The sequence below is a fragment of the Mesorhizobium sp. AR02 genome (assembly GCF_024746835.1).
Taxonomy (GTDB): domain Bacteria; phylum Pseudomonadota; class Alphaproteobacteria; order Rhizobiales; family Rhizobiaceae; genus Mesorhizobium.
Genome location: NZ_CP080531.1, coordinates 1,023,971 through 1,139,313 on the forward strand (window position 1 = coordinate 1,023,971; position 115,343 = coordinate 1,139,313).

The 115,343-nt window shown below is 60.4% G+C and carries 94 protein-coding genes, 11 pseudogenes and 1 riboswitch (1 of these 106 cut by a window edge); of the genes and pseudogenes, 56 read left to right on the forward strand and 49 right to left on the reverse strand.

Annotated elements, in window-relative coordinates; all coding sequences use genetic code 11:
* Positions 1-694 precede the first annotated feature (694 nt).
* Positions 695-877: pseudogene (locus DBIPINDM_RS09415) on the reverse strand (NADH-quinone oxidoreductase subunit H); the annotation flags it as partial.
* A 368-nt stretch (positions 878-1,245) separates the two neighbouring features.
* Here DBIPINDM_RS09415 and DBIPINDM_RS09420 point away from each other — a divergent pair.
* The 6 genes from DBIPINDM_RS09420 to DBIPINDM_RS09445 all read left to right on the forward strand — a co-directional run bounded on the left by DBIPINDM_RS09420 (position 1,246) and on the right by DBIPINDM_RS09445 (position 3,876).
* Positions 1,246-1,527 (forward strand): YbhB/YbcL family Raf kinase inhibitor-like protein, encoded by a 282-nt coding sequence (locus tag DBIPINDM_RS09420; protein ID WP_258585472.1) that lies wholly within the window; start codon positions 1,246-1,248, stop codon positions 1,525-1,527.
* Positions 1,528-1,641: 114 nt separating this feature from the next.
* Positions 1,642-2,577: an oxygenase MpaB family protein gene (locus tag DBIPINDM_RS09425; protein WP_258585473.1), complete on the forward strand. Its 936-nt coding sequence runs from the start codon at positions 1,642-1,644 to the stop codon at positions 2,575-2,577.
* The gene (locus tag DBIPINDM_RS09430) at positions 2,574-2,864 is read left to right on the forward strand and encodes an SAM hydrolase/SAM-dependent halogenase family protein (protein WP_258585474.1); all 291 of its coding nucleotides are present in this window, start codon (positions 2,574-2,576) and stop codon (positions 2,862-2,864) included. Before DBIPINDM_RS09425 ends, DBIPINDM_RS09430 begins: the two co-directional genes overlap by 4 nt.
* Before the next feature lie 104 nt (positions 2,865-2,968).
* Positions 2,969-3,301 (forward strand): SAM-dependent chlorinase/fluorinase, encoded by a 333-nt coding sequence (locus tag DBIPINDM_RS09435; RefSeq protein WP_258585475.1) that lies wholly within the window; start codon positions 2,969-2,971, stop codon positions 3,299-3,301.
* Positions 3,302-3,339: 38 nt separating this feature from the next.
* Positions 3,340-3,495 carry a hypothetical protein gene (locus DBIPINDM_RS09440; protein WP_258585476.1) on the forward strand — a complete coding sequence of 52 codons (156 nt, stop codon included), beginning with the start codon at positions 3,340-3,342 and terminating at the stop codon, positions 3,493-3,495.
* Between the two features lie 45 nt (positions 3,496-3,540).
* Positions 3,541-3,876, forward strand: a complete 336-nt coding sequence (locus tag DBIPINDM_RS09445) for a 4a-hydroxytetrahydrobiopterin dehydratase (RefSeq protein WP_136619151.1) — start codon at positions 3,541-3,543, stop codon at positions 3,874-3,876.
* 119 nt (positions 3,877-3,995) lie between these two features.
* Here the strand turns inward: DBIPINDM_RS09445 and DBIPINDM_RS09450 are convergent, their stop codons facing one another.
* The 8 genes from DBIPINDM_RS09450 to DBIPINDM_RS09485 form a co-directional block, all read right to left on the reverse strand.
* Complete coding sequence (locus DBIPINDM_RS09450; RefSeq protein WP_258585477.1) at positions 3,996-4,916, reverse strand: complex I NDUFA9 subunit family protein; 921 nt, start codon at positions 4,914-4,916, stop codon at positions 3,996-3,998.
* 482 nt (positions 4,917-5,398) lie between these two features.
* Positions 5,399-6,106, reverse strand: a complete 708-nt coding sequence (locus tag DBIPINDM_RS09455; protein WP_258585478.1) for a GntR family transcriptional regulator — start codon at positions 6,104-6,106, stop codon at positions 5,399-5,401.
* Between the two features lie 130 nt (positions 6,107-6,236).
* The gene (locus DBIPINDM_RS09460) at positions 6,237-6,995 is read right to left on the reverse strand and encodes an aspartate/glutamate racemase family protein (protein ID WP_258585479.1); all 759 of its coding nucleotides are present in this window, start codon (positions 6,993-6,995) and stop codon (positions 6,237-6,239) included.
* A gap of 10 nt (positions 6,996-7,005) precedes the next feature.
* Positions 7,006-7,728, reverse strand: a complete 723-nt coding sequence (locus tag DBIPINDM_RS09465; RefSeq protein WP_258585480.1) for an ABC transporter ATP-binding protein — start codon at positions 7,726-7,728, stop codon at positions 7,006-7,008.
* Positions 7,725-8,504 (reverse strand): ABC transporter ATP-binding protein, encoded by a 780-nt coding sequence (locus DBIPINDM_RS09470; RefSeq protein ID WP_136622355.1) that lies wholly within the window; start codon positions 8,502-8,504, stop codon positions 7,725-7,727. The genes DBIPINDM_RS09465 and DBIPINDM_RS09470 overlap by 4 nt, the downstream gene beginning before the upstream one ends.
* A gap of 3 nt (positions 8,505-8,507) precedes the next feature.
* Positions 8,508-9,482 (reverse strand): branched-chain amino acid ABC transporter permease, encoded by a 975-nt coding sequence (locus DBIPINDM_RS09475; protein WP_258585481.1) that lies wholly within the window; start codon positions 9,480-9,482, stop codon positions 8,508-8,510.
* Between the two features lie 6 nt (positions 9,483-9,488).
* A complete protein-coding gene (locus DBIPINDM_RS09480) occupies positions 9,489-10,355 on the reverse strand; it encodes a branched-chain amino acid ABC transporter permease (RefSeq protein ID WP_136622353.1) in 867 nt (288 codons plus the stop codon).
* A gap of 84 nt (positions 10,356-10,439) precedes the next feature.
* Positions 10,440-11,642 (reverse strand): ABC transporter substrate-binding protein, encoded by a 1,203-nt coding sequence (locus DBIPINDM_RS09485; RefSeq protein WP_111547945.1) that lies wholly within the window; start codon positions 11,640-11,642, stop codon positions 10,440-10,442.
* A gap of 200 nt (positions 11,643-11,842) precedes the next feature.
* On the opposite strand from DBIPINDM_RS09485, the pseudogene DBIPINDM_RS09490 reads away from it, so the two are divergent.
* The 12 genes and pseudogenes from DBIPINDM_RS09490 to DBIPINDM_RS09545 all read left to right on the forward strand — a co-directional run.
* Positions 11,843-12,160 (forward strand): annotated as a pseudogene (locus tag DBIPINDM_RS09490) (aspartate 1-decarboxylase); the annotation flags it as partial.
* Between the two features lie 69 nt (positions 12,161-12,229).
* A pseudogene (locus DBIPINDM_RS09495) lies at positions 12,230-12,676 on the forward strand (bifunctional hydroxymethylpyrimidine kinase/phosphomethylpyrimidine kinase).
* Between the two features lie 824 nt (positions 12,677-13,500).
* A complete protein-coding gene (locus DBIPINDM_RS09500) occupies positions 13,501-14,697 on the forward strand; it encodes an IS256 family transposase (RefSeq protein WP_258583994.1) in 1,197 nt (398 codons plus the stop codon).
* Positions 14,698-14,994: 297 nt separating this feature from the next.
* The gene (locus tag DBIPINDM_RS09505) at positions 14,995-15,960 is read left to right on the forward strand and encodes an NUDIX hydrolase (RefSeq protein WP_258585482.1); all 966 of its coding nucleotides are present in this window, start codon (positions 14,995-14,997) and stop codon (positions 15,958-15,960) included.
* 67 nt (positions 15,961-16,027) lie between these two features.
* Positions 16,028-17,002, forward strand: coding sequence for a quinolinate synthase NadA (gene nadA, locus DBIPINDM_RS09510; protein ID WP_258585483.1), 975 nt, complete (start codon positions 16,028-16,030; stop codon positions 17,000-17,002).
* Positions 16,999-18,540, forward strand: coding sequence for an L-aspartate oxidase (locus DBIPINDM_RS09515; protein WP_258585484.1), 1,542 nt, complete (start codon positions 16,999-17,001; stop codon positions 18,538-18,540). Before nadA ends, DBIPINDM_RS09515 begins: the two co-directional genes overlap by 4 nt.
* Positions 18,540-19,394 carry a carboxylating nicotinate-nucleotide diphosphorylase gene (gene nadC / locus DBIPINDM_RS09520; protein WP_258589236.1) on the forward strand — a complete coding sequence of 285 codons (855 nt, stop codon included), beginning with the start codon at positions 18,540-18,542 and terminating at the stop codon, positions 19,392-19,394. Before DBIPINDM_RS09515 ends, nadC begins: the two co-directional genes overlap by 1 nt.
* 127 nt (positions 19,395-19,521) lie before the next feature.
* Positions 19,522-20,496 (forward strand): biotin synthase BioB, encoded by a 975-nt coding sequence (gene bioB / locus DBIPINDM_RS09525; protein WP_258585485.1) that lies wholly within the window; start codon positions 19,522-19,524, stop codon positions 20,494-20,496.
* The gene (locus DBIPINDM_RS09530; protein WP_258585486.1) at positions 20,493-21,632 is read left to right on the forward strand and encodes an 8-amino-7-oxononanoate synthase; all 1,140 of its coding nucleotides are present in this window, start codon (positions 20,493-20,495) and stop codon (positions 21,630-21,632) included. The genes bioB and DBIPINDM_RS09530 overlap by 4 nt, the downstream gene beginning before the upstream one ends.
* Positions 21,629-22,264: a dethiobiotin synthase gene (gene bioD, locus DBIPINDM_RS09535; RefSeq protein ID WP_258585487.1), complete on the forward strand. Its 636-nt coding sequence runs from the start codon at positions 21,629-21,631 to the stop codon at positions 22,262-22,264. The genes DBIPINDM_RS09530 and bioD overlap by 4 nt, the downstream gene beginning before the upstream one ends.
* Positions 22,264-23,529, forward strand: coding sequence for an adenosylmethionine--8-amino-7-oxononanoate transaminase (locus DBIPINDM_RS09540; RefSeq protein WP_258585488.1), 1,266 nt, complete (start codon positions 22,264-22,266; stop codon positions 23,527-23,529). Before bioD ends, DBIPINDM_RS09540 begins: the two co-directional genes overlap by 1 nt.
* A complete protein-coding gene (locus DBIPINDM_RS09545; RefSeq protein WP_258585489.1) occupies positions 23,526-24,509 on the forward strand; it encodes a beta-ketoacyl-ACP synthase III in 984 nt (327 codons plus the stop codon). The genes DBIPINDM_RS09540 and DBIPINDM_RS09545 overlap by 4 nt, the downstream gene beginning before the upstream one ends.
* Here DBIPINDM_RS09545 and DBIPINDM_RS09550 read toward each other — a convergent pair.
* Both DBIPINDM_RS09550 and DBIPINDM_RS09555 read right to left on the reverse strand, forming a co-directional pair.
* Positions 24,506-25,087 (reverse strand): IS630 family transposase, encoded by a 582-nt coding sequence (locus DBIPINDM_RS09550; protein ID WP_258585490.1) that lies wholly within the window; start codon positions 25,085-25,087, stop codon positions 24,506-24,508. The two genes, DBIPINDM_RS09545 and DBIPINDM_RS09550, sit on opposite strands and share 4 nt — an antisense overlap.
* 26 nt (positions 25,088-25,113) lie before the next feature.
* Complete coding sequence (locus tag DBIPINDM_RS09555) at positions 25,114-25,467, reverse strand: transposase (protein WP_258585491.1); 354 nt, start codon at positions 25,465-25,467, stop codon at positions 25,114-25,116.
* 163 nt (positions 25,468-25,630) lie between these two features.
* Here DBIPINDM_RS09555 and DBIPINDM_RS09560 point away from each other — a divergent pair.
* A pseudogene (locus tag DBIPINDM_RS09560) lies at positions 25,631-25,789 on the forward strand (aspartate 1-decarboxylase); the annotation flags it as partial.
* A 397-nt stretch (positions 25,790-26,186) separates the two neighbouring features.
* Here DBIPINDM_RS09560 and DBIPINDM_RS09565 read toward each other — a convergent pair.
* Positions 26,187-27,074 (reverse strand): sugar phosphate isomerase/epimerase family protein, encoded by an 888-nt coding sequence (locus DBIPINDM_RS09565; RefSeq protein ID WP_258585492.1) that lies wholly within the window; start codon positions 27,072-27,074, stop codon positions 26,187-26,189.
* Positions 27,075-27,551: 477 nt separating this feature from the next.
* On the opposite strand from DBIPINDM_RS09565, the gene DBIPINDM_RS09570 reads away from it, so the two are divergent.
* From DBIPINDM_RS09570 to DBIPINDM_RS09600, 7 genes are all read left to right on the forward strand, one after another.
* Positions 27,552-28,253, forward strand: a complete 702-nt coding sequence (locus DBIPINDM_RS09570; RefSeq protein WP_258585493.1) for a hypothetical protein — start codon at positions 27,552-27,554, stop codon at positions 28,251-28,253.
* 151 nt (positions 28,254-28,404) lie between these two features.
* Positions 28,405-30,024 carry a GMC family oxidoreductase gene (locus DBIPINDM_RS09575; protein WP_258585494.1) on the forward strand — a complete coding sequence of 540 codons (1,620 nt, stop codon included), beginning with the start codon at positions 28,405-28,407 and terminating at the stop codon, positions 30,022-30,024.
* A 257-nt stretch (positions 30,025-30,281) separates the two neighbouring features.
* Positions 30,282-31,451: a Gfo/Idh/MocA family protein gene (locus tag DBIPINDM_RS09580; RefSeq protein ID WP_258585495.1), complete on the forward strand. Its 1,170-nt coding sequence runs from the start codon at positions 30,282-30,284 to the stop codon at positions 31,449-31,451.
* Between the two features lie 91 nt (positions 31,452-31,542).
* Complete coding sequence (locus DBIPINDM_RS09585) at positions 31,543-33,195, forward strand: GMC family oxidoreductase (protein ID WP_258585496.1); 1,653 nt, start codon at positions 31,543-31,545, stop codon at positions 33,193-33,195.
* A gap of 13 nt (positions 33,196-33,208) precedes the next feature.
* A complete protein-coding gene (locus tag DBIPINDM_RS09590) occupies positions 33,209-34,222 on the forward strand; it encodes a glycoside hydrolase family 3 N-terminal domain-containing protein (protein WP_258585497.1) in 1,014 nt (337 codons plus the stop codon).
* A 29-nt stretch (positions 34,223-34,251) separates the two neighbouring features.
* Positions 34,252-35,811, forward strand: a complete 1,560-nt coding sequence (locus DBIPINDM_RS09595) for a GMC family oxidoreductase (protein WP_258585498.1) — start codon at positions 34,252-34,254, stop codon at positions 35,809-35,811.
* A gap of 57 nt (positions 35,812-35,868) precedes the next feature.
* Positions 35,869-37,479 carry a GMC family oxidoreductase gene (locus tag DBIPINDM_RS09600; RefSeq protein ID WP_258585499.1) on the forward strand — a complete coding sequence of 537 codons (1,611 nt, stop codon included), beginning with the start codon at positions 35,869-35,871 and terminating at the stop codon, positions 37,477-37,479.
* 355 nt (positions 37,480-37,834) lie between these two features.
* On the opposite strand, the gene DBIPINDM_RS09605 is transcribed toward DBIPINDM_RS09600, so the two are convergent.
* The 4 genes from DBIPINDM_RS09605 to DBIPINDM_RS09620 are packed head-to-tail and all read right to left on the reverse strand — an operon-like array spanning position 37,835 to position 42,286.
* Complete coding sequence (locus DBIPINDM_RS09605) at positions 37,835-38,704, reverse strand: carbohydrate ABC transporter permease (RefSeq protein ID WP_258585500.1); 870 nt, start codon at positions 38,702-38,704, stop codon at positions 37,835-37,837.
* Between the two features lie 27 nt (positions 38,705-38,731).
* Positions 38,732-39,694, reverse strand: coding sequence for a carbohydrate ABC transporter permease (locus DBIPINDM_RS09610; protein ID WP_258585501.1), 963 nt, complete (start codon positions 39,692-39,694; stop codon positions 38,732-38,734).
* A 37-nt stretch (positions 39,695-39,731) separates the two neighbouring features.
* Complete coding sequence (locus DBIPINDM_RS09615; protein ID WP_258585502.1) at positions 39,732-41,117, reverse strand: ABC transporter substrate-binding protein; 1,386 nt, start codon at positions 41,115-41,117, stop codon at positions 39,732-39,734.
* Between the two features lie 38 nt (positions 41,118-41,155).
* Entirely contained in the window at positions 41,156-42,286 is a 1,131-nt protein-coding gene (locus DBIPINDM_RS09620; RefSeq protein WP_258585503.1) for an ABC transporter ATP-binding protein, read from the reverse strand.
* 410 nt (positions 42,287-42,696) lie between these two features.
* Between DBIPINDM_RS09620 and DBIPINDM_RS09625 the strand changes: the two genes are divergently transcribed.
* Complete coding sequence (locus tag DBIPINDM_RS09625; RefSeq protein WP_258585504.1) at positions 42,697-44,199, forward strand: GMC family oxidoreductase; 1,503 nt, start codon at positions 42,697-42,699, stop codon at positions 44,197-44,199.
* A 153-nt stretch (positions 44,200-44,352) separates the two neighbouring features.
* Here the strand turns inward: DBIPINDM_RS09625 and DBIPINDM_RS09630 are convergent, their stop codons facing one another.
* The gene (locus DBIPINDM_RS09630) at positions 44,353-45,204 is read right to left on the reverse strand and encodes a helix-turn-helix domain-containing protein (RefSeq protein WP_258585505.1); all 852 of its coding nucleotides are present in this window, start codon (positions 45,202-45,204) and stop codon (positions 44,353-44,355) included.
* 169 nt (positions 45,205-45,373) lie between these two features.
* Here DBIPINDM_RS09630 and hisD point away from each other — a divergent pair, with 169 nt between their 5' ends.
* The 13 genes from hisD (at position 45,374) to DBIPINDM_RS09695 (ending at position 61,148) form a co-directional block, all read left to right on the forward strand.
* Complete coding sequence (gene hisD, locus DBIPINDM_RS09635; protein WP_258585506.1) at positions 45,374-46,723, forward strand: histidinol dehydrogenase; 1,350 nt, start codon at positions 45,374-45,376, stop codon at positions 46,721-46,723.
* Positions 46,710-48,542, forward strand: coding sequence for a thiamine pyrophosphate-binding protein (locus DBIPINDM_RS09640; RefSeq protein ID WP_258585507.1), 1,833 nt, complete (start codon positions 46,710-46,712; stop codon positions 48,540-48,542). Before hisD ends, DBIPINDM_RS09640 begins: the two co-directional genes overlap by 14 nt.
* Before the next feature lie 456 nt (positions 48,543-48,998).
* Positions 48,999-50,378, forward strand: a complete 1,380-nt coding sequence (locus tag DBIPINDM_RS09645) for an aspartate ammonia-lyase (RefSeq protein ID WP_258585508.1) — start codon at positions 48,999-49,001, stop codon at positions 50,376-50,378.
* An 87-nt stretch (positions 50,379-50,465) separates the two neighbouring features.
* The gene (gene hisN, locus DBIPINDM_RS09650; RefSeq protein WP_258585509.1) at positions 50,466-51,299 is read left to right on the forward strand and encodes a histidinol-phosphatase; all 834 of its coding nucleotides are present in this window, start codon (positions 50,466-50,468) and stop codon (positions 51,297-51,299) included.
* A gap of 115 nt (positions 51,300-51,414) precedes the next feature.
* Positions 51,415-52,503 (forward strand): MFS transporter, encoded by a 1,089-nt coding sequence (locus DBIPINDM_RS09655; protein WP_258585510.1) that lies wholly within the window; start codon positions 51,415-51,417, stop codon positions 52,501-52,503.
* Entirely contained in the window at positions 52,500-53,267 is a 768-nt protein-coding gene (locus DBIPINDM_RS09660; protein ID WP_258585511.1) for a TIM barrel protein, read from the forward strand. The genes DBIPINDM_RS09655 and DBIPINDM_RS09660 overlap by 4 nt, the downstream gene beginning before the upstream one ends.
* Before the next feature lie 177 nt (positions 53,268-53,444).
* Positions 53,445-53,560, forward strand: a riboswitch (TPP riboswitch).
* A 104-nt stretch (positions 53,561-53,664) separates the two neighbouring features.
* The gene (gene thiC, locus DBIPINDM_RS09665; protein WP_258585512.1) at positions 53,665-55,500 is read left to right on the forward strand and encodes a phosphomethylpyrimidine synthase ThiC; all 1,836 of its coding nucleotides are present in this window, start codon (positions 53,665-53,667) and stop codon (positions 55,498-55,500) included.
* Positions 55,497-56,495, forward strand: coding sequence for a glycine oxidase ThiO (gene thiO / locus DBIPINDM_RS09670; RefSeq protein WP_258581254.1), 999 nt, complete (start codon positions 55,497-55,499; stop codon positions 56,493-56,495). Before thiC ends, thiO begins: the two co-directional genes overlap by 4 nt.
* Positions 56,464-56,661: a sulfur carrier protein ThiS gene (gene thiS / locus DBIPINDM_RS09675; RefSeq protein WP_258585513.1), complete on the forward strand. Its 198-nt coding sequence runs from the start codon at positions 56,464-56,466 to the stop codon at positions 56,659-56,661. The genes thiO and thiS overlap by 32 nt, the downstream gene beginning before the upstream one ends.
* Before the next feature lie 3 nt (positions 56,662-56,664).
* Positions 56,665-57,438 carry a thiazole synthase gene (locus DBIPINDM_RS09680; RefSeq protein ID WP_258585514.1) on the forward strand — a complete coding sequence of 258 codons (774 nt, stop codon included), beginning with the start codon at positions 56,665-56,667 and terminating at the stop codon, positions 57,436-57,438.
* A complete protein-coding gene (locus DBIPINDM_RS09685) occupies positions 57,435-58,040 on the forward strand; it encodes a thiamine phosphate synthase (RefSeq protein WP_258585515.1) in 606 nt (201 codons plus the stop codon). Before DBIPINDM_RS09680 ends, DBIPINDM_RS09685 begins: the two co-directional genes overlap by 4 nt.
* Positions 58,031-58,792 (forward strand): hydroxymethylpyrimidine/phosphomethylpyrimidine kinase, encoded by a 762-nt coding sequence (locus DBIPINDM_RS09690; protein WP_258585516.1) that lies wholly within the window; start codon positions 58,031-58,033, stop codon positions 58,790-58,792. Before DBIPINDM_RS09685 ends, DBIPINDM_RS09690 begins: the two co-directional genes overlap by 10 nt.
* A 925-nt stretch (positions 58,793-59,717) precedes the next feature.
* Positions 59,718-61,148: an NAD-dependent succinate-semialdehyde dehydrogenase gene (locus DBIPINDM_RS09695; RefSeq protein ID WP_258585517.1), complete on the forward strand. Its 1,431-nt coding sequence runs from the start codon at positions 59,718-59,720 to the stop codon at positions 61,146-61,148.
* A gap of 115 nt (positions 61,149-61,263) precedes the next feature.
* On the opposite strand, the gene DBIPINDM_RS09700 is transcribed toward DBIPINDM_RS09695, so the two are convergent.
* Positions 61,264-62,043 carry an IclR family transcriptional regulator gene (locus tag DBIPINDM_RS09700; protein WP_258585518.1) on the reverse strand — a complete coding sequence of 260 codons (780 nt, stop codon included), beginning with the start codon at positions 62,041-62,043 and terminating at the stop codon, positions 61,264-61,266.
* A gap of 523 nt (positions 62,044-62,566) precedes the next feature.
* Here DBIPINDM_RS09700 and DBIPINDM_RS09705 point away from each other — a divergent pair.
* Together DBIPINDM_RS09705 and DBIPINDM_RS09710 are read left to right on the forward strand one after the other, a co-directional pair.
* Entirely contained in the window at positions 62,567-64,090 is a 1,524-nt protein-coding gene (locus tag DBIPINDM_RS09705) for a class I adenylate-forming enzyme family protein (RefSeq protein WP_258585519.1), read from the forward strand.
* A gap of 110 nt (positions 64,091-64,200) precedes the next feature.
* Entirely contained in the window at positions 64,201-65,577 is a 1,377-nt protein-coding gene (locus DBIPINDM_RS09710) for an aminotransferase (RefSeq protein ID WP_258585520.1), read from the forward strand.
* 123 nt (positions 65,578-65,700) lie between these two features.
* Here the strand turns inward: DBIPINDM_RS09710 and DBIPINDM_RS09715 are convergent, their stop codons facing one another.
* The 10 genes and pseudogenes from DBIPINDM_RS09715 to DBIPINDM_RS09760 form a co-directional block, all read right to left on the reverse strand.
* On the reverse strand, positions 65,701-67,413 hold the full coding sequence (locus DBIPINDM_RS09715) for an ABC transporter ATP-binding protein (RefSeq protein ID WP_258585521.1): 1,713 nt from the start codon (positions 67,411-67,413) through the stop codon (positions 65,701-65,703).
* A 3-nt stretch (positions 67,414-67,416) separates the two neighbouring features.
* A complete protein-coding gene (locus tag DBIPINDM_RS09720; protein ID WP_258585522.1) occupies positions 67,417-68,295 on the reverse strand; it encodes an ABC transporter permease in 879 nt (292 codons plus the stop codon).
* The gene (locus tag DBIPINDM_RS09725) at positions 68,265-69,266 is read right to left on the reverse strand and encodes an ABC transporter permease (RefSeq protein ID WP_318036931.1); all 1,002 of its coding nucleotides are present in this window, start codon (positions 69,264-69,266) and stop codon (positions 68,265-68,267) included. Before DBIPINDM_RS09725 ends, DBIPINDM_RS09720 begins: the two co-directional genes overlap by 31 nt.
* A gap of 199 nt (positions 69,267-69,465) precedes the next feature.
* Complete coding sequence (locus DBIPINDM_RS09730; protein WP_258585523.1) at positions 69,466-71,037, reverse strand: ABC transporter substrate-binding protein; 1,572 nt, start codon at positions 71,035-71,037, stop codon at positions 69,466-69,468.
* A gap of 84 nt (positions 71,038-71,121) precedes the next feature.
* A complete protein-coding gene (locus DBIPINDM_RS09735) occupies positions 71,122-71,892 on the reverse strand; it encodes an enoyl-CoA hydratase/isomerase family protein (RefSeq protein WP_258585524.1) in 771 nt (256 codons plus the stop codon).
* A 754-nt stretch (positions 71,893-72,646) separates the two neighbouring features.
* Complete coding sequence (locus DBIPINDM_RS09740; RefSeq protein ID WP_258585525.1) at positions 72,647-73,930, reverse strand: NAD(P)/FAD-dependent oxidoreductase; 1,284 nt, start codon at positions 73,928-73,930, stop codon at positions 72,647-72,649.
* Positions 73,924-75,175 (reverse strand): annotated as a pseudogene (locus DBIPINDM_RS09745) (pyridoxal phosphate-dependent aminotransferase). The gene DBIPINDM_RS09740 and the pseudogene DBIPINDM_RS09745 overlap by 7 nt, the downstream one beginning before the upstream one ends.
* Before the next feature lie 10 nt (positions 75,176-75,185).
* Complete coding sequence (locus tag DBIPINDM_RS09750) at positions 75,186-76,721, reverse strand: aldehyde dehydrogenase family protein (RefSeq protein WP_258585526.1); 1,536 nt, start codon at positions 76,719-76,721, stop codon at positions 75,186-75,188.
* 21 nt (positions 76,722-76,742) lie between these two features.
* Complete coding sequence (locus DBIPINDM_RS09755) at positions 76,743-78,164, reverse strand: FAD-binding oxidoreductase (RefSeq protein WP_258585527.1); 1,422 nt, start codon at positions 78,162-78,164, stop codon at positions 76,743-76,745.
* A gap of 9 nt (positions 78,165-78,173) precedes the next feature.
* The gene (locus DBIPINDM_RS09760) at positions 78,174-79,574 is read right to left on the reverse strand and encodes a VOC family protein (protein ID WP_258585528.1); all 1,401 of its coding nucleotides are present in this window, start codon (positions 79,572-79,574) and stop codon (positions 78,174-78,176) included.
* Between the two features lie 110 nt (positions 79,575-79,684).
* Between DBIPINDM_RS09760 and DBIPINDM_RS09765 the strand changes: the two genes are divergently transcribed.
* On the forward strand, positions 79,685-80,587 hold the full coding sequence (locus DBIPINDM_RS09765) for a LysR family transcriptional regulator (protein WP_258585529.1): 903 nt from the start codon (positions 79,685-79,687) through the stop codon (positions 80,585-80,587).
* A gap of 391 nt (positions 80,588-80,978) precedes the next feature.
* Here DBIPINDM_RS09765 and DBIPINDM_RS09770 read toward each other — a convergent pair whose 3' ends face one another.
* From DBIPINDM_RS09770 to DBIPINDM_RS09805, 8 genes are all read right to left on the reverse strand, one after another.
* Positions 80,979-82,070, reverse strand: coding sequence for an ABC transporter ATP-binding protein (locus tag DBIPINDM_RS09770; RefSeq protein WP_258585530.1), 1,092 nt, complete (start codon positions 82,068-82,070; stop codon positions 80,979-80,981).
* Positions 82,071-82,111: 41 nt separating this feature from the next.
* Positions 82,112-83,530, reverse strand: coding sequence for an NAD(P)/FAD-dependent oxidoreductase (locus DBIPINDM_RS09775; protein WP_258585531.1), 1,419 nt, complete (start codon positions 83,528-83,530; stop codon positions 82,112-82,114).
* Between the two features lie 2 nt (positions 83,531-83,532).
* Positions 83,533-84,390, reverse strand: coding sequence for a PfkB family carbohydrate kinase (locus DBIPINDM_RS09780; RefSeq protein WP_258585532.1), 858 nt, complete (start codon positions 84,388-84,390; stop codon positions 83,533-83,535).
* An 87-nt stretch (positions 84,391-84,477) separates the two neighbouring features.
* A complete protein-coding gene (locus tag DBIPINDM_RS09785; protein WP_258585533.1) occupies positions 84,478-85,338 on the reverse strand; it encodes a carbohydrate ABC transporter permease in 861 nt (286 codons plus the stop codon).
* Positions 85,335-86,297 (reverse strand): carbohydrate ABC transporter permease, encoded by a 963-nt coding sequence (locus DBIPINDM_RS09790; RefSeq protein ID WP_258585534.1) that lies wholly within the window; start codon positions 86,295-86,297, stop codon positions 85,335-85,337. Before DBIPINDM_RS09790 ends, DBIPINDM_RS09785 begins: the two co-directional genes overlap by 4 nt.
* 8 nt (positions 86,298-86,305) lie before the next feature.
* Complete coding sequence (locus DBIPINDM_RS09795; protein ID WP_258585535.1) at positions 86,306-87,628, reverse strand: ABC transporter substrate-binding protein; 1,323 nt, start codon at positions 87,626-87,628, stop codon at positions 86,306-86,308.
* Positions 87,629-87,654: 26 nt separating this feature from the next.
* A complete protein-coding gene (locus tag DBIPINDM_RS09800; protein WP_136620640.1) occupies positions 87,655-88,668 on the reverse strand; it encodes an SIS domain-containing protein in 1,014 nt (337 codons plus the stop codon).
* Between the two features lie 188 nt (positions 88,669-88,856).
* Complete coding sequence (locus DBIPINDM_RS09805) at positions 88,857-89,885, reverse strand: LacI family DNA-binding transcriptional regulator (RefSeq protein WP_258585536.1); 1,029 nt, start codon at positions 89,883-89,885, stop codon at positions 88,857-88,859.
* Between DBIPINDM_RS09805 and DBIPINDM_RS09810 the strand changes: the two genes are divergently transcribed.
* Complete coding sequence (locus DBIPINDM_RS09810) at positions 89,871-90,290, forward strand: hypothetical protein (protein WP_258589484.1); 420 nt, start codon at positions 89,871-89,873, stop codon at positions 90,288-90,290. The two genes, DBIPINDM_RS09805 and DBIPINDM_RS09810, sit on opposite strands and share 15 nt — an antisense overlap.
* On the opposite strand, the pseudogene DBIPINDM_RS09815 reads toward DBIPINDM_RS09810, so the two are convergent.
* The 4 genes and pseudogenes from DBIPINDM_RS09815 to DBIPINDM_RS09830 all read right to left on the reverse strand — a co-directional run.
* A pseudogene (locus tag DBIPINDM_RS09815) lies at positions 90,252-90,458 on the reverse strand (DDE-type integrase/transposase/recombinase); the annotation flags it as partial. The gene DBIPINDM_RS09810 and the pseudogene DBIPINDM_RS09815 overlap by 39 nt on opposite strands.
* A gap of 119 nt (positions 90,459-90,577) precedes the next feature.
* A pseudogene (locus tag DBIPINDM_RS09820) lies at positions 90,578-90,892 on the reverse strand (SDR family oxidoreductase); the annotation flags it as partial.
* Positions 90,893-91,279: 387 nt separating this feature from the next.
* A pseudogene (locus tag DBIPINDM_RS09825) lies at positions 91,280-91,898 on the reverse strand (tyrosine-type recombinase/integrase); the annotation flags it as partial.
* Positions 91,899-92,178: 280 nt separating this feature from the next.
* The gene (locus DBIPINDM_RS09830) at positions 92,179-92,952 is read right to left on the reverse strand and encodes an IclR family transcriptional regulator (RefSeq protein ID WP_258585537.1); all 774 of its coding nucleotides are present in this window, start codon (positions 92,950-92,952) and stop codon (positions 92,179-92,181) included.
* Positions 92,953-93,104: 152 nt separating this feature from the next.
* Here DBIPINDM_RS09830 and DBIPINDM_RS09835 point away from each other — a divergent pair, with 152 nt between their 5' ends.
* The 8 genes from DBIPINDM_RS09835 to DBIPINDM_RS09870 all read left to right on the forward strand — a co-directional run bounded on the left by DBIPINDM_RS09835 (position 93,105) and on the right by DBIPINDM_RS09870 (position 101,596).
* The gene (locus tag DBIPINDM_RS09835; protein WP_258585538.1) at positions 93,105-94,655 is read left to right on the forward strand and encodes an aldehyde dehydrogenase family protein; all 1,551 of its coding nucleotides are present in this window, start codon (positions 93,105-93,107) and stop codon (positions 94,653-94,655) included.
* A gap of 13 nt (positions 94,656-94,668) precedes the next feature.
* Positions 94,669-96,012, forward strand: coding sequence for an NAD(P)/FAD-dependent oxidoreductase (locus tag DBIPINDM_RS09840; RefSeq protein WP_258585539.1), 1,344 nt, complete (start codon positions 94,669-94,671; stop codon positions 96,010-96,012).
* Positions 96,013-96,054: 42 nt separating this feature from the next.
* Entirely contained in the window at positions 96,055-97,365 is a 1,311-nt protein-coding gene (locus DBIPINDM_RS09845; protein WP_258585540.1) for an aspartate aminotransferase family protein, read from the forward strand.
* 263 nt (positions 97,366-97,628) lie between these two features.
* Positions 97,629-98,372: an amino acid ABC transporter ATP-binding protein gene (locus DBIPINDM_RS09850; protein ID WP_258589237.1), complete on the forward strand. Its 744-nt coding sequence runs from the start codon at positions 97,629-97,631 to the stop codon at positions 98,370-98,372.
* Entirely contained in the window at positions 98,369-99,010 is a 642-nt protein-coding gene (locus tag DBIPINDM_RS09855; protein WP_258585541.1) for an amino acid ABC transporter permease, read from the forward strand. Before DBIPINDM_RS09850 ends, DBIPINDM_RS09855 begins: the two co-directional genes overlap by 4 nt.
* Positions 99,007-99,669: an amino acid ABC transporter permease gene (locus tag DBIPINDM_RS09860; RefSeq protein ID WP_258585542.1), complete on the forward strand. Its 663-nt coding sequence runs from the start codon at positions 99,007-99,009 to the stop codon at positions 99,667-99,669. Before DBIPINDM_RS09855 ends, DBIPINDM_RS09860 begins: the two co-directional genes overlap by 4 nt.
* An 86-nt stretch (positions 99,670-99,755) precedes the next feature.
* Positions 99,756-100,571 carry a substrate-binding periplasmic protein gene (locus DBIPINDM_RS09865; protein WP_258585543.1) on the forward strand — a complete coding sequence of 272 codons (816 nt, stop codon included), beginning with the start codon at positions 99,756-99,758 and terminating at the stop codon, positions 100,569-100,571.
* A 77-nt stretch (positions 100,572-100,648) separates the two neighbouring features.
* Complete coding sequence (locus DBIPINDM_RS09870; protein WP_258585544.1) at positions 100,649-101,596, forward strand: 3-hydroxyacyl-CoA dehydrogenase family protein; 948 nt, start codon at positions 100,649-100,651, stop codon at positions 101,594-101,596.
* A gap of 556 nt (positions 101,597-102,152) precedes the next feature.
* On the opposite strand, the gene DBIPINDM_RS09875 is transcribed toward DBIPINDM_RS09870, so the two are convergent.
* A complete protein-coding gene (locus DBIPINDM_RS09875; protein ID WP_258582558.1) occupies positions 102,153-103,346 on the reverse strand; it encodes an IS91 family transposase in 1,194 nt (397 codons plus the stop codon).
* A gap of 3 nt (positions 103,347-103,349) precedes the next feature.
* Entirely contained in the window at positions 103,350-104,255 is a 906-nt protein-coding gene (locus DBIPINDM_RS09880; RefSeq protein WP_258582557.1) for a tyrosine-type recombinase/integrase, read from the reverse strand.
* Between the two features lie 503 nt (positions 104,256-104,758).
* Here DBIPINDM_RS09880 and DBIPINDM_RS09885 point away from each other — a divergent pair.
* A complete protein-coding gene (locus DBIPINDM_RS09885; protein ID WP_258585545.1) occupies positions 104,759-105,115 on the forward strand; it encodes an Lrp/AsnC family transcriptional regulator in 357 nt (118 codons plus the stop codon).
* Positions 105,116-105,439: 324 nt separating this feature from the next.
* Positions 105,440-105,583 (forward strand): annotated as a pseudogene (locus DBIPINDM_RS09890) (site-specific integrase); the annotation flags it as partial.
* A 393-nt stretch (positions 105,584-105,976) separates the two neighbouring features.
* Here the strand turns inward: DBIPINDM_RS09890 and DBIPINDM_RS09895 are convergent.
* The 4 genes and pseudogenes from DBIPINDM_RS09895 to DBIPINDM_RS09910 form a co-directional block, all read right to left on the reverse strand.
* Positions 105,977-106,414, reverse strand: coding sequence for a hypothetical protein (locus DBIPINDM_RS09895; RefSeq protein ID WP_258585546.1), 438 nt, complete (start codon positions 106,412-106,414; stop codon positions 105,977-105,979).
* A gap of 305 nt (positions 106,415-106,719) precedes the next feature.
* Positions 106,720-106,845: pseudogene (locus DBIPINDM_RS09900) on the reverse strand (IS6 family transposase); the annotation flags it as partial.
* 658 nt (positions 106,846-107,503) lie between these two features.
* The gene (locus DBIPINDM_RS09905) at positions 107,504-108,178 is read right to left on the reverse strand and encodes a protein-L-isoaspartate(D-aspartate) O-methyltransferase (protein WP_258585547.1); all 675 of its coding nucleotides are present in this window, start codon (positions 108,176-108,178) and stop codon (positions 107,504-107,506) included.
* A gap of 544 nt (positions 108,179-108,722) precedes the next feature.
* The gene (locus tag DBIPINDM_RS09910; protein ID WP_258585548.1) at positions 108,723-109,520 is read right to left on the reverse strand and encodes a phosphodiesterase; all 798 of its coding nucleotides are present in this window, start codon (positions 109,518-109,520) and stop codon (positions 108,723-108,725) included.
* A gap of 887 nt (positions 109,521-110,407) precedes the next feature.
* Here DBIPINDM_RS09910 and DBIPINDM_RS09915 point away from each other — a divergent pair.
* Positions 110,408-111,598 (forward strand): NADH-quinone oxidoreductase subunit D, encoded by a 1,191-nt coding sequence (locus DBIPINDM_RS09915; protein ID WP_258585549.1) that lies wholly within the window; start codon positions 110,408-110,410, stop codon positions 111,596-111,598.
* A gap of 288 nt (positions 111,599-111,886) precedes the next feature.
* Positions 111,887-112,036, forward strand: a pseudogene (locus DBIPINDM_RS09920) (phosphohydrolase); the annotation flags it as partial.
* A gap of 119 nt (positions 112,037-112,155) precedes the next feature.
* On the opposite strand, the gene DBIPINDM_RS09925 reads toward DBIPINDM_RS09920, so the two are convergent.
* The 3 genes in view from DBIPINDM_RS09925 to DBIPINDM_RS09935 are tightly spaced (at most 20 nt apart) and all read right to left on the reverse strand, a layout consistent with a single transcriptional unit that may run on beyond the window.
* A complete protein-coding gene (locus DBIPINDM_RS09925; RefSeq protein ID WP_258585550.1) occupies positions 112,156-113,355 on the reverse strand; it encodes a mandelate racemase/muconate lactonizing enzyme family protein in 1,200 nt (399 codons plus the stop codon).
* The gene (locus tag DBIPINDM_RS09930) at positions 113,355-114,239 is read right to left on the reverse strand and encodes a D-2-hydroxyacid dehydrogenase (protein ID WP_258585551.1); all 885 of its coding nucleotides are present in this window, start codon (positions 114,237-114,239) and stop codon (positions 113,355-113,357) included. The genes DBIPINDM_RS09925 and DBIPINDM_RS09930 overlap by 1 nt, the downstream gene beginning before the upstream one ends.
* 20 nt (positions 114,240-114,259) lie before the next feature.
* A protein-coding gene (locus DBIPINDM_RS09935; protein WP_258585552.1) for an aldehyde dehydrogenase crosses the window boundary here: on the reverse strand, positions 114,260-115,343 show its 3' portion. Its footprint extends 422 nt past the window's final position; the window shows 1,084 of its 1,506 coding nt (coding positions 423-1,506); its start codon lies beyond the right edge, outside the window; its stop codon occupies positions 114,260-114,262.

Sequence of the window (115,343 nt, forward strand, 5' to 3'; positions counted from 1 at the left end):
TGCCACTGCCCGCTGTCGGCCGGTAAGGACTACCGTGCCATGAGCTTCGCCCGCGTCCCCACAAATAGTCTGGCCGATCCCAGAACGTGCTAAAGTCCCGTCTGCGCGGAAACGTTATCCGAAGGCGATTTTCTTTATATATTTCAAAAGATTGGCCTGAAAAAAGTACGGTCAAGCCCCGGAAACCGGTGACGGTACTTTTCTAGAACGTCAAGCTGCGGATGAAAAGTACCGTCAAATTGATCTGCTGACCTTCACGTCTAACGCTGCCCTCGTTTGCGCGGAGCCAAATAAATCAATGGCTTAGGCAGTCGATGACTTCAGTTGATGATGTAGGTCTGATAGTGAATGAAATGAACCGCAAAACGTTGCTTTTTCTGCGAAAAACTACGCCGGAGCACTCCGGACTACGCTAACCCTCACTCCCACTCAATTGTTCAAACAGGGTATAACTCATTGAAATCACTGGCAAATATTTTTCAGCGCCGCGTAAATGCCGACATCAAGACCGTCAAAAACTTACGCTTTTGATTTTAAAGGGAAAATCGCCAAAATAAAATATTTTGAGGTTTCACCAACTATCGGAACCAATCGGGCGATTCTTGCACTTTGCGGCATTCGACGGCGCGCCCAAGCCGTCTCGAAAAGTACCGTCGCCGCTCCAACTAGGGCATTTTTCGTTGCAAAATCAATGGACCCCGTCCGCCACCGGCTGCAGCAGCCCATGCCATCCCACACGCATCGGCCCCATCCTCTGCTGCATGCGCCCCGCGATCTTGCGTTCCAGCCAGGTCAGCGGCAAGGGCAGCAGCAGCAGGATCGCAATCAGCAACGCGACCTTGAAGACGATCAGCCCAAGAGCAACGACGAGTTCCATGATCCGAGGCCACTCGTTCAACGGGACGAGACCCGCGACCCGATTAGCACTGCGCAGTGGTCAGGCTGCGCGGGCGTGGCAATTGCCAACGGTGGCGCAACCTGTGCAATGATATCACAGCCTTGCCATCGCTGGCTACGATCCGTGCGGCGCGGCGCTTGGCCGGGACGGCAAGGCGAAGCGAACTGCCATTCAATATTGTCTCGTACATTTTCGATAGAGCGCTTATCCTCGCGCCCGATCAACCGTGAAGCTCGTGTCGGAACGCAGCCTCAAGGCGACGCCCGCGCTTCCTACCAGTTTTGCCTGGCACCTGGCGTTTTGGGACTGAGTGTTGCGCGGCGCGGCAACAGGGTAAGGGGCGACCCATGCAGCTCAGTTCAAGCAGCTTTGCGAACGGTACGACGATCCCGCGGCGCTTCACTTGCGACGGTGAGGATCGTTCCCCTCCCCTCGGCTGGACTGGCGCTCCAGCCGGAACCGGCAGCTTTGTCCTTCTCTGCGATGATCCAGACGCTCCGGCAAAGATCTGGTATCACTGGGCGGCCTATGACATTGCGGCCGATTGTGTAGGGTTGGCCGAAGGTGCCGCCCAACACGCTGTCCTGGCCGACAATGTGAACTGGCGGTGGGCGCTGTCTGCCAATTGAGCTATAGTAAGTGATCGAGCACCGTAGAAAGTGGCCGTAGTTTCGCCAAGTGCATCCAGCGGCCCAATTTCGCTGTTCGCAAGCACGCGTTTCTTGTGAATGGCGCTCGTTGCCATGACCACGCCGATCGTCCTGCCTTGGCCGTTGCAAAGCCTCCTGGAGGCGGTAGCGCGGGCGGTGCTGCAACCTGGCGACCGGCCTCACATCGATTTCTCGCGACCGATCGGCGAGGCCGCACTGGTATCGCCGGACTCCGTGTCGTGGCGCGTGTTCAAGAACCCGCTTTCACTGTTCATCGGCGGCGTCACCGCCGTGATCATGGAGCTTGCAGAACCGCGGGTGCGCACCGGCGTATGGGAGCATACGTCTTTCCGCCTGAATCCAATTCGGCGACTGCACAGCACGGGGCTCGCTGCCATGGTGACGATCTACGGTTCCCGCATCACGGCCGAGGCCATGATCGCCCGCGTTCGGCGGATACACGACCGGGTCGCAGGCGTAACATCGTCAGGCGAGGCGTATTGCGCCAATGACCCCGACCTTCTGAACTGGGTTCACGGCACGGCGGCGTACGGCTTTGTCCAAGCTTATCACACCTATGTGCGGCAGCTCTCCGCATCGGAGCGCGACCGCTGTTATGCCGAGGGCGTTCCCGCCGCGCGCCTTTTCGGCGCCACAGGCGCACCGGAATCGGAAGCCGAGCTTGAAACGCTGTTCCATGCGACAGCCGGACGGCTGGATCGCTCGGCCATCGTGCTCGAATTTCTCGAGATCATGCGTTCGGCGCCTATCCTGCCGCTGCCACTGAGGCCGGCACAGCACCTGCTGGTGTCGGCTGCCGTTGATCTGGTGCCTGGTTGGATGCAGGCGCTGTTGGGGCTCACCGGGCACGGCTTGCACAGCTGGGAAGCCGAGACGGTCCGGCAGGCAGGGGCTTTGGCGGATCGCCTCGTCATGGAAACCAACCCGGCCGTTCAGGCCTGCCGGCGGATGCGCCTTCCGGCCGACTATCTGTATGTCCATCGCAGCGCAGTCGGCGCCCGTCCATGATTGTCTTGTTCACGGATTTCGGCTTGCACGGCCCCTACACGGGCCAGATGAAGGCTGTGTTGCACCAGATGGCGCCGGGCATCCCCGCGATCGACCTCTTCTCCGATGCGCCGGTCGGCAATCCCAAGGCGTCGGCTTACCTGCTGGTGGCCTACGCGGAATGGTTCCCTGCGGGAACCGTCTTTCTCTGTGTCGTCGATCCAGGCGTCGGAGGGACGCGGCCGTCCGTCATCGTCGAGGCCGACGGTCGCTGGTATGTCGGCCCGGCAACGGCCTGTTCGAGCTGATCCAGCGCCGCGCGGCCAAGACGTTGAGCTGGGATATCGACTGAAGGCCAGAGCGCCTGTCCGCCAGCTTCCACGGGCGTGACCTGTTTGCCCCGGTCGCGGCGATGCTGGCACGCGGTGAGCCGCCGCCCGGCAGGCCGCGCCTAGATGAAGCAGATCGCCGTAGAGACTGGCCGGAGGACCTCGCCGAGATCGTCTATATCGACCATTTCGGCAATGCCATGACCGGCCTGAGGGCGGCCAGGCTGCCGGCGGGCGCAAGGCTCGCCGCAGCAGATCGCCTGCTGGAGGCCGCGACGACCTTCAGCGATCGGCCGCCAGGCACGGCCTTTTGGTACGAGAACTCGAACGGGCTTGCCGAGATCGCTGTCAATCAAGGGCGGGCGGACGGTGAGCTCGGTCTCGTGATCAGCAGTCCTGTGGAAATCGTCCTTTGAACGAAACCGGTTGTCCGTCACGGCGTTGATCTATTGCGATGCGCAAATCAACGAAACAAGGCCCGGGCGCCGATCTGCCGAAGCTGCAAAAAGGCGATGACAAGGCGCGGGCGAAGACCGGCAACAAGCGCCTTGCCGAGCAGATTCGCAAGGTTCTTGCCAAGCACTATGCGAGAAAATACCGGGCGAGGTGAAAACCGCGATCGCTACACCCGGAATGAGCACGAAGGGAGGTTGTCATGACCGATGGTATTGCTCAGAAAACCTGTACGCCCTGCCGCGGTGGCGTCGCGCCGCTAACGCAGGAGGCAGCCGAGGGCTATCTGTCCCAGACCCCTGGCTGGGAACTGGAGGAGGGGCGCCTGCTGCGCCGCAAATTCAAATTCGCGGACTTCCGTCAATCGCTCAGCTTCGTCGACAAAGTTGCCCGATTGGCGGAAGAAGAACGGCATCATCCCGACATCTGTTTCGGCTGGGGTTATGCGGCAGTCTCGCTGCAGACACACAAGATCAAGGGATTGCACGAGAACGACTTCATCATGGCCGCGAAGATCAACCTCATCGCCGGTTCGTAGAGAGGGCACCCGGCACCCAACGGCCGGAACGGGGTCCAAAAGCTCGCATTCACGATTGGCCGGTTAGCGCGATTTCGGACACTCAATCGTGGCGCCTGAGTACGGAAGAAGGTCGTTGATCAGGGATTACGCAACATCTCCTGGAGTATTTCCTCGACCGGGTGCGGCGAAATGCCAAGTTCTTCAAATCCGGGCATCTGCGGCGATGACACGTTGTCGACCTGCATCAGTTCCACCTGATTACGAGTGACGGGCGGACTCGCAAGCATTTCCGCGGCCCATGCCAGTGCGTGCCAAGCGGCAAATGGCACTGGGACCAGTATGGGTCTAAGATCGGCTTGGTGTGCAACGGCTCTGAGAAATTCCTTGTAGGAGTAAATGCGGGGACCGCCGAACTCATACGTGATCGCATGCGGTTCCGTCCCCTGCAGCGCACTTGCGGTAACCTCTGCCACATCGCCTACATAGGCCGGCTGCAATCTCGTCAGGCCGCGGCCGAACATCGGATAGATTGGAAGCCGGCGGAGAAGTTTGAGGATAATCGTGAGAAACGCGTCATCCGGTCCGAACATCACCGCCGGGCGGATGATGATGGTGTCAGCAAACGCGGCACGCACCGCCTGTTCGCCTTCGCCACGCTTGCGGATGTAGAGCGACGGCGAGGCAACATCCGAGCCGATTCCTGAAACGTGAGCGAGCCGTTCGACGCCAGCTCGGTGTGCTTGTGCTGCAACCCGCCGGGCCGACTCGACATGCACGGAATGAAAGGTCTCCTGTCCCCGTTCGACATAGAGACTGACCGCATTTACAACACCGAAAGCACCGGCAAGTGCATCGGCGATCGCCCGCTCATCATGGATATCGGCTTCGACCGATTGAAGTTGCGGATCATCAGAACCAAACAACTTCTCGGCCCGTTCCGGATGTCTTGATGCAATCCGAACGAAAAAACCGCCATTGCGGAGATGCCGAACAACGCGGCGGCCGAGAAACCCGGTTCCACCGAACACGGTGACGACGCGATGGTTCATGGCAGCCATGGCTTAGACTTTGTCAGCTCATGTCAGCCGCCTCGACCCGGCGGTTCAGGTCACTTGGGCGGCACGCCTACTGACCACTATCTGCCATCTGGGCTACCTCGTACAGATTGCTATCGATCTCGTCCGTCAATTGATCTGGTGGAGCGCCGTAGCGCGACAGGTCGAAAGCCTTCATGACCGCAGTGGATTGAGGGAGGGCGGCGATGCGTGCCAACACAGCGGCAGTGCGAATGCGGGTTGCGAATAGCGACTGCCCGCGACAACGCGCGCTGCCCGATCCCATCGGTCGAACCTGGCCAATTCGTTGGCCAACAGCCAGCCGGACTGCAAGGCGCAGGGCCGCTTGCCAAACCCGCTTCGTTCGATCCGTTCCTCGAGCGCCGCTCCCATCGCGTCAAGCGCCGAAACTCGAGAGACCATAATCCAGGCAGTGCCGGCAACCACGGCTGCTCGCGTACAGCAGCGCTGAGTGCTCTCCCGCTCTACGGACGAAGCAAGTCGGAGAGATTGTCAGACTTTTCTATCTTGTCTGTGAGGTCGAGCCCCGACAGGAGGTCGACCAGATGACTGGTCATCAGCTCGGCCGCTTGGGAACTACGCCCTGCTTCGATTGCATCGACCAGCGCGTGATGGGCGTGTTTCTCACAGGTCGCGTCGCGCCGTTTCCAATAAAGCGCGATGATGAGGGAAGAATGCGAGACAAGGTCGCGAACGAATTTGGTGAACACCGAATGTGCAGCGATCTCAGCGATGCCAACGTGGAAACGTGCCGACAGCATGATCGCCTCGCTGTCCCGGCCAGCGTGAAGTGCTTCATGCTCCTTCTCGAGATGCTGCCGCAACCATGCAATATCGCTTGGTACCGCCGCGCTGGCGGCGAGCCAAGCCACCCTGGGTTCGATCAGCGCCCGTGCCTCGAACACCTCGCGGGCTTCAATTTTCGACGGCTGTGCCACGAAAGCACCGCGGTTCGGCTCCAGCCGCGCCAACCGGTCATGGGCCAGAGCTTGCAGGGCAGCACGAATGACGGTGCGGCTCACCGAATAGATCGTCGCCAACTCATCTTCCGGCAGCTTGGTGCCAGGGGCGAGACGATGACTGACGATGGCATCCCTCAGACCATAGTAGATCGGCGACCAGCGGGTTGCCGGTTTTTCGTCACGATCCTCTTCTCTGAGCACTGTCAACATGCTTTTCAACGCGCAGGCACAACACCGCCTGATCTATCCCAAACCGCTTAGCGGTCGATGCAATCTAGTATCGCTTGCGCGGCGGTCAATCCCGGGACACAGGATCTCAATTCGTAAGGCCAAGCGCGTTCTAAGTCGGTGATATAACTGCTGCGTCAGCTCCGGCCGGAGACAGCGATCCATAGATGCCCGAAAACCGCTTGCTGCGCGGAGCAGCGTATCCGCCGACCTTCGACGTCCTCAAACCAACTCTGAACAGGCTCTCTGCCAACGTCACCGCGCAGGCGACACCGTCGAGTACGGGAACGCCGTGTTCCTGCGACAGGCTGCTTGCCAGATCGGCCATGCCCGCGCAGCCGAGAACGATCGCCTCCGCCCTATCATCCTTGACGGCGCGCGTGATCTCGTCCGAGATTTTGCGCCTGGCGTCCGAGCCCGGCAATTCGAGATCAAGCACGGCAACGTCCGACGACCTGACTTTGGCGCAGCGCGATGCGAGGCCGTATTTCGCCAAATTGTGCTCGATCGCTGGAACGGAGCGGGCGAGCGTCGTCACAACACTGAACTTGCCTGCGACAAGGCTGGCAAGGTGGAAGGCGGCCTCGCCGATACCGATGACCGGCGCCTCGGTGGCGCAACGTGCCGCGTCCAGTCCGGTATCGTCGAAACAGGCAATCACATAGGCATCGATGGCCGCTGCCTTGCTCATTTCAGCGATGATACCCGGAACGGCGAAGACCTCGTCGAAATAGCCTTCGATGCTCGGCGGACCATCACCGGGGTTGACCGAAATGATCTCCGTTTCTGCGGAGGCGACGCTCATTGCCGCCTTGCCGATCTTGGCGGTCATCGATGCGGTGGTGTTGGGATTTATAACAAGTATGCGCATGCGATAAGCCTCAGACCTCGCCGCCAAGATAAAGCCGCTTGACCCGTTCGTCGGTCAGCAAATCGGCGGAATTCCCACTAAGGGCGACGCTGCCGGTGGTCAGCGCATAGGCACGCTGCGAAATGCGCAACGCCATGCGGGAATTCTGCTCGACCAGGAGAACGCTGACCTTTTCGTCGCGATTGATTGCCACGATCGAGCGGGCAATGTCCTGGACAAGCTTCGGTGCGACGCCCAGTGACGGCTCATCGAGCAGCAGCAGGCGTGGCCTGGCCATCAACGCGCGGCCGATAACCAGCATCTGCTGCTCGCCGCCGCTCATCGTTCCGGCGGCTTGCGAATATCGCTCCTTGAGGCGAGGAAAACGGCCGAGCACCATCTCCAGCGAGTTGGCAATCTCGGCCTTGTCGGAGCGGGTGAAGGCGCCCATCAGGAGATTGTCCCGGACCGACATGTAAGGGAAGACACGGCGCCCCTCAGGAACCATGGAGATGCCCATCTTGACCACGTCATCGGGAGCAGCGCCATCGATGCGCTGGCCATGGTAATGGATCTCGCCGGACTTGATTTTGCGCAGCCCGGTGATGGCGCGAAGGATCGACGATTTGCCAGCACCGTTGGCGCCGATCAACGCAACGGTCTCGCCTTCGTTGACCTCAACCGACACGCCTTTCAGCGCATAGACGTGATCGTAATAGAGTTCGACATTAGCGAATTTCAGGATCTGGTTCATAGGCCGATCGCCTCGTCTTCGCTGCCGAGATAGGCCTCGATCACTTTGTCGTTGTTCTGGATTTGCGCCGGCGTTCCCTCGGCGATCTTCTCGCCGAAATTCAAGACGACGATGCGGTCGGAAATCTTCATGACGGCAGGCATGTCGTGCTCGACCAGAAGGATGGTGAGGCCAAGCTCGCGCAACCGTTTGACCATCGCCACCATTCTCATCGTCTCGTCGTGATTCATTCCGGCGAAAGGCTCGTCCAGCAGCAGGATCGACGGGTTCGTGGCGAGACCGATGGCAATGCCAAGGGCCCGCAAGTGACCATGCGGCAAGTTTCGGGCGATTTCACCGGCGAGCGACGATAGGCCGAGCAGCTCAAGAATGTCGTCGGCCGAGGCGCCGAAGGCCGCCTCGTCGGCCTTGGCCGTGCTGGTGCCGAGGAAGAAGCCAATCAGGCTCGCCGTGGAGCGCAGATGGTGAGCGATGATGACGTTTTCGCGCACGCTCATGTTCTTGAAGATCGTCGTTTCCTGAAACGTCCGGACGACGCCCTTGCGTGCCGCGATGTGCGGCGCCAGATCGGAGATGCGCTCGCCCTTCAAGCGCACCTGGCCCGATGTCGGCCTGAGGAAGGACGAGATCAGCTTGAACAACGTCGATTTGCCGGCGCCGTTGGGGCCGATAACCGACAGTATCTCCTTCTCGCGCACCGAGAAGGAGACGTTGTTGACCGCGACGAGACCGCCAAAGCGCTTCGTCAGGGCCGAGACTTCGAGCAGATCGGCCATGGCTCAGCCCTTCTTCCGGGTCGTGGCGGCAAGGCTCAGCAAGCCGTTGGGCAGGAACAGCATCAGCACGATCATCAAGGTCGAGTAGATCAGCAGCTGGAACTGGCCGGTCTGGAACAGCAGGTCCCAGCCGAAATAGAGCACCAGCGTGCCCAGCATCGGACCGAAAACATAGCCGAGCCCTCCGAGGAAGCAGTTCAGCATGAAGTTGACAGAGTCGGTGACCGTGAAGCTGGACGGATAGATCGATTGCGAGATGGCGGCGAAGATCGCTCCGGCGACGCCGCCGAAGAAGGACGAGACAGCATAGGCGATGACGCGCAGATAGGCGATGTTGACGCCGATCGACGAGGCCAGCTCCTCATTCTGCTGGAGTGACTGGCAGAGCTTGCCGATGCGTGAATGAACCAGCCGGTACACCACCGCGAAGCAAGCCACCATGAGCGCGGCCGCCAGCAGGTAGAAGGCAAGCCGGGAATTATGCAACGTGGCGAAATCCGGAATGATGATGAGGCCGAAGGCCGACAGCGCCCCGGGCAGCGGGATGCTGACCATCCCCTTGGCGCCGTTGGTGACCGGCAGCGCCAGCGCCAGAAGCCGCGCGACCTCAGTCAGCACCAGTGTGACCATGGCGAAATAGACGCCGCGCAGCCGCAGGATCGGCAGGCCGATAGCGACGCTCGCCGCTGCGCAAAACAGGCCGGCGGCCAGCAGCGTCAGCCAGAACGACCAACCGTAGGTCACCACGAGTATGGCCGAGACGTAGCCCCCCATCAGTGCGTAGGCGCCCTGACCGATATTGATCCGGCCGATATAGAAGGTGAGCCACACGCCGGCACTGGCAATGCTGAGCAGAGCCACCGAGGTGAGCGTGTAGTAGAGGTCGGTCCGACCGCTGGCGGAGATCAGAACCGGCACGGCGATGAAGACGATCGCCAAAAAAGCGGCGACTGAAGCAATTTTCACGTTATGCGTCATCGCGCATCAACCCCACGGCTTGCCCATCAGCCCATTGGGGCGGATCGAAAGGAACACCATCAGCGCCGCGAAGATGACGAGGTAGGTGACGTCGCCATATTCGCGCAGCACAGTGAGGCCGACGGACTCCATCATGCCGAGGATGAAGCCGCCGGCGATCGCGCCGCCGACGACGCCGGCGCCGCCGATCATCACCATCATAAAGGCCTTGATCGAGATCGGCCCGCCGATTCCGGAATTGACACCAGTGATGGTGACCAGGAGGCCACCGACGATGCCGGCCAGCATGGCACCCATGGCGAAGCCGATCATCGTGTAGCGATCGACCTTGACGCCCATCAACTGGGCAGCAACCCGATCCTGGGCCAGCGCCCGCATGGCTCGCCCTACCCTGCTGTACTGCATGTAAAGGACGAAGGCGGCGATGAAGACCAGTGCGAGCACGCCGACGAGCATACGGTCATAGGGCATGATGATGCCGCCATCGTTGAAGACGCCCTTGACGATCTTGGGTACGCCGCGCTGCTTTTCACCGAAGATGAGCAGGATGACGGCGTCGAAGAAAAACGCCGTCGCCGCCGCCAGCAGCATGGTGCTTTCCTCTCGGAGGCTGCGCTTGATGACGGTCCGGAAAAGAAACTTCTCCATGAGCGCTCCGATGACCGCAAGGGTGACGCCGGAAGCCAGCAGCGCCAGAACGAAGGGCAGTCCGAGCTGCCCGTAGACGGTGTAGGTGATGAAGCCGCCCAGCACGTACATCTGCCCGTGGGCAAAGTTCAGCACGTTCATCAGGGCGAAGATCAGGGTGAGCCCCAATGCGATCAGCGCATATTGGGCGCCGAGGTAGAATCCATTTGCGATGACCTGTTCCATGGACGCCTTCAATCTTCCGAGGGACCCGGAGAATGTTCCGGGCCCCCGGCAACGCGGGAGGAAGAAACCGCAGGGAAGCTAACCCTAATCGACCGTGCCTACGAACAGGGTCTGGAAGGCACCGTCCTTGTACTCGTTGACCACCATCGGCACCGCGAGCTGGCGCTTCTGGCCGAAGGAGGTCGTGCCGACATAGCTCAGCTTGGCATCGCCCTTCAGGTAGGGGTTGGGCGCCGAGAAGGTGTCCATGGTCTTCTTGAATTCATCGACATTGTCGATCGCCGCCGGATTGGCCTTCAGCGTGTCGATGATGTACTCGAGCGCATAGACCTTGGTGTTGGACTCGTCATTGTACTCACCGAACATCTTGGTGTAACGGGCGACGAATTCCTTCATCGCGTCCGAGGCGATCTCGGGCGTGGAGGCACCGCCAACCGAGATGAAGCCGTTGGCGTATTCGCCGGCGCCCTCCTCGAGAACCTTTGCGTCCTGTGCCGTTTCGGTCGAGATCAGGCCTTCGAAGCCGAGCTCGCGGGCGGCGCGGATGAGCAGCGGCGCATTGGCCGGCGCGACGCCTGACAGCACGAGCAGATCGGGCTTCAGCGCAACGATCGGCGTGAGCACCGGCGTGAAGTCGCGCGTATCGTTCTGGTAAGTGTCGTTCTGGGCGACAATCTTGAGGCCGAGCGCCTTGGCTGCCTCAACGCCGCCGTCACGCTGGCTCAACGGATCCGATTCATTGGCGGCAACGAAGGCGATCGTCTTCACGCCCTTGTTTTCCTTGAGGTATTTGTAGATCGCCGGGCCCGATTGATAGTTAGCGATCATGCCGAGCACGGCATTCGAGGCAGGCTTCTGATAAAGCGCCTTGGGGAAAGCGTAAGGGAAATAGATGATGCCGTTGGCCTCGGCGACCGGGCGCACGGCGGCAGCACCGTCATCGACATTCGGGCCGACCACATAGTGGATGCCCTCCTGCGCCATCTTTTCCATGCCGGCAATGGCGCGCTTGGGGTCTTTCTGATCGTCGAACGTAACGATGTTGACGTTGTAGGTGGCGTCGCCAATCTTGACGCCGCCGGTCTCGTTGATCCAGGCGGCACGCGTCTGCATCGAACGTACGTTCGACGTGCCCCAAGCGGCGGCGGGGCCACTGGTGACACCGACGAAACCGATCTTCAGTTCCTTGTTCTGGGCCTCCGCGGACGGCATGCCCGCAGCGGCCATAGCGAGAGCGGAGACGGCGCCAAGCACCATCGATTTGAGAGTCGAGCGTCGGTTGATCATTCTGGCATTTCCCCTTCTGGTTATCGCGCTTTGTGTTTTGCTCTTTGGCTGCGCGGATGCCCTAAGGGAAACCTCTAGCGCAAGATTGTCAACACAGTTTTGATATTTTGTGTACAATCTCACCACAGATTGCAGACCGAGAGGCAGAGAAGACGCATCCTGCACTGCTGCGGCAGCGATATCCTCTCGCCCGCAGGCGCGGGATCCTGCCGATGGAATTCGTGGAGATATGGAACAAGAATTCCGGCGCTCGGATTTCGACCTATGTCATTCTGGGCGAGCGCGGCTCACGGTGCTGCATCCTCAATGGTGCGGCGGCCCGCACCTGCCAGACAGACGACCAGATCATTGTCTGCAACTCGATCTACCTGGACGAAGTGCATATCACCTCGCTGAAGCTGCGGATCGTCACGTTCGACCAGGACAACCACATCCGCGACCGCCTGAGCTACTCGGTCGATCTCGACGCGCAAGGGCCGCCGATCACCGCCGCAGGCCGAATGTGCTTGACAAAGTAGCGCTGGCCAACGGCTGAGATCATCGCTGCCGTTGCCGTCGTGCTGCGCGAAAATTCGCACGTGCCGGCAGTGCTCGACCCCGTACTGGCCTCCACTTCAGGCCGGGCTCTGCTGGAAGCAGGCGCCATCGCCGTCATGAAGCGCAATCTGATGCCGCTTTGCCGTCTCGTCACACCCAATCTCATCGAACTGGCGCTCCTTGTTGGCTCGGAACTGGCGGTGGATGAGGACGGCGCAGTATGGCAAGGCTAGGGATTGCTGGCCGCCGAAGCGCAGGCCCTGCTGATCAAGGGCGGCCACGCATCGGGACCTCGATCAACCGATATTCTGTTGCGCTTCGATCAAGCACCGGTCCGCTTCGACATGCCGCGCCTTGCCACATCGATGCGCGGGACGGGTTGCATGCTGGCCAGTGCGATTGCATCGCATCTGGCGAAGGCGAGGTCCCTTGAAGATGGCGTGCGCGAAGGCAAGCGGTTTGTCTTCGACAAGCTTCAGAAGAATGCAACCGAATGACGGTGGCTTCATGGTCCAGTCGATCGGCCCGCGGCCAACCGCTCTCCCGCCTAAGCGGGCGTCCGTGTTTCGACACCTAAGCCCTTGAATGACTGTCATGGCCGCCGATTTGCACGCCATAGTACGCCGCAGCCCTCTGCGAGACTGAACGGGATTTACGTCCGAAGCAACGACATGTCAGATCAGCCAAACGGTCAGAAATGAGTGGAGGAAATGGTCGACAGCATCTGACGTGAATCGAAAAACGGAGATCGCGAGGGCAGCCGCTTCTACGCTGCGGCCTCAGTTCCCTACTCCACTCGATTGTTCAAACAGCATATAACCCATTGAAATTACTGTCAAATATTTTTCAGATCCACGAAAAGTCCGACACCAGGACCGTCAAAAAATTACGCTTTTGATTTTAAAGGGAAAATCGCCACAAAAAATATTTTGAGGTTTCACCAACTATCGAGGTCAATCGGGCGATTTTTGCATGTCGCAGCATCCGACCACGCACCCGGCTAAGCCTTAAAAAGTACCGTTACCGATCCATATCAGGCTTGGAAAGCGGACACCATTGCGGCGGTGACATGCCGGCACTGACAGTTGCACCTCGGCTGGCCAGCAAGGTCGAGCCAAAGTGAACCGAGCTGCGGCTGGAAGCCGAGCCGCCCGGCCATCCATTGTGTCGGGCCTAATGCAAGAGAAATGAGATGGTCAGAGCAACCAGGCGTAGACGGACGTGGTAGTGTGCTGAGAGTTCTGCAAATTCGCTGAGAGAGGGGCGGTCATGGCAGGCTGGTGATTGTTCACGTCACCGATTCCCGCGAAGGAACGCCACCATGACCAAGATTGAAAGTAAGACCGCCAGCGCCTCCGTCAAAGACATTCTGCTTTCGAACCCGGACGGACTTCACGAAGTGATCCGTGCGGTGATGCAGGAGGTGCTCGAGGCCGAGATGGATGAGGCGCTGAGTGCTTCGAAGGGCGAACGCACGCCCGAGCGGCTTGGCTATCGCTCGGGTTACTATGGCCGCACCCTTGTGACGCGCGTCGGCAAGCTTGAGCTGCGGGTTCCGCAGGACCGCTCGGGGCGCTTCTCGACCGAGTTGTTTGAGCGCTATCAGCGTTCGGAACGGGCTTTGGTGGCGACGCTGGCCGAGATGTATGTGCAGGGCGTGTCGACCCGCAAGGTGAAGGCGATCACCGAAGAGCTGTGCGGCCATGCTTTCTCGGCCTCGTCGATCTCGGCCATCAACAAGCGGCTGGACGAGAGCCTCGCTGCCTTTGCCAGGCGTCCCCTTCAAGAGCCGTTTGCTTACCTCATCCTCGATGCGCGCTACGAGAAAGTGCGTGAAGCCGGCGTCGTCATGAGCCAGGCGGTGCTGATCGCGGTCGGCATCGACTGGGACGGCCGGCGCCAGATCCTGGCTGTGGAGATGGCCAATCGCGAGAGCCGTTCGGCCTGGAAAGACTTTCTCGTCTCACTGAAGGCGCGCGGCCTCAAGGGCGTCGAATTGGTCGTGTCCGACGATCACGCCGGCCTGGTGGCGGCGATCGGCGAGGTGATCCCGGAAGCCGCCTGGCAACGCTGCTACGTGCACTTCCTCAGGAACGCGCTCGATCATCTGCCGCGCAAGCACGGCGATGACTGCCTGCAGGAGCTGCGCTGGCTCTACGACCGACGCGATCTCGCCGAGGCCAGGGCCGATCTCGCCGCATGGCTTGCCAAATGGTCACCTCGCTATCCGCGCCTGACAGGCTGGGCCGAAGATGCCATCGAACAAACTCTGACCTTCTTCAGGCTGCCGAGACAGCACCACAAGCATCTCAAGTCCACCAACATGCTCGAGCGCCTCAACGAGGAAATCCGCCGGCGCACCTATGTCGTACGCATCTTCCCCAACGCCGAAAGCTGCCTGCGCCTTGTCAGGGCCTTGGCTGTCGAGACCAACGAAAACTGGATGGAGGCCAACCGCTACATCAACATGGACGACCTGCGCGAGCACAAAAAGCTCGCTCTACGCCAAGCCGCATGACCAGCACTATGGCCGCCCCTTTTTGCAGAACTTGACGCACACAACCACGGACGTGGAGAGACTTACTTAATGCGCGTTTGATTTCAGGAGGGATCAAACATGTTTCGGCACATTCTTACCCAACGTCACTACATGACGGCGGCGTTTGGCATAGATTTGGGTTGATGCGATAGGCAAGGGCTGCAAAAGATCGAGCATGTTGGAAACTGCGGGCGTTGACGGACAACCAGCATCGGTCACCTTTCGCCCGGCTTGCCCCTTCGGGCGACTCGATCTTCGGAATTCCATAGAACCCCAATGCAAGACAAGACAACCCAGGCGACAAGGCAGGCTGCGGGGAACAACCCGAGCCAGGTCGTCAGTGCGGATCTGATCGCCGTTGTCATTGCCGTGGCCGATGGTGAGCCACGGGTCCTGACCGTCGCGCAGGCGGGGGCTTTGCCATCCGGTCCATTTGAGCTCGGCCATCGCTCCATGCAGTCGGGCCTGAGGGCATGGGTGGAGCGGCAGACCGGTCACCCGCTGGGCTATATCGAGCAGCTTTATACTTTCGCCGACCGTGATCGGACCGGCGACGAGCGCGTGCAGATCTCGATCAGCTATCTCGGCTTGACGCTGGAGGAGCAGGCCGAAAGGTCTCCAACACATGGCTGGCAAGGCTGGTACGACTATTTTCCCTGGGAAGATCACCGTGCGGGGATGCCGCACATCCTGCCTGATATCCTCATGCCCCGACTTTTGGCATGGGCCGACGAAGCCGAAGATATGAACATGCGCCGTGATCGCCGGCACCGCGTGGCATATGCCTTCGGCCTCGACGATCGCGACTGGAACGAGGAACTCGTCCTCCAGCGATACGAACTGCTCTATGAAGCCGCGCTGGTAGCAGAAGCCACACGCCGCTCGGACAATGGCAGCCCGCTATCCATCCCTGGCCGCACGATGATCGCCGACCACCGCCGTATTCTGGCGACGGGAATCGCCAGGCTGCGAACCAAGATCAAATACCGCCCCGTCGTCTTCGAACTGATGCCGCCGGCATTCACGCTGCTGCAGCTGCAGCGCACCGTTGAAGCGCTCGCTGGCAGGCTCGTCCACAAGCAGAATTTCCGGCGTCTCATCGAACAGCAGGATCTGGTCGAGGAAACAGGCGAGACGGTGTCGGAAACACGAGGGCCTCCGGCCAAACGCTTCCGCTTTCGCCAAACGGTTTTGGCGGAACGAACTGTCGCAGGGACGAAATTGCCACTTTCGCGCGCTTGACATTCAATATGCTCAAGTTAAGCATATACCCTGATTATACTCAACAAGAGCATAATGAGGACAAGGCATGCTCAACACCTCCACGCGCACGACCGCGCTCTACGACCGGGTGCGGCGAGTCATCCCACCGATCGAATGGCCGGTATTCGCCGATGATATCGAGGCCATTCTCGATTTGAAGCGGCAGCGAAATGGCGTTATCCTGGCGCACAACTATCAGACACCGGAGATCTTCCATTGCGTTGCCGACATTGTCGGCGACAGTCTGGCGCTTGCCCGCAAGGCGATGGCGACCGAAGCGGATGTCATTGTGCTGGCCGGCGTCCACTTCATGGCCGAGACGGCGAAGCTGCTCAATCCGCAAAAAACGGTGCTCATTCCTGACCTGCAAGCAGGTTGTTCGCTGGCAGATTCGATTACGGCCGAGGACGTCCGGCTGCTGCGGCAACGCTATCCGGGCGTGCCGGTCGTCACCTACGTCAACACGTCGGCCGAAGTGAAAGCCGAGTCCGATATCTGCTGTACGTCCGGCAACGCGAAGGCCGTGGTGGAGTCTCTGGGTGTTCCGCGGGTGATCATGCTGCCGGATGAGTATCTGGCCCAGAACATCGCCGCCCAGACCGAGGTGGAGATCATCGCCTGGAAAGGGCATTGCGAGGTGCATGAGCGTTTTACGCCGGCCGACATCCGCGAACTGCGCGAAAACCATCCCGGTGTGACGGTGCTGGCGCATCCCGAGTGCCCGCCGGAAGTCGTCGCGGAAGCTGACTTCTCCGGTTCGACGGCCGCCATGTCGGATTATGTCGGAAGGCAAAAGCCGCCCCGCGTCGTGCTGATGACCGAGTGCTCGATGAGCGACAACGTCGCGGTCGAGCATCCCGAGGTGGAGTTCATCCGGCCCTGTAATTTATGCCCGCATATGAAGCGGATTACGCTCGCCAACATCCGTGCGGCGCTGGAGCAGAACCGCCATGTCGTGACCATCGCACCCGAAATCGCCGGGCGTGCGCGGCTGGCTGTCGAGCGGATGCTGGCGGTATGAGCATTGACGTCCACCATCTCGCCGGCCGGCCGGTGATCATCGGCGGCGGCATAGCCGGGCTGATGACCGCCCTGCACCTGGCGCCCGAGCCGGTGCTTCTCCTGTCCAGGACGCCATTGGGTGCTGACGCCTCCAGCACGTGGGCACAGGGCGGCCTCGCCGCAAGCCTCGGTGACGACGACGATCCAGCATTGCACCTGGCCGACACGCTCGCCGCAGGCGATGGGCTTTGCGACAGGGAGATGGCGAGCCGCATCCTCAATGCGGCGCCGGGCGCGATCGAGACGTTGGCCGGCTTCGGGGTCCGCTTCGACCGCACGCCGGAAGGGACGGTGCGTCTCGGACTGGAGGCCGCGCACAGCCGACGGCGCATCGTTCATGCCGGCGGCGACGGCAGCGGGCGCGAGATCATGCGTGCCCTGGTCGCCGCCGTCCGCTCGACGCCGACAATAGAGGTCGTTGAGGGGCTCGAAGCGCGCCGGTTGGTCGTGGAGGATGGCAGGATCACCGGGGTGTTGGCGAGTTGTTCGACAGGCCCGGTGTTCCTCGCCACGGGACGGGTCGTTCTCGCCACTGGCGGGATCGGTGGCCTGTTCCACGACAGCACAAACCCGCTCGGCAGTTGCGGTCAAGGCCTGGCACTCGCCGCACGCGCCGGTGCAATTTTTGCCGACCTAGAGTTCATCCAGTTCCACCCGACCGCGCTGGACGGGCCCTGCCGTCCGATGCCGCTCATCAGCGAGGCGGTTCGCGGCGAAGGCGCCATAATCGTCGACGAGACAGGCCGGCGTTTTCTCGACGGCGTGCGAGGTGCGGAATTCGCACCGCGCGACATCGTCGCGCGCGCTGTCTGGCGACATCTTGCCGACGGCCATCGCGTCTTCCTCGACGTCCGCGAAAAGCCAGGCGCGACGTTCGCGCGGCAGTTTCCGACGATCGCATCAGCCTGCGGCAAGGCCGGCATCGATCCGGCGCGCGATCTCATTCCCATCCGGCCGGCGCAGCATTATCACATGGGTGGTGTCGCCGTGGATCTGGCCGGGCGCACTTCGGTTCCGGGACTTTGGGCTTGCGGAGAGGTCGCCTCGACCGGGCTGCACGGCGCCAATCGGCTCGCGAGCAACTCGCTGACCGAGGCCGTCGTTTGCGCGCGCTGGGTTGCCGAAAGCGTCGCCGGGTCATCCGGCGACGGTGGAAAGCGAGCGACGGCAACTGATCTACCTCAGCCCGATCCAAGATCGGCGCGCCCTCTCCTGTCACGTGCCCTCGGCGTCACGCGGGATAGCGAAGGGTTGAAAGAAGCTGTCCGCGCATTGTTGCCGCTGGTTCAGCGGCACGATGCGGCGTCCGATCCCGCTGCCGTCGGGCTGATGATCGCGGTTGCCGCCTTGCTGCGCCAGGAAAGCCGCGGTGCTCATTCCCGGACCGACTTTCCGCATCATGCCGCCGTCGCCCGCCGTTCCCAAATTACGCTCGACGCGGCCATTGCCGCAGCGCGGGAATTCGGATCCTCCCCAATGCTGGAAAGCGTCGCGTGATAAACCTCCCACCACTTCCCGCAATCATACTCGAGCCCCTTGTGCGTGCAGCTCTGCTCGAAGACCTCGGCAGGGCCGGCGACGTGACCTCGGATGCCGTCGTGCCGCGAGGCCATCGTGTGACGACCGTGCTGGCGGCGCGCCAGACTGGAATTGTCGCCGGGCTCGATCTGGCGATGCTCGCTTTCCGGCTCATCGACCAGGACGTCGAGATGACTGTGCATCGTGCGGACGGCAGCGAGGTCGTGCAAGGAGAGATCATTGCATCAGTGGTTGGCCCGGCCCGGGCCATTCTCACCGCCGAACGGACGGCACTCAATTTTCTCTGCCATTTGAGTGGCATCGCCACGGCGACGGCATCGGTCGTCGCAGCGGTTCGCGGCCATGGCGCAAGCATCGTCTGCACGCGCAAGACGACGCCTGGATTGCGGGCGGTCGAAAAATACGCCGTGCGCGTCGGTGGCGGATCCAATCACCGCTTCGGCCTCGACGACGCGATCCTGATCAAGGATAACCACATCGCCATCGCCGGCGGCATTCGCCCCGCCGTCGAGCGCGCGCGAAGCTGCGTCGGCCATCTCGTCAAGATCGAAGTCGAGGTCGATACGCTGGCCCAGCTAGAAGAGGTCCTGGCTCTCGCCCCCGACGCCGTCCTGCTCGACAACATGTCGGTCGACGAGCTTCGCCAGGCGGTGGTGATGGTTAGCGGCCGGGCGATCACCGAGGCGTCGGGCAGGATCACCGTCGCGACGGCGCCGGCCATCGCAGCGACCGGTGTCGATCTGATCTCCATCGGCTGGTTGACTCACAGCGCACCGATCCTCGATATCGGTCTCGACTACCCTAAACTTTGATCGTCGGGGCTGACCATAGGCAGTCGACCGGGCTCTTTTCGACGCGGTCTGCCAGTTTCAAGGGCGCCTATATCGCCACAACGCAAGGAACAGCATGGAAATGCACGCAGCGATTTCGGAAAAGACCATGCCTGAAACTCAATCCGTCGACGGGAGCCGGACATGGACCCTGGAAGAAGCTCAGGCGCTGCATGACGCGCCCTTCAATGACCTGCTGTTTCAGGCGCAAACCGTTCACCGCCAGAATTTCGATCCCAACAAGGTCCAGCTCAGCCGGCTTCTCAGCATCAAGACCGGCGGCTGCCCGGAGGATTGCGGCTATTGCAGCCAGTCGGCGCATCACGAAACCGGTCTGAAGGCGTCGAAACTGATGGAAGTCAGGCGCGTCATCGCCGAGGCGACCAAGGCGCGCGACGCCGGCGCCACCCGTTATTGCATGGGTGCTGCCTGGCGAAATCCCAAGGCGCGCGACATGGATGCGGTGGTGGCGATGGTCGAAGGCGTCAAGGCGTTGGGCATGGAGACCTGCATGACGCTCGGCATGCTCGATCTTGGGCAGGCCGCGCGACTGAAACAAGCGGGCCTCGACTACTACAACCACAACATCGATACGTCGGAACGCTACTACAACGAGATCATCAGCACGCGCAGCTTTGCCGACAGGCTCGAGACGCTCGAGCAGGTACGCCAATCCGGCATCAAAGTCTGCTGTGGTGGCATTGTCGGCATGGGCGAAGAGCCGGTGGACCGGATCGACATGCTGGTGACGCTGGCCAACCTGCCGGAGCATCCGCAAAGCGTTCCGATCAACATGCTGATCCCGATCGCCGGCACCCCGCTGGCCGAAGCCAGGCCGATCGAGCCGATCGAATTCGTGCGCGTGATCGCCCTGGCGCGCATCATGATGCCGAAATCGCATGTCCGTCTTTCCGCCGGCCGCACCGCCATGACCGACGAGATGCAGGCGCTGTGCTTCTTCGCCGGCGCCAATTCGATCTTCGTCGGCGACACGCTGCTGACCGCGGACAATCCCGGCGAGGACAAGGATACCCTTCTGTTCCGGCGCCTCGGCATCGAGCCGATGGAACTCGAGGCGCAATGAACGGGGCACCGCTTGCCCGCTATGACGCGACCTTGGAGGGGCTGGCGCGCAAGGACCGGCTGCGGACGCTGTCGCCGCGCACCGGGCTCGACTTCTCGTCGAACGACTATCTCGGGCTTGCTGCCTCCAAAAGACTTGGCGACGCGGTTGCGGCGGCGATTGCGCGGGGCACGCCGGTCGGCGCCACCGGGTCGAGGCTGTTGCGCGGCAACGCGCCGGAGCATGAGCAATTGGAGGCGGACGCAGCGGCGTTCTTCGGGACCGACCGCGCGCTGTTCTTCGGCAGCGGCTACATCGCGAACTTTGCTCTGCTGACCGCGCTGCCGCAGAAGGGCGACCTGCTGGTCCTCGATGAACTCGCGCATGCCAGCATGCATGAGGGTGCGCAGGCCGGGCGCGCCCAGTTCAAACTCGCCGCCCACAATGATGTCAACGCTGTCGAGGATGCAATCACGCACTGGCGCGCCGGCGGCGGCACGGGGCGCGTCTGGATCGCGGTCGAAAGCCTCTACAGCATGGATGGCGACCGCGCGCCGATGGAGAGCCTGATCGCGCTTGCCGACCGGCACGAGGCATTCATTGTCGTCGACGAAGCGCATGCCACCGGTGTCTGGGGACCGGATGGCCGGGGGCTGGCCGCCGCGTTCGAGGGCCGCAACAACATCATTGCGCTCCATACTTGCGGCAAGGCGCTCGGCGCGTCCGGCGCACTCGTCACCGGACCGCGAACGTTGTGCGACTATCTCGTCAACCGCTGCCGGCCATTCATCTACGCCACCGCGCCATCGCCGCTGATGGCGGTCGCGGCGCGCGAAGCGCTCGCTATTCTGTCCGACGAGCCGATGCGCCGTGTTCGGCTGCATGAAAATATCGCCTTCGCGGGCCGCCAATTGGCCGAGCGCTGCGGCGTGATGCCGAGCGGCTCGCAGATCCAGCCATTCGTCATCGGCGATGTCAGGCGCACGATGGCGGTGGCGGCTGCATTGCAGGCGCGCGGCTTCGACATACGCGGCATTCGTCCGCCGACCGTGCCCGAGGGCACGTCGCGCCTGCGCATTTCGCTGACGCTCAACGTCGACGAAGCCGACATTTCGGCCATGGTCGAGGCGCTCGTCGAAGTGTTGGCCTCGACATGACCAAGCGCATCGTCATCACCGGAACAGATACCGGAATTGGCAAGACGGTGTTTTCGGCCGGGCTAGCCGGCCTGCTCGACGGCTTCTACTGGAAGCCGGTTCAATCGGGCCTCGACGACGAGACTGACAGCGAGGTCGTTAAACGGCTCGCCGGCCTGCCGCCGGGGCGCGTCCTGCCGGAGGTCTACCGCTTGAGCAAGCCCCTGTCGCCGCATCGTTCAGCGGAAATCGATGGCGTCGCGATCGAGGCGGCAAAGCTCTCGCTTCCAGCCTTGCCGGGTCCGCTTGTCATCGAAGGCGCTGGCGGGCTGATGGTGCCACTCAACCGACAGACAAGGTTCATTGACATATTCACGCAATGGCGGCTGCCGGTCATACTGTGCGCCCGGACCGCACTCGGCACAATCAACCACACGCTCCTCTCAATCGAAGCTCTGCGGGCCCGCTCTATCCCAATCATCGGCGTCGCTTTTATCGGCGACGAGGTGGCAGACACGCAAAAGACAATTGTGGAATTCGGCGGCGTGCCGCAGCTCGGCAGGCTGCCGCACCTTGATCCGCTGACGAGTGAGACGCTGAGGGAAGCGATGGTTGCCGGCTTCGACCTCGCTCTGATTGCCGGAGGCGAATGATGCCGCAGTCCCAAGTTTGGCACCCCTTCACCCAGCACGCGCTCGAGCCGACGATCCCAGAAATCGTCCTGACGGAAGGCGCCTATCTCCACAAGGCGGACGGCACACGCATCCTGGACGCCATTTCCTCCTGGTGGGTCGTCACGCATGGCCACCGCCATCCCCGCATCATGAAGGCCATCGAGACGACCGCGTCGAGCCTCGACCAGATCATCTTTGCAGGCTTCACGCATGAACCGGCCGAACGCCTAGCCAGGGCGCTTGTCGGCCTCGCTCCGTCCGGCCTCGACTGGGTGTTCTATTCCGACAGCGGTTCGACCTCCGTGGAAGTCGCACTGAAGATGGCGCTCGGCTATTTCCGCAACACCGGCGCGCCGCGCTCGCGCCTCGTCGTCATGGAGCACAGCTATCATGGCGACACTATCGGCACGATGAGCGTCGGTGCCCGTGGCGTGTTCAACGCCGCCTACGAACCTTTGATGTTCGAGGTTGACACCATTCCCTTCCCGGCCGCCGGCCGCGAGCAGGAAACGCTGGATCGTTTCGAGGCCGTCAGCCGCGACCGGCGCGCAGCCGCACTGATCGTCGAGCCGCTCGTGCTCGGCGCCGGCGGCATGCTGATGTATCCGGCCTGGGTTTTGACCGAATTGAAAAAGATCGCCGAAGCCTCCGGCACGCTGCTGATCGCCGACGAAGTGATGACCGGCTGGGGGCGCACCGGGACCATGTTCGCCTGCGAGCAGGCGTCTGCCTCTCCGGATATCCTGTGCACCTCGAAGGGCCTGACCGGCGGCGCCATCCCGCTGGCGGCCACGCTTGCCACCGACGCCATCTTCCAGGCCCATTTTTCGACGGACCGGAAGAAGACCTTCTTTCACTCGAGTTCCTACACCGCCAATCCGATAGCCTGTGCCGCCGCGCTCGCCAATGTCGAGATCTGGCGCGACGAGCCGGTGGCCGAGCGGGTCGCGGCCTTGAGCGCGATGCAGGCCGCTGGGCTTCAGCGCTTTCGCGACAATCCCTTCTTCACTGACTGTCGGGCGACAGGCACGATCGCGGCGCTCGACGTGCGCGCCGGCTCGGCCGGCTATCTGGCCGAGATCGGCCCGAAGCTGCGGACTTTCTTCCTCGACCAGGGGCTGCTTGTGCGCCCGCTCGGCAATGTCCTCTATCTTCTTCCACCCTATTGCATCACTGGCGACGAGTTGGACGGACTCTATGACGCCATCGAGGAGGCTGGCGCACGTTTCGGTTCGAGGCCATGAGCAGGTCGTCGTACATTCTCGGATTTGGCCATCACGCGCCTGGGCGCAAGGTGGCGAATGCCGAGATCGAGAGCAAGCTCGGCCTCGAACCTGGCTGGATCGAACGGCGTACAGGAATTCGTTCGCGCTTCTGGGCAACGGACGAGGATACGCTGTCTGGCCTGGCCGCGCAGGCGGGCGACATGGCGCTGGCGAACGCCGGTATTGACCGCCGCGACATCGGTCTGCTGTTGCTTGCCACCTCGACGCCCGACCACCTTCTGCCGCCCAGTGCACCCCTGGTCGCGCACAAGCTCGGCCTTGGCCGCGCCGGCGCGGTCGATCTAACCGGCGCCTGCGCCGGCTTCATCTATGCGCTGATGTTCGCGGACGGATTCACCCGCCTGCATGGCAAACCAGCGCTGGTCATCGCCGCCAACATCCTCAGCCGCCGCATCAACCCAGCCGAGCGCGCAAGCTCGGTCCTTTTCGCTGATGCCGCCGGCGCCCTGGTGATTGGTCCGTGCGAAGACCCTGATCGGGGCATTCTCGGTGCCTCGGTGGATTCGGACGGCTCGCGCTACGGGCTGATCCAGATCCCGGCGGGTGGAAGCAACATCCCTTTCCATAGCAACCTCGATTTGGGGCAAACCCGCATGACGATGACCGACGGCCGCGAAGTGTTCGCCAAGGCTGTCGAGATGATGACCGATTGCTCGACAAGCGCGCTTGCCGCTGCCGGAGTGCGACCACAGGATGTCGGCCGGTTTGTGCCGCATCAGGCCAATGCCCGCATTTTCGATGCGGTCGGGCGGAACCTCGGCATTGCAGACCACGCGATCGTCAAAACGATCGCCGAATACGGCAACTCTTCCGCCGCAACGATCCCGCTGTCGCTCTCGCTGGCCAGTCAGACAGAGCCATTCCAGCCTGGCGAGAAAATCCTGCTGGCAGCGGCGGGTGCGGGTCTCAGCGGCGGCGCCCTCGTCGTCGGAATTTAGAGCGGGATGACTTTAGGTTGGGCATACCCGGCCTCGATGAAGTAATTCCTGCATTCGATTGAATTGACGGTGCCGAGGATTTGTCCGATGGCATTGCAGACTGCATCGATGGTTCGCCTGGCCGCCTTGCGCAGCCAATGCTTGAGCTTTGCAAAGAGCTTCTCGATGGGGTTCAGGTCGGGCGAGTATTTCGGCAGGAGAAACAGCTTGGCGCCGGCCGAGCGGATGGCGCGGCGCACGGCCTTGCTCTTGTGCGAGCCGAGATTGTCCATGACGACGATGTCGCCGGGCTTGAGGGTGGGACGAGAACCTTGTCGACATAGAGCTGGAACCGCTCGCCGTTGATTGGTCCGTCGATGAGCCATGGCGCATCGACACGGTCGTGGCGTAGCGCCGCCAAGAAGGTCATGGTCTTCCCAATGGCCGTGCGGTACCTTGGCTTTGATCCTCTCGCCGCGCGGTGCCCATCCCCTGAGCGGCGCCATGTTTGTCTTGGTCCAGGTCTCGTCGATGAACACCAGGCGGGAAGGATCGATGCGGTCCTGATACTTTGCCCACTGTGCCCGCCTGTGCGCCACATCGGGGCGATCCTGCTCAGCCGCGATCAGCGTCTTTTTTTGTGACTGAGCTTCTCGGCGTGGACGAACTCCCATACCGAGCGGTAATCGACCTTCAGGCCGCGCTCGGCCAGTTCGGCCACCAGTCCGCGTAGCGTGAAATCAGCGGCCCGGCAGCGCACCAGAAGCCAGTCCCGATGCTCACCGGCAATCTTCTTCGGCCTGTGCCCACCCATCTTGCCGGGCGCAAGGCTGCTCGTTTCGCGCAAGCGGCTTACCCATCTGATGACGGTACTGATACCAACCCCAAAGCGCACTGCCGCCTGCCGCCGCGACAGCCCCTCCCGCTCAACCGACGCAACAACCCGTTCGCGAAGATCCATCGAATAAGGCTTGCCCATCCATGCTGGCCTCCTTGCCCAGCCAGCATGTTGAATCAGATTTGCCTGCCCAAGGGAATCCGCCGTCGATTCAGGCTCAATTCATCCCGCTCTAGCGGGGCGACCCCGCCGCCAATAGGACGGCAAGACTGATCTTGTACGATCGATAGGGACAACGGGACCAATGCGAAAAATAGTCGCCGGCAAACTGCACGGCATCCACGTCACCGAAGCGAACCTCAATTACCATGGTTCGATAACACTGGACCCCGAGCACTGCGAGGCAGCCGGGATCCTGCCTATGGAATTCGTGGAGATATGGAACAACAGTTCCTGTGCGCGGAGCGCCTCGGGGTCTCCCGCAATCCGCATAGCTGCGATCGGCGCAACCACGATACATCCAAACCAGGGTCACATTTCCGCCCCCGGCATCAGTAGAACGGCCGCGCGATGCTCGACATGGCATTGTTCCGGCGAAGCGTCCCCGCCACACGCGGTATGGAAGGCTGGGACAAACAGATCTGCCGCCGGCACGGCATCGGACTTCGACACGTGAAGGTGGACGACCAGCCGGACGCGTGCGCCTTTCGGTGGGTTTACGACAGCTCGCTTGTTTGCCACTTGGTCAATAAGATCAATCGGTTACGTGACAGCCGATACCATCAGCAATATTGAAAACTCGCAGACGGCGCCAATGCTGCCGCCACTCCAGGCATCTGGCCCGAATCGCAGCTTACTGGCTAGCTCAATATAAGGCTTGCCAGTTGCGCCCTCATTTGGCTGGCGACGTCATAGCTATTTTCCTGCTGAAGCTTCCGACAGAAAGTCTCAGAGCACCACCAGCCCGTGTATCCAGTGGCCTTGACGGCGTCGGTCCAGGCCTTGAGGTCAAGAACGCCCTCGCCCGTCGGTATGTCGCGTAGCACCGATTCGTTCGGAACACCGCCAGTAAATGGCAAGGAGTCGCAAACGTGGACTCCATAGATTAGGTTGCCGTCGATCCTGGCGAGGTCCTCAGGATGGTCCCCCGATGCATAGCAATGCCAATAGTCTACGACCATTTTGAGATTATCCTGGTTTGCTTTCCTCAGCAGCGTGACTTGATGCGCCAACGAGTTGAGGGGAGACCAAGCGAGGGCCTCAAGATATACGATCAGGTCGAACTCCCGCGCGATCTCGGCGAGCATCTTCAGATTTCCCGCGGTGATCTCGATACGCTCTTCTTCCTTGTAATCGAGCACGCCCCTGTAGCCCGCCTTCGGCTTAGCTTCCCTGAAACGCGCGACTTCAAGATGGTCTAGCGGGCCAGTAATGACTTGCACACCGCCTGCACCGACATGATGTGCAAGTTCAAAAATGGCGCGGGCGTCCGAAATCAACGACCGCGCGTCGTCGCCATGGCGCTCGATGTCCAGCACCGTGCCGATCCCGTAAACGGGAAGTCCGCTGAGAGCCGCTTTGAGATCAGCAACAGAATGATCCGCATTCAGGTAGCTTTGGACCTTGGCAGCCGTCGTCTCAATTCCCTTGAACCCAGCGTAGCGAGCCACGTCGACCTCGATGGCGAGCGTCGCATGCTTGGCGGCGGTCGTGTTGAATATCAGGGCGTTTTCGGCCTGGGGCATCATTGTCGACTTTCTGCGCGAAGGAACTTGCGGCGAAAAGCAGATCGTCCACCGGACATGCTAGCTCGCTTTGACAGGTTCCTCGACCCGGAAGGGCGACACAATTTCGCAAATCGATCATTTTTGACGCAGCTTGGCGTGGGGAGAATGTATGTCGTCAATTCTGCCGCGACGGGCTTTTTGGAACGTCGGCGGCCCTGCCCGCCCCTCTATCGCACAACCTGTGACATTGCGCTGCATCCTCGCGTCGTCGGCAAGTGCTCGAAGCGATGCGTCACTTTGCGCCAAGTATTGGAACGATGCGAAATTGTGATTGGCTTCGGCCTCCCCCAATGTTGTGAAAATCCAGTGTTCTGACATGGTTGGTAGGATACCCGCGCGCCGGCATTTAAGCGATCTGCGCACCGATGGAGCAGAGAACTTTGCTTCCCGATTCCATGGGCTTGGCTCCCGGTACCGTTTGGCTTTTTGGAGTAGGAAATGAACGAAGAAAATCGCAGCCGCCCGCTTTCCTTCGACGGGAAATACGTTCGGGCGCACCTGGTAGAAAACGTGCGCGATTATGCTGCTCACGGCGTGGTAACCAATCTTTCCAATCGGGCAATGATCGTTGGCGGCGATGTGCCCGGTGTCATCCCACCGTGGAAGTCGACGATCATGAGGGGCGGCAGAATCGCCGGAGCGGAACGGGTATCGATCGTCGACGTTCCGGACCCAACCAACCTCGGCGGCGTCATGTTTGACGGCTGGGATTGGTTCGGCAACCGCATGGCGGATTTTCCTCGTACCACGCCCCTTTACATCTCCAGGCACGACATCGTTGGCGAGGTGACACTCAATCCGTGGCGGTTCTCCAATCACCCGGAACCGGTCGACGAAACGGAACGGTACGATATCCAGCTCAATCTCTGGTGGGCGCCTGCTCGGACGGATGCGGTCATTCACAACACGCACTCCTTCCTGGAGATACACACTCAAATCTTCGGTCTCGGCCGCATCCAGATTTTCAAGGACCAGGCAGGAGCCGAGTTGTATCGCGAGATTTCAACCGCGCCGGGCGATACTCATGACCCGATCGTGAGGGTAACGGGAAGGCGAAACTATATCTATCCCTGGCACAGAGGCTGGACGGACGAGGACTGCATCTGGATGGCGATCGAACTGCATCCTAAGCAAGCCTAACCAACTTGCCCTTAACGGTCTGGCCTCGGGCAATGTCACCCCAAACCATTTTCCAGAGCCTTTTATTGCATAAGCCGGTCAAATCCTTGGGCATGCTTTCGCGTCCAAGCAGCGCGCATCGCGTCTGGTAGAACACTGGAGGAGGTTCAGGATGCAGGAAGCCTACGACTACATTATCGTAGGAGCTGGGACAGCCGGATGCATTCTGGCAAACCGGCTTTCGGAAGACCCGTCGAACCGGGTTCTTCTTCTCGAGGCCGGAGGGCGAGACAACTGGATCTGGTTTCACATACCAGTCGGATATCTTTTCGCGATCGGCAATCCAAAATCGGATTGGATGTTTCGCACCGAGGCCGAGCCAGGACTGAATGGCCGGACCCTTGCCTATCCGCGTGGAAAGGTCATTGGCGGGTCATCGGCGATCAACGCAATGATCGCGATGCGCGGACAGGCCGAGGACTATGACACATGGCGGGATCTCGGCTTGCCTGGCTGGGGCTGGAGCGATGTGCTTCCCGTGTTTCGCCGGCTTGAGGACCACTTCTTGGGCAATGGGCCGCATCACGGTGTCGGCGGAGGCTGGCGCGTAGAGGCTCCGCGGCTTTCATGGCCAATCCTCGACGCCGTGCGCGATGCTGCGATCGAAATGGGGATACCCAGATCCGACGACTTCAACACCGGCGACAATGAAGGCGCGGGCTATTTCCACGTGAACCAGAAGCGGGGCCGCCGCTGGTCGTCCGCGAGGGGCTTTCTCAAACCAGCGCTCGGCAGGGTTAATCTGGAGCTTGCAACCGATGTCCTCGTCGACCGGCTGCTGATAAAGGACAATCGCGCCAACGGGATCCGCTTTCGCCGCCCGGACGGGTCGCAGCACGTGGCCCACGCGCGCGGCGAAATAATCCTGAGCGCCGGAGCAATCGGCTCGGTTCAGATCCTGCATCGCTCCGGCATCGGACCGGGCAAGTGGCTTCAAGAGGCCGGCATCGACTGCATCATCGATCGGCCAGGCGTTGGGCAAAACCTGCAGGACCATCTTCAGCAGCGCGCAATCTATAAGGTCCGCGGGGCGCGAACTCTCAACGACACCTATCACTCCCTGTTCCAGAAGGCGTTGATGGGGCTGGACTACGCGGTCCGCCGGCGAGGTCCGCTGACTATGGCGCCGTCTCAACTCGGCATCTTCACGCGCTCGGATCCGACGCAGGTTCGTGCCAACATCGAGTTCCATGTGCAGCCGCTTTCGCTGGATAAATTCGGTGACCCGCTGCACCGTTTCTCGGCCATCACGGTCGCAGCATGTAATCTGCGCCCAACTTCGCGCGGCAACGTCAAGATAACGTCGCCTGACCCGACGAAGCCTCCGTTGATCAAACCCAACTATCTGAGCACGGACGAAGATCGTCAGGTGGCCGCCGATGCGATACGCGTCACGCGGCGGCTGATGAAACAGAATGCCCTGAGCCACCTCCATCCTGAAGAATATCTGCCTGGACCCTCTGTCGGCGAGGATGCTGCAGCCCTCGCCAAGGCAGCTGGTGACATAGGAACGACGATTTTTCATCCGGTGGGCACGGCCAGGATGGGCAAAGTGGCAGACAGGCAGTCCGTGGTCGATGCGTCCCTTCGCTTCTTGGGCGTCGATGGGCTTCGTGTTGTGGATGCATCCGTTATGCCCCTCATCGTTTCGGGAAACACCAACACCCCGACGGCGATGATCGCGATGAAGGGAGCTGACATCATCTTGGCCAATCGGAAGACGGGTGCCTAGGCGGCACCCTTTCGACACCGCGGTCGTGGAATTAGTCGTCGCCGTTTCAGCAACGGCACGACCGACGCGGGCCGGACCACGGCGCCCATGCCGTGCTGATGGCCCGATTGCTTCAATTTGCGTCAGTCATTTCGTGCCTGCGAAATTGCTGGCCATTTTGGTGCGTGAAAGGATGCGCAGAGTTCTGGAACAGGCCAGCTCGACCAGAAGGCAGCATCGATCAGGTTTTCAGACCGATGCTGAAGGAGGAGATGTCTATGGGCTTGTTGACGAGCGACATTCCGCGCAAGCGCCGTTTCCGCGCTGGAATGGTGGGAGGCGGCCGTGGGTCTTTTTTCGCAGGTATCCACAGGGCGGCCATACGCCTCGCAAACCGTTTCGACCTCGTGGCGGGGGCATTTTCCTCCGACCCGCAGACCTGCCTGGAGGCGGGAGAGGCCTTGGGTATATCAGCAGACCGGAATTACCTGAACTTCCGGGACATGGCGTCAGCCGAGGCGGCGCGAGACGACGCCATAGATGTTGCGATCGTCGTGACGCCCAATTATTTGCATTTTGAGCCGTGCAAGCTGTTTCTCGAGGCAGGCATCCCGGTCATATGCGACAAGCCGCTCGTCAATTCGTCGGACGAGGCTCGGGAACTTCAAAGACTGGCAGCGGCGAATAACACGTTCTTCGCCGTGACCTACACCTACACGGGTTACCCGATGGTCCGCGATGCCCGTGCGCGCATCCGTGCGGGAGAAATCGGGCAGATCCGGTTCATGTATGTCGAGTATCTGCTGGAATGGCTCGCCAACGGTCCCTCAAGCCTTGGCAAAGGCGCTGTTTGGCGTGGTGATCCGGCAAAGGCAGGCCTGACCGGTGCACTTGGAGACATCGGGACACACGCCTTCAACATTCTTGAGTTCCTGTCAGGGCAGCGATGCACTGCGCTTAGCGCCAAGCTGATGCAAACCATCGATTCGTTTGGTCTCGACGATACCGATGTGGTGCAGATGGAGTTCGACGGCGGGGCCAATGGGCTGTTGTGGGCTGCCCTCGCCGCGCCCGGGCACCGCAATGGTTTGCGTTTCAAGATAGTTGGCACGAAGGCAACCATTGAGTGGCAGCAAGAGGCACCGGAGACACTCCATGTTTCCCGTCTCGGCGAGGCTGACCTGATTTATCGGCGCGGACACAGGGACATGACCGCAGATGCAGCGAGCTCGATCAGCCTGCCTGCCGGCAATCCCGAAGCCTATTTCGAAGCGCTGGCGGTACTCTATTCGGACTACGCGACAGCCCTGGAAGCCGGCAGCAACTGGCGTGAGGCACTTCCCGTTCCGCTTACGGACATACACGAAGGGCTGCGCGGGGTGCTGCTATCCGAGGTCTGCGTCAAGTCCTCGTCGCTGAAGTCCTGGGTTCCCTTTCCCGTTTCTTGATGGTGACAAACACCATGCCGATCGATCCTCGCCCCCTGAGAAAAGACAGTCCCATTGACCTTGACCTCGCTTCACCAATGGCTGCGCTGACATGAGACGGCGTCCCGACTACATCATCGTGGGTGGCGGCTCCACCGGCTGCACGCTGGCCGGTCGATTGACGGAAGATGCGGACACGCATGTCACGCTCTTCGAGCAGGGACCGGCGGATCGCAACCCATGGATCCATCTCCCGGTCACCTACTACAAGGTGTGTAAAGGTCCGCTTCTGTCGCGATATTCCTACGAACGCAGCCCGGAGCAGGCACCGGCCGAGAGCCCGACGATGATCCAGGCGCGCGTGCTTGGCGGTGGCAGTTCGGTTAACGCGATGCTCTACGTTCGCGGTGTGCCCGACGACTATGACGGATGGGCCGCAAGCGGTGCCGACGGCTGGGGTTACGCGGATGTTCTCCCATACTTCAAACGCGCCGAGGGAAACAACCGTTTTCATGGGCACGCGCATAACAGCCAGGGACCACTCGGTGTGTCGGATGCCCGATACATACATCCCCTGACGAGGGTGTGGCTTCAGGCCTGCCAGCAGGCAGGATTGCCATACAATTCCGATTTCAATTCAGGCGACCAATCGGGGGTTGGGCTTTACCAGGTCACCACCCGGGATGGGCGGCGCTCTTCCGCTGCGGTTGCCTATATCCGCCCCGCGATGGGTCGGCCCAACTTCGACCTAAGGACGAAGTGCCAGGTTCGTCGCATTCTGTTCGAAGGACAGCGCGCCGTCGGGGTCGAGTTTGTAGAGCGCGGTACGCGCCACCGCCTCATGGCCGAGCATGAGGTCATCTTGTCGGCAGGCGCGATCGCGACCCCACACGTGCTAATGCTGTCGGGAGTGGGCCCTGCTGACCATCTTGGAGCTCACGGCGTTCCGGTCGTTTGCGACCTTCCCGGGGTTGGGCAGAATTATCAGGACCACATGGAAATGTCGCTCGTTTACAGCTTGAGCGGCCCCTACAGTTACGACAAATACAAAAAGCCATGGTGGGCGGCTAAGGCCGGCCTTGAGTATCTGCTGTTCAAAAATGGACCGGTGACGTCCAACGTCGCGGAAGCCGGAGGCTTCTGGTGGAGTTCGAACGGAACGACTAATCCAGACATCCAACTCTTTTTTCTCGCCGGCGCCGGTGTTGAGGAAGGCGTCGACACGGTCCCTGGTGGCAACGGCTGCACGATCAGCGTTTCGCAGACAAGGCCAAAGTCGCGCGGGTTTGTCGAATTGGCAGGCGACGATGAGAACCAACCGCCGCGAATTGTCCCCAACTATCTAACGCATCGAGATGACATTCGCTGTCTCGCAGATGGAGCTCGCCTCGTTCAGGACATTATGAAGCAGTCGGTGCTGTCCCGATACGTAGAACAAGGACACATTCCACCCAGGCCTCTCTCGACCACAGCGGAGTTGGACGCGTTCGTACGCTCGCAGGCCCATCCTGGCCTGCATCCTTGCGGCACTTGCCGTATGGGACGAGATTCCATGGCGGTGGTCGATCCGCAATTGCGCGTCCACGGCGTGGAAGGGCTCAGGATCGCGGACGCGTCGGTGATGCCGGACGTCATCTCGGGGAACCTCAATTCGGTCGCCATCATGATTGGCGAGAAGGCTGCCGACCTTCTCCGAAATCGGTCTGCCGCCGAAAAAGGCGTCGCCCAAGCCGACGCGCGTTCGCTCGAAGCACAGAGACTGTAGGACCGTTGTGAAGATGGATCAGACTTACCGCGATGCCTATGCCGTGTTGCTCCCGGCTTTCGGCGATGCCGATTTCACTGTGGACTCCGCGTCCTTCTTTCGGTCAGGCGGCGTCGCCTCGCTCCTCGGATCGACGCGCGAGGAGTATGTGGCACGCCGCATGTCGTCCGAACGGCAGCTGCACGAGACCCGGGAGCAATTCTTGGCGTATGCCGGTCGCGCTCGTGCTCTCGCTGGCGATGTGCTGATCGCTGTCGACTACGAAATCGGAGGCGTGCACCGTTTGCACCGCTTCGGGCCTCAGCTGGCGCACCCCCGTGATGTGCTGGAAATGAGCGATGAAGAGATCAAGGCCTTCGGTTCTGAAGCTGCGCGCGCGGCCAAGCTTTGCGGGGTCAATTTCTTTCTGGCGCCGGTTGTTGATCTGGTGACCGGCAGAAATCCGTGGTTGCGCGATCGCACCTTTTCCGCCGACGCCCACATCGTGGGTCGTGTCGCCAGCGCTTTCATCCGCGGAGTGCAAAGTGAAGGCTTGATCGCAACGGCCAAGCATTTCCCCGGTCATCCCCATGTTCCGGTCAATCCATTCGACAGCGACACAGTGACTGTGACGGCATCGTTGGAAGAACTCGCAGCGAATCTGCGCTGCTTCGATGCGACCATCGCGGCCGGCGTGCGCGCAATCATGACCGGTCCCATACCCGTTGATGCTATTGATCCCGATGAACCCTCCTCTACCTCGGCCAAGGTGGTAGCCATGTTGCGAGGGCCCCACAATTTCAAAGGCCTCATCGTTTCGGATGACATTGATCTGCCGGGCACATTGCGGGGCCGAACCGTGGCCGATGTCGCAATTGCGTCGCTGAAAGCCGGTGTCGACCTTCTGCTTCTCGCCTCCGGTCCTCAGGTTGATGAGGTTGCAGAGCTCATCGTTCGATCGGTCGAGGCCGGCGACCTCACAAGGGATTCGCTTGCTCGCGCGGCGAACGCTGTCCGTTCCCTGGCCAATGATGCTTGGCAAGCGTGAACGTCATTCCCCTTCCACAGGAAAAAAGCATGCGCATGGACCCACCCTCACCAGACGTTATCGTCATCGGCAGCGGAGCCGGCGGCGGTCCGCTGGTGCGGCGGCTGGCGGAATTGGGGCTGAATGTTCTGCTGCTGGAGCGGGGCGCGGCAGTGCCGCGTGAAGGCGACAACTGGAATGTCGGCAAGGTCTTCAAGGAGCGCAAGTACAGCCCTTTCGAGATCTGGAAGGATCGGTCCGGCAAGAACTTCCGCCCTTCCAGCTGGTATAACATTGGCGGATCGACCAAGTTTTTCGGCACCGTGATGATGCGCTTGCGCGAGCGCGACTTCGAGGCCGTCGAACACGCTGAGGGCGTATCGCCGGCCTGGCCTTTTTCCTATGCCGAGGTGGAGCCTTACTACGTCGAGGCGGAACATCTCTTCGGCATTCACGGTGACCCTTCGCTCGACCCGTGGGAGCCGCCTCGTTCCCAGCAGCTACCCTATGGAGCCGTTGGTTCGGAACCCTATGTTGCCCGGATCGAAGAACGTCTGCGTGCGAAGGGTCTGCACCCCTTCCCGCTCCCGGTCGCCGTTGACCTGCACCCGGGCGGCAAATGCGTGCGGTGCGGCACCTGTGACGGGTTCCCCTGCGCAGTTGGCGGCAAGAACGACGCGGAGACGCGGTGCATCGAGCCGGCCCTCAAGACGGGTCGTGTTACTCTTTGGACCGGTGCTTTCGTGCGCCGCCTGCTGCTGGCCAATGATGGCCGCACCATCAACGCCGTAGAGGTCGAACATCAGGGTAATATCAAGACGGTTTCGGCCGCTATATTTGTCCTGTCTGCCGGCGCGGTGAATTCGGCGCTGGTCCTTATGCGCTCGGCGAGCGGTGCGTTCGCGAATGGACTGGCCAACAGCACAGACATCGTCGGCCGTCATTACATGACGCACAACCTGACCACGATGATGGCCGTGTCAATGCGGGAGAACCCGACCAAATTCCAAAAGACGCTGGCCTTCAACGATTTTTACGACGGCGAATCCGAGTATCCCTTCCCGATGGGAAATGTCCAGACACTGGGGAAATTGCGGTCCGGCATGCTGGTCGCCGGGGCCAAACATCTGCCTCAGACCGTCGCCAGGGCCCTGACGAAGCGCAGCTTCGACATCCTGACAACGTCCGAGGACCTTCCGAACGCGGACAACCGTGTGATGCTGCGGGATGGAGACGTGCACATATCCGTCCAGGCGAACAACTTGAAATGCCATAGGCGTCTGAACAAGCGGGTCAAAGGGATTCTGCGCGACATCGGGTTTCCGCTGGTGCTTGCGAAGACGCTTCCGGTCAATTTTACGGCTGCTCAATGCGGCACCATCCGAATGGGCCTGGATCCTACGCACTCCGCGCTCGATCCCTTTTGCCGGTCTTGGGACCACCGCAATCTCTTCGTCGTCGATGCGTCGTTCATGCCGACCTCAGGTGCGATAAACCCGTCCCTGACCATTGCCGCGCAAGCCCTGCGAGTGGCGCAGCACATCGCGGCAGTGGAGTTTGGGATCTCGAGCGCCGCCAGCCATGGCCCCATTCAAAGCAGACTGCCCTGAACGGAAACCGCGACGCATGGCGAGGAACCGATTCCTCGCCGTCATAAGGATCTAGATATGCCGCACTTCATAATCATTGGTGGTGGATCATCCGGTTGTGTCCTGGCTGCCCGGTTGAGCGAAGATCCCGATGTTTCAGTGCTTTTGCTCGAAGAAGGGCCCGAGGACAAGAGTCCCTGGATTCACTTGCCGGTGACCTACTATAAGACGGGCCAGGGCAATCTGGTTGAGCGCTATCCTTGGACTCCGGGCCTGAGCTATAGAGGCGATCCCAATCCAACCATGGTTCAAGCGCGGGTTCTGGGGGGCGGCAGCTCGGTCAACGCCATGGTCTATCTACGCGGGCAGCCGCGTGACTACGATCAATGGCAGGCGGCCGGAGCTGAAGGATGGGGCTGGAATGATGTCCTTCCCTATTTCAAACGATGCGAATCCAATGATCGTTTCGCCAACGAATTGCACGGCACGGACGGCCCTTTGCCGGTTTCCGATCAGGAATTTACCCACCCCATGAGCCGCCTGTGGGTGCAGGCCTGCCAGCAAGCGGGCTTGCCATTCAACCCTGATTTCAATTCAGGTCATCAGGAGGGCTGCGGTCTCTACCAGATCAATGCGCGCAACGGGCGCCGCGGGAGTACGGCCGTGAGTTATCTGAAACCGGCTCGTAAGCGGAAAACCCTTACCGTTCAAACCGGCGCCCGTGTGTTGCGCATCATCTTCGAAGGCAAGCGCGCCACCGGTGTGGAGGTCATGCTCGGCGGGAAACGGACGCTGCTGCACGCAGATCGAGAGGTCATTGTAACCGCGGGAGCCATCAACACACCCAGGCTCTTGATGATCTCCGGCCTCGGCAGTGTCGACCACCTGAAACAAAACGGTGTGGAGCCGGTACATCATTTGCCAGGCGTCGGGCAGAATCTGCAAGATCATATTGAAGTATCCATCATTCACGAAGTGAACGGCCCTTTCAGCTACGATAAATACAAGAAGCTGCATTGGCAGGCCGCGGCAGGACTCGAGTACCTATTGTTCCGCAGGGGGCCCTGCACCGCCAATGTCGTGGAGGGTGGCGCGTTCTTTCGCTCGTCGCTCAATGAGCAGCGACCGGACCTCCAATGCTGCTTCATGCCAGGCGCCGGTATCGAGGAGGGTGTGGACACTGTTCCCGGGGGCAACGGAACGACCCTCAACATCTGCCAGACAAGACCAAAGTCCGTGGGCTGGATTGGCCTTCGCAGCAATGACCCCTTCGGCCTGCCCTACATCCAGCCAAACTATCTCAACGAAGAGTACGACGTTGATGTTATGTGCGAGGGTGTTGAGTTCGGGCGCGAGATCATGTCCCAACCTGTCATCGCCAAGCATCTGGCGCGCGAATATGCACCCGGCAACGTCCGTAGCCGCCAGGACGTTCGTGCATATGTGCGAAAGCAAGCTCACGCTGCGTTGCACCCGATGGGGACCTGCAAGATAGGGCGCGACGACATGGCTGTCGTCGCTGCGGATTTGAAGGTGCACGGGATCGAGGGTCTCCGGGTCTGCGACAATTCCGTCGGCCCGAACCTGGTTTCGGGCAACACCAACGGCGTCGCGATCATGATTGCGGAGAAGGCTGCGGATCACATCCGCACAGACCACGGCATGAAGGTATATGACAACGGCGGATGAAGACGGCGGGCGTGGGAGGCCTCGTAGTTAGTGTGGCCACTCAATAGCAGGCACCTCCTCGGCTTTGCGGGCCAATCCCACGGAAAAACGTTATAGCGGTGATCCCCGCGCGGGAATTAAAGTCGTAGGATTGGCCGATCTCGAAGGTTGATGAATAGGCTAGCGCGAACGCCGCCTGCCCCGAAGGCGAAGCCGAATGCCAAAGCAAAAAAACCCGCGAGTAACCGATGAAACGTATGGAAAAGGCGCCTTTCGTGCCGACCGAAATTCCGCATTGATCCGTCCCTGCGCTGGCGAGGCGCGATTTGCATATCGTCTCCCAAACCGGGGACTTTTGGTCGACATGAGTTAGGTGTCAGCGAACGGCACCGCTGAGAGCAAAACCAGCCCGGAACGAGCGCGACATCAAAAGGTAGAGTATGACGACGGGCAGCGAGTACAGGATCGAAAACGCGGCCACCGCGCCATAGTTGATGGCTACGGAATTCATGAACCCATACATCCGCACCGGCCCGGGCTGCTCGGCGGCCCGAGTGATCAACACGAGCGGAATCAGGAAGTTTCCCCAAGCGTTGACGAAGCCGAAGATTGCCGCGGAAGCAATGCCAGGCATGGTCAGCGGGATGACAATCCTGCTGAGGATCTTCCAGGTGCTGGCCTTCTCGATGTGAGCAGCCTCTTCTAGGTCCAGCGGAATGGCATCCACCGCATTCTTGATGAGATATATTTCGAACGGCAATGCCGTGACCCCCAGCAAGACAGCGGTTGGAAGAATTGAAAGCCATCCGAAATAGCTGAACATCTTGTATATCGGAACAATCAGGATCGAGATTGGAACTCCTGAAAGGAAGAGTATCGCCAACAGTATCGGTCCCTTCCACGGAACATGCTGACGTGAGAAGGAGTACGCGGCCATGAATGCAGCAACTGTGGCAACCACCGTCGCGATCAATGACAGGATCAGGCTGTTGATCAGCGCCCCGGTGTAATCCGGCTGCAGCGCCAGAGCATAATTTTTCATTGTCATATCTGGAAGCTTGAGCTGCCAAGACGCGTTGGAGTCGACGGACGCTGCAAACAACCACAACATAGGCAGAAGGAAGAAGGCGCCAATCACGAGCAACGTAGCGTTGCTGATGACCTTCGTCAGGCTCCAGCGTTTGGTGCGGATCGGCGCCGTCGAAGGCATCTGGGGCATCACGTTCGGACGTGCTGTGGTGGACATATTGGCTATCCGATCTGAACAAAGGGATCAGAGTGAAGTGGATTTCGGCGAGCGCCCCCGGCTTCGGGACTGCGCCAGCCACACATAGGCAACGCCGAGAACGCCAGAGATCAGGACAATAACGTCACCCAGCAGGGCCGCATATCCCAGCTTCTTGAAAGTGAAGCCCTGCAGATAAGAATACACCGGCAATATATTCGAATCCCCGCTAGGTCCTCCTTGTGTCATCAGGTAGATGAGGGTGAAATTACCAAAAGACAGCAGCGTCATTAACAGAGCTGAAGTCAGGATCGTGGGCTTCAGGATCGGCAGCGTCAGACGCGTAAGGCGTTGGTAGGCATTGGCGTCCTCAAGTTTCGCAGCTTCAAGCATCTCTTGGGGAACGTTGCGTAGCGCGGCCGAGAAAATGATCGCGGCCAGGCCGGCGAGCGACCAGGTATTGGCTAGGGAAACGACCAACATGGCGTGATCATAAAGTACGTCTGCGTGGGGATATCCGAACAATACCGGGAATACACCGCCCTGTGTCGTGGCAGCGTACCAAATGATGGCGATCGCCGCCGGCGGGAGGGTCCACGCGACGATCGCCAGGCTGCTCACGACCACGCGGACGGACGTGAGAGCACTTTGTAAGGCCAAGGCTATCACTAGCCCCAAGATCGTAGTTCCGACGGCTCCGGATCCGACGACGAAAACCAGCGTCAACCAAATCGACCGATAGAAAATCTGGTCCGACAGGAGGAAGTAGACGTTTTGTAACCCGGTGAAGCGGTAGTGAATTGAGTTTGGGCCAATGAGCTGCAGATTGGTGAAGCCGAGATACACCGAATAGCCCACCGGATAGATAAACAGACCAATCAGCAATGCTGCTGCAGGGAACAGGAGCAACAAGCTCGAGGACTTGAAGCGCGGCTTGTCCAGCCGCGCTCCGAGCTGCGCTGCGAGAGCGTCCAAAGTCGTCGTGGCGGAATTGTGAGGCAGATCGACCATTGGAGATGCTCCCGAGATGGGCTGTCGCAGCCCGAGGCTAGTTGCGTACTTCGACCTTGTCATCGCCGAGCTGACCGGCGACATAGTCCTTCATGGATTTGACAGCCTGATCGAGGCTCGTGTCCGGGTGGAGAACGAGAGTCTCGGTTGCCTGCGCGATGGCGAACGACCAGACCTTGTAGCCGGCGTTGGAAGGGGCGCTCTTCGCAATTGGGAGCAGATCCGCGAATTCCTTTTGCGTCGACGGGGCAAAGTCGATGTAAGCCTTTTCATTGACGTAGGCAGGAATCGCCGGAACAAGACCACCATAATTGCCGACCTCCAGAGCATAGTCTTTCTGGAACATGAAGTTGACCAGTTTCCACGCAAGGTCCGGGTGCGGGGAAGCCTTGGCCATCACCATGCTCCAGCCGGAAAAGGCGGTGGCGGTACCAGGCGCCTGACCTTGCGAGGTTGGAAGCGGCGCGATGCCGATGTCCTTCACGCCTTCGGGCCAGCAGGGACCGCAGATCACATTGTTCCAGATCTGCGGGACATAGTTGCCTCCAAGCGTGATGCCGATCTGGTGCTTCGGCAGGAACGGCGCCACGATGCCTGGGCCGTTGGCATTCAGGATTTGCGAGGCCGGAGCGAGAAGGCCTTCGGCAGAAGCCGTGCGATAGAAATCGAGGACCTCACGAATGCCCTTGCCGTCGACGACCCACTTGTCGTCCTTCTGATTATAGAATTCCGGATCGCTGGAGCCGTACATGAAATTAAGGGCGCCCAGGACAACGCCCTGTGTGCCCTGAGCCGTTCCCGTGAGTACCCAGAGCGGCCAGACGTTCGGGTCGGACTTCTTGATCGCTCTGGCGGCATCCAGAATATCATTCCAGCTCTTGGGCTTCCAATCGCCTGGAAGATTAGCCTTGGCGAAGATGGTCTTGTCGTAAAGCAAAGCGTTGGTGTTGACGCCCTGGCTGACCGCATAGACCTTACCGTCTACCGTGCCCTCTTTCTTGACCGGCTCTACATACTGCGACCACCAGTCGGTCTTGGCGAGTTGATCGTCAAGCGGGGCGAGAAGATCAGAGGCTACCCACTGACCGAGTTCCGGTGCCGGGACCTCTGCCACATCAGGAAGAGCGCCCGGGTCTGTATACATCAAGCTGAGCTTGGTCAGGAAGTCATCATAGCCGCCCTGGATCGGAACCAGCTCGACCTTGACGTCGGGATTCGCCTTTTCAAAGCCGTCCCTGATTTCGCCGAACCACTTTTTGGCCAGATCCGGGCTGCTCATGAAATAGTCGGCGCTGAATGCAACCTTCAGCGTGATTGCGTCCGCCCATGCGAAAGTCGCGTTGGCGGTCAATGCAGTCGTGAGCGCCAATCCAAGCAAGGCCCTTCGCGGAAGGGTTGCGCTGAACATGTTATGAAATCCCATTTTCTTCTCCTCTGGTTGGTGTCGCTTTTTTGGATGGGCTACGCGCCCTGGCGTTCGACGATCCGGGCAGGCGTTGTACGCAAGGTGTTTCCTGATACGGGCTCGAAGAAATGGAGATCGTTCGGATCGAAGACGAGATCTGCCTTTTGGCCGATCCGAATGTCGGCGAAACTGGGGAAGCGGGCATTCACTTCCACGCCACCTACATCAACCAGAACAAATGTCTCCGACCCGGTTGTCTCGATCGCACGAACCGTGCCGAAGATATGCTCGCGGCAACGGGAGGGGGCATCTTTGGTCCAATGGAGATCATCGGGCCTGATACCGAGTTCAACTCGCGACGGCAGATTGGTCGACGCAAAGAAGCGGTCAGCCTCTACGGAAAAAACCGAACCCAGGCACTGGATGCGTCCCAAAGCGCCATCGCGGGTCAATTCGGCGGGCAAGATGTTCATGCGAGGTGATCCGATGAACGTTCCGACGAATTTGTTGGCGGGATTTCGGTAGAGCTGGGCCGGCGTGTCTACCTGCAGGATCCGACCCCGATCGAAAACAGCGATGCGATGTCCCATTGTCATCGCTTCAACCTGGTCGTGTGTGACGTAGACCGTCGTCACGCCCAGGCGCCGCTGAAGGTCAGATATCTCGGCACGCATATGCGTGCGCAAGCCAGCGTCGAGATTCGAAAGAGGTTCATCCAGAAGGAAGATACGCGGCTCGCGGATCAAGGCGCGGCCAAGCGCGACGCGTTGCCGCTGCCCGCCCGACAGTTCGGAGGGCTTGCGATCCAAGAGACCGTTCAACCCGACAAGGTTAGCGACCTTCTCCACGCGACTGTTGAGGTCGGATCGATTCTCCTTGCGAACTTCTGGGCCGAAGGAAAGGTTGCCTCGCACGCTCATATGCGGATAAAGCGCGTAGCTCTGAAACACCATCGCGATATCGCGCCTGCCCGGCGGCGTCAGGGTGACATCCTGGCCATCGATGAGAACGCGGCCATGGGTCGGCGTTTCAAGGCCAGCAAGCATCCGCAAGGTTGTGGTCTTGCCGCATCCAGATGGGCCAACAAAGACGATGAATTCTCCGTCTTTGATGTCCAGATCAAGGTTGGGTATCGCCACGAAATCGTTGAATACCTTCCAAATTCCTTCGAAGGATACGGTTGCCATGTGCTTCAGATCCCCAAGTACGTGTGATGGGAGAGCGGACAACAAAGGCAGTTCAGGGATTCCCCCTTGGGGTCGAACCATGGGCCTGGCAGACGGGCCAACGGGCCAGATACATGCAATTGCGGGGAAATCTCGTCGGGCGCAGCAACGTTCGTGCTCACTTTTTTCTCCTCTGTCCCCAACGATGGCATCCATGAGCCATTTCTTAATTGAAGCGTACTCCACGGGTGCGTCACCACAATTTCGCAAATATGCGATATGTGGCGCAACATGACGCATTTTGACCAAAGGCTGCTTTTCTCGGGACGGTCCAAACGCTATAGCGCGATAAGGTGATGCCCGCGGACGGCAAGTCGTCATGAGCGCACCTTTATGTGGTCTGCGGGCCAACCTCAGGCATTGGACTTGTTATGAAAGAGTATGACGTCATCGTTATTGGCAGCGGCGTCGGCGGCGCCATTACGGCACGTCGCCTCTCTGAAAGGGGCGCGCGAGTCCTTATCGTTGAACGCGGCGGTTTGGTGCCGCGCGAACCAGATAACTGGAGCGTCCCGACGGTCTTCTTTGAGAAGAAATACAAGGCAAGGGACACTTGGCTGGACCGCCATGACAACAGCTTCGACCCCGGCATGTTCTACAATGTCGGCGGGTCCACGAAATTCTACGGGGCCGCGATGTTCCGCCTACGGGAGCAGGACTTCGAAGCCCTGGCGCATCGACGCGGCGTCTCTCCCGCGTGGCCATATCGATATGCCGACCTTTCGCCCTACTATGACGAAGCCGAGCGGATATTCGGCGTGCACGGAGACGATCACCTCGACAAAACGGCGCCGCCGCGCGGCACACCGTTTCCCTACGGGCCGGTGAAGTCAGAGCCGATCGTTGAACGAATGGCACAGAGTTTCCGAAACCAGGGCCTCTCGCCCTCCCCGTTGCCGCTCGCCGTGAATGCAGCGCCAGCGGGCACATGCATCTTGTGCCGGACATGTGACGGTTTCCCGTGCAAGATCGGCCAGAAGAACGATGCGGAAACCTGTGGTGTCGAACCTGCACTGGCAACCGGTCGGGTCGATTTGATGACGCAGGCCTTTGCGCGTCGTCTTTTGACCACGCCCGATGGCAAGCGCGTCACCGCGGTTGAAGTCGATCATGCCGGCACGGTAAAGCGGCTGCAGGCTCCTCTTTTTGTTGTTTCATGCAACGCCGTCAACAGTTCGGCCTTGCTGCTCCGTTCAGCCGACACCGGGACGCCGAAAGGCGTGGCGAACAGTTCCGATGTCGTCGGGCGGCACTATATGGTGCACAATCAGACCGCGTTGATGGGGCTCTCCCACCGCGTGAACTCCACGGTCTTCCAGAAGACCCTCGCCCTCAATGACTGGTACTTCGGCGACAATGCCTTTCGCTGGCCCATGGGACAGATGCAAATGCTCGGCAAGCTGCAAGGAGGCATGCTGACCGCGAGTGTGCCTTACATGCCAAGCTTCCTGGGGGATCGAATGGCCAGACACGGGATGGACTGGATTGGCCTATCCGAAGATCTCCCAGACCCCAACAACCGGGTTACTCTCAACGGAGGCCGCATCAAACTCTCCGTGACCTTGAACAATATGGACGGACATCTCGAACTCGTCCGCCGGATGAAACGTGCGCTTCAGCGGGCGGGATATCCTATCGTCATCACCAAGTCGCTCGTCGCCCACGCAACGGGTCACCAATGCGGCACGGTTAGGATGGGGAATGATCCCGGAACGTCGGCCCTGGATCCGTTCTGCCGCGCGTGGAATCAGCAGAACCTGTTTGTTATTGATGCCTCGTTCTTCCCATCTTCAGCGGCTGTGAACCCGGCCCTGACGATAGCCGCCCAAGCTTTGCGCGCGGCCGATCATATAATGGCGACTGATCTTGCGTGATGGGCACTTGGCCACCGAGCCTTTTGAAGGAATTCTTCGAGACAAGGCGCGATGCAACCGTTTTGATTGGGTAGCCGGGAAAGCTCCGCGCCTAGAGGCAAGATCTTAGCAAAGTCGCGACTCTCGCGGGCTTTTCACAATACATCGTCGCCCTCATCGCCTGGGGCCTGCCAATCCGGATCGCGGCAGCATTTCATCGCTGCCCAGGAACTGCCTGACCTCAACTGGGATTGACGGGTCGTTTTCCTCGAGTGTGGTCACCCGCTTCAGATGCTCCTTTTGCAGCATGCCGGGGCCTTGGTAATGCATCGCGACCTTTGTGGCATACGGCGGTCGTAGCATTGTAGCTGCGATGCCCGAAGTGATCCCGAACATAAAGTTCTTGGCGCTTCGCCGAACAGGTGCGTAAATTCCGAATGTCATCTCATTCTTCTGCCCGACCTCGAAATCCACGGAGAACATTCGGCCCTCTAGCGGGATCGTGAAGCCATGGTACTTGAAGACATAATCCGCCTTGGTGGGCCGATCGAAGCTCGGAAATCGCTCAATATAGTAGTGCTGAAGGAAATCACGATTTCGATATAGGCAAAATGCCGAACGCAATATTTTTCCCCGGTAGATGCTGGAATATTGATAGCGATCGTACATTCCGATGTGCACGTCGCTAGCAGCTCTCTGATGCAGAAGGCTGGTTTCAAGAAAGCTACTAAATCTTGCCGCATGCCGAAATGTCTCTAGGGCGTGAAAATAATTACCCTCAATAAGCATTCTAAATTCTTCATTGTCAACAAATAGAACTTCTGGGCTTACCCCAAAATATTGAGCAATAAGTCTTCGATTCTGCACCGACGGGATATGCGCGCCCGACATATACTTATTAACTTGCTGGCGGTTTATTTTCATCTTCCGACACACATCGGAAATCGAACCGCTACGCTCGCACAGAAATCTCAAATTGGCAGCGAAGTTCTCCGCCAAAAGTGCCGTATCGTCGTGCATCGTCATTGAATTATTGCTGTCCACCGCGAAAGTCCGCAGGAGAGATATGCGTCAACCTGCGCCAAGTATCAAGGCTCTGCGAAATTGTGACAGCTGCAGGCCTGTCGCAATCTCACCACAGCGGCAAGCTTTGCGCCCCCTTGCGCGACGACCTGGCAGCCAAAGGCGGATACGAATGATCAGACATATCAAGTTGGCGGAGGCTCGTGCTTCCAACTTTCAGGACGATGCTCTTACCAAGGCTGTCCAGGCGCTTCTTGACGAGGTGGAAAAGGGCGGAGACGCAGCGGTTCGCAAGCTTGCCGTCCGCTTCGATGGTGTGGATCGACAAAGCTATAGGCTCACCAAAACCGAGATCGAAGCCTGCCTGAACAGCGTATCCAAACAAGAGCGAGAAGACATCGAGTTCGCACAAGAGCAGGTGCGCAATTTCGCGGAAGCCCAGAAAGCCGCTTTGACCGACATTGAGGTCGAGACGCTGCCGGGCGTCATACTCGGTCATCGCAATGTTCCTATGCAGAGCGTCGGCTGCTATGTGCCCGGTGGCAAGTATGCGCTGCTTGCCTCGGCGCACATGTCGGTGCTGACCGCCAAGGTGGCAGGATGCGAGCGTGTCATCACTTGCGCTCCGCCATTCAAGGGCAAGCCAGCACCGCTGATCGTCGCGGCCCAACACCTGGCCGGGGCTGACGAGATATATGTCCTCGGTGGCGTGCAGGCCGTTGCCGCAATGGCACTTGGCACCGAAACCGTCGAGCCTGTCGATATGCTGGCTGGCCCTGGCAACGCCTACGTCGCCGAGGCCAAGCGTCTCCTTTTCGGCCGCGTCGGCATCGACCTCTTTGCCGGTCCGACTGAAGTTCTCATCTTGGCCGATGATACCGTAGACGGAGAATTGGTCGCGACAGACCTGCTTGGGCAAGCGGAGCATGGTACCAATTCGCCGGCCATCCTGGTGACCAATTCCGAGAAGCTCGCCAGGAACACTTTGGCTGAAATCGAGCGGTTGCTCAGGATCATGCCGACCGCTGAAATCGCCGGGACAGCATGGCGCAATCACGGTGAGATAATCCTTTGCGAGACGCGGGAAGAGATGCTGGTCGAGGCTGATCGTATCGCTTCAGAGCACGTTCAGGTTATGACCGCGGATGACGACTGGTTTCTCAACAACATGAGGAATTATGGCGCGCTGTTCCTCGGCGCGCGCACGACCGTCGCCTACGGCGACAAGGTGATTGGCACCAATCATACTCTGCCCACCATGCGCGCCGCGCGCTATACTGGCGGGTTATGGGTCGGCAAGTTCATCAAGACCTGCACCTATCAACGAATTTTGACCGATCAGGCCTCCGCGATGGTCGGTGAATACGCATCGAGGCTGTGCATCATGGAAGGGTTTGCTGGCCACGCCGAGCAAGCCAATCTCCGAGTGCGGCGTTACGGTCATCGCAACATCGAATACGCCACTGCTGCCCACCCGTTGGCCGCGAGCAAGCAAATGGAGGAAACCAATGAAACACGATAAGAACGTGAAAGGCGCGGTCGTCGCGCAGGAGATGACTGGCGGCCAGATTATCGTGGATCACCTGATCCGCGAGGGTGTGACCCATGTTTTCGGCATCCCTGGACACGGCGATACAGCGCTTATGGACGCGTTCGTTGACCGTAAGGACGAAATCCAGCTTTTGCCGGCCATGCATGAGCAAAATGCTTCCCACATGGCTGATGGATTCTACCGGTCCTCGGGCAAGGTAGCCTGCGTCGTGACATCAATCGGCCCGGGAGCCACCAACACCCTGACCGGCATAGCGACCGCATTCGCGGACTCGTTGCCGCAGCTTGTCATCACCGGCGGTGTTCACACCTACATGATGGGGCGTGGCGTTCTTCAGGAAGTTGATCGACCGCATTCGGACAACTTCCCGCGCATGGCCGAGCCCGTGGTGAAGCGCTGGTTCAATCCGAGTCATGTCGAGCAGATCCCCAACATGATGGAGCAGGCCTTCAACGCCATGCTTGAGGGACGCAAAGGGCCAGTCCTCTTGAATGTCCCGCAAGATGTCCAGGCCGAGTTTGCAACGGTCACAATAGGCGACGGCAAGAAGCGCCGTACCGCCGCGCGCGCCTTCGGCGATCCAGAATACATCACCCGCGCCGTCGAGCTGCTCCTTTCGGCGGAGCGTCCGGTGCTTCTGGCCGGCGGCGGTGTCATCCAGGCGGAAGCAACGGACGAGCTGATAGCCATCGCGGAGTTTCTCGGCGCTCCGGTCACCACCTCCTTCATGGGCAAGGGCGCGTTCCCCGAAGACCACGAATTGTTCGCATGCGCGTGCGGCGACCTTGGTTCGATCCCTGGCAATGCAATGACGCGATCGGCGGACGTGCTCCTGGCGGTTGGCTGCCGTTTCTCCGACCGCATCACGTCCTCTTACCAGCCGGGGGTCACATTCGACATTCCGAAGACCAAGCTGGTCCAGGTCGATCTGGATGCCTTCGAAATCGGAAAGAACTACCCTGTGGAAGTCGGAATTGTCGGCGATGCCAAGGCTGTGCTCGGCGCCATTCTGGCGGAGCTGAAAGCCAAGGGGCAAAGACGTGACTACAAGTCCACTGCGCAGTTCAAGGAACTGGAGCAGCGCAAAGTGGAATGGGAGGAATTCCTTCGGCCTCTGCGCACAGCCAATGTCCAGCCCATGACTGCTTCCCAGGTACTGGTCGAGGTGCGCAAGGCGTTGCCGCGCGACACGATCGTTGTTACCGATTCTTCCAATCCGCAGAACCAGGTATTCAACGAATTCCCGGTTTATGGTCCGCGCCAGCACATCACGCCTGGCGGCATGTCGGGGATTGGCTTTGCCCTGCCCGCCGCAATCGGCGCCAAGCTGGGCAAGCCGGAGGTACCAGTCTGCGCTGTCTTTGGCGACGGCGCGTTTCTCCAGACAGGAACTGAACTCGCCACCGCCGCAATGCTCGGCACGCCGGTGATCTTTCTTGTCATCAACAATGGCGGCTGGGGCGCGATCCGCAACCTGCAGCTGAACATGTTCGGCGAGGACCGTGAGATCATCACGGAGTTCAAGACACCGGACGGCTCGAAGTGGATGGCCGACATTGCCGGCGTCGCGAGAGCTCTCGGCTGCGAGGGCGAGCGTGTGGTCGATGCCTCTCACATTGGTGCGGCGATTGAACGGGCTCTGGCGTCCGGGAAGCCGTATGTCATCGACGCGATCTGCGCGATCGAACGGCCCTACTCCAACATGCACGTGACCGGCTGGTGGGACATTACCGTCCCCGCTTACCTGGGCGACCTGCGCGCCAAATATGTGAAGGGACGCGGGTTCTGATCGACGTGAGAGCCAGTCGGCAACAGCTGGCTCTCACTCCAAATGTTTGGAGTTGTTCAATGACAGATAACCGACGGCCGAATGTCAAAAATGGCCTCCCACGCCAGCTGTTCTGGATCGCGATCGTTGCGATTCTCCTATCTCCACTTTTCCCCGCAGCAATAAGAACTCTTGGCGAGCAAAGTGAATTGCGGGGTCGACTCGCGGAATCGCAAGTTGCCTTGCTCAACTACTACTTCGGTGGAAAATAGTGTCTCACAGACACTGAAGAGATCAGAACAACTGCATCGACCGAAAACGATCGTTGGCGACGGATGTGGTCGGTGTTGGCGCCATGCCTGAGACACATCGCCTTCATGCGGGGTCAGCAACTTCTCGCCTTGGAGCAAGCGCGTGGGCAGTCACCTTCTTAGGCCAAGTCCTTCTGACATTCGTCAGGAGTCGGACTCTCTTGGAATGGTCGAAGTCCCCCAGCGCGCATACTATGGATCGCAAACCGCACGCGCCATCGAGAATTTCCAGATATCGGGTATCTCGATTGGGCACTATCCTCTTCTCATCAGAGCCCTTGCCCTAGTCAAGAAGGCTGCGGCGCGAGCCAACTGTCAGCTTGGCGATCTATCAGAAGCAAAGATGATTGCCATCGGTCACGCCTGTGACGACATAGCTGCCGGCCATCTGAGTGACCAATTCGCTCTCGATGTCTTCCAGGGAGGCGCAGGAACCTCCACCAACATGAACATCAACGAGGTGATCGCAAATCGGGGCCTCGAGACTATGGGGCTGCCGCGTGGCAACTACGCTGCGCTTCACCCAAACGATGACGTCAACCGTTCTCAGTCGACCAACGACGTCTACCCGACGGCCATCCGGCTTGCACTTCTGCTCGCTGCCCCCGAACTGATCGACGCGTTGTGGGCGCTCATAGGCGCGTTCGAATCGAAGGCGTTGGAGTTCGCCCACATTCTCAAGCTGGGTCGCACGCAATTGCAGGATGCAGTTCCGATGACCTTGGGTCAGGAATTCGGTGCCTTCGCGATCACGGTCCGCGAGGACATCGACCGCCTTCGGGAGGCAATGGACCTGCTGCGTGAGATCAATCTCGGAGGCACGGCAATTGGCACCGGCATCACAGCGGATCCGGGCTATCAAAGGGTCGTTGTTGCGGAACTTGAGGCTGTTGCCGCCACGCGACTGAAGCCGGCTGCAAACCTTATTGAAGCCGGCTGGGACACTGGTGCCTTTGTCCACTTTTCCGCGGTTCTGAAACGGGTAGCTGTGAAGCTGTCGAAGATTTCCAATGATCTACGGCTGCTTTCTTCCGGACCTCGCGGCGGTATTGGAGAAGTGCGGTTGCCTGCCGTCCAGCCAGGATCCTCGATCATGCCCGGCAAGGTGAATCCGGTAATCCCTGAGGTTGTGAACCAGGTTGCCTTCCATGTGATTGGACAAGACGTCACTGTGACGCTCGCAGCCGAAGCTGGACAGCTGCGGCTTAATGCCTTCGAGCCGATTATCGTATTCAGCTTGATGCAATCCATTCGTCTACTTACCAACGCGGCCCGGGTCCTGGAGACCCGCTGTGTGGCCGACATCAAGGCCGACGAAGCGGCCTGTGGAAGGCACCTCCTATCCGGAACTGCACTGGCCACCGCTCTGGTCCCGGTCCTTGGATATGAACGCTCGGCGGAGCTCGTCGAGGCGATCTTGGCAAGCGGCAAAACCCTACGAGAGCTGCTTATCCAGGCAGATGACCTGTCGCCTGATCTCATCGACGACATACTGAACGCCGAGGAAATGACCCGGCCATCGCGAGCACGGAAGGCAAAGACGTGACCGCCTCCTGCGGCGACCGGGCTCAATCCAGGTTTAGACGAAGACCAGCAAGTCGCAACCAAAACACACTTTGACAGGATCGTGCTCATGTCGAACGAACCCCTCCCATCCCTAGAGTTCTTCCTCACATTGGTCGAGGCCGCGAGCCGTATCACTCTCCCTAGATTTCGGACTCGATTGGCTGCTGACGCAAAGTTCAAGGCTGGCGTCAAGTTCGACCCGGTGACCGACGCGGACCGAGAAGCTGAAATCGCCATTCGCGAAATGATCAGCTCAACCTATCCGGATCATTCGATACTCGGTGAAGAATTCGGCACAACGGGGCGCGGACCCATACAATGGGTCATAGATCCGATCGACGGAACAAAACCATACCTGTGCGGCATCCCTGTATGGGGAACACTCATAGGGCTCACAGTAGCCGGCCGAGCCGTACGCGGAATAATGAGCCAACCTTATACAGGTGAATTCTTCTGGGGCGACGAGTCTGAGGCATTCTGCGAGAGTGCCCGCGGGAGATCAAAGCTGCGCACAAGTAGTGTTCGGGTCCTACCCGACGCCATCTGCCATACGACCTCGCCAGAGCCTTTCGCCCGGCGCTCAGACCGAGGTTTTGCAAAGCTCTCCTCAGCAGCCAAATTCACCCGATACGGAGGGGAGTGCTACGCATTTGCGATGCTGGCTGCCGGCCAGATCGATTTGTGCGTCGAACCATCAATGCAGCCGTATGACATCGTGCCGCTCATTCCAATCATTGAATCGGCCGGCGGCATTGTTACACGCTTCGACGGCGGTCGCGCTGAGCGGGGCGGCAGAATACTGGCGTCAGCCAATCGGTCACTCCACGAAGCTGCGCTGGAAATGCTCAACGATGCCGAGCTCGGCGCGACGCAAACAACCCAAGATATTTCAGTGAGTTAACATCTTGAATGCGGATGCTTACCTTGATCGATCGAAACGAGTAGGCGCGCGAGAGCGGTGGGCTACTTATGTTGCCTTTCTCAGCACAGGGGCACTCGTCGCGGCTTGGGCGCCATTGGTCCCGTTCGCCAAATCCCGGCTGGGCATTGATGACGGACAGCTTGGCATCCTTTTGCTGTTCCTTGGCGGCGGCTCGCTGGTCGGAATGCCCTTGACTGGTCTTCTAACGGCACGCTTCGGATACCGTCTGATCATAATTTGCGGAACGCTTGTGGCGGCTGCGGTCCTGCCGATCCTGGCCGCAGGCATGAGCGTTCTCGGGATGGCGGTTGCCCTTGCGGTATTCGGCGCCGCGATCGGGGCCATCGATGTGGCAATGAATGTCCAGGCCGTCATTGTCCAGAAGCGGATGGGGCTTTCCCTGATGTCCGGCTTTCATGCCTGTTACAGCATTGGGGGAACTATCGGAGCGGGCGGGCTAAGCGCATTGCTCAAACTGGGAGCTAGCCCGCTCCAAGCATGCTTGGCCTTAGGAATTCTGATGTTTGTCGCCGTGTCCTCGCGGGCAATGGGCTTCATCCCCCTCGCCAACGATGGGGGCAAAACCACTCCGCTGTTTGTTGTCCCAAGGCCACTGGTTCTGTTTATTGGACTTTTCTCCGCGCTAGTGTTCATGGCAGAGGGAGCGGTGCTCGACTGGAGCGGCGTGTTCCTGTTGCAATATCGCGGCGCCGAGCCTTATGCGGCGGGATCTGGTTACGCCGCTTTTGCCGTGGCGATTACGGGAGGACGGCTTATCGGCGACCGACTTGTCGATGCGGTGGGAGGTCGTCGCGTGCTCTTAGGGGGCGGACTGATCTCGGCAATTGGCTTCGTGGTGGTTTTGGCGCTCCCTTCGCAACTGTTTGCATTGTGCGGGTTCATGCTTGTTGGCTTCGGCGCCGCAAACATCATCCCGCTCATGTTCAAAGCTGCCGGAGTGCAGACGTCAATGCCGGCAAACCTTGCAGTCGCCACCGTCACCACGCTGGCTTATGGCGGCCACATGCTCGGACCGGCTTTTATCGGGTTGGTCGCACATTTCCTGGATTTGCGCGTTGCCTTTGCCATGCTGGCGACGACTATGGTCTTTGTCGCCTTTGCGGGTCGCGCGGTACTGGCCGACAGTAGCCGTGGCGGCCAAGAAGCTGTGAACCAGCTATGAAACTTTCCGCTTGCATAGAATGGCTTTACGCCCCTGAAACAGCAAATTTCGCAGATCGTATATGGCTTGCACGGCAAAGCGGCCTGGCGGCCGTCGAATTCTGGAGGTGGACTGATAAGGATCTTGACAGTATCGATCTTGCGCTGCAGGCCACCGAGATGGAACTAAGCAGCATCGTAGCTGAACCTATGATTTCGCTGACCGATATCCGAAACCAGAGCATTTTTCTCGAAGGTCTCAGACGTTCGATTGCCACAGCAAGGAGGCTTGGCGCCCCAGTGCTTATCGCCCAGGCGGGCGATGAGCTTTCTGATGTCTCCCGACATGATCAAAAGAAGGCGCTTGTCGAAACATTGAATCTTGCCGGCGAAATGCTGAAGGGAAGCGGCGTTCGTATTGGTCTTGAACCACTCAACACACTGATAGATCACCCCGGATACTTCCTGCCTTCGACGGTCGAAGCCCTGGAGATCGCTGCCGCAACCGGGCGCCCAGAGATCGGGATCGTTTACGACATCTACCATTCTGCCGTTATGGGCGAAGAAACCGAAGTTGTTATCGGCGGCAATATTGATCGCGTCTTCCACATTCATATTGCCGATCATCCCGGGCGCAACGAACCAGGGACTGGTGGTATCGATCTGAAGAAGCGGTTGGACTGGCTTCTCGCCCGAGGTTACAGCGGTTTCATCGGACTGGAGTATAGACCGGTTGCTCCAACGTCCAAATCAGTCGACGCTTGTCGAAGAGTGCTATCTCAATGAGAGGTGAAATTCTTTAATAAATTCGCTGGTTTGGCCGGACTTAGTGGTTTTGAGAGCGGTTGACCAGATTCTTCTGCCGCACCACGCTTCAGCCTTTCCGCACGACTTGATTGGCGACCGATCAGCGCCGCGGGCCAAATGCGCTTGACAAAATAGCGCCGGCCCGTTCAATTCGGCGCATTCACCAGGGGGGGTCCCGGCAAGGGGCTGAGATACTGCTGGCTTTCGCGGCGCAGTGACCCGTTGAACCTGATCCAGTTCATACTGGCGTAGGGACGGTGCAAGCGCTTTGCGGGAGTTCACGCCCGAAGACCTGTTTTCCAAGCAGGGCGGCCAAAGCGTCTCATCCTTCCGGTACAGAACTGGGTCTCCAATGCATGAGCAAAGGAGCCTCAAGATGAATGCCCTCACCCCAGCCGTCTCAACGGGACCGCTGCCCGCCTCACGGAAGATCCACAAGTCCGGCGTCCTCCATCCGCACATCAAGGTGCCGATGCGCGAAATCTCTGTCCATCCGACCGCCGGCGAGCCGCCCGTCACCGTCTACGATCCGTCCGGCCCCTATACCGACCCGACGGTCGAAACCAGCATCGAAAAGGGCCTTGCCCGGCTTCGCCACGAATGGATTACGGCACGCGGCGATGTCGAAGCCTATGACGGCCGCCACGTCCGGCCGGAAGACAATGGATTTGCGGCTGGCGAGCGGCTGACGCCAGAATTTCCGGTCCGCAACCGGCCGCTCAGGGCCAGATCAGGCAAGGCAGTGACCCAGCTCGCCTACGCGCGCGCCGGCATCGTCACACCCGAAATGGAGTTCGTCGCCATCCGTGAGAACCTCGGCCGCGAGATCGTCCGCGGCAAGCTGCAACGCGACGGCGAAGCCTTCGGCGCGGCGCTCCCCGATTTCGTCACGCCCGAATTCGTGCGCGATGAGGTGGCGCGAGGGCGGGCGATCATTCCCGCCAACATTAACCACCCGGAGAGCGAACCGATGATCATCGGCCGCAATTTCCTGGTCAAGATCAATGCCAATATCGGCAACTCCGCTGTCACCTCCTCGATGGCCGAAGAGGTCGAAAAAATGGTGTGGGCGATCCGCTGGGGCGCCGATACGGTGATGGACCTCTCGACCGGCCGCAACATCCACAACATCCGCGACTGGATCGTGCGCAACGCGCCGGTGCCGATCGGCACAGTGCCGCTTTACCAGGCGCTCGAGAAGGTCGGCGGCATCGCCGAGGATCTGAGCTGGGAGGTCTACCGCGACACGCTGATCGAACAGGCCGAACAGGGCGTCGACTATTTCACCATCCACGCCGGCGTGCGGCTGCACTACATCCCGCTGACCGTCGACCGGGTCACGGGCATCGTCTCGCGCGGCGGCTCGATCATGGCCAAATGGTGCCTGCACCATCACCGGGAAAGCTTCCTTTACGAGCATTTCGCGGAGATCTGCGACATCTGCCGCGCCTATGACGTGTCCTTCTCGCTCGGCGACGGTCTTCGTCCCGGCTCGATCGCCGACGCCAATGACGCAGCACAATTCGCCGAGCTGGAAACGCTCGGCGAGCTGACGCAGATCGCCTGGGCCAAGGATTGCCAGGTGATGATCGAGGGGCCCGGCCACGTGCCGATGCACAAGATCAAGGAGAACATGGACAAGCAGCTCGCTGTCTGCGGCGAGGCGCCCTTCTACACGCTTGGACCGCTGACGACCGACATCGCGCCGGGCTATGACCACATCACCTCCGGCATCGGCGCGGCCATGATCGGCTGGTTCGGCACCGCCATGCTCTGCTACGTCACGCCCAAGGAGCATCTCGGCCTTCCCGATCGCAACGACGTCAAGATTGGCGTGATCACCTACAAGATCGCCGCCCATGCCGCCGACCTGGCGAAGGGCCATCCGGCCGCGAAAGTCAGGGATGATGCCCTTTCCCGCGCGCGCTTCGAGTTCCGCTGGGAGGACCAGTTCAACCTGTCTCTCGACCCCGAAACCGCGCGGTCCTTCCACGACCAGACCTTGCCCAAGGAGGCGCACAAGCTGGCGCACTTCTGCTCGATGTGCGGACCGAAATTCTGTTCCATGCGTATTTCTCACGACATCCGCGCCGAGGCACAGAAAGAGGGCATGGCGGCGATGGCGGCGAAATACCGCGAGGGCGGCGATCTCTACATGCCAGCTGGCGAGACCGACGCACCGCTCATGCCAGAGGCGCCGGAACCGTCATGAGGGTGTTGGTCAAAGGGGCCGGCGTCGCCGGCCTCACCGCCGCCTTCGAGCTCGCCGCCCGCGGCGCGACGGTCACAGTCGCCGAGACCCGGCATGGCATCTGTGGCAACGCATCGTGGTTCGCCGGCGGCATGCTGGCGCCATGGTGCGAGCGTGAAAGCGCCGAGCAGCCTGTGCTGGATCTCGGATGCGACGCTGCCGACTGGTGGGATGCGGTGCTGCCGGGTCAGGTGACACGCGCCGGAACACTGGTCGTGGCCGCGCCGCGCGAGGCGGGCGAGCTTGACCGGTTCGCCAGCCGCACGTCCGGCCATCGGCGTGTCGATGAAGATGAGATTGCGCTCCTGGAACCCGACCTCGCCGGCCGCTTCAGGCGCGGACTGTTCTTCCCCGATGAGGCTCATCTCGACCCGCGGCACGCGATGGCGGCACTTCATGACAGGCTCGCTGCCATGGGTGTCGAATTCCGCTTCGGCGCCGATGCCCGGCACATTTCCGGTTTCGATCGCCGGATCGACTGCACGGGGATGGCGGCAGAAGACGACGGCCTGCGCGGCGTGCGCGGCGAGATGCTGATCCTGCGCACGCCGGACATTTCGCTGTCACGCCCGGTCCGGCTGCTGCATCCGCGCTTTCCGCTCTATGTGGTGCCGCGTACCGATCACCGTTTCATGGTTGGCGCGACGATGATCGAAAGCCAGTCCACAGGACCGGTCACGGCGCGTTCGATGATGGAGCTTTTGGGCGCGGCCTATGCTCTTCATCCGGCCTTCGGTGAGGCTGGCATCATTGAGACCGGCGCCGGCGTCCGTCCGGCCTTTCCCGACAATCTGCCGCGTGTCGAGGAATGTGGAAGCACCGTCGCGATCAACGGGCTCTATCGCCATGGTTTTCTTCTCGCCCCCGCCATGGCGCGCCAGGCGGCCGACCTGGTTTTCAATCAAGGAACCAAGGAGCTTGCGCATGAAACTGATGGTCAACGGCGAAGCGCATGAGGTTGCCGCCACCACACTGGCCGAGCTGCTTGCCGCGCTCGACTATGAGGGCGATTGGCTGGCAACGGCCGTCAACAACGATCTCGTGCACAAAGCCAACCGGGCAGTATTCCAGTTGAGTGACGGCGACCGGATCGAAATCCTCTCGCCCATGCAGGGAGGCTAGACCTTGTTCGATCTTTTCGGAACGAAGCTTGCCTCCCGCCTGCTTCTCGGCACCGCTCAATATCCGTCGCCGGCCATCCTTGCCGATGTGGTCAAAGTGTCGGGCACGTCGGTAGTGACGGTCTCGTTGCGGCGTGAGATGGCGGGCGGCAAGGCCGGCGAAAAATTCTGGTCGTTGATCCGCTCGCTGGATCTCAGAATCCTGCCCAACACTGCAGGCTGTCACTCCGTCAAGGAAGCGGTCACGACCGCAAAAATGGCGCGTGAGGTCTTCGGTACGAACTGGATCAAGCTCGAAGTGATCGGCAACCACGACACGTTACAACCAGACGTGTTCGGCTTGGTCGAAGCCGCCCACATCCTGTGCGAGGACGGTTTTGCGGTTTTCCCCTATACCACCGACGACCTTGTTGTCGCCGAGCGGCTGCTTGCGGCGGGCTGCAAAGTCTTGATGCCATGGTGCGCACCGATCGGTTCCGCCCTCGGGCCGGTCAACATCATGGCGTTGCGCTCGATGCGCGGACATTTCCCTGGCGTCCCGCTGATTGTGGATGCGGGGCTCGGACGGCCGTCGCATGCGGCCACCGTCATGGAACTCGGCTTTGACGCGGTGCTGCTGAACACGGCGGTCGCCAGGGCGGCCGATCCGGTCGGCATGGCGCGTGCGTTCGGCAAGGCGGTCGAGGCCGGCCATGAAGCTTTCAACTCGGGAATGCTCGAACCGCGCGACGTCGCCGTGCCATCGACGCCGACAATTGGCAGGGCCGTTTTTTCATGAAGCTCGATCCCTTCTACCTGATCGTCGACAGCGCTGCCTGGATCGAACGGCTGGTGCCGCTTGGCGTCAAGCTGGTGCAGCTTCGCATCAAGACCTTGGATGAGGCCGGGTTGCGCGCAGAGATTCGCAAGGCAAAGGCCTTGTGCGCCCAGCACCACTGCCAGCTCATAGTCAACGACCATTGGCGCCTGGCAATCGAGGAAGGCTGCGACTTCGTCCATCTCGGCCAGGAGGATTTGCAAACCGCCGACCTCTTGGCGATTCGGGCAGCTGGCCTAAGGCTCGGACTGAGCACGCATGATCATATCGAACTGGAAACGGCGATGGCCGCCCAGCCCGACTACATCGCGCTCGGCCCCATCTACCCGACCATCCTGAAGAAGATGAAATGGGCCCCGCAAGGCGTCGAACGGATCAACGAGTGGAAGCGCCGGGTAGCACCGATTCCTCTGGTCGCCATTGGTGGCCTCAACCCGGACAGGCTCGACGGCGCCTTTGCGGCCGGTGCGGACAGCGCGGCGGTGGTCACCGACATCACATTGAATGCCGATCCCCAAGCGCGCACGAGAGAATGGATCGAAAAGACAGACCGATGGCGCTGAGGCGAGACCCGCATGTGCTTGTCGTCGGTGGCTCGGACTCCAGCGGGGGTGCCGGAATTGCGCGCGATATCGAGACGATCTCTTCGATTGGCGTGCGCACCTGCCTAGCTGTCACCGCGCTAACGGTGCAGACGCACGACGCCGTCATGGAAATCCATCATTCGCAACCCAGTCTGGTGGCCGATCAGATGCGCGCCGCGCTGCAGGCCAACGAGGTGGCGGCCATCAAGATCGGCATGCTGGCAACGGCCGAGATCATCGATGCCGTTGCCGCAGTGCTGCGCGAAAATCCGCAGGTGCCGGCAATCCTCGACCCCGTGCTCGCCTCGACCTCAGGCCGGGCGCTGCTGGAAGCAGGTGCCATCGCCGTCATGAAGCGCAATCTGATGCCGCTTTGCCGTCTTGTCACACCCAATCTCATCGAGCTGGCGCTCCTGGTTGGCTCGGAACTGGCGGTGGATGAGGACGGCGCACTGTTGCAAGGCCAGGAATTGCTGGCCGCCGGAGCGCAGGCCCTGCTGATCAAGGGCGGCCATGCATCGGGACCTCGATCAACCGATATTCTGTTGCGCTCCGATCAGGAACCTATCCGCGTCGACATGCCCCGCCTTGCCGCGTCGATGCGCGGGACTGGCTGCATGCTGGCCAGCGCGATTGCGGCGCATCTGGCGAATGCGAGATCACTCGAATACGGCGTGCGCTCAAGCAAGCTGTTTGTTTTCGAGAAACTCCGGAAGAATGCAGCCGAATGACCGGGGCTTTATGGTCCAGTCGATCGGCCCACGGGTAACCGCTCTCCCGCCAAGCGAACGTCCGTGTTTCGACACCTCAGCCGTTGAATGACTGACATGGCCGCCGATTTGCACGCCATAGTACGCCGCAGCCCTCTGCGAGACTGAACGGGATTTACTTCCGAAGCAACGACATGTCAGATCAGCCAAACGGTCAGAAAGGAGTGGAGGAAATGGTCGACATCATCTGACGTGCATCGAAAAACGGACATCGTGAGAGCAGCCGTTTCTACGCTGCGACCTCAGTTCCCTACTCCCACTCGATTGTTTTTAACCCAGCTAGGTCATTGATCTAGCTGGGTTTTTTCTTGCTTGCGGCACCGAAAGCCGACTCACATGGTCCGTCAAAAAGTTACGCTTTTGATTTTAAAGGGAAATAGGTAGCACATTAATGGCGACTGTCTGGCCCCTAGGTGAGCCTCGAAACCGCCGGCCTCGAGCAACGTCCTCACGCAATGTCGACTCGCCTTGATGTTCTGGATCGTTACCTCAAGTCAGGCTGAAGTTCTTTATCCCGAAAAGAATTGGTGGGCCCGGAGGGACGTCGTCTTATCAACAAAATCAAACAGTTAGCGGATGGTTCGCCACACCATATCCTTCGTATGTTCTCGTATGGTCTGGCGAACCAAAGGACAACAAGGAGGGATGAACCCGTCTATCAACTTCTCAACCACTGCGCACACACCTGTTCTTTCGGCGCGACAATCGGGCGATTTTCTGCATTTTGCGGCTTTGGACGAGACCGCCTCCGGTGTCTCGAATAGTACCAACCAGACCATTCCACCTCTCATTTCAATCGCGTGCGCGGATCTCTGCCGACCCCAGTTGACATCAGTCAGCGATATTGCTATACAATTTTAGTTATTGTATTGCACTAGGAGAGGCTATGCGAGATATCCAGCTTTTCGTCGATGGCGTTTGGAGGGCCGGGTCTAGCGGCGCCAGTGCACCAGTTCTGGACCCCGCCACGGGCGACATCATAGGAACCGTCGCTTTGGCAGCCGTCCGGGATCTTGAGGAAGCAGCTTCGGCTGCATCTCGAACGTTCTCGGCCTGGAGAAAAGTAAGTGCGCTTGATCGATGCCAGATCATGCGAAGCGCGGCCGCCTTGATGAGGAGCAGGGCTGAGCAAATTGCTGCACTCATCACGAACGAGCAGGGCAAATCAATTCAGGAGGCCCTATCGGAAGTCCGGAATGCAGCCGATGTCGTTGAATGGTTTGCTGATGAAGGCCGCAGGGTTTTCGGCTGGACTATTCCGCCTCGAGTGCCTGGATCGACAGCGGTAGCTTCGCGTGAGCCAATCGGCCCAGTGGCGGGCTTTACACCCTGGAACTATCCCGTTGGCCAGGCCGCGCGAAAGATAGCCGCAGCGTTGGCCGCTGGATGTACCATTGTACTCAAGGCAGCGGAGGAAACACCCGCCTCAACCGCGGAACTGGTACGTTGCTTTGACGAGGCTGGCGTGCCGGCGGGTGCTCTCAACCTCGTCTTCGGAATTCCCGCCGAAGTCTCGGGGCATCTGATACCGCACCCGTCGATCCGAGCCGTGACCTTCACGGGCTCGACTTCCATCGGGAAGCGTTTGACCGCGCTTGCCGGGCTGCACATGAAGTCATGCACGATGGAACTTGGTGGTCATGCGCCCTGCCTTGTGTTCAAGGACGCGGATATCGACAACGCTGTCGAGGTCCTGGGATCCAACAAGTTCCATAACGCTGGGCAGTCGTGCATAGCCCCAACGCGGATTCTTGTTGAGTCTTCAGTCTATGATGATTTTCTCACGCGTTTCACCGCTTACGCCAGCACGGTTCGGATGGGCGCAGGCATAGACCCTCAGTCGATGATGGGGCCGCTAGCCCATAGCCGCCGACCTGATGTGGTGGATGCGCTGGTGCAGGATGCAATTCAGTGCGGAGCGAAACTCGTTCACGGCGGTCGCCGCTCTGGCAATCATGGATATTTCTATGAGCCGACAGTTCTCGCCGAAGTGCCCGCCGAAGCCCGCATCATGAACGAAGAGCCGTTCGGCCCTGTCGCGATCCTGAATCGTTTTCGAACAGTCGATGAAGCAATCGACGAGGCAAATCGGCTTAATTGCGGGCTTGCTGCCTATGCCTTCTCGCGTTCGTCGACGACTATCCAAAGACTGTCGACGGAGATTGAGACAGGCATGATCTCGATCAACCACTATGGCCTTGCCTATGCCGAACTACCATTCAATGGAATCAAGGATTCAGGTTTCGGCAGCGAAGGTGGCTACGAAGCTCTCTCGGAGTTTCTCACAACCAGGTTCGTGGCAACCCTCGCTCATTGACTGGTCATCCTCCACGACACGCGAGAGCATCAGTCGGCAGCTGAGCAGCGGTATCTGAAGCCCGGGCATTCTGCGGCTCCGGCTGCCCTCGCCTTCAGGCGCTGAGGCTATCGCATCAAAAAGAGATTCCCCGCGCTGCCGCGGTCACCAAGCGAGGGAACGTTTCTAAAAACTGGGTTCGCTCCATCCTTGCGAGCGGAACAGCTACACTAACGGCGGCGATGACATCGCCACTTGCGCCAATGATTGGGGCCGCGACGGATGCGTCTCCAAGGTAGATTTCGTCGAAGGCGGCAGCATAACCGCTGTGCCTTGCTTCAGCGATGCGCGCCAAAATATCTTCGACCTCGATCGGAGTGGAGGGGGTGTAGGCTTTGAGGTCCGATCGCGAAATGATGTCTCGAACCGAGTCATCAGGCATTCGGGACAGGATCGCCCTGCCCGGAGAGGTGCAAAATGCCGGCAGGCGCGAGCCTGCAATTACATCTGTATTCAGCATCCGTCGGCTCAAATAGCGCGACAAAAATACAACTTCTGTTCCATCAAGGACCGTTAGGCTAACTGCCTCCTCGGTCTCCTTGCTAAGGTGCAGCAATATCGGCATTGCTTTATCAACCAGGCGTGACGCGCGCGTGTAGTGATAAGCGAGATCCAGCGTTTTGATCGAGAGCTCAAACTGCCGCGTTGCGGGGTCTTTGCGGAGGTAGCCCAACTGAGTGAGCGTGTGTGTGAAACGCTGCGCTGTACTGAGATCCATGCCGGTCATCTGGGAGATCTGTGACAATGTGAGCGAGCCATGCCCTTTGTCGAAAACAGTCAACACCCGGAAAGCCTTGGCAACAGATTGGACCATAAGCGGGTCTTCGCGCTTCACACTACTTGTCTCGTCCTGCATCAATCACCCGTTTGCGTGCGCATCCCCGGTCGGCCGAGGCAAAATTCGAAAGCGACTGGCTTGGCCAGCGAGGCAGATCCTTTGGGAACGATTAGCCGCTTCGTGATCGCTCCGCAATTTTCGTGAGACCCAACCTTCGGCTCAAGCAGTCAGGCGGCCTGAACCATCGTCCTAAGTGTGTCCGCTGGGTCAAGGACGACGGCGTCTATCGTCGGAATCGAGCTCCTTCTGCTCACGAACTTAAAACGTATTTTTTCGCGCTTGACCATAGCGGCAATCTAATTGCAATATGTGTAATGCAATATAAGTTATTGCAATGCAGTTTTCAATCAATCGCTGTGCCAGGACATGTTGGAAGAATTGAACGATGCGATCCGCCGTCCAGCCCCACCCACCAAACGGTGTTCAGCCTCGACTTCACTGCCTGGCGACGTCTTCGTCTTGTGGCGGCGATCGCAAGACCAACACACCTGGCATTCGGATCATGGCTGCCCGATCAGACCAAAACGAGGTTTAGTCCAAGATGAAACTGCGTGGATTGATAGCTCGGCTGCAAGAATTGGCAAATGAATCGCCGCACAAACTCTATGCCGAAACGACATCTGGCAAAATTACTATTGACCAGATGGCGGCGGCGGCTGAAGCCGTTTCCGTCCAACTATACGACCGGGGCCTTAGGAAAGGCGATCGGGTGATCGTGATGATGGCCAACAGCCTTGGCTCGTTGGCCATCATCCACGGCCTGCTGCGCGCCGGGCTGGTATGGGTTCCCGTGAACCCGACGTTGGTGGGCGAGCCCTTGGCACATGTAATCCGCATGACCCAACCTGGTCTAATTTTGTGCGATCCTATGCTCGATCAGCAGCTCGCTGTCGTGGACTGCTGCGCGTCGCCGATCGAGGTGATCCATAGTCGCGGCTTGCCCGTGGGACGGCCAATGTTCGACGGCAAATTCCCTGAGGCGAATGATTTGGCCGCGATCATGTTCACCTCGGGCACGACCGGTCCCGCCAAAGGCGTCATGGTCAGCCACATGATGCTAGAGCTTGCTGCCGAAGCCGTCGCGCTGAGCGCAGACCTGAGGCCCGGCGACAACCTCTTCATGTGGGAGCCATTCTATCATATCGGCGGCGCCCAGGTCCTTATGCTGCCGATGATACGCGAGGTGCACCTTACGATCGCAGATCGGTTTAGCGCCTCTCGCTTCTGGCAACAGGTCGCAGAAGGGGGCTGTACGCATATCCACCATTTGGGCGGGATCATTCAGATCCTGCTGAAACAACCAGACTCTGTCTGGGATCGCGAGCATACGGTTCGCATTGCCTGGGGTGGGGGCTGCGCCCCGGAAGTGTGGCGCCGTTTCGAAGACAGGTTCGGCGTTCAAATTCGAGAATGCTACGGCATGACCGAATGCTCGAGCCTTACGTCATGGAATGACGAAGGTGTTGTGGGGTCGGTGGGTCGCGCCGCGCCCTGGTTCAGCATCCATCTCAGAGATGACAGCGGCCGCCTTCTCGGCCCTGGAGACGGACGCGGAGAAATCATCGTAACAACGTCGCTACCCGGCGCGATAACTGAGGGCTACTATTGCAACCCGGCGGCTACGGCGGCGGCGATCCGAGAAGACGGATTCCACACCGGAGACCTGGGCTCATGGGGTATCGGCGGACACCTCCACTTCCATGGCCGAATGAACGATTCGGTTCGTCGCCGAGGTGAAAATGTCTCGGCATACGAGGTCGAAAGCGTCGCCGTACGCCACCCCGACGTTTTGGATGCGGCGATGATAGGGGTGCCGGCCGAGATCGGAGAATCTGAAATTCAGCTCTTCATTCAACCGAGGCCCGGAACCAGGCCAGATCCAGCCGGTATCTGGGCCTGGATGTCGGGCCACCTCGCACCTCACCAACACCCCCGTTACATCGCGGTAGTGACGGAGTTTCCGCGCACCCCAAGTCAGCGGATCCAAAAGCACCTGCTGCCTGTCGACCCGGCCAATCGCTGGGAGCGTCATCAGGCGCCAAGGGCCAAGGACAAGGAGCCTTGATGTCCATGCCAACAAGCCGGGGCAGTCCCGTCAAGAACCATGGTCAGCACCGACCAGTATGGACGTTCAGCCGGGATGCATCAAAAGTCAGATCGAGAAAGGGAAACGCCATGGAAAAAGTTCGGCACGATAACGTTGGAGAAGCCTTGCGCGCGCACATGTTCGTGCCCGCACAAGATATGGCCAACCTTGGAAAGACCTCGCAACCTGTTTTGGTTCGAGGAGAGGGCATTTATGTTTACACCGAGGACGGCCGCAGGCTCATCGATGGCCCGGCGGGCATGTGGTGCGCTCAGGTCGGCTATGGTCGCAAGGAGATCGCCGATGCCATCTACAACCAGGCGATGACGCTCCCTTATGCTTCGCCCTGGTACATGGCGACCAGCCCCGCCGCCCGGCTGGCCGAGAAAATAGCCAGCCTCACACCGGGCGATCTTAACCGAATTTTCTTCACCACAGGCGGCTCCACCGCTGTTGACACAGCCCTGCGCTTCACCGAGTTCTACAACAACGTTCTTGGCCGGCCGCACAAAAAGCGGATCATCGTGCGGTTCGACGGCTATCACGGTTCAACTTCGTTGACCGCAGCTTGCTCGGGGCGCGCCGGCAACTGGCCCAATTTCGATATTGAGCAAGACCGTATCTCTTTCCTCTCCAGCCCGAACCCACGGTCGGCCGGGAATCGCAGTCAGGAAGAATTCCTCGACGACCTGGTAACTGAGTTTGAAGACCGGATCGCCAAGCTCGGTCCAGAGACGATCGCCGCATTCCTTGCGGAACCGGTCCTGGCCTCAGGCGGCGTAATCATCCCACCAAAGGGCTATCATGCGCGCTTCAAGGCTGTGTGTGAAAGGTTCGACATCCTCTACATCTCGGACGAGGTGGTGACAGGTTTCGGCCGATGCGGCGAATGGTTTGCGTCTGAAAAGGTCTTTGGCGTCATTCCGGATATTATCACCTTCGCCAAGGGGGTGACCTCAGGCTACGTGCCGCTAGGGGGGCTCGCCATTTCGGACCGGGTGATGTCGCAGATTTCAGGCGACAATGCCAAGGGAAGCCTGTTCACGAACGGCTATACCTATAGCAACCAGCCCGTTGCGTGCGCTGCTGCATTGGCCAACATCGAATTAATGGAGCGTGATGGCATCATACAACACGCTGGCGAGATGGCTGATTATTTCGCAGCATCTCTGTGCACGCTGTCCGCGTTGCCGGGTGTTGCAGATGTTCGATCGGTGGGATTGGTCGGGTGCGTCCAGTTCCTCGTGGATCCGACGCAGCCTGCAACAAGTGAAGCGGACAAGGCCTTTACGCGCAAGATGGAAGAGCGCTGCTTTTCGCACGGCTTGATCGTTCGGCCCGCGAATGACCTCTGCGTGATATCGCCTCCGTTGATCATCAATAAGGAGCAGATTGACGTTGTGGTCGAGATCATGACGCGTTCGATCCTGGAAGCCGCGCAGGCATACAATTTGGTCGCTGCCTAGCATTCGAACGAGTTTGATTGTTGGAGTAAGTGAGGCATGGGTCGCGATGCGGCCTATGCCTCTGCGAACGACACAGCCGCGAACCGATTGTGCCGGTTCGACCGAGCTGCGCATGCCACCCAGTTAGATGCCAGTATGGATGTTGCTCACCCCTGCTCCGGGATTAAAGGACCCGGTTCCCGGCCTGCTTCCTAAGAACACGACTTCACCGGGACGAGCCCGATCCGCGATGATCCGGTCGAGCCAGCCCGTCGCCATGTCCGGGACCGAGGCGAGAAGGGTTTCGGTGTATGGCTCATGAGGAGGAGAGAAAACTTCATCCTTGAGGCCTTGCTCGACCACTCGGCCACGCTGCATCACCACCACACGATCGGCGACAACGCGAACGACCTCGATGTCATGCGTGATGAACAGGTACGAGATGCCAAGCCTGGCTTGAAGCGCTATCAATGTGCGCAGCACGTCGGCCTGCACGACCTTGTCCAGGGCCGACGTAATCTCGTCGCAGACAATCAGTTCGGGCTCGGCGGCCAATGCACGTGCGATCGCAACACGTTGCTTTTGGCCACCTGATAGCTGTGAAGGCGTACGATCAGCATGATGCTCGCTCAGTTCGACCATGCGCAAGAGTTCAATCAACCGTGCCTCGCGCCTGGAGTCGCGCAAACCATGATAGAGGGCGAGCGGACGCCCTACGATCTTGCGAACCGTCTGGCGCGGATTGAGTGCGGTATCAGCTGACTGATGGATGATCTGGATCCGTCTCAACATATCCAGCGACCGGCGCGATACGCGAGCCGGGAGAGATGCACCGCCATAGGTCAGCCCTCCGCCTGAGGGCTCCATCAATCCCACGATCACCCGGCCAAGCGTGGATTTCCCCGAGCCAGATTCTCCGACCACGGCGACAGACTCGGCTCGTGCGACCTCAAGTTCGATTTCCTTCAGTGCTTCGAAGTCTCCGTAACGCGCAGACACGTCCTTGAGGACGAGCAAAGGCTCTCTCTTGCCAGCTCGCCGGTGATCATTGGCCACAGGCATCTCATGAACAGCCCAGAGGCTCTTTGTGTACTCGTGTTCAGGCTGAGCCATAATCTGGGCTATGGGACCCTGCTCCACGACGACACCGTTGCGGAGCACGGCCACGCGATGCGCGATCTGCGCGACGACGGCCAGGTCGTGGGTGATGTAGATTGCAGCCACGCCGAAGTCCTCGATCACCTTGCGAATTGAGATCAGAACTTCGACTTGCGTCGTCACGTCGAGGGCAGTTGTCGGCTCATCGAAGATGATCAGGGCGGGATTGCAGATCATGGCCATGGCGATCATGGCACGCTGCAGCTGACCGCCAGACACTTGATGTGGATAGCGCTTTCCAAACTGTTCGGGGTCAGGCAGCTGAAGCGCATAAAACAGATCAACTGCGCGTCGTTCCGCGGCCTGGCGCGAAAGCCCGCCCCGGTCGACCGCAACCATGACGATCTGATCCATCAATCGATACGCGGGATTGAACGCTGCCTGCGCGCTCTGGGCAACGTAGGCAATTCGTGTGCCGCGCAACTTCCGACGATCCTCTTCGGGATCGGCGAACAGATCCTGACCATCGAGCCTGACAGACCCGCCCGACCGGCGGGCACCCGGGCGCAAATATCCCAATACGGCGAGGCCGATCGTTGATTTGCCGGCGCCGGACTCACCGACAAGGCCAAGCACCTCGCCTGGTCTTATTGAAAAGCTGACACCATTGACGATTGGTGACCAGCTGTCGTGCGCCTTGGCATCGATCCTGAGGTCTTCGACTTCAATGACTGCTGGCGTGGTGCTTGCGGGCGACATGGATCAGCCTTCTTCCGATAAACCGCTTGCGCGATTGAGCAGCCAATCGACGACAAAATTAACCGCCACCGAAAGAAACGCGATGGCCGCAGCGGGAATCAATGGCGTGATGTCGCCCATATTGATCAACGCTGCATTGTCCCGGACCATCGATCCCCACTCCGCCGTGGGCGGCTGGATGCCCACGCCCAAAAAGGACAGAGCCGCAATGCTCAGGAAGATGAAGCAGAACCGCATTCCAAGCTCTGAGAGCATGAGGGGCAATATGTTGGGAAAGACTTCGTGTATCGCGATCCAGAGAAGGTTCTCGCCTCTTGCTCTGGCAGCCTCAACAAAATCCAGGCTTGCCACGTTCAGCGCCGCGGCGCGTGCAATGCGGTAAAAACGGGTCGAGTTAAGGACGGCGATGACCAATATCAAATTGGCGATCGACGAGCCAAAGAGCGACAGGATCATCAGAATGAAAATCAGGTCAGGGATCGACAAGAGGGCATCGACCACCCTCGACAATGCCTGGTCGACGATCCCGCCCACCAGGGCTGCGAATGCGCCAAGCAAGCAGCCAATAGCGAACGAGATGATGGTGGTGATCAATGCGATGGCGATCGAATTGCGGGCGCCAAAGATCAATCGAGAAAGAAAGTCTCGTCCAAGCTGGTCGGTGCCGAGGAGATGGCTTCCGCTCCAAGGCTCAAATGGGATTCGCGAGACGATCTCGGCTTCGCCATACGGGGCGATGAAGGGGGCCAGGACAGCCGCGAGCACGTACAAGACCATTATCGCCAATCCGAATTTTGCTGTCGGTGGCGCCGAGTGCAGCGTTCTGATGACGTGGCGAAGCCGGGTCGAGCTCATATTTCCGGAATATGTGAGATTTGCCATCTAGGTGCTTTCAGCGCGGATGCAGAAGGCGCGGATTGGTGACGATGGATATGACGTCCGCGATCAGATTGAAGCCGATATAGGCTGACGCAAAGATGAGCGGCCTGAATCACTGGCACGTCACGATTGCGCACGGCATCGATCATCGCCTGACCAACACCTGGATAGACAAACACCACTTCGATAACCACCACACCAGAGATCAGGTAGGCCAGGTTCAGCGCCACAACGCTTGCAATCGGACCGATCGCGTTCGGCAGTGCCTGCCGCATAACCACTTTAGATTCAGGCTCGCCCTTAAGCCTAGCCATTTCCACATACGGACTGGCCATCACCGAGAGCAGTGCGGCACGCGTGTTGCGCACCATGTGCGCCAGGATCACCAGAAGCAGCGTCAGGATAGGCAGGACCATGCGGTACAGCTCTTCGCTGAAGTGCATGCCGTTGCGAATACCGGACATCGATGGAAACAGTTGAAGCTTCACTGCGAAAATCGCCATCACGATGTAAGCAACAAAGAATTCAGGAAGAGAGATCGAGGCCAGCGTCGTCGTGGAGATCACTCGGTCCAGCAGTTTACCGCGGAAACGAGCGCAGACGATGCCCAGAGCAATCGACACAGGCACGGCGATGGCCGCAGTGATTGACGCAAGCACGAACGTATTGTGCAGGCGTGGTCCGATAACTGCCATCACCTCGCGACCGGAGAAGGACTTGCCCATGTCCCCCATCGCGGCCGCCGAAAGCCACAATGCGTACCGAAGAAGCCACGGTTGATCCAGACCAAGTTGCGTTTCCAGAGCTGCAACAGCCTGAGGGGTGGCGTTCTGACCAAGGATGGCGGAGGCATAGCTGCCAGGCAGCATGCTAACTGCCGAGAAAATCACCAAAGAGACGATAATCAGACTGAGAAGGCCAAGTCCGACCCGATTGATGGCCATCGTTACAATTGGGTGGAGGTTAGGCTTCATTGGATTGGCCTTCGGGAATTAGCCTAGTTCAACTTCATCGGTCTCGAGGCGGGGCGAACTGCTTGCGCAGTCGCCTCGTCTCAGCCGATCTGAAAGCGCGGGCGAGACCTCGAGATCCATTCTCGTACTGGGGCTCTTTGATGGGTGAAGTCTTGTCATCGAAATGCCTGGGACTTTCGCTGCCGGCGGACTTCGATTGTCACGCGTCCTCGCGCCACCAGCGTTCAGTTGCACGGTGATTGTCCGCCGGCAGAATGCCGCCGAGTTTATCATGGCCAATGTTTGTCGACATCGCCAAACGCCAGCTTGCAAAGGCCACAGTGATTACACCACCGTCGTCATGCAGCAGTTGTTGCATCTCCGTGTAGAGCTTCTGACGTTTGACTTGATCGAGCTCAGGCCGGGCAAGGTGCTGAAGCTCATCGAACCGGGCATTGTGAAAGCCCGTGTTGTTCCAAGGAGCGTCTGAGGTGTAACAAGTGGCAAACAACAGATCGAGCGTCACTCGACCGGACCAATCACACGCGTTGAAGGGCTTTTTGAGCCAAACATTGTCCCAATAGCCGTCATCTGCTTCCCGGATCACATTGATGGTAATCCCGGCCTTCGCAGCGTGCTCTTTGAACAGGACCGCTGCTTCGACCGCGCCTGGGAAAGCGACACCCGCAACCGACAGATCGACAGTCACATTCTCTAGCCCGGCATTTTTCAAAAGGGCTCGAGCAGCTTCCGGATCGTATTTGTACTCAGGCGGGGTCTGAGCGTAATATGCCATGGATTCAGCAACCGGGTTGTCGTTGCCCTTTTTGGCGTCGCCCAGAAACACCTTGTTGATAATATCATCTCGATCGATAGCCAGTTTGAGCGCCTTCCGCACAACCGGATTGCTATAAGGCGCAACGGTGCAATTCATGTCGAATGTGAGGTGTCGGACGCCGGGTGTTCGCACCACTTTCAAGGTTGGATTGCGCTCGATGAGGGCGACATTCCTGATATCCACATCCTCGATCGCATCGACTTCGCCGGTTAGCAGCGCATTCAGGCGTGCGGCGCTGTCGGCAATCTGGATCACCTCCACAGCGTCGAAATGCGGCAGGCCCGGTTTGTGGTAATCCGGATTTCGTATCAGGCGCACTGCAATACCTGGCTCGAAGCTTTCCATCTTGAAGGCGCCGGTGCCGATGCCGCTTTTCCAGTCGATTCCGCCACCGGAAAGTGCCGGGAAGATCGAGAGGTGAAAGTCGGTCATCAATGCGGGGAAATCGGCGTTGCCGCTCTTCAGCTTGAAGATGACGCGATCTTCGCCTTCAACATCGATCCCGGAGATCTGACTGACGATCGCAATCGCACCAGACGTACTGCCTTCCCCCATATGATGCAGAAACGATTGGCGTACATCTTCTGACCGGAGCGGTCGACCGTCATGGAACTTGACACCCTTGCGCAGGACGAACGTCCAGCGTGCGGCGCCGTCTGCGGCTTCCCAGCTCTCCGCAAGATCACCGCGAAGCTGGCCATCGGGCAGGATCTCAACAAGGTTGTTGAAGAGTGCTCCGTTGAATGCCACGCCAACCATCACGGTTGCCCAGTTGGCAGGGTCCAAGGTGTCACTTTCAGAACCGTCGTTTACCCCGTACCGCATGGTGCCTCCCTTTCTCGGGGAAGTCTGTGCAAGCAGAATATCCGGCGCGGCGAATGTAGCCGCTGTGAGTGCGGCGCCGGCCAGTAGTAGGTTGCGACGGGAAAGAACAATCGATTTGTTTATGGTCATTTTGGTTCTCCTCTTTTGTTTGCAAAGGCGCCGTGGTTCGGCGCTCGTTTTTTGGCACTCGGCCGCGATGGCGCGCAGACAGGCTCAGCCTTTGCGCTGTGCGCGTTGAGCGAGAAACTTTTCCATCATGGCTTGCGGCTCTCCCGAGCCATACGATTCACGCTGGACAAGAACGCCCTGGGTCATCGCATCATTAAATCCGGGTTCGGTCATTGTCGCGAACCGCGCCCGGTTCAGGCGCATCGCCACCGGCGCTTTTGTCGCCAAAAGCTCTGCCAGTTGCAGCGCCTCTTGTTGAACACGATCCGGGGCGACAAGGCGTGAGATCAGACCGAAGTTGAAGGCTTCCTCAGCATCCAACATGCGCCCCGTCAGCGTCAGGTCGATCGCGCGAGCAAGGCCAATAATCTCTCGCATGATCCAGCTCCCGGTGACGGTAGCGATGCCGGAGTTGATCTCAGGCTGGCCCATTTTTACCCCATCGTGGGCTACACGCAGGTCACACAGCAGTGCCACCTGAAATGCCGAGCCCGCAGCCAAGCCATTGAGGGCGGCGACGATCGGCTTCGAGCCAAGCCTGAACTGGCTGTAGAGCTGCCTCCATTCGCCCATCCAGATTTCGGCACGGTCAGCATCAAAGCCTTTGCTTTCAGACAAATCTTGACCAGCACCAAACGCCCGATCACCGGCGCCTGTCAGCACAATCGATCCAATATCGGGATCGGCTTCTGCATTCTTGAGTTCAGAAACCAACTGCTCCCGCATAGGGCCATTCCAAGCATTCAGCTTCTCGGGGCGATTCAAGGTCAAGCGCCGAACCGAGCCAACTGTTTCGACGAGAACATATTCCCCCAAGGCGACCTCCATATGCGCATTGCAATAACATTTATTGCATAATGCAATTTTAGCGACAAGTTGGTCAAGCGGGAAAACGCAGGCAAGACCAACTTTCGGTGGGATGTTCCTAGGAGCGCTGGGACGTGTCTCGAGGCTGTCCTGGCGGTATGGGTTTCAGCGCGCGTTGGGAAAACGAGCAGTCACTGACGAGTTGTTGACGCGGCATCTGCCGTTCAATCAAGTCACGCTGCGTTGCCTAACGCAGTCCAAGGCTTCTTCGGTTGCGGGCACGCCTAAGCTCTCGCATCTCTGCCAAGCGCCAAGGTAGGCCTTTTTTGCTTTGCAACCGGGTACCATCTGAGAAAGATCTCACGTGCTGCCTGCGAAGCGGGGCAGTGAGCCTGAAGTCGACCGAGGTCGATGCGGAAAATGGTTGTCCTCGGCTCGAAGACAGCAAGGAGGGAGCCTCGGTGAGGCCGGTTGGGTTGTAGCTTCTAGATATGACGGATGACCTATTGACGGAGGACCAGGGCGCCTTCGTTTTTCCTGATACCGTCGACGGGAAGCCGCCGCTTGCCTTCCCTAAACATTGGAAGAGGGTTGTTAAGGGGCGACACTCGAGAACATAACGCCTCAGGTGCTCTGCCAGCTTCGCCAACGACCTCGGTTTCACTGAAGCTAGCGGTCACGGCGCAGATTAGTTCCTGATAGTTATCGGCTCAGTAAGGTAGCAATCGATGACCATTCCCTTCTTTTATTGATTCTATTAGGCCTACAAACGTGCCGAGGCTAAATGCGCAATTTGGGCGCCCATTTCGTACCAGGCTTCGCGAGCGCGCATGAAGGGAATTTCGACCAGGTCCGACCGCGGCAACGGCAGTTGCGCCTCGCTTTTCTCACCGAGGATCAGCAAAGCAAGCTCACGGCCGAACACAGTGCCGGGCGAGATGCCACGTCCGTTGTAACCGGAGAAGCCGACACCTTTCCTGCCGAACTTGTGGAAACGCGGCAGCGCATCCGTCGTCATGCCGATTTGTCCATGCCATTCATGGTCGAAGGCGATGTTGCGCAATTGCGGGTAGAGTTTAGCCAGCGCCCGCCGAGCCCAGGCCTTGTGGATAGCCGTGCCGGTGTTGCGCAGCGCACCGACACTGCCGAACACCAGCCGCCCCGTCCTGTCCAATCGCATCGAAGACAGGATCGTCCTGGTGTCCCAAGCGCCTTCCCGTCCGGGCAAAATGGTTTGCAGCAGATCGGCGCCGAGCGGTTGGGTCGCCAGATTGAAATAGGGCAGATGCACCTGTTCGTTGCGCGTGACTTGGCAAGGCCCGGTGCCGTAGGCATCGGTGGCGACCACGACCCACTCGGCATCGACCGCGCCTCCGGTGGTGCGGACGACCCAGCCGTCACTCTTGCTGTCAGACGCGATAACCGGGCTGGACGTATGGATTATCACCCCGGCGCGAATGCAGGCCTGAGCAAGGCCGCGCGCATAGGCGAGCGGCTGCAGAGTGCCGGCACGCTGATCGAGCAACGCGCCCGCATAGGCCGCGGTGCCCAACCGCCTTTCTGTTTCCTGCGCGTCGAGGACCTGCACCGGCGCACCGCGCCTTTGCCATTGCGCCTCGCGCTCCTTGATCTCCTTCAGCCCCGCAGGACCGACAGCGCAGTGGAGCGTGCCATTTCTTTCCAGTTCGCAGTCGATGCCATACTTGTCGATGAGTTGCATCACCAATGCCGGGCCATCGCCGAGCAACCCCAGCAGCCGTTCGCCATGGACAGGGCCAAGCGCGGTGATCAGATCGTCCGGCATCAGCCACAAGCCGGCATTGATCAGCCCGACATTGCGGCCGGCGCCGCCAAAGCCGACCTCACGGCTTTCCAGCAAGACCACCCGGCGACCCGCCTCGGCGAGATGAAGGGCGCACGACATCCCCGTGTAGCCGCCACCGACGACAACCACGTCGGCCGATACCTCGCCGTCAAGTGCTGTCGTTGCCGGCGCCTGGGGTGCGGTCGCTTCCCAGAGGCCGTGGGAACGGGGATTGTTCAGCATTGGTCTGCTCGTCCGCCAAGGCAGGCGCAAGCCGCGGAAATGCGCTGGATCGCTTCCCCCAGTTCGGCTTCGGATGTTGCGTAGGAAATACGGAAGAATGGCGACAGGCCGAAAGCCGCACCCGGTAACAACCGCGACATGAGCGTCCTCGAGCAGATAGTCGCAGAAATCACTGTCGGTTTCGATCCGTTTGCCGGCAGGCGTCATCCTGCCGATCAGACCGGTGCAATCGGCAAAGGTATAGAAGGCGCCCTCCGGTACGCGACAGTCGAGGCCGTCGATGGCATTCAGCCCGGAGACCACGAGGTCGCGGCGCTTGCGGAAGCTTTCCGTTCGAGGCTTGAGAAAATCCTTCGGGCCACACAGCGCTTCTACAGCCGCCGCCTGGCTGACCGACGACGGGCAAGACGTGGACTGGCTCTGCACGACCGCCATCGCATTGATCAGCTCACGCGATCCGCCAGCGTAGCCGATGCGCCATCCGGTCATGGCGTAGGCCTTGGAAACGCCGTTGACGGTGAGCGTCCGCGCCTTCAGGCGCGGCTCCAGCGCTACGGGTGTGACGAAATGGAAATCGTCGTAGACGATGTGCTCGTACATGTCGTCGACCAGCAGGCGAACATGCGGGTGTCGCAGCAGGACTTCGATCAGTGGCCGATAGTCTTCTTCGTGGTAGGCGGCACCAGACGGGTTAGACGGTGAATTCAGGATCAGCCATTTCGTCCTCGGCGTGATCGCGGCGTCCAACTGTGCGGCCGCCAGCTTGAAGCCCGCTTGAGCGTTGCACGGGACGCAGACTGACTTTCCCCCGGCGATGGCGACGATGTCCAGATAGGACGTCCATGCCGGCATCGGAATGATGACCTCGTCGCCCGCATCCAACGTCGCCATCATCGCATTGAACAGGATCTGCTTGGCGCCGGTCGCCACCGTGATTTCGTCGGCGGCATAATCGAGGCCATTCTCGTTCTGGAATTTTTGCCGGATCGCCTGCTTGAGCTCGGGTGTGCCATCGAGCGCCGTGTATTTGGTGTCGCCGCGCTCGATGGCACGGCAGGCTGCCTGTTTCACATTGTCGGGCGTGTCGAAGTCCGGCTCGCCCGCGCCGAGGATGATCATCGGCGCGCCGGCGCGTTTCATCGCCTGGGCGCGGGCGCCGATCATCAGTATCTGCGAAACCCCGATCGCCGATATGCGCGATGCCGGCACGAAGCCTGTCTCATCAATCTTTGTGCTGACGTTCATTGGCTGATCCTCAATCGATGTCGAACGAGACGCCCTGGGCAAGCGGCAGCGCCTTGGAATAGTTCACCGTGTTGGTGGCGCGCCGCATATAGGCCTTCCACGCATCGGAGCCGCTCTCGCGACCGCCGCCGGTTTCCTTTTCGCCGCCGAAAGCACCGCCGATCTCGGCCCCCGACGTGCCGATATTAACATTGGCAATGCCGCAGTCCGAACCATCTACACCGAGGAAGCGCTCGGATTCCTGCAGGTCACGCGTGAAGATCGACGACGACAGGCCCGCACCCACCGCATTGTGCTCGTCGAGCACGGCGTCGAAATCCGAATATTTCATCACATAAAGGATCGGCGCGAAGGTCTCTTCGGTCACCGGCGAGACTTGGCTTTGCATTTCGACCAGCGCCGGATGCACATAATAGGCATCGGGGTGACCGTTCTCGACCCGCGTGCCGCCGGTCACCTTGCCGCCATGGGCGGTGGCCTCCTTCAGTGCCTTCTGCATGGCGTCGAACGCCGCCTTGTCGATCAGCGGCCCGACCAGCGACGAGGTCTCCAGCGGATTGCCGACAGAAACGCTCTCGTAGGCCTTCTTCAGGCGCGGAACCAGCGCGTCATAGACGCTGTCATGCACGAACAGGCGTCGCAGCGTCGTGCAGCGCTGGCCGGCCGTGCCCATGGCGCCGAAGGCGATGGCGCGCAGCGCCATGTCGAGATCGGCGGTCGGGCAGACGATGCCGGCATTGTTGCCGCCGAGTTCGAGCACGGCGCGGGCAAAACGCTTGGCCAGGCGCGGGCCGACATCCCGGCCCATGCGCGTCGAGCCGGTGGCCGAAACCAGCGGCACCTTGGGATGGTCGACCAGGATTTCGCCGACGGCGCGGTCGCCGATCAGTACCGGCGCCAGGCCCTGCGGTGCATCAGTGCCGAAACGCTTCACCGCGCGCTTGAAAATCGCCTCGCAGGCAAGTGCGGTCAGCGGCGTCTTCTCAGACGGCTTCCACACCACCGCGTCACCGCAGACCAGCGCCAGTGCCGCATTCCACGACCACACCGCGACCGGGAAGTTGAAGGCGGAAATGACGCCGACGACGCCGAGCGGATGCCAGGTTTCCATCATGCGGTGGCCCGGACGCTCGGTGGCGATGGTCAGACCGTACAATTGCCGGGACAGACCGACGGCGAAATCGCAGATGTCGATCATCTCCTGCACTTCACCGAGGCCCTCGGACGGGATCTTGCCGACCTCGATCGACACCAGCCGGCCAAGCTCGGCCTTGTGCGCACGCAATTCCTCGCCGAGCAGCCGCACCAGTTCGCCGCGCCGGGGACCCGGCACCATCCGCCAGGACTGGAACGCCTTGTGCGCGGCATCGATGATCTTGGCCGCATCGGCGGGCGAAATCGTCTTCAGCGCGGCAATCTCTTCGCCCGTGACCGGGCTGCGCACGATGAGGTCGCCACCGACAAGCGCGTCCTTGGCCACACCCAGTTTCGCCAGAAGCTCAGCCGTTTCCTTGGCTACATCCACCGATTTGACTGCAATGTTCATGTCTCGAACTCCTGTTCCTGATCATCCAAAACGTACCGAGCCGACGCTACCAGGCGACGTCAGTCGCTTCAGGTCGGCGGCAAGATCCTTGTTTTTCTGCTGCGTGTAGAGGTCGTAGTAAGCCTGGTTCTTGCGGCCGATGCCGTGCTCGGCGCTAAAGCTGCCGCCAAACTGGTCGACCGCGACGGAATAGACCCAGTCGCGCAGCTGTTGCTCGAAGCGATCATCCACCGGACCGGCACGCGTCTCGTCAACGACCAGATTGAAATGGACGCCGCCGTCCCCAATATGGCCAAAGTCGAGAATTGCGACACCCGCAAAGCGGCCGGGCAGTTCGGCTTTCATCCAGTCGCAAAACGGCTGCACGTCGGCCCTGCGGAATGACAGATCGAAGGCCACGAGACGCCCCGCATGTTTGGCGCCCTCCGACAGGGCGTGGCGCAACGACCACATTTCGTGCGCAGGCCCGACGAAAGCATCGGCCAGCGGCGAGCCTTCTATTTCCCAGATGTCGGCAAGCACCGTTTCCAGGACGGCGTCGAGTAGCTGCTCGCCCTCGCGTGGCGCCCAGGTGCGGGAAATTTCGACGAGGATGACATAAGCGGGGACATCGCCGTTCTGGAAGGGGTTGCGCAGCGATGGCACGTGGGCGAGCGCCGCACCGATGGCGCTTCTGGACATGCCTTCGAAGGCCGACAGATATGACCCGATACGCTCCTCCAGCAGATGCAGCAACGGTATGATTTCGGCGCCGTCGCGCGGCACAAGATAGGCTGTCGAGACCTGCCTAGGCAGTCGCTCCAGGTTGAGCTCGCACTCAGTGATGATGCCGAACGCGCCGGACGTTCCGATAAAAAGCTGTTTCCAGTCGACACCTGTGTTGTTCTTCCGCAGCCCCGACATCAGATCGACAATCGTACCGGCCTCGTCCGCTAGGACGACCTTCAGGCCAAGCGCGTTCTTGCGCACATCGCCATATCGAAGGAAGCGCGAGCCACCGGTGTTGGTCGCCAGCATACCGCCGATGCGCGGATCGGCGCCAAGGTCGATCGGAAAGAACAGTCCACTCTGGGCAAGTCGCTCGTTAATGTCCGACAGCCTCATGCCGGCATCGACGTGCAGCGAGCGGTTGTCAGCGTCCAATTCGAAAGTTCGCGTCATGCGATCGAGGCTGAGCACAATCTGCGCGCCGCTTGCGTCGGGCGTTGAGCCAGAAACCAGACCGGTATTGCCGGACTGCGGAACGAACGGAATGCCCTCCCGAACGCAATAGGCAACGCAAGCTGATACCTCGGCCGTGTTCTTTGGACGCAGCACAAGCGCGGCGCAGCCCTGGTCGTAGCGGGCACCGTTCTCATAGGGTGCCATGCCAGCCGAATCCTCGACGACACCTTTTGCGCCGAGGATCTCGACCAACGCCGCCTTGTGCCGCTCAGCGATCATAACAGCCGCCTACTCGGCCGCCTGAAGGTTGCGCAGCGAACGGCGGCAATCCTCGATCGACGCCTGCTCCATGACGGCATAATGCTCGAATTCGTCGAGCACGCCGGCACCCAGAGCAGTTTCGAAGCGTCGCTGATTAGGACTGGCAACGAAGTCCTGAGCCGCCTCATCGCCAAGATTGGACTGGAAGATGCCGGCCGCGCTGACGGGTAGAAAATCCTCGTAGACGATCGGGGCGAAGCTGACAAAGCCTTCCGCGACCAGTTGATCGATATCCTTGTTACTGGCGCGGTCGGCCTCACGCCCTCGCTCGGTCAGCGAGTATGTGAAATAGCCGAGGCCGGCGGCGCGAATACCGTCCCATGTATCGGGAAACGACTGGAACGTTTGCGACAATGCCTCGACATAGCTAACGGCATTCGATCCATCGGCCGCTGGCCTGACGAATTTGCGCGTGGTCTCCAGAAGCCTGTCGTAGAGTGCCCTGCCCTTGGGCGTCAGTGCGACCCCGCGCTGCTCGACCTCGCCGAAGCGGGCCGTGTGCGAGCCAGTGGTCCAGGCGCCGGCATCGGATTTGAACGAAACCGGCTCGTCCAGCGCCTTGAACGACGTCTGGCGGAGCAGGATTGGACATCGGCGCGTGGGCGGGCCTTCCACAACAGCCTTGGGCTCGATGCCTCGAGCGGGCATGGCTGACTGCACCGCGTCGATGTCGAGCGTGCGTGGCGTCAGGTGATTGATATGAGGCCCCTTGAAGGAGACCACATCTGCGACCAGTCGATGTTGACGATGCAGTCTCTGATACATGTCAACAGTGACACAGGCCTGATCGTGCCAGCGGAAGGTCTCGAGGATTTCGGTGACGAACCGCTTCGCATCGTGCCGATTCAGGCCATCCTGCTGTTCGGCCTTTTCGGTCAGCTCCACGGCGCCATCGGTGAAAATACGACGGGCTGCAAGAACACCCTCGACTTCGGACCGCAAGGCCTCGTCGCCGATCAAGTCGATCCTGAGCAGCGAGGTGAAGACGCGAAATGGATTGTGGTTCAGTGCCTGGGTCCCAACCGGACGGAAGGCCGTCGCATGGACTGGCACACCTGCCGTGCTGAGATCGTAGTACCCGACGGGATGCATGCCCATCACTGCGAAGACGCGTCGCATCATCGAAAGTTCGGCCGGTGTCCCCAGGCGGATTGCGCCATGCCGCTCTTGCGAGATGCGTTCGAGCGAATCGGTTGCCTTGAGCCGTTGGCGCAGCGCCGGCGTGGCGTCCAGCACTTCGGCATTCACCCCAGCGACCAGTTCCATCAGCGTGCCGTACGCCGGAACCTCGTTGCGGTACATGTCCGACATTGCCGCGGAAAAGTCTGAGCGAATGTCATCGGATGAAACGAAAACAGGATGTTGCACGGTGTGGTCTCGCTTCTTGAGAAAACAGGAGATCATTCCGGCAAAGAGTGATATCGCATTCCATTCGCCACGGATTGCGATGATTTCGACTAGGTTGATGCGAGATACGCATGATACTGAGCAGAAAGTTGATGCCCAACCTGGTTGCAATCCAGGCATTTGAATGCGCGGCAAGGCACTCGAGCTTCACGCGCGCCGGCAGGGAGCTCAACTTGACGCAGAGCGCCGTCAGTCGTCAGGTCAAAGATCTGGAGGGTTACCTCGGCGCCCTGCTGTTCGAACGCGTCCGGCAGCGCGTAGTGCTTTCCGAGGATGGGCGGCGCTTTCTTCCGGAAGCGCGAAAGCTGCTGCAGCAAGCCGAGGAGACTATGCTGCGCGCAATGTCATCCGCCGACGCCAGATCGAGCCTGAGTATCGCTACCTTGCCGACATTCGGCAGCCGCTGGCTCAGTCCGCGATTGCCTGATTTTCTCCGCCAGCACCCGGGTGTAATCCTCAATGTCGGCTCGCGCTCGGCGCCGTTCGACTTCGCGGAAGAGAATTTCGAACTCGCCATTCACTACGGACAGCCGGTGTGGGCGCGCGCTACGTGCACCTACCTCTGCAGCGAGTCGATCCTGCCAGTGGCCGGCATTGCACTGCTGGCATCGGCACAAAAGCTGACGCCAGCCGATCTTCTCAACGAGCCTTTGCTGCATCTGGCGACGCGCCCGAGGCTCTGGTCGCAATGGCTTGAGGGGGCCGGTCTGCCCGGCGAGACAGCCTACAGGGGGCACCGCTTCGATCAATTCTCGACGATTATCGAAGCGGCGGTTGCCGGCATGGGTTATGCGCTGCTTCCGCGTTATTTGATCGAGCGGGAGTTGAAATCCGGCGAACTTCAGGTCGTACTCAACCTGCCGATGGAAACGGAGAATTGCTATTATGTCGTGCTACCGGAGGTGGGTACGCCCTCCCCCATAAGTCACCATTTCGTCTCTTGGCTGATAAGGCAGGTTGGACGCCAAGGTTGAGGTTGCTGGAAACCTGCCGATCATTCGATGAGATCAATAGAACTGGCGAGCGCCTCCGAGTATTTGAGACTGTGGCCGAGTTCAGAACCCGCCTAATTGCACGTCGTTCCCGCCGAATACCGCACGCTTCGCTGAAGGGTCTTTCTAAGCCGGGAGTGTTGAGTTACGTGTGACCGGCGCAATCATGAGAGGGAGAAAATTGACGAACGGGCCCAAAACCATTTCATCCAAAAGACAGCGACTTACTTGATAACGCTCAATTCAAACTCAAAGAATAAAGCGTAAACCATTGATTTGCAACAAGTTGGCGGGGCCGGAGGGTCGGCGTTTTCTACACGAAATCAATATGTTAGCGGATGGTTCGGGCGGGTCCCCCTTATCCGCGCGCGGCTTACAGCCGGAGCACCGAATGTCCATCCGCGTCGAAGATATGAAGATCGCCGGCATTGGCGTTCAGCCGCAGCGTAGCACCTCTCTTCACCTCGACATTACCCGGTAGCTTGGTCACCAGCGGCAGGTCGGCGCGGCCGATATCGACATAGACCAGTTGCACCTCGCCAAGCTGCTCGACATAGTCGACCTTTCCCTCGAACAGGAAATCAGACCCGGTGACGATGAACAGGTCCTCCGGCCGCACGCCGAAGCTGACCTCAGTCCCCTCGGCGGACGCCGGCGTCGCCAGGGGCACATTGACCTTGTTTGCACCTATGTGGCTGATGGCCGTTGTCGCACCGGCTGTCTCTATCCTGGCCGGCACGATGTTCATGGCCGGTGAGCCGATGAATTGGGCCACGAACAGATTGCCGGGCCTTTTGTAGAGATCCATCGGCGTTCCGACCTGTTCGATGTGGCCGTCCTTCAGCACCACGATACGGTCGGCCAAGGTCATCGCCTCGACCTGGTCGTGGGTGACGTAGATCATCGTCGTGTTGGGCATAGATTCCTTGAGCTTGGCGATCTCGATGCGGGTAGCGACGCGCAACGCCGCGTCCAGATTCGACAGCGGCTCGTCGAAGAGGAAGACCTTGGGATTGCGCACGATGGCGCGGCCGATGGCAACACGCTGGCGCTGACCGCCCGACATCGCCTTGGGCAGACGATCGAGATATCTGGTCAGCTGCAGGATTTCCGCCGCCTGCTTCACCCGTTGATCGATCTCTGCCTTGCCGACCTTGGCGATCCGCATGCCGAAGGCCATGTTCTCGTAGACCGTCATATGCGGATAGAGCGCGTAGGACTGGAACACCATGGCGATGCCCCGCTTCGACGGCGGCACGTCATTGACTATCTCGCCATCGATGCACAGGTCACCTGACGTGATCTCCTCCAGTCCGGCGATCGACCGCAGCAATGTCGACTTGCCGCAGCCCGAGGGACCGACAAAGACGATGAATTCGCCAGACCTTATGTCGAGGTCGATACCGTGGAGGATATCGACACTGCCGTAAGACTTCCTGATTTGCCTGAGGGCCAGATCGGCCATTGTGCTCTCCTCGATTGCATGACGCTGGGCAACATGCTCGCCTATTTCTTGCGGCGGCCCGGCTTGAGCCCGGCCAGCAGATTGGTGATCCTGTCCGCCTTGCGGTTGCGCATCTCGGCCTCGTTCTTGCGGCGGACTGCGCTGCGCACGAGCTTGGCGCCGAGGTAACGGAACGGCTCGGGCGGCAGCGACATGCGCCGCTCGATGCCGACCAGGCCGCTGGCGCTCCAGCGATCCTTTCGTTCCAGGACAAGGCTGGCGAGGATGCGTCCGGCAATCGGCGTCTGCGCGATGCCGGTTCCGTTGAAGCCCATGCCGTAGAAGATATTGGGATGATCGCGCAGGTGATCGAAGACGGGAACATGTTCGGGCACGCAGTCGATAGGGCCTGACCAGTCATACTCCACCGACACGCCACGCAGCGATGGATAGACCCTGTGCAACTCCCGGACATTGTCCCGGCCATGCTCCGGGCTGCGGTTGAAGCTGGCGCCAAAATTGCCGCTGAAGGCAACATTGCCGCTGCCGCGGCCGAAGACCACCCTGCCCCCAGTGGTGCGCTGGTAGTAGAGCACCTGGGCCTGGGAATCGCAGATCGACGCGCCGTCGCGCCAGCCAATGCTGTCGAGCAGTTCGGGCACGGCGGCAGTGGCGATGACCTCGCTGCCGACGACATAGAGATGGCGGCGGAGTTCCGGCAGCGCCGAGAGCCAGGCATTCGCGGCAAGCACCACTTTTTCGGCCTGCACCATGCCCCGCGCCGTGCGCACCGTGCATGTCTTGCCGGGTTCGATTTCGAGAACCGGGCTGCGCTCGTGGATGATGACGCCGCGTGCCAATGCCAGGTTGCGCAGTCCGATCGCCAGCTTGGCCGGATGGACCGTGCCGGCATTGGTCTCGACGACGCCGACATAGGATGCGGATGAACCGGTGCGGCGTTCGATCTCCTCGGCCGTCAGCGGCTTGAAACGGTTCTCTCCCACCGCCGCGCTCATGGCAACGGCGTGCTCCCACGCGCCTTCCTGGGCAATCGAACTCGCGGTCCACAGCCATCCGTCCAGCCGCAGATCCATGTCGATCGTGCCGTTTTGCTGCAGCGCCTTCAGCTCCGCAATCGACACCACCGTGTCGGCACAGAGTTGTCGCGCCTCTTCGAGGCCGACGACGGCGCTGATCTGGTCGAGCTCGGCGAACCACGAGTGGACCTGACCGCCATTGCGGCCTGAGGCTCCAGAACCGCAGAGGTCCGCTTCAAGCACGATGACCAGCGTTTCCGGCGCGAGCTCACGGATACGCAGCGCCGCCCACAGGCCGGTATAGCCGCCGCCGACGATCACCACATCGGCGCGCTCATTGCCTTGCAACGGCTCGGTGACCGCGCTGGCGCCGATATCCTGCAGCCAGAACGATCGGTCGGACGATAGCGCTACCGCCGGGGGCCGCAAACGAAGTCTTGCCACGATCAGGCTCCCTGGGCGTCGGTGATGAAGCTGGCGTATTTGGCGGGCAGCCAGTCCGGTATGGGACGTGGCTTCTGCGGAAACCCGCCGAGATGCGTGCAGGTCTGCGCTGCCGCCACTGCAGCCGCGTGCAGAGCTTCGGCTGCCTCCCGACCTTCGAATCGGAACGCGGTCAGAAATGTCGCGATGAAACTATCGCCGGCGCCGCATGTGTCGACCACGTCGACCAGCGTGGCCGGCGCATGCACGACGCCCTTGCCGTCGTCGAAATACGAGCCGCGCCGGCCGCAAGTCAGCACCACCTGACTTGCGCCCGCGGCCCTGAGCGCGGAGAGCAACGACTCGACCGGTTCATCGACACCGTCGGGGCCGGAGGCGAATAGCATGGGCACGCCGTCGAGCCGCAGCGCCAGATGCGCTGTCGAGACGTCGATGCTGAACGGCACATGATCCGCGACCAGCCGGCGGACAAGATCCTTGTTGGCATTGGTGCCGAGATGCACCCAGTCGGCCGCGGCGATGACCGCACAATGCTCCGGCGCAGGCATGTAGTTCTCGCCCACCCCGAAGGATTCGTGCAGGAATTTCCGATCCCCGGATTCGTCGCGGAGCAAGGTGACGGCAGTGTCGCCGGGGCGCCGTTCGACATCGTCCGGCGATAGTCCGACGCCCGCCAGTTCGGCAAGCACCACGTCACCCTCAGGATCCTCGCCGACAGCGCCGAAATAGCGTGCCGACCAGCCATTGCGCCGCCATTGCGCGGCGACGTTCAGGGCATTGCCGCCGACGGTGAGCAAGCCGTTGGTGAGGTAGGCATCCAGGCAATTGTCGCCAACGGCGACGAGCTTTGGCTGGGTCATGCCGGCACCCGTGCGTGAAGGCAAAGGTCGGCTCCGATCAGCCGATGAAAGGCAAGCTGCGGCATAAAGGTTCCTCTCAAGGGATTGCTACTTGCCGATGCCTTCGGACAGGCCACGAATGAAGTAGCGCTGCGCGGCAAAGAACACGATCACGATGGGCAAGGCCGAGATCGTCATGGCGGCGAAGACAACGGCATAGTTGGTCCCGTGCGTTGCCATGATCGAGGTGAGGCCGACCGGCAGTGTCTGCACATCGCTGCCGCTCGTGAAGACCATGGCGAACAGATATTCGTTCCAGGCGAACAGGACGTGCAGGATGACGCACGAGATGATGATCGGCCGGCACAGCGGCAGGGTGATGCGCCAAAAGATCTGGCCTTCACTGGCGCCGTCCATCGTCGCCGCCTCGTCGATATCTCCAGGCAGATCCAGCATGTAGGCGCGGATGAGGAAGGTGGTGAACGGTACCCGGAACGCCGTGTACAGAATGATCAGCGCCCAGTAGGTGTTGTAGAGGCCAAGCGCCTGCAGCATCTTCACCAGCGGAATGATCGCCACGGTGGGGCTCAGCATCAGCCCGCCCAGCACGATGGCGATGACCAGCGGCTTTGCCGGCATCCTGGTCCGGCTCAGGCCGAAGGCGGTCCAGGCGCTGATGAGCACCGTGCATATGGCGGAGGCCACGGTCACCAGGACGGAGACGGTCACATAGCCGCGAACGCCCTGATTCCACGCCTGGACATAATTGTTCCATGACCAATGGACAGGCAGGGCGAAGGGATCGCCGAAGATCTGCGCATTGTCCTTGAAGCCGCTGAGCGCCATCCAGATCAGCGGATAGATGACGACGACGCCGAGGCAGACGAGGAACGAATAGAGGAATGTCCTGGCGATGACGGACCATAGATTGACATGCCGGCTCCGCCCGACTGCAACCGTCGCGCTCATAGCTGCACCCGGCGACGCTTGGTGTACCAGAGCTGTGCCGCGCCGGTAAGCATGGTTAGAACGAAGATGACGGCGGCGATCGCGGAGCCATAGCCGAAATTGTCCTCGATGAAGGCCTTCTGGTAGAGCCATGTGCCAAGGACCTGGCTGCTGTTGTTGGGGCCGCCCGCCGTCATGACCATGACTTCGTTGAACACCTGGAATGCGCCGGTGATGGTGACGATGATCATCAACCCCGTCATTTCCCGGGTCAGCGGAAAGGTGATGCTCCACAGGCGCCGAAGCGCGCCGGCGCCGTCCATCGTCGCGGCATCATAGAGGTCGCGTGGAATCTTCTGGATTGCAATGGCAAACAACAGCGTCGAGTAGCCGAAGCCTTGCCACTGGCTCATCGCAATGATGGCGTAGATGGCGGTGTGCTCATTACCGAGCCAGGGCATGACGAGCTGGCTGAGACCAACGCGGCTGAGCGCCGCATCCAGCAAGCCTATCTGCGGCTGGTAGATGAAATAGAACAGCAGGCCGGTCACCGTGATCGAGATGGCGGAAGGCACGAAATAGATGGCGCGCCACAAGCGGCGCCAACGCTCGCTCCTCAGATCCTCGATGATGGCCGCCAGCAGAAACGCGCCGAAGACCTGGAAGACGACCGAGATGATGGCGTAGAGGCAGTTGTTCCAGAGCGCGAGCAGCACGATCGGGTCGTGCAGAAGCCGGTCGTAATTGGCGAGACCGACATTGGTGACCTCGCCGGTATAGATGTCCTGGTCTGTGGTGCTGACGATGAAGTTGTCGACGATCGGATAATAGACAAACCAGCCGATGAGGATCAGCGCAATCGCCGCCCATCGGAACGACAACAGATTGCCGAAGCGAGTCCGCGGGTTTTTTGGCCTTTGCGGCCTTGCGGCGCCGCGAACCACGGCGCCGCTCTCCATTGTGTCCGATGCCCTGACCATGGTCTGTTCTATTTGGCTGCGGATGCGGCCTTGCGCACCTCGTCCATCACTTGCTCAGGCGTCATCGAACCACCCGCCAGCGCCTGCAGGCTGGACAGCCAGACGGCGGCGACGCGCGGCGGATTGGCCGTGTCCAACCAGGGCATGAGGTACGAGGCCGCGTTGATGTCCTTGAGACCGTCGACCACAGCCACGCTCATGTTCGATTCCGAGGCGCCGCCGATGGTGGCGCTCGGCTGGCCATAGGGCGGCGCGGACAGGACCTGCGCGTTTTCCTTCGAGGTCACGAACTTCATGAAATCGATCGCCAGCGGGATGTTTTTCGACGCCGCATTGATCATGTAGCCCTCTGGCGCACCCTCGATCGACTTGGGGTCGCCCTTGGCGCCTTCCGGTACGGGCAGTCTGAAAAAGCCGAAATCGGCAGGCTTCAGCGCCGAATCCGGCGTGGCGGCCTGATCGAACTCGATGATCTCCTGATAGTACATGGCCGACTGCGCGTTGGTGAAGGCCTGGAGGGCCGAGGCATAGGACGTGCCATTGACGCCGGCGCCATCGGTGCAGCGCTCGACAAGCTGGCTGAACTGCTTGAGCGCCGCGACATAGCCCGGATCGCTATAGTCAGCGGTTGCCGGATCGAAGTCCTTTTCCAAAGTCGCCTGCGGGACATTGTAGGCGAGCAGCTGGCCCGCGAAGTGGATTGCCGGCCAGGCCTCCTTGTTGCCCAGCGAGATCGGCGTTGCGCCGGACTTGCGAATTGCATCGCAGCTGGTCAGCAATTCCTCGAAAGTGGCCGGCGCCTTCAGGCCGAGCTTGGCGAATATCTGCTTGTTGTAGCCCATGAACTTGGCGTCCTGATACAGCGGTATGCCGTAGAGTTTGCCATTGTACTCGAATGCCTTGACGGCTGCGGGAGAGAGCGTCTTGCCCCAGTCGGTATCGGGGCCGATGACCGCGCTCAGGTCGACGGCGCGATTGCCGCGCACGAAGTTGCCACCCCAGCTGCCCGTCCAGGAGAAATAGACGTCGGGCAGCGAATTCGAAGCGACCAACGTCTTCGTCTTGCCCTTCACGCTATCGTCGCTCTCCTGGATGAGCTCGACCTTCACGCCCGGATGGAGCTTTTCATAATCCTGCGCCAGATTGACGAAATAGGGCGACAGCTGCTGCAGCCCGAACTTGGTCAGGATCGACAGCGTGCCGCTGTATTCCACCTTGGCACTAGGGTCGGCCGCGACAGCCGGCGAAGCGGCGGAACTGCCACTCATCGACAGCCCCAATGATGATACCGCGGCCACTGTGACCGCCACGACTTGCAGTGAACGTTTCATAAGCAGCTCCTTCTGAGGTGAGGGGATCAGTATTCAACGCGTTTGTAGTAGCGACGGGTCGTCAGCGGGTGGTTGCGCAGCACCTCGAGATGCGCGCTCAACCGCTCGAGCAAGGTGGCGAGCAGCACAGGCGAGATCATGCCGCGCACCTGCTGGGAGATACCCGGCAATTTGACCGAGGCAGCATCCAGCGTGCGAACGCGATCCGTGTAGCGTCTCGCGAAGTTCTCGACCCGGTCGGCCAAGGGGCGAAGAGCGTCCTCGCCCTTGAACACGAAGACGCTGACGCCCGGCTCGACCAGTTCGAGCGTGCCGTGGAAGAAGTCCGCGGCATGCACCGGGCGGGTACGGATCCACTGCATCTCTTCGAGGATGCACATGCCGTAATAGTTTGCTTCCGGCCATACCGAGCCGGCACCGGTGAAAATGTGATAGGTCTCGTCCTTGATGGTCGCGGCCAGTTCGGCGGCCTTGTCCTCGAAGGCGGCTTTCGCATCGGCGAGCAGGCCGGGCAACTGCTGGAGTTCGGCGACAGCCGCGTCGAAACCATCGTATTCGCCGCGCTCGGCCAGCAATGCCAAGACGATCAGCAGCGTCTGCAGGTAGAATGATTCCGAGGAGGTGTCGTCCTCGGCGAAGTTCGTGAAGTTGTGGTCGGCTTCCCGCGCGATCGGCGTGTCCAAATGTCCGGTGAGCGAGATGGTGCGCACGCCTCGCTTCTTCAGGAAAGCCATCAGTTCGACGCCTTCCCTGGTCGTGCCCGACAGCGACGGGATGACGACCACGGCCTTGTTGTCGAGACCGGCCGGCGGATCGAGCACGACCTGGGCCGGATATTCGGCGCTCACCGGAAAGGTGGAGTAGCGCTTCGCCAGCTCGATCGCGGGAAGCGTCAGAAGCTGCACGCCGCCGGTCCCCATGAAAAATAGACGCTCGACGCCTTCCGCAAGCAGCGTGCGCATCAGCGAGCGCGCCTCGCCGGCGATGGAAACGGCCCCACTCTGGATCCTTATGAAGCGGTCCTTGTCAAAGTTCAGCATGTCGTTCTTCCTTTACTCGGATGCGGCAGAGCCTCTGCCTAGGCGCAAGCGCCGATGCGCCGTCTAACCAGTCTTCGATTAATTCGGATGTGAGATCGATCTCACATGGCGATAATGGGCACGAATTTTCGCGGTTGGCAAGTCCCCTCGCGATGAAATTTGTCGAAACCGAAAGATTCTGGTCCCGGTCAGCGCCCGTGGATCTGTGCGACCGAACCACGAACAATCAGGCGCGTCGGGAACCGGACATTACGCGGCGCAATCTTCTTGCCGGCTAAGCGTTCAAGCAGAAACTTGGCGGCGAGCGGACCGATCTCGGAGATAGGCTGGGCCACGACCGTGATCTGCGGGTCGGTGAAGGTGGCGAGATTGAAGTCGTCGAAGCCGACCAGCGACACGTCGTGCGGGATCGAAAGCCCCATTGAGCGCAGGCCTAGAAGCGCGCCCTGGGTCATCAGGCTGTCCACCGTGAACAGAGCCGTCGGACGGTTGCGGCGGCTGAACAGGCGGATGGTTGCGTCGACAGCATGCTCGACTGTCGAATGCGACACGCTGATCAGCGATTCGTCGAGCGCTATGCCATGCGACTGTAGTGAATTCTGATAGCCCGCGAGGCGTTCCTGCGCGGTGAAGATGCGTGAGTCATCGCGCAACAGGCCGATACGGTCGTGCCCATTGGAAACGAGGTAATCCAACGCTTCGCGCGCGCCGCCTTCATTGTCGACGACAACGCTGTCGCATTGCAGTTCCTTGACGACGCGATCAATCAGCACGACCGGTGCGCCTTCGTGCGCCAGCTGCACGATGTGCTGGTTGTCGGTCGCCGATGTCGGCGCCAGAATGAAGCCGCGGATGCTCAGCGAGCGCAGGCTCTCCAGCAACTCCTTTTCCTGCTCGACGTTCTCCTCGGTGCTGGCGATCAGAAGATTGTGGCCATGCTTGCGCAGCTCGACCTCGATGTCGTGCGCGATTCGGGCGAAGAACGGATTCTGGATGTCGCCGGGCACGAACCCGACGATCGGCAGCTGCCCACTGCGCAGCGCCTGCGCGACGAGGTTGGCCCGATATCCTAGTCTTTCGGCGGCCTCGATCACTCGAAGGGCGGTCTCGTCGCCGACGTAACCATAACTGTTGAGCGCCCGCGCGGCCGTAGCGCGCGACACCTTGGCCGCTGCGGCTACGTCCTTCAAGGTGATCCCTTTTTGCGTCACTGGCATTCCTCCTGCGACCTGCGCATTGCGTCAGATCGCCATTCTCGGCTCGGCATTGCAGCCACCGTTGTGCCGCATATCCGCGCGTTCTCAAACTGCCAACACTTGTTTGCGCACATTCTTTCCATAAATGCCTCGTCGCCGATTTGGGAAGAAGCGCCACATCTGCGTAGACCGTCCTTCCTGCGAAAGCAGGGTTACGCCATGACCATCCGCCGGCAGACCGTCGAGCACCCGTCCGGAACGCTCAAGGCATGGATGGGCAGTACCTATTTTCCCGATCAGGGCCCCCGAAAAGGTCAAAACCGAGATGAGCTGGTTCTGTTGCAAACTTTTCCTGAGCCCCCGGAAGGGCGGAATTTCAGCGTTGTTTCACGCGGCGGCGAGGATGTCGAACTGCTCGGCCAATGAGGGATTGGGATTGAAAGCAAAACTCGCCTGCCGTTTGCGCATCATGTGGACCATTTCGATACCGTCGAGGATGATGCTGGCGGTTGCGAGAGATTTGAGGCCGAGCATCGGCCGCACACGCCGCTTGATCCGCCGATGGTTCTGCTCGATCCGGCTGTTCAGGTACTGGTGTCAGGCTGGCGCTGTATCTCTCCGATAAGGCCGGGCACAGAGAACACTTCATTGAAATAGCCATCGATGCTTGCAGGACCCACGGACGGGTTCACGGCAATTATCTGGGTGCCAGGGGATGCAGGCAGACGCTCGGCGCCCACGATCGAAAGGGCGATGTGGTGCTTCACGCCGGCCGTTTTTTCTGCTGCGAGCAAGTTCCGGCCAGAGGTCTCGAAGAACTCCAGAACGGCCTTGTCCTCGAAGGAGGGCGAATTCGCCAGGTCGATGACAACCTGCGCTCCCGCGAGTGCTTCGGAGAGACCCTCGCCGGTAATCGTGTTGACGCCGCCGTTCGGTGACGCTGCGAACACGTCATGGCCCTTCTTACGCAGCCTCTCGACTGTCTTCGAGACGATCAGTCCGGTGCCACCAATAACAACGATCTTCATGACGTACTCCTCGTTTGTGGTTCAGGTTTTATGGTCTGATCGAGCGGCCAAGAGGCCGGCGCATCACTTGTCTTCGTTCGAGACAGTGCACCGGAGCTGCTGGTCCAGACTATCGACCGGAAGCATCTGTCATGCGATGCGAAGGTCTAGGACAGATGCGTCCGTTGAATGGGGACACTAGTCAGCAAGGAGACAGTGACTTTAAGCCGGAATGCCCTCCGGGAGCGGTCAGAGGCATTCACCATCGAGGTCGGCTGAGAGGGCCGCTTTCGGCCAGTTGCAAAATTGAACTCTTCGACCGAAATTGGGCGCTGAACCGCTGGGCCGAATACGAAGCGATGACGAACCCGCGCGACTCACCCGAGGCCGCCCTCGTTCAGATTTCAGTTCCCTCGCCAGCGTCAGTGCATCGTCGACGTCGACGCCGAGATACCGGATGGTGTTCTCAATCTTGGTGTGGCCGAGCAGAATTTGAATTGCCCGGAGATTCCCGGTGGCCTTATAGATGATGGAGGCCTTGGTACGACGAAGCGAATGGGTGCCATAATCCTCACGGCGAAGGCCAATCGCCGAAACCCGTTCATCGACTAGGTGCGCATACTGCCTAGTACTCAAGTGGCCGGCATGATCGACTCGACTAGGAAAGGCAAAATCGTCGACCGTTCCACCCCTAGGTTCGAGCCATGCAAGTTGGCTCGCTCGGGTGTCTGCCATCAGTTCGAATTGGAATGGCCTGCCAGTCTTCTGTTGCACAACCATGGCCCCGGGTCCGAACCTCCGGGCCACGCACCAACGTGCCGATGTTGAGCTTCACCAGGTTGGAACCACGCAACTTGCTATCGATCACAAGATCGAACAGCGCTCGGTCCCGTGATCGACCTTCGGTCGAGGAAGAACCGGATTTCCCAAATCTGACGAACCTTCAGAGGTCGTTTGACGCCCACTCTCTTGCCTGCGTTCCAAGCGGGATGGCTTGTCCTGCGAGATCATACTGCGAATGTCCCATATCGTTTCTCCTCTGCCACTATTGGCCAGAGCACAAACGTTCAGGAGAATAGTGGCCGGTAGCGGACTGGCAGCTTCTCGCGGCCGAAAAACGATCGCGGACATTCAACCGGGTGGATCCAAGGTCTCAGATTGACCCTTAGCGGCGATCAACCGTCAACCTGGGAAAATGCCGTCTCAGCTTTGGCCAAATGACCTGGCTAACATGGCAGACCAGAATTAGCACCGGAGCCTTTATCCAGGTGACTGTGTGTTGGTACCAACCACAGCGGCGACCAGCGCTAGTCGGGCTCAAAGGCCAGCGACTTTGCCAATTGCGCGGCAGTGTGCTTCAGGTCGGCGACATGTCGCTCAAACGCCTCGCCGACGATACGATGATAGGGTCCGGTGAGGCCGATGGCATAGATCACACCCATTGCCTTGGTATGAATGGGGCAGGCGATGGAGGCTAGACCCTCCACGTGTTCCGCCATGTCGGTCGCGTAACCCTTTTCACGGACAACCTCAAGCTCCTGCCTGAGCTTGGCCTTGTCGGTCGTTGAATTCGCGGTGAGGGCTGCCAGGGGCTGTTCGAGCAGCGCCGCGACGACCTGTTCTTCTTGCCATGCCAAGATTGCCTTGGCGGAGGCGGCCGCGTTGATGGGCATGATGCTGCCAGGAACCACGTATGTCCGGACGGGCGTGTCCGGCGCTTCACTGTTGACCGAGCGGATCTGCAATCCGGAGAGTTTGACGATGAAGCAGGACTCGCCGGTCTTGTCAGCCAGTGCCTGAAGCGGCCGCTTGGTCACGATTTCTATCCAGCTGCTGTCGGACGACGTATGCAGCAAGCGCAGGAGCCGTCGCCCAAGCACGACATTGCGGCTTTTGATCCCGCTCGCCGCGATAAGGCCCGCCTCGTTCAACGTCTTCAACAGCCGGTTCACGGTGGTCTTGGGTAGGCCAAGCATGGACTCGACATCGCTCGCCGCCAGTCCTTCCGGGAATGGTGCCAGCACTTCAAGGACGGATATATATCGCTCCAGCGGCCCGTCCGTGTTTGTCAGATCGTCCATCTCAGCACCAGCGTTGCCCGTTGTCGTCAAGACAGGGTTAGCGCAGGACGGTTCCACTTTCTAGGCCATCCGACCAATAAGTGGTCCCAGGCTTGACAGCAAACATTGAGTTCCGATAAACGGTACTAAGTACCAATAATCGGGAGTTGGCGATGCTGGGTTCTTTGCCGAGAGTGACCTATTCAAACACCGGAACGGACTTCTCCGGCGTTCATGACCGGCTCGACCAGATGATTCCAGACTTCGAAGCCAAGGGGCTTGTCCGGATCTGGACAACCGAATTCGCCAGCGGACCATCCTATTCGGTTGTGAGCCCCATCGACCGTGCTCTGGTGTTGGGCGAGTTTCCTACTTCGACGGTTTCCGATGTCCAGGCCGCGATTGCCACAGCCAGTGCGGCGGGGCGGGAATGGTCCGCGCGTTCGCTCGCTGAGCGGCTGGATTTTGCATCGCGCTGGGCACAGGCGCTGGGGGCCGAAAAATACAATCTGGCGCTGGCAGCACTCTACGAGATCGGGAAATCGCGCCTCGAGGCCGTCGGCGAGGCCGAAGAGTGCATCGACATCGTGGCCTACTACCGACGCGAGATCGAGCTTCGTAACGGCTACACCCAGCCGATGAACGAACTGGTGAAGAACGAGACGACCAGGAGCGTTCTGCGTCCCTATGGCGTATTCGGCGTGATCTCGCCTTTCAATTTTCCCCTGGCGCTCTCGATCAACATGATCTGCGGTGCGCTGCTGACGGGAAATACGGTGGTGTACAAGCCATCGCGCGGCTGCGCGCTCACCGGCCTGATGCTCGCCGAGACACTCAAGGCGGCCGGCTTGCCTCGTGGTGTGTTCAACATCGTGATCGGCGGACGTGTCGTTGGCGAAACAATCGTAAACTCCGCTGGCGTCGATGGCATTGCCTTCACCGGTTCCTATGAGACCGGCATGGGCATTCTTCGTCAATTGGTGGCGCAGGATCATGCCAAGCCCCTGATCGCCGACATGGGCGGCAAGAACCCGGCCTATGTGACGCGGAACGCGGAGATTGTGGTCGCCGCCGAAGGCGTCGCCCGCTCGGCGTTCGGTCTGCAGGGACAGAAGTGCAGTGCCTGTTCGGTCGTCTATGTGGATCGGCTCGTCAAGGACACATTCGTCTCTGCGATTGAAGGGTTTGCGGCGACCTTGCGCGTCGGCGACCCCCGGGGGCGCGAGCACTTCATGGGGCCGCTTTACGATGACCAGAGCGCCGCACGCTTTGTCTCCGCCGTCGAGGAGGCACGTTCGAGAGGCAAAGTCCATTTCGGCGGCAACCGCGTCGATGGCCTGCCTGGCAATTACTTTACTCCAGCCATTGCCGAACTCGGCGCGCAGGATCGGCTGACCAAGGACGAACTCTTCATGCCTTTCCTGGTCGTCCGACCAGTGGACGACCTGCAGGCCGGCATCGAAGAGGGCAATGCCGTGAACTACGGCTTGTCGGCGGGTGTTTATTCCCGGGATCAGGCCGAAATCGACTATTTCATGGCCCACGCGGAAGCCGGGGTCCTCTATGCCAACAGGTCGAGCGGCGCGACGACGGGCGCCTGGCCGGGCTCCCAGCCTTTCTGCGGCTGGAAAGGATCGGGGGCGACCGGCAAGGGCGGCCTGGGGCCGCACTATCTGCCCCAGTTTACGCGCGAGCAGAGCCACACCGTGATGCACAAGCGCTGATCGGGACAGGAAGATGATATCGCCAGATCATTCAATCACGGCCGAAAACATGCGGTTCGCCCCATATTGGTGGGATGCGGCATGCCCTTCCGCCAGCGAGAACGGCCCGCTTCCGCCGGTGGCGGACGTCGTTGTCGTAGGATCTGGCTATACGGGACTGCGGGCAGCACTTCTCTTGGCGCGAGCGGGACGACAGGTGGTTGTGGTCGATCGCGAGGATCCCGGTTCGGGTGCAGCCCGCCGAAACGCCGGCTTTCTCGGCCGGGTTCTTAAGAAGTCGTTCCTCGGGCTGCGGAACAGTCGTGGCCTGGAGCACGCAACCCACGTCTACCGGGAACTCGATCAGGCGTACCAGACCCTGATGGTTTTCATCGCGGAGGAGGAGATCGATTGCTTTGCCGCGCGTGATGGTCGCTTCATCGGAGCGACCTCGCCAGCGCACTATGAATTGTTGGCGCGGGAGCTGGAGGCCGTCAACAAGCACCTCGGCCTGCCCTATGCGATGGTGGGACGGCACGAGGTTCGCAAGGAGCTGGCCACAGATATCTACCACGGCGGCGCCACCATTCCCGATCTCGGCTCGTTGCATCCGGGGTTTTATCACCAGGGCTTGCTGGAGAGAAACGCCGCCGCCGGTGTCATGATCCGGGGGCAGACCGACGTCACCGGGATCGTGCGCCAAAATGGTCCTTACCGCTTCCTGGTTACAACCACCGCAGGCAATTTGGCTGCGCGCGACGTGATCGTGGCCACCAATGGTTACACAACGGCGCGATTGGGCTGGTGGTCGCGACGCGTCATTCCCTTCCAAGGTTATATGGCTGCGACCGAGGAACTTGCGCCCGAACTCGTCCGCAAGATCATCCCGCATCGGCGCGTGGTCATCGATACCGATACAAACATCGACTTTTTCCGGCCGGCGCCTGACAGCAACCGCATATTGCTCGGCGGCGCAACGGCCGGCGGCATGCAGTCGGCTGATGAAATCGCCCTCAAGTTGCATGCCATCATGGCGCTGGCGCTACCGGACCTACGGCAGGTCAAGCTCAGCCATGTCTGGACTGGATTTTGCGCGGGTACGTTCGACCTCATGCCTCATGCCGGCGGGCGGGATGGCCTGTGGCATGCCATGGGCTACAATTTCGCGGGCGTGACCATGGGCAGCTATCTCGGCCACAAAATCGCTCAGCAGATATTAGGCGACCCGGAGGGCCGAACCGTCTTCTCCCAAGATCCGTTTCCGACCATGCCGTTCTACCGCGGCAAGCCATGGTTCATGCCGGCCGCGATGAAATATTTCGACTGGAAGGACGGGAAGACCGCACGCACGCCGCTGGACAGATTGAAGGCGCACTGAAGCAAGGCCCTACGGGTATGTTTTCGAACCGAGAGCGACAAGATGAACTATCCTGAAACGTCTCCTGAATCCGCCAGGCTCTACGAACGGGCGAAAGTGGTGATGCCGGGTGGCAACACGCGCACGACGGTCTATTTCGACCCTTTCCCCATCTACGCGGTGCGGGGCGAAGGTTGCCGGATGTGGGATGCGGACGGACATGTCTACATCGACTGCATCAACAATTTCACGTCGATGATCCACGGCTATGCGGCGCCCTCGATCAACGCGGTCGTCAGCGCCCAGCTGGCATTGGGGACCGCGTTCGGCGCGCCCACATCGAGCGAGATCGATCTTGCCGAACTGCTCGTGGCGCGCCTGCCAGCGGTCGACCAGGTTCGGTTCACCAACTCCGGCACCGAGGCGGTGATGATGGCGATCAAGGCAGCGCGTGCCTTCACCGGCCGACCAAAAATCGCCAAGATCGAAGGCGCCTACCACGGATCCTATGACTACGCCGAGGTCAGCCTCGATTCACGGCCCGACAACTGGAGCAAAACACCCGCCTCGATCGCCTATGCCAAGGGAACGCCGCAAGGTGTGCTGGATGATGTCCTCGTCCTGCCCTTGAACGACATCGCGACGGCGCAGGCAGTGATCGCCGAACATGGTCCGCAATTGGCGGCGATCCTGATCGATCCGCTACCCAACCGCGCTGGACTTATTCCGGCACGGCGGGACTATCTGGCAGCGCTGTCCAAGGCAGCGCGAGCCGCTGGCGTGTTGCTGATCTTCGACGAAGTCATCTCGTTTCGGCTCGGCTATTCCGGTGCTCAAGGCCTGTGGGAGATTGCACCCGACCTGACCGTTCTGGGCAAGATCATCGGCGGCGGGTTTCCTGTCGGCGCCGTTGGTGGGCGCGCGGATCTGATGAGCGTCTTCGATCCAACGCGTGGCAAACCGGCGCTGCCACATGGCGGCACGTTCTCGGCCAATCCTGTCACCATGCGTGCCGGGCTGGCGTCCATGCAAGCGTTGACGCCGGCCGTTTTCGAGCGGCTCGACAGGATTGGCGAGACCGTGCGCCAGGGCATCAACGCGTCGTTTGCCCGGCATGGTCTGGCCGGCGTCTGCGTGGGCCTGGGTTCGCTGTTCAGGGTTCACTTCACCGATCAGCCGGTGACCGACTACCGATCGGTCTATCCGAATGCCGAAGCGCGCCGGAAACTGGGCAAGTTTCACATAGCACTACTCAATCGCGGCATCCTCGCGGCTGGCTACGGCTTGTTCGCGCTCTCGACGCCTATGACCGACAGTGACGTCACCGAGATCATCAAAGCAATCGATGAGGCGCTGGCCGAAGTGGCCGCTTGACGATCTGCAAAACTTTGTTGCTTTTTCCGAAAATAGGAACAAAGTACCGATAAACGGAACTATCAGCCTCTGTGCGTCATGAACCCGGTTTGTGACGGAGGCGGAGCTGCGCCCAAAACAAAGCCACGCCGCCGGGCGTCGCAAGGATGAGACAGATGGATGTACAGCCAACCAAGCGCAGTCGGGCCAAGCTGGCAAAACCCCTGACGGTGACCGCTGCGGTCGATGGATCGAAGCAGCCATTCGCCGATCAGGAAAAGCCAATCGTTAAACTGAGCAACATTGTTGTCGAATACGGTAAACACCGGGCGGTCAACAACGTCTCGCTTGATATCCAGCGCGGCAAAGTGGTCGCCATCGTCGGACCGAGCGGGGCCGGTAAGAGCACGTTGCTGCGCTCGATCAACCTCCTGGAACGACCCGTGTCGGGCTCGATCGAAGTGTGCGGCCGCCGGTTCGACGCCGGTGCTCCGATCGCGGACCGCACGCTTATGGATCTGCGACGGAGCACCGGCATGGTGTTCCAGTCGTTCAACCTGTTCCCGCATATGACCGCGCGCAGGAACATCTCGCTGCCCCAGCAGCGCGTGCTGGGTCTCAGCCGCGCGGACGCCGACGCCAGAACCGACCAGCTTCTGGCCCGCGTGAAGCTGAGCGCCAAGGCGGGCTCCTTTCCATCGCAGCTGTCGGGCGGGCAGCAACAGCGCATCGCCATAGCACGCGCGCTCGCGATTGGGCCCGAGGTAATGCTCTTCGACGAGCCGACATCGGCACTTGATCCCGAACTTGGGCTGGAGGTGCTCGCTGTCATGCGGGAACTGGCCGCGGAGGGCATGACGATGATTGTCGTGACCCACGAGATCACCTTCGCCGCCGATGTGGCCCATCGCATCCTGGTCATGGCTGACGGCGCCGTGATCGAGGACGGGCCGCCCTCGTCGGTGCTGAAGAACCCGACCTCGCCGCGCTCCCGTGAATTCTTCCGAGCGATCCGGGACCGCCAATGACCGAAACCCTGCAAACATTGTTGACGGGTGTTCCCTGGACCATCGCGGTGACGTCAGTCGCCTTTGCGATCGGCGCCCTGCTCGGGATCCCCCTGGTTCTCATGCGGCGATCGAAGTCTTTCCTGCTTCGCCTGCTCAGCAGGACCGTGATCGATGTGTTGCGCGGCATTCCACCGATCGTCTGGCTGTTCATTCTTTTTTTCGGCATCGGCACGTCAGCCGTCGAACTGAACCCCTTCGAGGCATCCGTCATCGGCCTTGGGCTGGTTTCCGCCGCATACCTGGCTGAAATCTACCGCAGCGGATTCCTGGCGGTCCATTTCGGCCAGGCGGAAGCGGCAACGGCGCTGGGCATGTCGAAGCCTGATGCCCTGGCGCTCATCCTGGCACCGCAAGTGATGCGCGTGGCCATTCCTCCGGCCACCACTTACCTGATCAGTCTGCTCAAGGACTCGGCGGTCGCATCCACCATCGGCGTCTCCGACATTTCGTTTCGAGCGTTCCAGCACGCGCAAAGCAGCGGCGGTGGTCTGACGCCGTTCATGCTTGCCGCGGTGCTTTACATCCTGCTGTCCATTCCCGTCGTCTGGCTGTCGCGCTCCGTCGACGCCCGGCTTCGCAAGCGGGTGTCGCGATGATGGAAACCCTGACCACTTGGTGGGGCTGGGTTCCCCAACTTGCCGCCGGCCTCTGGGTCAGCACCCAACTGCTCTTCTGGTGTCTGCTGTTCGGGCTTCCGGCCGGACTGGTGCTGGCGCTCACCTCATCCAGCGCGCTGCGAGCCGTCAGGTGGACCAGCATCGTCCTGGTGGAGATCGGCCGTGGCGCCCCGGCTCTGGTTGTCCTCCAGATGGTGTATTTCGGGCTGCCGACGGTCGGGCTCACATTCGCGCCGTTCTTGTCGGGTGCGATTGCCCTGTCGCTGACCACCGCTGCCTATACCAGCGAGATCTTGCGGGCGGGGCTGCAGTCTGTTCCATACGGCGAAGTGGAAGCCGCAATGGCGCTTGGCATGCGCCGTCGCGACACGCTCCGCTATGTGGTTATCCCGCAAGGTATCATGGTGGCCATTCCGGCGCTGCTTGGCTTCGCCGTTCTGATGTTTCAAGTAACGTCACTGGCATTCACAATAGCAATCCCAGAATTGCTTAGCCGAGCCTATAGGATCGGCGCGTCGAACTTCCGATACCTCGACGTCCTGACCGCATCTGGCATGCTTTACCTGACCGTAATCTTACCCTTCGGCTGGCTGGTCAGTCATATCGAACAACGTATGAGTCGACATCTAACCAAGTAACTCCTTGCACGTGTGGAGGGAGGTGCAAGGACATCCCGCAATACAGATCTCGAAATCACTCAAAAAACCATGCAGGAGAATGAACAATGACTATCTTAAACAAAGTCGCCGTCGCGGCAGCTGCTGTCATCGTACTCGGGACGCATATCGCGAGTGCCAAGGACTGCAAACCACAGTTCAAGCTCGATCCGGTCAAGGCGGGAGTGCTGACAGTTGCCCTGACCAACACACCGCCCTACTCGTTCGAGGACAAAAGCGCAGTCGCCGGCATCGACGGCGACCTTGTCAACAGCTTCGCGGCTGAAAACTGCCTGACGGTGGAATATCAGATCTACACCTACCCGGCAGCCGTTTCGGCGATCCAGTCAGGCAGGGCGGATGTCGCCATCGGAGGCTTCTATCGCACGGCTGCTCGCGCCAAGGTCGTGGCGCTTAGCGTGCCGGTCTACCTCGATCAGATCGCGGTGGAATCCAAGAAAGGCTTCGAGTCCGTGGATCAGCTGCACGGCCATGCCGTCGGCACGATCGAAGGCTATGCCTGGGTCAACGATATGGAAACGCTGTTCGAAGGATCGCGCACCTATCCGTCGTCGCTCAATCTGGCGCAGGATGTGAGGGCCGGGCGCCTCGATGCAGGCCTCGAAGGGTTCGGCGCGGCGTTGATGTTGACCCAGGGTTCGGACGTCCAGGTGAAACTACTGCAGGCAGATCCGCGGATCGCCGCCACCACGCTTGCCTCGCAGACAGCCTTCCTGCTGCCCTTGAACAACAAGGACTTGATCAAGGCGATGGACACGACGCTGACGACCTATCATGGCGACGGCACGGTCGTGAAGGCGCTTGAGACTCATGGTCTGCCCGCATCGGCTGCCGATGTGGGCGAGGCGCGTGTTATCCAATGACACGGGATTGATCGTCGACTTTCAGGGCCCGGGGCGCGCAGCGTCCTGGGCCGTCACACCGGTGCAGGGAGATGATGATGGGTGTAGACAGCCGTATCGCCGCAGTGATCGGCAATGGTGTCATTGGCCACGGAATTGCCGAGGTGCTCGCAAAAGCAGGCTGGTCCGTGCGCTTGATCGGCAGGAGCAAGGACAGTCTGGCTCGGTCGCAGGAGCTGATCGGCCAGAGCTTGGCGGAGTTCGTCGATGCCGGCCTATTGAAGCCGGAAGACGCCAAGGCCGCGCTCGCGCGCGTCGAGCCTCATACAGAGATCGCTCAGGCGGCGTCCGCCGAATTGGTCTTTGAGGCGGTTCCGGAAGACATGGAGCTCAAGCGCAATATCTTCGGAGAACTCGACCAGATTTGCGCGCCGGAAGCGATCCTTGCTTCATCGAGCGGTCATCCGGCCAGCGCGCTCGACACGCTTGCCACCAAGAAAGAGCGTATCGTGGCGGCGCATTTCTGGTATCCGCCGCAGTTGCTGCCGCTGGTGGAGGTGTGCGGCAGCCCACGGACCAGCCCCGAGGTCATCGAACGGATCTGCCGGGAGTTGAAGGCGGCAGGCAAGGAACCGGTGGTCATTGACCACGAACTCCCCGGGTTTATCGGCAACCGGATTCAGTTCGCGGCGTTGCGCGAAGCCTGGTCATTGTGGGCCGCGGGCTTTGCAACAGCGGAAGCAATCGACGCGATCGTCCGGAACTCGATCGGTCGCCGGCTGGCGGTGACCGGTCCCATCGAGTCTGCCGACTTGGGCGGGCTCGACACGATGTATCACTTTGCCAACTTCCTGCAGCCGCACCTCGACGTTTCTTCCGGACCGCCGGACGCGATTGGGGCACTTGTGAAGGCCGGGCACCGTGGCGTGCCGACAGGGCTTGGCGTTCGCCAGTGGGGCGACGGAAAAGGACAGGAACTCATGTCCAAGCGCCGTGCGGAACTGATCCGCTGGCTCAAGGCCGATGCGGTGGCTTCATCGGGCTGACAGACCTTCGTTCTCGTCGCCCGACGGGCGGCGAGGTTCGCATAGTGTTTGAACGAGGCGGGACTTTCGGAAGGTGACGATAATCCGGCGTGCTCCATTTCGAGCATTGCCAAGATGGATAATCCTGGTGCAACTCGGCCGTTGTCGACCCTGCCGCGACGGCATCGATGAACGCTTATGGCGCAATAGAGACCTACAGCGCGGTCCCTTTGACTTCCGCTTTCAGGAAGCGGCAGCGATTGTCTAATGGCCAATATGCTGAAGGGTTTCGGGTGCCGAGAGGCGTACGAAAGCCTCTCATGCAGGAACCCGCGGGCCACAGTTGATGGCTATGGGGATTTTAGTTTGCGGCTGATGTCGGCGACGGCGTGACCGCCCCCGTTAGGCGACGCGGTGGACACGGACGGACCGCTCAGTGAAGCCTCCGCACAGCCTTGTAGCCTCTGCGCGCAGGCGGACGGGGCCCTGCGGGCCTCGCTGAGCACCATGGGCGCGCGTGGGTCCGTCGCCGCAGGTTGAGCGCCTGTGGCTGGAGGCTGAATCAGACCATGCCGGGTCATGGAGCGGTCTCCCGGATCGGTGCCGATGCGTTCGGAGGTCCGCGCGGCTGCCTCCTCCACCGTTCGAACACCTCGATGACGATCATGCGTCCGCCACAGCAGGAGCATGGCGGCCGGAAGTCCTCTGGTTCGGGTGTGTGGTCATCGGACGGGGCAGCGACGCCCAGCAGTTCGCGGGCGCGTGCGAGGCTGGCCTTGTGGGCGGAGCCGGCGAGCAGGCCATAATGTCGGATGCGATGGAAGCCGCGCGGCAGGACGTGGAGCAGGAAGCGGCGGATGAACTCATCTGTGGCGAGCGTCATGACCTGCTGCCGGTCGGTGCCGTCGCGGCGATAATCCTTGTAGCGGAAGGTGACCCCAGCCTCTTCGAAGGCGATCAGGCGGCGGTTCGAGATCGCAACCCGGTGGGTATAGCGCGACAGATAGGCGAGCACCGCCCCGGGACCGGCGAAGGGCGGCTTGGCGTAGACCACCCAGCGCTTCTTCTTGACGGGAGCCAGGTGGCGTAGGAAGGCCCGACGATCGGCGAGGTGCGCCGCCGATCCGAAGAAGGCGAGCCGACCGGCGTCGTGCAGCGCGACCAGTCGGGTCAGGAACAGACGGCGGAACAGCTTGCCCAGCACTCTGACTGGGAGAAGGAAGGCCGGCCGCGACGATATCCAGCGTGACGCGTCCGGCGTGATGCCGCCGCCCGGCACGATCATGTGGACATGAGGATGGTGCGTCATTGCCGAGCCCCATGTGTGGAGCACGGCGGTGATGCCGATGCGCGCGCCGAGGTGCTTGGGATCCGCCGCGATCGCCAGCATCGTCTCCGATGCCGCCTTGAACAGCAGGTCATAGACCAGCGCCTTGTTGTGGAACGCGATGACGGCGACCTCGGCGGGCAGCGTGAACACGACGTGGAAGTAGCCGACTGGCAGCAGGTCGGCTTCGCGCTCGGCGAGCCATGTACGCGCGGCCGCGCCCTGGCACCTGGGACAGTGCCGGTTGCGGCAGCTGTTATAGGCGATCCGCCATTGGCCGCAGTCCTCGCAGGCCTCGACGTGACCGCCGAGCGCCGCGGTGCGGCAATGCTCGATCGCCGACATCACCTTGAGCTGGATGAGGCTCAGGTGACCTGCATGGGCGGCCCGATAGGCGGGGCCGGCAGCACGGAAGATGTCGGCGACCTCGACAGAGGTGCGCACGGCTCAGCCGGGCGGCGTCTTGTGTTCCATCAGCGCCATCAGCCGGTCGAGCGGCCCTGCGACCGCATGGATCGTCCGCGTCGAGACCTTGGTGTAGAGCGCGGTGGTATCGAGCTTGCTGTGGCCAAGCAGCACCTGGATGACGCGGATGTCGACATCCTGTTCGAGCAGATGAGTGGCGAAGCTGTGGCGCAGCGTGTGCGGGCTGACGCGCTTGCGGATGCCGGCGACTTCGGCTGCTTCCTGGACCGCGCGATGCAGTTGCCGCGACGAGATCGGCGCCGTGCAGCTGCGCCCTGGGAACAGCCAGCCATGCGGGAGCATCACCCCGCGCCGCCTGCCTTCGCGCCACCACAGCCGCAGCAGTTCCAGAAGTTGCGGCGAGAGCATGGCGTTGCGGTCCCTGCGTCCCTTGCCCTGTTCAACGCGGATCAGCATGCGTGTGCTATCGATGTCGTCGACCTTGAGGTGCGCGACCTCGGACACGCGCAGACCAGCGCCATAGGCGACACCGAGCGCGGCCTTGTACTTGATGCCCGGCGCCGCTTCGAGCAGCCGCGCCGCTTCCTCCACGCTCAGCACGTCGGGCAGCTTGCGCTGATACCTCATAATCACCAGCGCGCGCGCCAGATCCCGCCGCTTCAGCGTCACGAGGAACAGGAACCGCAATGCCGAGACCGCGCCATTGATCGTCGCAGGGCCGACGCCGCTCTCATGCTGATGCAGCTGGAATCGGCGGATGTCCTCAGCCGTCGCAGTGTCCGGCGAGCGGCCAAGGAACACAGCGAAGCGCCGGACGTGACGAACGTAGTCCTGCTGGGTATGGGAGCCCAGGCCACGCATGAGCATGTCGTGCTGCATGCGCTGGCGAAGCGGAGAGATTGGTGCATCGGTCGACAGGGTAGCCATGGCGAGTTCCTCGTTGAAGGGAACTCCATGGTCAGATCGACGCCTCTACCCGCTCAAGTCAAATGCCTGTCGCGCCATCTCAGGTCGAGGCGACCCTCCCGCGAAGCGGGTTCGTGCATGCGGCGCATACCGGCCAAAACCCACGATGAACCGAGCGGGCTGAGTGCTGCCTTCGGAGGGCAAGGCACTCCCCTACGCCTGATTTCGTAGGCAGGACGGACTCGCTACGCTAGCCGCAGCAGCGAAGTCGGAACTGGCAGCTCGATGAGTGGGGGAAAGGCGGTAGCGCTCTCCCGCTACCACTACTACTACCTAACAATATGATATTGTTGTCGATTTTTGGCGAACAGGGTCAGGAGTACCGACTCCGACAGGCCTGATTCCTCTCAACTGGTTGATAATAAAGACGTATCGTCTCGGGGGTTCAAAACCCCGCCGCTACCATATAGCCTGAACTTGAAATTGCGGCTGCCATTGCGGGCCGCAGCCTGCTCAAAAAGGAGATGCCGTCATCAGATGGCATCTATACGGTTACGCGCGAGCTTCATGACCGGCGATCCGGCGAGATCATCGGCTACACGGTTGTTTTGCGTGCCGACGCGGTGGATCAGCGCATCCGTGGCATCATGCTCGTAGAGATTGAGGGCCACGCTGCCGACCGCGTGATCCGGGCGCTGGGTGGCTTGCCCGAAGTCTCCAACATCCACACGACCAACGGCCGCTGGGATCTGGTGGTCGAGCTTGGAACGGCCTCATTGCCTGATTTCGATGCTGTGCTACGGCGCATTCGGCTCATAGCCGGGATAATGGGCAGCGAAACCTGTTTGCTCCTGGCGACGCCGCGGACGACCCGAGCATGACTGACCTAGCTGTGGCGGGTTGTCAAAGGCAACGGATTTAGCAGGTTCTATTATTGCGCATTGCCTCGCCCATCCGGTAGGCGCTCGAGAAGGACGCGCACGTCGTGCGGCAGCGTCTCCGGTTGGGGTGCGGTCAGCCCTAAGGTCGTGCAGGTCTATTGCGACTGCGATCTAACACTCGTTCAGTTGATGGCCCTCGCGGGCCGACTGGTGCCGATCATACCAACCGCGGATGATACGATCAGCCACCATGGCAACTAGCGCAATCGGCAAGCCGGAGGTGAGACCGAGCCCGGCGCTCGCATTGCCGAGCGCGATGTAGACCTGCCTAGCCTTACTGATGGAGAAATTCGCCGGGCATTGAAGCAGGCGGAGCAAACCGGAAAACAGCTAAGCCTCGTCGATGGCGAAGGACACGGCACCGGCCGTCTTGTCTTGGTCCTAAAGCCTATGCCAACGCGGGTCACTCTGATTTTGCCCATCTTTGCTTGACATTGGCGCCCCAGCTTTCCCTGGTGGTCGGCTCGAAGAGGATTAGAATATCTTGGACGCGATGTTGCATCCGATCCAACCTTTTTACAGAACACGCGCGACAGCCCGCAGGTCAATTCCAGGCTTGTCTGGCGACGCGTCGGCGCGTTCATTCACCGGCCGGCAATCGCCCTGCAGAGTTCGGCGCAACAGATGGTGCAACTCAGCCCAGCAGACCTCGACGCCGCTCTCGAAAAGGACCTTGGATAGTCATGACCGCACCATCCCTAATGGAACGCAGCCTTCCCGCGTGGGGAGCGCTTGCCTGCGCTCGGCTGCGGCTTTCCATGCGAGCCGCTTCAAAAATGATGCTGCGAAACGGCGCCGGCTTTATCCGACGAACGCCTCACGCATCCGAGCGAACATGCCGGGCTGTTTCCCGGCAATCGCCGCACGGATGTGACGGGCGGCCGTTGCGGCGCTCACCGTCGCGCCGAAATGACAATAGCAGATGATCTCATGCAATTGCCTGTCGGTCAGTTCGAAGAACCGCTTCGCTTCGCCGTAGTTGTCGTTTTCCAACCCGGCGGCGCGCAGGACAGGATCCTCGAAAGCGACTGAGATCGGCGAGCCGTCGCCGCGCATGGCCACGCGTGCTCTAACCGGCTGATACTCGGTCTGAGGCAGCGTCGAGAGGCGCCGGTCAGGGTTCCGTTCAAGGAGCTCCGCCCAGCGTTCAAGACGTTCGCTGCGCGACATGGCCTGGCGCAGGTAGTCCTGATCGATCTCGGCGACCATCTGCAGTTGCTCGATCGTTTGGTGCTTCATGTTGGCCTCCTATTCGGACGATAGTTGGCCCACCCATATCCTTCTTATTACCTGCGGCCAGCGTGACTCCAACGGAAGGTGAAGTCCAATCACGATGATGCCTGGAGGGCTTCGTTCACGAAGATGTGGAGGCTTCGCAAAGTTCCGGCCATTAATTTGGCGAACGCGGTCAAATGCGCGGTTGTTCGACGATGTCGGTCTGGAGTCTGTGCCGATCGAGGTGATCGATGGGCAGAGTCTGTACTGGAGTGCCCCGGCTCCATTGCTGGCCGAGGCAGCGGGATCAAGGGAGTGGCAGTTTAGCTTCGAAAACGCCGAAGGCCGGGCCGATGCGAGTTCTCCGCCGGGTCGTTGGGGCCCTTGTGGCTCCAGTGTACGACTTCCGGCACGACCTGGCGCCTGGCTACTCCGTAAGATCGCAGTTTGTCCGTGTCGAAACCATTATCGAAGTTACCCGGCCCGATGGCGGAGTGTTGCGGATTGCGCGCGATCCAAGGACCGGTCCGTCCAACAAGTTGAGCGGAAGCCATCTCAGAAACGGTCCAGGCTGTGCGTCGTCAGGATCGTAGCCGAACCAGCGAAACAGCCAATCAGGTGTCCCCTCCTTCGACCTTTAGAGACTGAGCAGTCAGCTGCCGCCAAGCGAGAATGACGATCACTCTCACTGCCGCGGCGCTGGTATCGGTGTGCCGCCAAACCAACCAGCCGCATACGCAATCACGACCAATACCACGATCACGGCTACCACGCCGTACCAGAGGCGCCTGTCCTTGAGATCCATCTTACCTCCTGCCCGCTACGTGTTGGCCACTACGCGAATTCCTTGAGCCTTTGGCCGTCATTTCCCAGATGAGAGACCCATTGCCCTCGTAGGCACACAGTGGGCTGGATAAGGGTCTTTGAGAAGCGCGCAATACGACCGCGCCGGCATGATCGCCAGCGGCGCGACCGGCGGCTGCAGGCGTGCTCGACGAGTAGCGTTGCGGCATGGATGTCAAAAGATCGGCGATGCCATCCAGCGCCCGTGTGATCGATGCGGCGCGCGTTATCCTGATATTCCAGCACGGCTCCGCGCAGCCGCACCCCTCATTAGACCGTTTCGAGCCGACTGAACCGAACTGGGATGAGTTTCCGAGTCTTGAGTTGCCCTGCCGCATCCTTGTCGATGACAGTCAGCAACTGGACTTTTTCAGATCCCACAGGCAGAACCAGGCGTCCCCCTGGCTTGAGCTGCTCAAGCAAAGCCGGCGGCGTCGGCTTAGCCGCCACCGTGACCAAGATCTTGTCGAATGGGGCGTGCTCAGGCCAGCCACGAGACCCGTCTCCGACACGAATGCCGACATTGGAGGAGCCGAGGCCCTGCAGGAGAGACTCGGCATAGCTTGCGAATTCTTCGATGATTTCGACGCTCCAAACTTGCCCGGCGAGTTCCGCGAGGATTGCGGCTTGGTAGCCCAGGCCGGTGCCGATCTCCAGCACCGCCTCGTGCGGTTGGGGAGCAAGGAGATCGGTCATGAGAGCGACGATGAAGGGCTGCGAGACGGTTTTGTCGAAGCCGATCGGCAGCGGCATGTCCTCGTAGGCATAAGGCGCAAACGGGGCTGGCACGAAGCGATGCCGCGGCACCCGCCGCATCGCTGCCATCACCCGCTCATCGAGCGTCGCCTTTCCGAGTTCTTCGCTTGCAAGGTCGGCATGGATTGCAATCACCTCGACCATGTGCCTGCGTAGAACCGCGAGGTGCTCTTCGTTCATCGGCTTCATGACGGTGGGGCGTTCCTCAACCAGTCTGCTGCCTGATAGCCTTATACCCTGTTCGTCTTGTCACAGTAACCATGTCGTCGAGAACGCGGCTTCGGTTGGGGCGGGTTGTACCGCCCTGCTATTTCGTCGCCGTCCTTGGTGCTCTCCCGTTCCTCGCACCGGGGGTGGAACGGCGTGCGCATCAGAAGCTCGCCAGCCAGGCGACAACACCGATATAGCGGATCGCCAGCCAGTTGAGCACCAATAGGCCGAAGGCCAAAACGACGCCGAACCCTGCGCTGTCGCTCACCGGCTCCTTCCCGTGCTGATCGTGCGTGATCTGGTGATTGACGATGACCGAACCTGGGCGAGCCAGCAGCGCTATTCGCGCTGCAGGCGAGCCGAGGGCGAACGCCGGCACAGCCGGCGCGGCGCTTCCGTTGCATTTACGCCGCCTCCGGACCGTCACTACTGCGCTGTTTGGATGCGCGTTCCGGCCTCCGCTTCCGCCGAGGCCAGCAGTAGCGGCTCATTTCTCGAGCTTCCACGGACAACCGGAATAAAGCTAAAAATCGCGACTCGGTCCGTAGTCGCCGATTGGCGCGACATGCGAGACCAAGCCGGTTTCGGGCGACCAGGCGTGGAGCGCAAAGCCCGGAGGCTCGAGGATAAATCGGATGGGCTGGCCCGGGCGAAGATCAAGCGCCAGCTGATGCGCCACTCCGGGCACAACGAAGCCGATCGTGCCGGCCCAGCGACGGGTGATGGGGCGATGGTGATGGCCGGCGACCACGCATTCAATTTCAGGATGGCTTTCGACAAGCCCCGCGAATGCGCTGTCGGTTCGGCACATCGTCGCGTCCATCCCGCTGACACCGGTAACGAAGGGTGGGTGATGCATGAAGACCAGCGTCGGACGACCGTCGCCTTCAGCGAGACGATCGGCAAACCAAGCCGCTCGTGCAGCGCAGATAGCACCGCCGACCTCTCCCGGCACCACCGTGTCGAGGCCGATGAGCCGAACCGGAAAATCCTCGACAACGTAATGCAGAAAATCCTCAGCTTGGCGCAGATAGGGATAGGCCGCGGCGAGGCCGTCGCGCATCGTCTCGCGCCGGTCGTGATTGCCCGGAATGACGAATACCGGCATTGCCAGGCGGGACAAGATATCAACCACGAGAGCGTACTCGTCCGGGCCCCCGCTATCGGCAAGATCGCCCGTGACGAGGACGCAATCGGGAACAGGGTCCAGGGCAGCGATCGTGGCAATGGCGCGCCGCGTCATGGCATTGGTGTCGATGCCAGCATATACTATTTGGCCAACGGGATGGACATGGAAGTCACTAATCTGCGCAACGAGCATGGAAAGAAGTCCAAGCGGAGGGATAACGGGGGGCCAGTTGGCGCCCGTGCGGTGAATGGAGTGGCGCCGATGCGGATCGGTACCTTACCTGCTCCGAAGCCGTGAGCTTTCGGAGCCCTGCTATCTCATCGGAGCCTGAGTTTCCTGGCAAGGCGTTCGGCCCATCCTCGGGGGGAGACCGGCAATTTTGCTGGGGTAAATTCCGCCCCTTGATCGAGGTAATCCATTCGATCGTCGCGTCCATGACGAAAACGCCCGTGTTGGATCGGACCTTGCTGCCAATCCCTGTAGACACTACCCCAGCAAAATTACCGGCCTCACGATTTACATGTCCAAGGCAACAGCTCCGAGGCACGGCTTTCACCATTGGGCACATCTGTGGCAGCCGAGGCCACAACTAAGGGATACTCTTTGTTGCCATCAAGATGATCCTCCTTTGAGCAAACGGGAACGGAAAGATCATGCGCATGCTGACGACAATCGCCGTCCTTTTGGCACTCGGCGTGGCGTCGCCAGTTTACGCTCAATCCCCGGGCGCGCAACTTCCCCCAGATGTAACCCAGGCTCCGCCAACTTTGTGTGACCAGGCTTCACGAGCGTAGCGGTCATCGACATCGAGGATTTGCCTCCGGAAATTAGATCGGAGGTCGATGCCGTGATTACCCAAACGAGCTCGGAAGAGTAGTATATCCTGCAAAGTTCGATCGATGCGACGCCACCTGCCGTGTCGGTGTCGGCAGCGGTCGGGCTGGATTTGTCGCATGTGGTCGCTGCCAACATCGGTGACGATGGCCCAGACGACGACTTGATTTGATCGTCGGTCAGGCGCCGCACTTTGCATCGGGCATTCGAGATCGACTGCGAACTACGAGGCCGGAAGGATTGCCATGGCCGAGGCTGCAATTCGCAACTTCACCATCAATTTCGGACCGCAGCATCCGGCCGCGCATGGTGTCTTGCGGCTCGTGCTTGAACTCGATGGCGAGGTCGTCAAGCGCGTCGATCCGCATATCGGCCTGCTCCATCGCGGGACCGAGAAGCTCATAGAGCACAAGAACTATCTGCAGGCCCTGCCCTATTTCGACCGGCTCGACTACGTCGCGCCGATGAATCAGGAGCATGCATTCTGCCTCGCCGTCGAGAAGCTGCTCGAAATATCGGTTCCGCGGCGCGGACAGCTTATCCGTGTCCTTTTTTGCGAAATCGGCCGGCTTCTGTCGCACCTTCTCAATGTGACGACGCAAGCCATGGATATCGGCGCGCTGACCCCGCCGCTCTGGGGTTTTGCCGAGCGCGAGAAGCTGATGGTCTTCTACGAGCGCGCTTCCGGCGCCCGCATGCACGCGAATTATTTCCGGGTCGGCGGCGTGCATCAGGATCTGCCTCCGAAACTTCTGGACGACATCTGGGATTTCTGTGACCCGTTCCTCAAGGTCTGCGACAATCTCGAAGTGCTGCTCACAGACAACCGTATCTTCAAGCAGCGCAACGTCGACATAGGCGTGATCAGCCTCGACGATGCCTGGGCTTGGGGCTTCTCCGGCGTGATGGTACGCGGATCGGGCGCAGCCTGGGATTTACGCAAGGCGCAGCCATATGAATGTTACCCCGAGATGGATTTCGACATTCCCATCGGCAAGAACGGGGACTGCTATGACCGCTATCTCGTCCGCATGGAGGAAATGCGCCAATCGGTTCGGATCATGAAGCAATGTCTGGAAAAGCTGCGTCCACCGGAAGGCCGGGGGCCGGTGGCGATTCCGAACCAGAAGATCACGCCACCGTCGCGTGCCGAGATGAAACGCTCGATGGAAGCGACGATCCATCATTTCAAACTTTATACCGAAGGGATTCATGTGCCGGCCGGTGAAGTCTACGCCGCCGTGGAGGCGCCAAAGGGAGAATTCGGCGTTTATTTGATTTCCGATGGCAGCAATGTTCCGTACCGGTGCAAGATCCGAGCACCCTCCTTCGCCCATCTGCAGGCAATGGATTTCTTGTGTCGGGGCCACATGATCGCCGATGTCTCCGCGATCATTGGTTCGCTCGACATCGTGTTCGGAGAGATCGATCGTTAAGCCGAGTTGCACATCTCGGCTGCTGGAAGATAGGCCTACAAGCGCAGGATCATCCGTGGTTTATCGAAGTCGCGCAAAAAAGGCTCGCCGGAGTGGGTCTCTGGCCTGCTGCCGGTTCCATCTTCAACACCTTAACTCCGTGTCCATGGAACCGGCAGCAGGCCAGACTGCCCAAACCAGCCTTACTCGGCCCTGACCTACCAGGGGGGAGCAGCCTGGCGCAAGCGCCTGCTCGACGACCTTGGCGACCAGGGTGACGTTTCGCGGTTGATCGAAAGACGCAGCGACGAAGACATCATCCAGGCGTTCTACGACGGTATCAAGCACAAGCCGGGCACGACCTTCGGCAACGTCAAGGCCGACGTCATCGCCAACAAGGAGCCGCATTTCCGCCGCGGCAACTTCTGCATCATCCGCTGCTCCCACTGGCACGGCTGATTCGCCCCAACCCACAATCGCGCAGCACGGCCGACCGGCCAATAGGAGCGGCCCTCCAGTCTCCGATCCTCCGCTCGCCCCAAGCGAGGCGGCCGAAATCTATCACGAGGCCAACTGGGTCAATCTCGCCAGCAGCTATCCGGCGGCGGGCCCCAGTCGGTCAACACGCAGGAATAGACGGCGGTTTCATCGAAAGGATAGCGCGCTTCCATGTCGGGGGTGAGCGTCAGACCGAGCCCCGTCGCGGTTGGACGGATCAAGCGGCCGTTCTGGATACGTCCCTGGTCGCCGATCATCTCGGCGCCGAGCGGAAAATACAGCATCGGATATTCGACCAGTTTGCCGCCCGCCGCGAAGGCCGCGTGATAGCTGGCCATGATCGCCGCCGCGCCACCCCAGGCATGCACCACCACGTCGGTGCCCTTGGCCTTGGCCGCCTCGAAAACATCCATGACAGCCGAAATTCCGCCCATCACTGAGGCGTCGGGCTGGACGAAATCATAGACGTCGGCGTTGATGCGCTCGATCATCTCCTTGGGCGTGGTGACGATCTCGCCGCCGCAGACCGGCACATCGATACGGCCGCGCAGTTCACGAAAAGCATCCGGCTGGTCGGGCCCAAGCGCCTCCTCGACAAACACCATGCGCTGGTCGGTGATGGCGTGGACGGCCTCGACGAAACCAACCACATCTTCGACAGTTTGAGGTGGATCGGCCAGGTTCTGGCACATATCGACGCCAACCTTGATGCCGCGCCGCCCTGCCTCTTCCAGCACCCAGGCCGTGCGCAGGATGTCGCGCTTGACCGAACGGATCTTGTAGATCTCGATCCCGAGCGAACCCAGCATATCCAGTTCGCGCAGGAACTGTTCCTTGGCATCGCAACAGCCGCCCGAACCGTAGATCTGGATCGATTGGGCCTGCGCCCCGCCGAGAAGTGTGTAGACGGGCATACCCAGGCTCTTGGCCTTGGCATCCTGCAAGGCAATTTCGAAGGCCGCGATGACGTGGCGCGCGGCGCCTTGAAGCGACCAGTAATCGCACAGGCTGCGAAGGTCCTTGACCCGGCGTTCGATGTCGAATCCGTCGCGGCCGATCACCTGCGGACGGCAAAGGTCGACGATTGCCTGGAACACCAGCGGGGCGAATACAGCGAGGTAGCCTTCGCCCAGTCCGGTCACGCCATTGTCCAGCGTGACCTCCACCATGCCGATGGTGCGCTTGGGCCCGTTGGGGAAGCATTCCTTGATTTCCGGATCGTCCGCATCGGCATAGGGCGACGACAGCAGGACGCAGCGGATGTTGGTGATCAGGGCCATCAGTATCCTCGTGAAAAATCGACCACGCCTTCGAGTGGCGCGCCGGCGCGAAAGCGCGCCAGGTTGGCCAGGAAGACATCGATCTTGCGGTCAAGCTCATCCGTCGTGCCACCGCCGGAATGCTGCGTCAGGATGATGTTCGGGCAGGTCCAGAACCTGTGCCCAGCCGGCAAGGGCTCATCGCGGGTCACGTCGATCACAGCGCCGCCAAGCCGGCCTTGCTCGAGGGCGTCGGCAAGTGCGTCCTCGTCCAGGATCGAGCCACGCCCGAAATTGCAGAAGATCGCGCCGACCTTCATCCTGGCCAGGCGAGAGGCATCAAAAAGACCTGCGGTCGCGGACGTGGCGGGCGCCGTGCAGACGACCAGGTCGGCATCGGCAAGCGCCTTGTCGAGCCCCGCGACCTCGTCGCGCGTGATTGGCGTTATCGCGCAGCCGAATGGCGCCAGCAGTTCAGCCAGCCGCCGGTTGATCGCGCCATAGCCGAGCAGGACGACGCGCGCGCCGCGCAGCAGGCGCAGGCGCGTGCGCAAGGGATCGCCAAGCCACTGCTTGCCCGCCTGGAGAAGCACCAGGCGATCGATGCCCCGATAGAGCGCCAGAATACCGGCAAGCGCCGATTCCGCGACCGGGTCGGCAAAGAAGCCGGCAAGATTGGTCACCAGCGTTTTGCCATGGCCGCATTTCCAGTCGAGGCCTGCATATTCGCCGAACCCTACCGATTCCAGTTGCAGCCAGCGCAGGTTCTGGTTTGCCGCGATCTTGTCAGGCTCGGGGTTACCGAACACGATGGCGCTGTGGCAATCGGCGTCCGCCGCCACCAGATTGACAGGAAGATCGCCCGCACCAAGCCTGAGCCGTGCCACCTGCTCGTGCGAAAACATGCCGCAAACACCGATTTCCGTCATCGGGCAACCGACGGCGGCGCGGTGGTGAACCAGATGGTCTTGGTCTGGAGATACTGGTCCATGGCCTCGGTGCCGTTATCGCGGGCGAGCGAGCCGGAGCGCTTGTAACCGCCGAAGGGCGTCTTGACGTAGCCTTCCGAAAAGCCGTTCACCGAAACCGTGCCGCAAGGTAGCCGCCGCGCCATGTGGATGGCGCGGTCTATATCACGGGCAAACACGGTGGCGTGCAGGCCATAGTCGGTGTCGCAGGCGATGCGTAGCGCTTCCTCCATACCGTCGACCGGCAGGATACCGAGGACCGGCCCGAAGATTTCCTCGCGCGCGATGCTCATCGTCGGGGTCATGTCGGCAAACACGGCAGGCTGGATGAAATAGCCCGGACTGCTGGCGCCACCGCCGGTGAGAAGCCGAGCGCCTTCGGCCGCGCCACGCGCGATATAGCCGAGCACGCGGGTCTGGTGCTCCTGTGTCACCATTGCGCCGATATTGGTGGCGGGATCCAGCGGATCGCCGACAAGGAAGGCTTGCGCGCGGGCCGTCACGCGGTGCGCGAATTCCTCGGCCCGGCGTCTGTCGACAAGCTGACGCATATTGGCCGAGCAGTTCTGCCCGCCATTCCAGAAGGCCGACATCGCCGCGTGCTCGATGAGGTCGTCATTGATCTCGGCATCGTCGAGAATGATGAAGGGGCTCTTCCCGCCCATCTCGAGCCCGACCACCTTGAGGTTGCTCTCGCCGGCATAGCGCAGGAAATAGCCGCCCACTTCGGTCGATCCGGTGAAAGAGACGATATCGATATCGGGGTGGCGGCCGATCGCCTGCCCGGTTGTTTCGCCCAGTCCCGGCAAGACGTTGAGCACGCCGTCGGGCAGGCCCGCCTCCTGCGCCAATTCAGCCAGCCGCAGCACCGACAAGGGCGTCTGCTTTGCCGGCTTGACCAGGACCGAACAGCCTGCGGCCAGAGCGGGCGCCATCTTCCATGCCGCCATCAGCAGCGGGAAATTCCACGGCAGGACGAGACCGACCACGCCGGCCGGTTCCTTGACGATCAGCGCCAGGGCATTCTCACCGGTCGGCGCC

Coding starts and splice junctions, on each gene's coding strand:
- DBIPINDM_RS09765 (WP_258585529.1), top strand. CDS start 79,685: ATGATACTGAGCAGAAAGTTGATGCCCAACCTGGTTGCAATCCAGGCA.
- DBIPINDM_RS09755 (WP_258585527.1), bottom strand. CDS start 78,164: ATGATCGCTGAGCGGCACAAGGCGGCGTTGGTCGAGATCCTCGGCGCA.
- hisN (WP_258585509.1), top strand. CDS start 50,466: ATGTCGAACGAACCCCTCCCATCCCTAGAGTTCTTCCTCACATTGGTC.
- DBIPINDM_RS09640 (WP_258585507.1), top strand. CDS start 46,710: ATGAAACACGATAAGAACGTGAAAGGCGCGGTCGTCGCGCAGGAGATG.
- DBIPINDM_RS09805 (WP_258585536.1), bottom strand. CDS start 89,885: ATGCCAGTGACGCAAAAAGGGATCACCTTGAAGGACGTAGCCGCAGCG.
- thiC (WP_258585512.1), top strand. CDS start 53,665: ATGAATGCCCTCACCCCAGCCGTCTCAACGGGACCGCTGCCCGCCTCA.
- DBIPINDM_RS09855 (WP_258585541.1), top strand. CDS start 98,369: ATGACCGAAACCCTGCAAACATTGTTGACGGGTGTTCCCTGGACCATC.
- DBIPINDM_RS09540 (WP_258585488.1), top strand. CDS start 22,264: ATGCCGCAGTCCCAAGTTTGGCACCCCTTCACCCAGCACGCGCTCGAG.
- DBIPINDM_RS09880 (WP_258582557.1), bottom strand. CDS start 104,255: ATGGCTACCCTGTCGACCGATGCACCAATCTCTCCGCTTCGCCAGCGC.
- DBIPINDM_RS09615 (WP_258585502.1), bottom strand. CDS start 41,117: ATGGGATTTCATAACATGTTCAGCGCAACCCTTCCGCGAAGGGCCTTG.
- DBIPINDM_RS09725 (WP_318036931.1), bottom strand. CDS start 69,266: ATGAAGCCTAACCTCCACCCAATTGTAACGATGGCCATCAATCGGGTC.
- DBIPINDM_RS09835 (WP_258585538.1), top strand. CDS start 93,105: ATGCTGGGTTCTTTGCCGAGAGTGACCTATTCAAACACCGGAACGGAC.
- thiO (WP_258581254.1), top strand. CDS start 55,497: ATGAGGGTGTTGGTCAAAGGGGCCGGCGTCGCCGGCCTCACCGCCGCC.
- DBIPINDM_RS09505 (WP_258585482.1), top strand. CDS start 14,995: ATGCAAGACAAGACAACCCAGGCGACAAGGCAGGCTGCGGGGAACAAC.
- DBIPINDM_RS09465 (WP_258585480.1), bottom strand. CDS start 7,728: ATGAACCAGATCCTGAAATTCGCTAATGTCGAACTCTATTACGATCAC.
- DBIPINDM_RS09425 (WP_258585473.1), top strand. CDS start 1,642: ATGACCACGCCGATCGTCCTGCCTTGGCCGTTGCAAAGCCTCCTGGAG.
- DBIPINDM_RS09930 (WP_258585551.1), bottom strand. CDS start 114,239: ATGTTTTCGCACGAGCAGGTGGCACGGCTCAGGCTTGGTGCGGGCGAT.
- DBIPINDM_RS09845 (WP_258585540.1), top strand. CDS start 96,055: ATGAACTATCCTGAAACGTCTCCTGAATCCGCCAGGCTCTACGAACGG.
- DBIPINDM_RS09865 (WP_258585543.1), top strand. CDS start 99,756: ATGACTATCTTAAACAAAGTCGCCGTCGCGGCAGCTGCTGTCATCGTA.
- DBIPINDM_RS09730 (WP_258585523.1), bottom strand. CDS start 71,037: ATGACCATAAACAAATCGATTGTTCTTTCCCGTCGCAACCTACTACTG.
- DBIPINDM_RS09605 (WP_258585500.1), bottom strand. CDS start 38,704: ATGTCCACCACAGCACGTCCGAACGTGATGCCCCAGATGCCTTCGACG.
- DBIPINDM_RS09460 (WP_258585479.1), bottom strand. CDS start 6,995: ATGCGCATACTTGTTATAAATCCCAACACCACCGCATCGATGACCGCC.
- DBIPINDM_RS09500 (WP_258583994.1), top strand. CDS start 13,501: ATGACCAAGATTGAAAGTAAGACCGCCAGCGCCTCCGTCAAAGACATT.
- DBIPINDM_RS09445 (WP_136619151.1), top strand. CDS start 3,541: ATGACCGATGGTATTGCTCAGAAAACCTGTACGCCCTGCCGCGGTGGC.
- DBIPINDM_RS09440 (WP_258585476.1), top strand. CDS start 3,340: ATGCGCAAATCAACGAAACAAGGCCCGGGCGCCGATCTGCCGAAGCTG.
- DBIPINDM_RS09580 (WP_258585495.1), top strand. CDS start 30,282: ATGGGCTTGTTGACGAGCGACATTCCGCGCAAGCGCCGTTTCCGCGCT.
- DBIPINDM_RS09785 (WP_258585533.1), bottom strand. CDS start 85,338: ATGAGCGCGACGGTTGCAGTCGGGCGGAGCCGGCATGTCAATCTATGG.
- DBIPINDM_RS09885 (WP_258585545.1), top strand. CDS start 104,759: ATGCCGTCATCAGATGGCATCTATACGGTTACGCGCGAGCTTCATGAC.
- DBIPINDM_RS09685 (WP_258585515.1), top strand. CDS start 57,435: ATGAAGCTCGATCCCTTCTACCTGATCGTCGACAGCGCTGCCTGGATC.
- DBIPINDM_RS09590 (WP_258585497.1), top strand. CDS start 33,209: ATGGATCAGACTTACCGCGATGCCTATGCCGTGTTGCTCCCGGCTTTC.
- DBIPINDM_RS09860 (WP_258585542.1), top strand. CDS start 99,007: ATGATGGAAACCCTGACCACTTGGTGGGGCTGGGTTCCCCAACTTGCC.
- DBIPINDM_RS09575 (WP_258585494.1), top strand. CDS start 28,405: ATGCAGGAAGCCTACGACTACATTATCGTAGGAGCTGGGACAGCCGGA.
- DBIPINDM_RS09700 (WP_258585518.1), bottom strand. CDS start 62,043: ATGCAGGACGAGACAAGTAGTGTGAAGCGCGAAGACCCGCTTATGGTC.
- DBIPINDM_RS09600 (WP_258585499.1), top strand. CDS start 35,869: ATGCCGCACTTCATAATCATTGGTGGTGGATCATCCGGTTGTGTCCTG.
- DBIPINDM_RS09740 (WP_258585525.1), bottom strand. CDS start 73,930: ATGCTGAACAATCCCCGTTCCCACGGCCTCTGGGAAGCGACCGCACCC.
- DBIPINDM_RS09475 (WP_258585481.1), bottom strand. CDS start 9,482: ATGACGCATAACGTGAAAATTGCTTCAGTCGCCGCTTTTTTGGCGATC.
- DBIPINDM_RS09595 (WP_258585498.1), top strand. CDS start 34,252: ATGCGCATGGACCCACCCTCACCAGACGTTATCGTCATCGGCAGCGGA.
- DBIPINDM_RS09715 (WP_258585521.1), bottom strand. CDS start 67,413: ATGTCGCCCGCAAGCACCACGCCAGCAGTCATTGAAGTCGAAGACCTC.
- bioD (WP_258585487.1), top strand. CDS start 21,629: ATGACCAAGCGCATCGTCATCACCGGAACAGATACCGGAATTGGCAAG.
- DBIPINDM_RS09585 (WP_258585496.1), top strand. CDS start 31,543: ATGAGACGGCGTCCCGACTACATCATCGTGGGTGGCGGCTCCACCGGC.
- DBIPINDM_RS09485 (WP_111547945.1), bottom strand. CDS start 11,642: ATGATCAACCGACGCTCGACTCTCAAATCGATGGTGCTTGGCGCCGTC.
- DBIPINDM_RS09455 (WP_258585478.1), bottom strand. CDS start 6,106: ATGTTGACAGTGCTCAGAGAAGAGGATCGTGACGAAAAACCGGCAACC.
- DBIPINDM_RS09910 (WP_258585548.1), bottom strand. CDS start 109,520: ATGCTCGTTGCGCAGATTAGTGACTTCCATGTCCATCCCGTTGGCCAA.
- DBIPINDM_RS09630 (WP_258585505.1), bottom strand. CDS start 45,204: ATGACGATGCACGACGATACGGCACTTTTGGCGGAGAACTTCGCTGCC.
- DBIPINDM_RS09530 (WP_258585486.1), top strand. CDS start 20,493: ATGAACGGGGCACCGCTTGCCCGCTATGACGCGACCTTGGAGGGGCTG.
- DBIPINDM_RS09625 (WP_258585504.1), top strand. CDS start 42,697: ATGAAAGAGTATGACGTCATCGTTATTGGCAGCGGCGTCGGCGGCGCC.
- DBIPINDM_RS09840 (WP_258585539.1), top strand. CDS start 94,669: ATGATATCGCCAGATCATTCAATCACGGCCGAAAACATGCGGTTCGCC.
- DBIPINDM_RS09770 (WP_258585530.1), bottom strand. CDS start 82,070: ATGGCCGATCTGGCCCTCAGGCAAATCAGGAAGTCTTACGGCAGTGTC.
- DBIPINDM_RS09925 (WP_258585550.1), bottom strand. CDS start 113,355: ATGGCCCTGATCACCAACATCCGCTGCGTCCTGCTGTCGTCGCCCTAT.
- DBIPINDM_RS09450 (WP_258585477.1), bottom strand. CDS start 4,916: ATGGCTGCCATGAACCATCGCGTCGTCACCGTGTTCGGTGGAACCGGG.
- DBIPINDM_RS09780 (WP_258585532.1), bottom strand. CDS start 84,390: ATGACCCAGCCAAAGCTCGTCGCCGTTGGCGACAATTGCCTGGATGCC.
- DBIPINDM_RS09895 (WP_258585546.1), bottom strand. CDS start 106,414: ATGAAGCACCAAACGATCGAGCAACTGCAGATGGTCGCCGAGATCGAT.
- DBIPINDM_RS09570 (WP_258585493.1), top strand. CDS start 27,552: ATGAACGAAGAAAATCGCAGCCGCCCGCTTTCCTTCGACGGGAAATAC.
- DBIPINDM_RS09795 (WP_258585535.1), bottom strand. CDS start 87,628: ATGAAACGTTCACTGCAAGTCGTGGCGGTCACAGTGGCCGCGGTATCA.
- nadA (WP_258585483.1), top strand. CDS start 16,028: ATGCTCAACACCTCCACGCGCACGACCGCGCTCTACGACCGGGTGCGG.
- DBIPINDM_RS09430 (WP_258585474.1), top strand. CDS start 2,574: ATGATTGTCTTGTTCACGGATTTCGGCTTGCACGGCCCCTACACGGGC.
- DBIPINDM_RS09710 (WP_258585520.1), top strand. CDS start 64,201: ATGGAAAAAGTTCGGCACGATAACGTTGGAGAAGCCTTGCGCGCGCAC.
- DBIPINDM_RS09470 (WP_136622355.1), bottom strand. CDS start 8,504: ATGGCCGATCTGCTCGAAGTCTCGGCCCTGACGAAGCGCTTTGGCGGT.
- DBIPINDM_RS09870 (WP_258585544.1), top strand. CDS start 100,649: ATGGGTGTAGACAGCCGTATCGCCGCAGTGATCGGCAATGGTGTCATT.
- bioB (WP_258585485.1), top strand. CDS start 19,522: ATGCCTGAAACTCAATCCGTCGACGGGAGCCGGACATGGACCCTGGAA.
- DBIPINDM_RS09610 (WP_258585501.1), bottom strand. CDS start 39,694: ATGGTCGATCTGCCTCACAATTCCGCCACGACGACTTTGGACGCTCTC.
- DBIPINDM_RS09830 (WP_258585537.1), bottom strand. CDS start 92,952: ATGGACGATCTGACAAACACGGACGGGCCGCTGGAGCGATATATATCC.
- DBIPINDM_RS09515 (WP_258585484.1), top strand. CDS start 16,999: ATGAGCATTGACGTCCACCATCTCGCCGGCCGGCCGGTGATCATCGGC.
- DBIPINDM_RS09705 (WP_258585519.1), top strand. CDS start 62,567: ATGAAACTGCGTGGATTGATAGCTCGGCTGCAAGAATTGGCAAATGAA.
- DBIPINDM_RS09915 (WP_258585549.1), top strand. CDS start 110,408: ATGGCCGAGGCTGCAATTCGCAACTTCACCATCAATTTCGGACCGCAG.
- DBIPINDM_RS09620 (WP_258585503.1), bottom strand. CDS start 42,286: ATGGCAACCGTATCCTTCGAAGGAATTTGGAAGGTATTCAACGATTTC.
- DBIPINDM_RS09695 (WP_258585517.1), top strand. CDS start 59,718: ATGCGAGATATCCAGCTTTTCGTCGATGGCGTTTGGAGGGCCGGGTCT.
- DBIPINDM_RS09660 (WP_258585511.1), top strand. CDS start 52,500: ATGAAACTTTCCGCTTGCATAGAATGGCTTTACGCCCCTGAAACAGCA.
- DBIPINDM_RS09790 (WP_258585534.1), bottom strand. CDS start 86,297: ATGGTCAGGGCATCGGACACAATGGAGAGCGGCGCCGTGGTTCGCGGC.
- DBIPINDM_RS09800 (WP_136620640.1), bottom strand. CDS start 88,668: ATGCTGAACTTTGACAAGGACCGCTTCATAAGGATCCAGAGTGGGGCC.
- DBIPINDM_RS09645 (WP_258585508.1), top strand. CDS start 48,999: ATGGTCGAAGTCCCCCAGCGCGCATACTATGGATCGCAAACCGCACGC.
- DBIPINDM_RS09905 (WP_258585547.1), bottom strand. CDS start 108,178: ATGAAGCCGATGAACGAAGAGCACCTCGCGGTTCTACGCAGGCACATG.
- DBIPINDM_RS09690 (WP_258585516.1), top strand. CDS start 58,031: ATGGCGCTGAGGCGAGACCCGCATGTGCTTGTCGTCGGTGGCTCGGAC.
- hisD (WP_258585506.1), top strand. CDS start 45,374: ATGATCAGACATATCAAGTTGGCGGAGGCTCGTGCTTCCAACTTTCAG.
- DBIPINDM_RS09720 (WP_258585522.1), bottom strand. CDS start 68,295: ATGGCAAATCTCACATATTCCGGAAATATGAGCTCGACCCGGCTTCGC.
- DBIPINDM_RS09750 (WP_258585526.1), bottom strand. CDS start 76,721: ATGAACATTGCAGTCAAATCGGTGGATGTAGCCAAGGAAACGGCTGAG.
- thiS (WP_258585513.1), top strand. CDS start 56,464: ATGAAACTGATGGTCAACGGCGAAGCGCATGAGGTTGCCGCCACCACA.
- DBIPINDM_RS09480 (WP_136622353.1), bottom strand. CDS start 10,355: ATGGAACAGGTCATCGCAAATGGATTCTACCTCGGCGCCCAATATGCG.
- DBIPINDM_RS09565 (WP_258585492.1), bottom strand. CDS start 27,074: ATGATGCCCCAGGCCGAAAACGCCCTGATATTCAACACGACCGCCGCC.
- DBIPINDM_RS09545 (WP_258585489.1), top strand. CDS start 23,526: ATGAGCAGGTCGTCGTACATTCTCGGATTTGGCCATCACGCGCCTGGG.
- DBIPINDM_RS09435 (WP_258585475.1), top strand. CDS start 2,969: ATGCTGGCACGCGGTGAGCCGCCGCCCGGCAGGCCGCGCCTAGATGAA.
- DBIPINDM_RS09555 (WP_258585491.1), bottom strand. CDS start 25,467: ATGGGCAAGCCTTATTCGATGGATCTTCGCGAACGGGTTGTTGCGTCG.
- DBIPINDM_RS09420 (WP_258585472.1), top strand. CDS start 1,246: ATGCAGCTCAGTTCAAGCAGCTTTGCGAACGGTACGACGATCCCGCGG.